Origin of the sequence: Rhodococcus sp. 24CO, assembly GCF_050586165.1 — a bacterium.
In the GTDB taxonomy this organism is placed as follows: domain Bacteria; phylum Actinomycetota; class Actinomycetes; order Mycobacteriales; family Mycobacteriaceae; genus Rhodococcus_F.
In genome coordinates this window covers 55,962-171,304 of record NZ_JAZFNF010000008.1, presented here as the reverse complement: position 1 = coordinate 171,304, position 115,343 = coordinate 55,962, and the positions used below count along the sequence as shown (strand labels likewise).

111 protein-coding genes and 1 riboswitch (1 of these 112 only partly in view) are annotated in these 115,343 nt (G+C 62.2%); of the genes, 49 read left to right on the top strand and 62 right to left on the bottom strand.

All coding sequences use genetic code 11. The features are described 5' to 3' along the window. Nucleotides 1-609, bottom strand: the 5' portion of a protein-coding gene (locus V2B23_RS21005; protein WP_033235540.1) for a 3-hydroxybutyryl-CoA dehydrogenase. Its footprint begins 288 nt before the window's first position; only the first 609 of its 897 coding nucleotides appear in the window; its start codon is at nucleotides 607-609; the stop codon falls past the left edge of the window. A gap of 185 nt (nucleotides 610-794) precedes the next feature. After that, entirely contained in the window at nucleotides 795-2,084 is a 1,290-nt protein-coding gene (aceA, locus tag V2B23_RS21000; protein WP_003941533.1) for an isocitrate lyase, read from the bottom strand. Between the two features lie 189 nt (nucleotides 2,085-2,273). On the opposite strand from aceA, the gene V2B23_RS20995 reads away from it, so the two are divergent. The 4 genes from V2B23_RS20995 to ramB all read left to right on the top strand — a co-directional run bounded on the left by V2B23_RS20995 (nucleotide 2,274) and on the right by ramB (nucleotide 5,659). Beyond that, a complete protein-coding gene (locus V2B23_RS20995) occupies nucleotides 2,274-2,435 on the top strand; it encodes a hypothetical protein (protein ID WP_430952114.1) in 162 nt (53 codons plus the stop codon). 179 nt (nucleotides 2,436-2,614) lie between these two features. Next, nucleotides 2,615-2,902, top strand: coding sequence for an FmdB family zinc ribbon protein (locus tag V2B23_RS20990; protein ID WP_430952330.1), 288 nt, complete (start codon nucleotides 2,615-2,617; stop codon nucleotides 2,900-2,902). A 28-nt stretch (nucleotides 2,903-2,930) separates the two neighbouring features. Beyond that, nucleotides 2,931-4,190 carry a formamidase gene (gene fmdA / locus V2B23_RS20985; protein WP_430952113.1) on the top strand — a complete coding sequence of 420 codons (1,260 nt, stop codon included), beginning with the start codon at nucleotides 2,931-2,933 and terminating at the stop codon, nucleotides 4,188-4,190. A gap of 56 nt (nucleotides 4,191-4,246) precedes the next feature. Further along, nucleotides 4,247-5,659, top strand: a complete 1,413-nt coding sequence (gene ramB / locus V2B23_RS20980) for an acetate metabolism transcriptional regulator RamB (RefSeq protein WP_033235543.1) — start codon at nucleotides 4,247-4,249, stop codon at nucleotides 5,657-5,659. 10 nt (nucleotides 5,660-5,669) lie between these two features. On the opposite strand, the gene V2B23_RS20975 is transcribed toward ramB, so the two are convergent. From V2B23_RS20975 to V2B23_RS20935, 9 genes are all read right to left on the bottom strand, one after another. After that, on the bottom strand, nucleotides 5,670-6,692 hold the full coding sequence (locus V2B23_RS20975; protein WP_430952112.1) for an alpha/beta hydrolase: 1,023 nt from the start codon (nucleotides 6,690-6,692) through the stop codon (nucleotides 5,670-5,672). Between the two features lie 133 nt (nucleotides 6,693-6,825). Beyond that, a complete protein-coding gene (locus V2B23_RS20970) occupies nucleotides 6,826-7,776 on the bottom strand; it encodes an alpha/beta hydrolase (protein WP_430952111.1) in 951 nt (316 codons plus the stop codon). Nucleotides 7,777-7,913: 137 nt separating this feature from the next. Next, complete coding sequence (locus tag V2B23_RS20965) at nucleotides 7,914-9,560, bottom strand: class I adenylate-forming enzyme family protein (RefSeq protein ID WP_430952110.1); 1,647 nt, start codon at nucleotides 9,558-9,560, stop codon at nucleotides 7,914-7,916. Nucleotides 9,561-9,569: 9 nt separating this feature from the next. After that, nucleotides 9,570-10,271, bottom strand: a complete 702-nt coding sequence (locus V2B23_RS20960) for an ABC transporter ATP-binding protein (protein ID WP_430952109.1) — start codon at nucleotides 10,269-10,271, stop codon at nucleotides 9,570-9,572. Further along, nucleotides 10,255-11,049 (bottom strand): ABC transporter ATP-binding protein, encoded by a 795-nt coding sequence (locus V2B23_RS20955; RefSeq protein ID WP_430952108.1) that lies wholly within the window; start codon nucleotides 11,047-11,049, stop codon nucleotides 10,255-10,257. Before V2B23_RS20955 ends, V2B23_RS20960 begins: the two co-directional genes overlap by 17 nt. Beyond that, nucleotides 11,046-12,050, bottom strand: coding sequence for a branched-chain amino acid ABC transporter permease (locus tag V2B23_RS20950; RefSeq protein WP_430952107.1), 1,005 nt, complete (start codon nucleotides 12,048-12,050; stop codon nucleotides 11,046-11,048). Before V2B23_RS20950 ends, V2B23_RS20955 begins: the two co-directional genes overlap by 4 nt. Then, nucleotides 12,050-12,925 carry a branched-chain amino acid ABC transporter permease gene (locus V2B23_RS20945; protein WP_430952106.1) on the bottom strand — a complete coding sequence of 292 codons (876 nt, stop codon included), beginning with the start codon at nucleotides 12,923-12,925 and terminating at the stop codon, nucleotides 12,050-12,052. The genes V2B23_RS20950 and V2B23_RS20945 overlap by 1 nt, the downstream gene beginning before the upstream one ends. 15 nt (nucleotides 12,926-12,940) lie before the next feature. Beyond that, nucleotides 12,941-14,125 (bottom strand): ABC transporter substrate-binding protein, encoded by a 1,185-nt coding sequence (locus tag V2B23_RS20940; protein ID WP_430952105.1) that lies wholly within the window; start codon nucleotides 14,123-14,125, stop codon nucleotides 12,941-12,943. A gap of 117 nt (nucleotides 14,126-14,242) precedes the next feature. Continuing rightward, nucleotides 14,243-14,986: a TetR/AcrR family transcriptional regulator gene (locus V2B23_RS20935; RefSeq protein WP_430952104.1), complete on the bottom strand. Its 744-nt coding sequence runs from the start codon at nucleotides 14,984-14,986 to the stop codon at nucleotides 14,243-14,245. A 320-nt stretch (nucleotides 14,987-15,306) separates the two neighbouring features. On the opposite strand from V2B23_RS20935, the gene urtA reads away from it, so the two are divergent. From urtA to V2B23_RS20890, 9 genes are all read left to right on the top strand, one after another. Continuing rightward, nucleotides 15,307-16,569, top strand: a complete 1,263-nt coding sequence (urtA, locus tag V2B23_RS20930; RefSeq protein WP_430952103.1) for an urea ABC transporter substrate-binding protein — start codon at nucleotides 15,307-15,309, stop codon at nucleotides 16,567-16,569. A 48-nt stretch (nucleotides 16,570-16,617) separates the two neighbouring features. Further along, nucleotides 16,618-17,502, top strand: a complete 885-nt coding sequence (urtB, locus tag V2B23_RS20925) for an urea ABC transporter permease subunit UrtB (RefSeq protein WP_033235554.1) — start codon at nucleotides 16,618-16,620, stop codon at nucleotides 17,500-17,502. After that, entirely contained in the window at nucleotides 17,499-18,605 is a 1,107-nt protein-coding gene (gene urtC, locus V2B23_RS20920; RefSeq protein WP_430952102.1) for an urea ABC transporter permease subunit UrtC, read from the top strand. The genes urtB and urtC overlap by 4 nt, the downstream gene beginning before the upstream one ends. After that, a complete protein-coding gene (gene urtD / locus V2B23_RS20915; RefSeq protein WP_033235556.1) occupies nucleotides 18,602-19,420 on the top strand; it encodes an urea ABC transporter ATP-binding protein UrtD in 819 nt (272 codons plus the stop codon). Before urtC ends, urtD begins: the two co-directional genes overlap by 4 nt. A 3-nt stretch (nucleotides 19,421-19,423) precedes the next feature. Further along, nucleotides 19,424-20,116, top strand: a complete 693-nt coding sequence (urtE, locus tag V2B23_RS20910; RefSeq protein WP_430952101.1) for an urea ABC transporter ATP-binding subunit UrtE — start codon at nucleotides 19,424-19,426, stop codon at nucleotides 20,114-20,116. A 1-nt stretch (nucleotide 20,117) separates the two neighbouring features. Then, nucleotides 20,118-20,819, top strand: a complete 702-nt coding sequence (locus V2B23_RS20905) for a GntR family transcriptional regulator (RefSeq protein ID WP_430952100.1) — start codon at nucleotides 20,118-20,120, stop codon at nucleotides 20,817-20,819. Nucleotides 20,820-20,922: 103 nt separating this feature from the next. Next, on the top strand, nucleotides 20,923-21,912 hold the full coding sequence (locus tag V2B23_RS20900) for an LLM class flavin-dependent oxidoreductase (RefSeq protein ID WP_430952099.1): 990 nt from the start codon (nucleotides 20,923-20,925) through the stop codon (nucleotides 21,910-21,912). A 10-nt stretch (nucleotides 21,913-21,922) separates the two neighbouring features. After that, complete coding sequence (locus tag V2B23_RS20895) at nucleotides 21,923-23,095, top strand: MFS transporter (protein WP_430952098.1); 1,173 nt, start codon at nucleotides 21,923-21,925, stop codon at nucleotides 23,093-23,095. Then, the gene (locus V2B23_RS20890; protein ID WP_430952097.1) at nucleotides 23,092-23,625 is read left to right on the top strand and encodes a carboxymuconolactone decarboxylase family protein; all 534 of its coding nucleotides are present in this window, start codon (nucleotides 23,092-23,094) and stop codon (nucleotides 23,623-23,625) included. Before V2B23_RS20895 ends, V2B23_RS20890 begins: the two co-directional genes overlap by 4 nt. A gap of 7 nt (nucleotides 23,626-23,632) precedes the next feature. On the opposite strand, the gene V2B23_RS20885 is transcribed toward V2B23_RS20890, so the two are convergent. After that, entirely contained in the window at nucleotides 23,633-24,208 is a 576-nt protein-coding gene (locus tag V2B23_RS20885) for a TetR family transcriptional regulator (RefSeq protein WP_430952096.1), read from the bottom strand. Between the two features lie 68 nt (nucleotides 24,209-24,276). Between V2B23_RS20885 and V2B23_RS20880 the strand changes: the two genes are divergently transcribed. Continuing rightward, nucleotides 24,277-25,875 (top strand): MFS transporter, encoded by a 1,599-nt coding sequence (locus V2B23_RS20880; RefSeq protein ID WP_430952095.1) that lies wholly within the window; start codon nucleotides 24,277-24,279, stop codon nucleotides 25,873-25,875. 52 nt (nucleotides 25,876-25,927) lie between these two features. Here the strand turns inward: V2B23_RS20880 and V2B23_RS20875 are convergent, their stop codons facing one another. Next, nucleotides 25,928-26,779 (bottom strand): SDR family oxidoreductase, encoded by an 852-nt coding sequence (locus V2B23_RS20875; protein WP_430952094.1) that lies wholly within the window; start codon nucleotides 26,777-26,779, stop codon nucleotides 25,928-25,930. A gap of 118 nt (nucleotides 26,780-26,897) precedes the next feature. On the opposite strand from V2B23_RS20875, the gene V2B23_RS20870 reads away from it, so the two are divergent. Continuing rightward, nucleotides 26,898-27,311: a winged helix-turn-helix transcriptional regulator gene (locus tag V2B23_RS20870; protein WP_430952093.1), complete on the top strand. Its 414-nt coding sequence runs from the start codon at nucleotides 26,898-26,900 to the stop codon at nucleotides 27,309-27,311. A gap of 26 nt (nucleotides 27,312-27,337) precedes the next feature. Here the strand turns inward: V2B23_RS20870 and V2B23_RS20865 are convergent, their stop codons facing one another. The 3 genes from V2B23_RS20865 to V2B23_RS20855 all read right to left on the bottom strand — a co-directional run bounded on the left by V2B23_RS20865 (nucleotide 27,338) and on the right by V2B23_RS20855 (nucleotide 30,933). Continuing rightward, entirely contained in the window at nucleotides 27,338-28,330 is a 993-nt protein-coding gene (locus V2B23_RS20865) for an iron-siderophore ABC transporter substrate-binding protein (protein ID WP_430952092.1), read from the bottom strand. Nucleotides 28,331-28,493: 163 nt separating this feature from the next. Continuing rightward, nucleotides 28,494-29,897: a dihydrolipoyl dehydrogenase gene (gene lpdA, locus V2B23_RS20860; RefSeq protein ID WP_033235567.1), complete on the bottom strand. Its 1,404-nt coding sequence runs from the start codon at nucleotides 29,895-29,897 to the stop codon at nucleotides 28,494-28,496. A gap of 49 nt (nucleotides 29,898-29,946) precedes the next feature. Then, nucleotides 29,947-30,933, bottom strand: a complete 987-nt coding sequence (locus V2B23_RS20855) for a dipeptidase (RefSeq protein WP_430952091.1) — start codon at nucleotides 30,931-30,933, stop codon at nucleotides 29,947-29,949. A gap of 222 nt (nucleotides 30,934-31,155) precedes the next feature. Here V2B23_RS20855 and V2B23_RS20850 point away from each other — a divergent pair, with 222 nt between their 5' ends. The 3 genes from V2B23_RS20850 (at nucleotide 31,156) to V2B23_RS20840 (ending at nucleotide 35,566) form a co-directional block, all read left to right on the top strand. Further along, the gene (locus tag V2B23_RS20850) at nucleotides 31,156-32,202 is read left to right on the top strand and encodes an alpha/beta hydrolase (protein WP_430952090.1); all 1,047 of its coding nucleotides are present in this window, start codon (nucleotides 31,156-31,158) and stop codon (nucleotides 32,200-32,202) included. 174 nt (nucleotides 32,203-32,376) lie between these two features. Continuing rightward, nucleotides 32,377-33,423: an alpha/beta hydrolase gene (locus V2B23_RS20845; RefSeq protein ID WP_430952089.1), complete on the top strand. Its 1,047-nt coding sequence runs from the start codon at nucleotides 32,377-32,379 to the stop codon at nucleotides 33,421-33,423. 82 nt (nucleotides 33,424-33,505) lie between these two features. After that, on the top strand, nucleotides 33,506-35,566 hold the full coding sequence (locus tag V2B23_RS20840) for a prolyl oligopeptidase family serine peptidase (protein WP_430952088.1): 2,061 nt from the start codon (nucleotides 33,506-33,508) through the stop codon (nucleotides 35,564-35,566). A gap of 4 nt (nucleotides 35,567-35,570) precedes the next feature. On the opposite strand, the gene V2B23_RS20835 is transcribed toward V2B23_RS20840, so the two are convergent. Then, nucleotides 35,571-36,404 carry an alpha/beta hydrolase family protein gene (locus V2B23_RS20835; protein ID WP_430952087.1) on the bottom strand — a complete coding sequence of 278 codons (834 nt, stop codon included), beginning with the start codon at nucleotides 36,402-36,404 and terminating at the stop codon, nucleotides 35,571-35,573. Between the two features lie 44 nt (nucleotides 36,405-36,448). Beyond that, nucleotides 36,449-37,363 carry a polyphosphate kinase 2 gene (gene ppk2 / locus V2B23_RS20830; protein WP_430952086.1) on the bottom strand — a complete coding sequence of 305 codons (915 nt, stop codon included), beginning with the start codon at nucleotides 37,361-37,363 and terminating at the stop codon, nucleotides 36,449-36,451. A gap of 138 nt (nucleotides 37,364-37,501) precedes the next feature. Here ppk2 and V2B23_RS20825 point away from each other — a divergent pair, with 138 nt between their 5' ends. Further along, a complete protein-coding gene (locus V2B23_RS20825) occupies nucleotides 37,502-37,705 on the top strand; it encodes a PspC domain-containing protein (protein WP_430952085.1) in 204 nt (67 codons plus the stop codon). 66 nt (nucleotides 37,706-37,771) lie between these two features. Here the strand turns inward: V2B23_RS20825 and V2B23_RS20820 are convergent, their stop codons facing one another. From V2B23_RS20820 to V2B23_RS20800, 5 genes are all read right to left on the bottom strand, one after another. Then, entirely contained in the window at nucleotides 37,772-37,915 is a 144-nt protein-coding gene (locus V2B23_RS20820) for a hypothetical protein (RefSeq protein ID WP_165826256.1), read from the bottom strand. 59 nt (nucleotides 37,916-37,974) lie between these two features. After that, complete coding sequence (locus V2B23_RS20815; protein ID WP_430952084.1) at nucleotides 37,975-38,280, bottom strand: hypothetical protein; 306 nt, start codon at nucleotides 38,278-38,280, stop codon at nucleotides 37,975-37,977. A 69-nt stretch (nucleotides 38,281-38,349) separates the two neighbouring features. Then, on the bottom strand, nucleotides 38,350-38,493 hold the full coding sequence (locus V2B23_RS20810) for a hypothetical protein (protein WP_181317466.1): 144 nt from the start codon (nucleotides 38,491-38,493) through the stop codon (nucleotides 38,350-38,352). A 59-nt stretch (nucleotides 38,494-38,552) separates the two neighbouring features. Beyond that, complete coding sequence (locus V2B23_RS20805; RefSeq protein WP_430952083.1) at nucleotides 38,553-38,744, bottom strand: hypothetical protein; 192 nt, start codon at nucleotides 38,742-38,744, stop codon at nucleotides 38,553-38,555. Between the two features lie 220 nt (nucleotides 38,745-38,964). After that, nucleotides 38,965-40,407 carry a wax ester/triacylglycerol synthase domain-containing protein gene (locus tag V2B23_RS20800; RefSeq protein WP_430952082.1) on the bottom strand — a complete coding sequence of 481 codons (1,443 nt, stop codon included), beginning with the start codon at nucleotides 40,405-40,407 and terminating at the stop codon, nucleotides 38,965-38,967. Nucleotides 40,408-40,689: 282 nt separating this feature from the next. Here V2B23_RS20800 and V2B23_RS20795 point away from each other — a divergent pair, with 282 nt between their 5' ends. Next, nucleotides 40,690-41,487, top strand: coding sequence for an IclR family transcriptional regulator (locus V2B23_RS20795; RefSeq protein WP_430952081.1), 798 nt, complete (start codon nucleotides 40,690-40,692; stop codon nucleotides 41,485-41,487). On the opposite strand, the gene V2B23_RS20790 is transcribed toward V2B23_RS20795, so the two are convergent. From V2B23_RS20790 to V2B23_RS20770, 5 genes are all read right to left on the bottom strand, one after another. Next, nucleotides 41,469-42,020, bottom strand: a complete 552-nt coding sequence (locus tag V2B23_RS20790; protein WP_430952080.1) for a VOC family protein — start codon at nucleotides 42,018-42,020, stop codon at nucleotides 41,469-41,471. The two genes, V2B23_RS20795 and V2B23_RS20790, sit on opposite strands and share 19 nt — an antisense overlap. 294 nt (nucleotides 42,021-42,314) lie before the next feature. After that, the gene (locus V2B23_RS20785; RefSeq protein WP_430952079.1) at nucleotides 42,315-43,775 is read right to left on the bottom strand and encodes a wax ester/triacylglycerol synthase domain-containing protein; all 1,461 of its coding nucleotides are present in this window, start codon (nucleotides 43,773-43,775) and stop codon (nucleotides 42,315-42,317) included. Between the two features lie 2,652 nt (nucleotides 43,776-46,427). Next, on the bottom strand, nucleotides 46,428-48,050 hold the full coding sequence (gene groL / locus V2B23_RS20780; RefSeq protein ID WP_033235579.1) for a chaperonin GroEL: 1,623 nt from the start codon (nucleotides 48,048-48,050) through the stop codon (nucleotides 46,428-46,430). A 245-nt stretch (nucleotides 48,051-48,295) separates the two neighbouring features. Then, nucleotides 48,296-48,853: a DUF6764 family protein gene (locus tag V2B23_RS20775; protein ID WP_430952078.1), complete on the bottom strand. Its 558-nt coding sequence runs from the start codon at nucleotides 48,851-48,853 to the stop codon at nucleotides 48,296-48,298. Between the two features lie 81 nt (nucleotides 48,854-48,934). Next, a complete protein-coding gene (locus V2B23_RS20770) occupies nucleotides 48,935-49,720 on the bottom strand; it encodes an HAD-IIA family hydrolase (RefSeq protein ID WP_172936344.1) in 786 nt (261 codons plus the stop codon). 72 nt (nucleotides 49,721-49,792) lie between these two features. Between V2B23_RS20770 and V2B23_RS20765 the strand changes: the two genes are divergently transcribed. Further along, a complete protein-coding gene (locus tag V2B23_RS20765; protein WP_430952077.1) occupies nucleotides 49,793-50,938 on the top strand; it encodes a PucR family transcriptional regulator in 1,146 nt (381 codons plus the stop codon). A gap of 141 nt (nucleotides 50,939-51,079) precedes the next feature. Continuing rightward, complete coding sequence (locus V2B23_RS20760) at nucleotides 51,080-52,333, top strand: NAD(P)/FAD-dependent oxidoreductase (protein WP_430952076.1); 1,254 nt, start codon at nucleotides 51,080-51,082, stop codon at nucleotides 52,331-52,333. Here the strand turns inward: V2B23_RS20760 and V2B23_RS20755 are convergent. Beyond that, nucleotides 52,299-53,729: an amino acid permease gene (locus tag V2B23_RS20755; protein ID WP_371851293.1), complete on the bottom strand. Its 1,431-nt coding sequence runs from the start codon at nucleotides 53,727-53,729 to the stop codon at nucleotides 52,299-52,301. The genes V2B23_RS20760 and V2B23_RS20755 overlap by 35 nt on opposite strands. 159 nt (nucleotides 53,730-53,888) lie before the next feature. Here V2B23_RS20755 and V2B23_RS20750 point away from each other — a divergent pair, with 159 nt between their 5' ends. The 7 genes from V2B23_RS20750 to V2B23_RS20720 all read left to right on the top strand — a co-directional run bounded on the left by V2B23_RS20750 (nucleotide 53,889) and on the right by V2B23_RS20720 (nucleotide 61,429). After that, complete coding sequence (locus tag V2B23_RS20750; protein WP_430952075.1) at nucleotides 53,889-54,356, top strand: SRPBCC family protein; 468 nt, start codon at nucleotides 53,889-53,891, stop codon at nucleotides 54,354-54,356. 34 nt (nucleotides 54,357-54,390) lie between these two features. After that, a complete protein-coding gene (locus V2B23_RS20745) occupies nucleotides 54,391-54,837 on the top strand; it encodes a hypothetical protein (RefSeq protein WP_430952074.1) in 447 nt (148 codons plus the stop codon). Continuing rightward, entirely contained in the window at nucleotides 54,827-55,849 is a 1,023-nt protein-coding gene (locus tag V2B23_RS20740; protein ID WP_430952073.1) for a MerR family DNA-binding transcriptional regulator, read from the top strand. Before V2B23_RS20745 ends, V2B23_RS20740 begins: the two co-directional genes overlap by 11 nt. 120 nt (nucleotides 55,850-55,969) lie before the next feature. Continuing rightward, entirely contained in the window at nucleotides 55,970-56,683 is a 714-nt protein-coding gene (locus V2B23_RS20735) for a phosphatidylserine decarboxylase (RefSeq protein WP_095886782.1), read from the top strand. Nucleotides 56,684-56,739: 56 nt separating this feature from the next. Continuing rightward, complete coding sequence (locus V2B23_RS20730; RefSeq protein WP_033235794.1) at nucleotides 56,740-57,576, top strand: CDP-alcohol phosphatidyltransferase family protein; 837 nt, start codon at nucleotides 56,740-56,742, stop codon at nucleotides 57,574-57,576. Between the two features lie 35 nt (nucleotides 57,577-57,611). Then, entirely contained in the window at nucleotides 57,612-59,798 is a 2,187-nt protein-coding gene (locus V2B23_RS20725; RefSeq protein WP_430952072.1) for an AAA family ATPase, read from the top strand. Between the two features lie 8 nt (nucleotides 59,799-59,806). Beyond that, nucleotides 59,807-61,429: an amidohydrolase gene (locus V2B23_RS20720; RefSeq protein ID WP_430952071.1), complete on the top strand. Its 1,623-nt coding sequence runs from the start codon at nucleotides 59,807-59,809 to the stop codon at nucleotides 61,427-61,429. A gap of 85 nt (nucleotides 61,430-61,514) precedes the next feature. Here the strand turns inward: V2B23_RS20720 and V2B23_RS20715 are convergent, their stop codons facing one another. Genes V2B23_RS20715 through V2B23_RS20705 form a run of 3 tightly spaced genes read right to left on the bottom strand, consistent with a single transcriptional unit; the run spans nucleotide 61,515 to nucleotide 64,603 of the window. Then, nucleotides 61,515-62,531: a DUF2804 domain-containing protein gene (locus tag V2B23_RS20715; RefSeq protein WP_430952070.1), complete on the bottom strand. Its 1,017-nt coding sequence runs from the start codon at nucleotides 62,529-62,531 to the stop codon at nucleotides 61,515-61,517. Between the two features lie 2 nt (nucleotides 62,532-62,533). Continuing rightward, on the bottom strand, nucleotides 62,534-63,286 hold the full coding sequence (locus V2B23_RS20710; protein WP_430952069.1) for an isocitrate lyase/PEP mutase family protein: 753 nt from the start codon (nucleotides 63,284-63,286) through the stop codon (nucleotides 62,534-62,536). Nucleotides 63,287-63,334: 48 nt separating this feature from the next. Further along, on the bottom strand, nucleotides 63,335-64,603 hold the full coding sequence (locus V2B23_RS20705) for a cytochrome P450 (RefSeq protein ID WP_430952068.1): 1,269 nt from the start codon (nucleotides 64,601-64,603) through the stop codon (nucleotides 63,335-63,337). A gap of 117 nt (nucleotides 64,604-64,720) precedes the next feature. Here V2B23_RS20705 and V2B23_RS20700 point away from each other — a divergent pair, with 117 nt between their 5' ends. The 3 genes from V2B23_RS20700 to V2B23_RS20690 are packed head-to-tail and all read left to right on the top strand — an operon-like array spanning nucleotide 64,721 to nucleotide 68,104. Then, nucleotides 64,721-65,335, top strand: coding sequence for a TetR/AcrR family transcriptional regulator (locus V2B23_RS20700; protein WP_430952067.1), 615 nt, complete (start codon nucleotides 64,721-64,723; stop codon nucleotides 65,333-65,335). A gap of 26 nt (nucleotides 65,336-65,361) precedes the next feature. Then, a complete protein-coding gene (locus V2B23_RS20695; RefSeq protein WP_430952066.1) occupies nucleotides 65,362-66,747 on the top strand; it encodes a hypothetical protein in 1,386 nt (461 codons plus the stop codon). 13 nt (nucleotides 66,748-66,760) lie between these two features. Continuing rightward, nucleotides 66,761-68,104, top strand: coding sequence for a hypothetical protein (locus tag V2B23_RS20690; RefSeq protein WP_430952065.1), 1,344 nt, complete (start codon nucleotides 66,761-66,763; stop codon nucleotides 68,102-68,104). Here V2B23_RS20690 and V2B23_RS20685 read toward each other — a convergent pair. Then, nucleotides 68,061-68,474 carry an NUDIX hydrolase gene (locus tag V2B23_RS20685; protein ID WP_430952064.1) on the bottom strand — a complete coding sequence of 138 codons (414 nt, stop codon included), beginning with the start codon at nucleotides 68,472-68,474 and terminating at the stop codon, nucleotides 68,061-68,063. The two genes, V2B23_RS20690 and V2B23_RS20685, sit on opposite strands and share 44 nt — an antisense overlap. A gap of 193 nt (nucleotides 68,475-68,667) precedes the next feature. Between V2B23_RS20685 and V2B23_RS20680 the strand changes: the two genes are divergently transcribed. From V2B23_RS20680 to mnhG, 6 genes are read left to right on the top strand one after another with little or no spacing between them, the layout of a single operon-like run. Beyond that, nucleotides 68,668-71,502 carry a Na+/H+ antiporter subunit A gene (locus V2B23_RS20680; protein ID WP_430952063.1) on the top strand — a complete coding sequence of 945 codons (2,835 nt, stop codon included), beginning with the start codon at nucleotides 68,668-68,670 and terminating at the stop codon, nucleotides 71,500-71,502. Beyond that, nucleotides 71,499-72,116 (top strand): Na(+)/H(+) antiporter subunit C, encoded by a 618-nt coding sequence (locus V2B23_RS20675; RefSeq protein WP_033235595.1) that lies wholly within the window; start codon nucleotides 71,499-71,501, stop codon nucleotides 72,114-72,116. Before V2B23_RS20680 ends, V2B23_RS20675 begins: the two co-directional genes overlap by 4 nt. Further along, on the top strand, nucleotides 72,113-73,789 hold the full coding sequence (locus V2B23_RS20670; protein ID WP_430952062.1) for a Na+/H+ antiporter subunit D: 1,677 nt from the start codon (nucleotides 72,113-72,115) through the stop codon (nucleotides 73,787-73,789). Before V2B23_RS20675 ends, V2B23_RS20670 begins: the two co-directional genes overlap by 4 nt. Continuing rightward, nucleotides 73,786-74,355, top strand: coding sequence for a Na+/H+ antiporter subunit E (locus V2B23_RS20665; protein WP_430952061.1), 570 nt, complete (start codon nucleotides 73,786-73,788; stop codon nucleotides 74,353-74,355). The genes V2B23_RS20670 and V2B23_RS20665 overlap by 4 nt, the downstream gene beginning before the upstream one ends. Further along, complete coding sequence (locus V2B23_RS20660) at nucleotides 74,355-74,624, top strand: monovalent cation/H+ antiporter complex subunit F (protein ID WP_430952060.1); 270 nt, start codon at nucleotides 74,355-74,357, stop codon at nucleotides 74,622-74,624. The genes V2B23_RS20665 and V2B23_RS20660 overlap by 1 nt, the downstream gene beginning before the upstream one ends. Then, entirely contained in the window at nucleotides 74,621-74,965 is a 345-nt protein-coding gene (gene mnhG, locus V2B23_RS20655; protein ID WP_430952059.1) for a monovalent cation/H(+) antiporter subunit G, read from the top strand. Before V2B23_RS20660 ends, mnhG begins: the two co-directional genes overlap by 4 nt. On the opposite strand, the gene V2B23_RS20650 is transcribed toward mnhG, so the two are convergent. From V2B23_RS20650 to V2B23_RS20630, 5 genes are all read right to left on the bottom strand, one after another. Beyond that, entirely contained in the window at nucleotides 74,931-76,310 is a 1,380-nt protein-coding gene (locus V2B23_RS20650; protein ID WP_430952058.1) for a DUF5933 domain-containing protein, read from the bottom strand. The two genes, mnhG and V2B23_RS20650, sit on opposite strands and share 35 nt — an antisense overlap. A gap of 85 nt (nucleotides 76,311-76,395) precedes the next feature. Beyond that, nucleotides 76,396-77,520: a glutamate--cysteine ligase gene (locus V2B23_RS20645; protein ID WP_033235600.1), complete on the bottom strand. Its 1,125-nt coding sequence runs from the start codon at nucleotides 77,518-77,520 to the stop codon at nucleotides 76,396-76,398. A gap of 87 nt (nucleotides 77,521-77,607) precedes the next feature. After that, complete coding sequence (sodC, locus tag V2B23_RS20640) at nucleotides 77,608-78,312, bottom strand: superoxide dismutase[Cu-Zn] (protein ID WP_430952057.1); 705 nt, start codon at nucleotides 78,310-78,312, stop codon at nucleotides 77,608-77,610. Between the two features lie 89 nt (nucleotides 78,313-78,401). Continuing rightward, nucleotides 78,402-78,971, bottom strand: a complete 570-nt coding sequence (locus tag V2B23_RS20635) for a LytR C-terminal domain-containing protein (RefSeq protein WP_430952056.1) — start codon at nucleotides 78,969-78,971, stop codon at nucleotides 78,402-78,404. A gap of 73 nt (nucleotides 78,972-79,044) precedes the next feature. Continuing rightward, nucleotides 79,045-79,392 (bottom strand): DUF3263 domain-containing protein, encoded by a 348-nt coding sequence (locus tag V2B23_RS20630; RefSeq protein ID WP_430952055.1) that lies wholly within the window; start codon nucleotides 79,390-79,392, stop codon nucleotides 79,045-79,047. Nucleotides 79,393-79,574: 182 nt separating this feature from the next. On the opposite strand from V2B23_RS20630, the gene V2B23_RS20625 reads away from it, so the two are divergent. From V2B23_RS20625 to V2B23_RS20615, 3 genes are read left to right on the top strand one after another with little or no spacing between them, the layout of a single operon-like run. Then, nucleotides 79,575-80,165 carry a peptide deformylase gene (locus V2B23_RS20625; protein WP_033235604.1) on the top strand — a complete coding sequence of 197 codons (591 nt, stop codon included), beginning with the start codon at nucleotides 79,575-79,577 and terminating at the stop codon, nucleotides 80,163-80,165. A gap of 5 nt (nucleotides 80,166-80,170) precedes the next feature. Then, nucleotides 80,171-81,046: a GNAT family N-acetyltransferase gene (locus V2B23_RS20620; RefSeq protein WP_430952054.1), complete on the top strand. Its 876-nt coding sequence runs from the start codon at nucleotides 80,171-80,173 to the stop codon at nucleotides 81,044-81,046. 16 nt (nucleotides 81,047-81,062) lie between these two features. Beyond that, nucleotides 81,063-81,866 (top strand): exodeoxyribonuclease III, encoded by an 804-nt coding sequence (locus V2B23_RS20615; protein WP_378652750.1) that lies wholly within the window; start codon nucleotides 81,063-81,065, stop codon nucleotides 81,864-81,866. 39 nt (nucleotides 81,867-81,905) lie between these two features. Here V2B23_RS20615 and V2B23_RS20610 read toward each other — a convergent pair whose 3' ends face one another. Then, nucleotides 81,906-82,244, bottom strand: a complete 339-nt coding sequence (locus V2B23_RS20610) for a GNAT family N-acetyltransferase (RefSeq protein WP_257013364.1) — start codon at nucleotides 82,242-82,244, stop codon at nucleotides 81,906-81,908. A 297-nt stretch (nucleotides 82,245-82,541) separates the two neighbouring features. On the opposite strand from V2B23_RS20610, the gene thiC reads away from it, so the two are divergent. Both thiC and thiD read left to right on the top strand, forming a co-directional pair. After that, nucleotides 82,542-84,212 carry a phosphomethylpyrimidine synthase ThiC gene (gene thiC, locus V2B23_RS20605; protein WP_430952053.1) on the top strand — a complete coding sequence of 557 codons (1,671 nt, stop codon included), beginning with the start codon at nucleotides 82,542-82,544 and terminating at the stop codon, nucleotides 84,210-84,212. Continuing rightward, nucleotides 84,209-85,051 (top strand): bifunctional hydroxymethylpyrimidine kinase/phosphomethylpyrimidine kinase, encoded by an 843-nt coding sequence (gene thiD / locus V2B23_RS20600; RefSeq protein WP_430952052.1) that lies wholly within the window; start codon nucleotides 84,209-84,211, stop codon nucleotides 85,049-85,051. The genes thiC and thiD overlap by 4 nt, the downstream gene beginning before the upstream one ends. 5 nt (nucleotides 85,052-85,056) lie before the next feature. Here the strand turns inward: thiD and V2B23_RS20595 are convergent, their stop codons facing one another. The 7 genes from V2B23_RS20595 to thiO all read right to left on the bottom strand — a co-directional run bounded on the left by V2B23_RS20595 (nucleotide 85,057) and on the right by thiO (nucleotide 91,393). After that, nucleotides 85,057-85,914, bottom strand: coding sequence for an adenylate/guanylate cyclase domain-containing protein (locus V2B23_RS20595; protein ID WP_430952051.1), 858 nt, complete (start codon nucleotides 85,912-85,914; stop codon nucleotides 85,057-85,059). Nucleotides 85,915-85,956: 42 nt separating this feature from the next. After that, the gene (locus V2B23_RS20590) at nucleotides 85,957-87,414 is read right to left on the bottom strand and encodes a M28 family peptidase (RefSeq protein ID WP_430952050.1); all 1,458 of its coding nucleotides are present in this window, start codon (nucleotides 87,412-87,414) and stop codon (nucleotides 85,957-85,959) included. 94 nt (nucleotides 87,415-87,508) lie between these two features. Beyond that, entirely contained in the window at nucleotides 87,509-88,276 is a 768-nt protein-coding gene (locus V2B23_RS20585) for an ABC transporter permease (RefSeq protein ID WP_430952049.1), read from the bottom strand. After that, complete coding sequence (locus V2B23_RS20580) at nucleotides 88,276-89,250, bottom strand: ABC transporter ATP-binding protein (protein WP_430952048.1); 975 nt, start codon at nucleotides 89,248-89,250, stop codon at nucleotides 88,276-88,278. Before V2B23_RS20580 ends, V2B23_RS20585 begins: the two co-directional genes overlap by 1 nt. Before the next feature lie 106 nt (nucleotides 89,251-89,356). Further along, complete coding sequence (locus V2B23_RS20575) at nucleotides 89,357-90,109, bottom strand: thiazole synthase (protein ID WP_430952047.1); 753 nt, start codon at nucleotides 90,107-90,109, stop codon at nucleotides 89,357-89,359. Next, the gene (gene thiS, locus V2B23_RS20570; RefSeq protein WP_430952046.1) at nucleotides 90,102-90,317 is read right to left on the bottom strand and encodes a sulfur carrier protein ThiS; all 216 of its coding nucleotides are present in this window, start codon (nucleotides 90,315-90,317) and stop codon (nucleotides 90,102-90,104) included. The genes V2B23_RS20575 and thiS overlap by 8 nt, the downstream gene beginning before the upstream one ends. Further along, complete coding sequence (gene thiO, locus V2B23_RS20565) at nucleotides 90,314-91,393, bottom strand: glycine oxidase ThiO (RefSeq protein WP_430952045.1); 1,080 nt, start codon at nucleotides 91,391-91,393, stop codon at nucleotides 90,314-90,316. The genes thiS and thiO overlap by 4 nt, the downstream gene beginning before the upstream one ends. 174 nt (nucleotides 91,394-91,567) lie before the next feature. On the opposite strand from thiO, the gene thiE reads away from it, so the two are divergent. Then, the gene (gene thiE / locus V2B23_RS20560) at nucleotides 91,568-92,260 is read left to right on the top strand and encodes a thiamine phosphate synthase (RefSeq protein WP_430952044.1); all 693 of its coding nucleotides are present in this window, start codon (nucleotides 91,568-91,570) and stop codon (nucleotides 92,258-92,260) included. 208 nt (nucleotides 92,261-92,468) lie between these two features. Beyond that, nucleotides 92,469-92,600 carry a hypothetical protein gene (locus V2B23_RS20555; RefSeq protein ID WP_255285215.1) on the top strand — a complete coding sequence of 44 codons (132 nt, stop codon included), beginning with the start codon at nucleotides 92,469-92,471 and terminating at the stop codon, nucleotides 92,598-92,600. Nucleotides 92,601-92,716: 116 nt separating this feature from the next. Here V2B23_RS20555 and V2B23_RS20550 read toward each other — a convergent pair whose 3' ends face one another. Further along, complete coding sequence (locus V2B23_RS20550; protein ID WP_430952043.1) at nucleotides 92,717-93,307, bottom strand: NUDIX hydrolase; 591 nt, start codon at nucleotides 93,305-93,307, stop codon at nucleotides 92,717-92,719. A gap of 163 nt (nucleotides 93,308-93,470) precedes the next feature. Here V2B23_RS20550 and V2B23_RS20545 point away from each other — a divergent pair, with 163 nt between their 5' ends. From V2B23_RS20545 to V2B23_RS20535, 3 genes are read left to right on the top strand one after another with little or no spacing between them, the layout of a single operon-like run. Next, on the top strand, nucleotides 93,471-94,823 hold the full coding sequence (locus tag V2B23_RS20545) for a hypothetical protein (RefSeq protein WP_430952042.1): 1,353 nt from the start codon (nucleotides 93,471-93,473) through the stop codon (nucleotides 94,821-94,823). A gap of 14 nt (nucleotides 94,824-94,837) precedes the next feature. After that, the gene (locus V2B23_RS20540; protein ID WP_430952329.1) at nucleotides 94,838-95,806 is read left to right on the top strand and encodes a glutamate ABC transporter substrate-binding protein; all 969 of its coding nucleotides are present in this window, start codon (nucleotides 94,838-94,840) and stop codon (nucleotides 95,804-95,806) included. Between the two features lie 7 nt (nucleotides 95,807-95,813). Then, a complete protein-coding gene (locus V2B23_RS20535; protein WP_430952041.1) occupies nucleotides 95,814-98,135 on the top strand; it encodes a tetratricopeptide repeat protein in 2,322 nt (773 codons plus the stop codon). A gap of 34 nt (nucleotides 98,136-98,169) precedes the next feature. On the opposite strand, the gene V2B23_RS20530 is transcribed toward V2B23_RS20535, so the two are convergent. The 6 genes from V2B23_RS20530 to V2B23_RS20505 all read right to left on the bottom strand — a co-directional run bounded on the left by V2B23_RS20530 (nucleotide 98,170) and on the right by V2B23_RS20505 (nucleotide 104,218). After that, nucleotides 98,170-99,390, bottom strand: a complete 1,221-nt coding sequence (locus tag V2B23_RS20530) for an acetate kinase (RefSeq protein WP_430952040.1) — start codon at nucleotides 99,388-99,390, stop codon at nucleotides 98,170-98,172. Beyond that, nucleotides 99,387-101,471, bottom strand: a complete 2,085-nt coding sequence (gene pta / locus V2B23_RS20525; RefSeq protein ID WP_430952039.1) for a phosphate acetyltransferase — start codon at nucleotides 101,469-101,471, stop codon at nucleotides 99,387-99,389. The genes V2B23_RS20530 and pta overlap by 4 nt, the downstream gene beginning before the upstream one ends. A gap of 146 nt (nucleotides 101,472-101,617) precedes the next feature. Beyond that, nucleotides 101,618-102,631 (bottom strand): glucose-6-phosphate dehydrogenase (coenzyme-F420), encoded by a 1,014-nt coding sequence (fgd, locus tag V2B23_RS20520; RefSeq protein WP_138869903.1) that lies wholly within the window; start codon nucleotides 102,629-102,631, stop codon nucleotides 101,618-101,620. 92 nt (nucleotides 102,632-102,723) lie between these two features. Further along, entirely contained in the window at nucleotides 102,724-103,071 is a 348-nt protein-coding gene (locus V2B23_RS20515) for a YidH family protein (protein WP_430952038.1), read from the bottom strand. Beyond that, entirely contained in the window at nucleotides 103,068-103,544 is a 477-nt protein-coding gene (locus V2B23_RS20510; RefSeq protein WP_430952037.1) for an RDD family protein, read from the bottom strand. Before V2B23_RS20510 ends, V2B23_RS20515 begins: the two co-directional genes overlap by 4 nt. After that, nucleotides 103,544-104,218, bottom strand: a complete 675-nt coding sequence (locus tag V2B23_RS20505; protein ID WP_430952036.1) for a hypothetical protein — start codon at nucleotides 104,216-104,218, stop codon at nucleotides 103,544-103,546. Before V2B23_RS20505 ends, V2B23_RS20510 begins: the two co-directional genes overlap by 1 nt. A gap of 173 nt (nucleotides 104,219-104,391) precedes the next feature. On the opposite strand from V2B23_RS20505, the gene V2B23_RS20500 reads away from it, so the two are divergent. After that, nucleotides 104,392-105,300 (top strand): alpha/beta hydrolase, encoded by a 909-nt coding sequence (locus tag V2B23_RS20500; protein ID WP_430952328.1) that lies wholly within the window; start codon nucleotides 104,392-104,394, stop codon nucleotides 105,298-105,300. 43 nt (nucleotides 105,301-105,343) lie between these two features. Here V2B23_RS20500 and V2B23_RS20495 read toward each other — a convergent pair whose 3' ends face one another. The 9 genes from V2B23_RS20495 to V2B23_RS20455 form a co-directional block, all read right to left on the bottom strand. Then, nucleotides 105,344-106,486, bottom strand: coding sequence for an LLM class flavin-dependent oxidoreductase (locus V2B23_RS20495; RefSeq protein ID WP_430952035.1), 1,143 nt, complete (start codon nucleotides 106,484-106,486; stop codon nucleotides 105,344-105,346). 1 nt (nucleotide 106,487) lies between these two features. Beyond that, nucleotides 106,488-107,294 (bottom strand): DUF1684 domain-containing protein, encoded by an 807-nt coding sequence (locus V2B23_RS20490; protein WP_430952034.1) that lies wholly within the window; start codon nucleotides 107,292-107,294, stop codon nucleotides 106,488-106,490. Then, nucleotides 107,291-108,661: an NtaA/DmoA family FMN-dependent monooxygenase gene (locus V2B23_RS20485; RefSeq protein WP_430952033.1), complete on the bottom strand. Its 1,371-nt coding sequence runs from the start codon at nucleotides 108,659-108,661 to the stop codon at nucleotides 107,291-107,293. The genes V2B23_RS20490 and V2B23_RS20485 overlap by 4 nt, the downstream gene beginning before the upstream one ends. A 25-nt stretch (nucleotides 108,662-108,686) precedes the next feature. Next, nucleotides 108,687-109,805: an LLM class flavin-dependent oxidoreductase gene (locus V2B23_RS20480; RefSeq protein ID WP_430952032.1), complete on the bottom strand. Its 1,119-nt coding sequence runs from the start codon at nucleotides 109,803-109,805 to the stop codon at nucleotides 108,687-108,689. Continuing rightward, nucleotides 109,792-111,414, bottom strand: a complete 1,623-nt coding sequence (locus V2B23_RS20475; RefSeq protein ID WP_430952031.1) for a dipeptide ABC transporter ATP-binding protein — start codon at nucleotides 111,412-111,414, stop codon at nucleotides 109,792-109,794. The genes V2B23_RS20480 and V2B23_RS20475 overlap by 14 nt, the downstream gene beginning before the upstream one ends. Continuing rightward, nucleotides 111,411-112,301: an ABC transporter permease gene (locus V2B23_RS20470; protein WP_430952030.1), complete on the bottom strand. Its 891-nt coding sequence runs from the start codon at nucleotides 112,299-112,301 to the stop codon at nucleotides 111,411-111,413. The genes V2B23_RS20475 and V2B23_RS20470 overlap by 4 nt, the downstream gene beginning before the upstream one ends. Further along, on the bottom strand, nucleotides 112,294-113,292 hold the full coding sequence (locus tag V2B23_RS20465; RefSeq protein WP_430952029.1) for an ABC transporter permease: 999 nt from the start codon (nucleotides 113,290-113,292) through the stop codon (nucleotides 112,294-112,296). The genes V2B23_RS20470 and V2B23_RS20465 overlap by 8 nt, the downstream gene beginning before the upstream one ends. A gap of 2 nt (nucleotides 113,293-113,294) precedes the next feature. Further along, nucleotides 113,295-114,935, bottom strand: coding sequence for an ABC transporter substrate-binding protein (locus V2B23_RS20460; RefSeq protein ID WP_430952028.1), 1,641 nt, complete (start codon nucleotides 114,933-114,935; stop codon nucleotides 113,295-113,297). Nucleotides 114,936-115,102: 167 nt separating this feature from the next. Continuing rightward, nucleotides 115,103-115,192 (bottom strand): putative leader peptide, encoded by a 90-nt coding sequence (locus V2B23_RS20455; RefSeq protein WP_430952027.1) that lies wholly within the window; start codon nucleotides 115,190-115,192, stop codon nucleotides 115,103-115,105. Nucleotides 115,193-115,201: 9 nt separating this feature from the next. Next, nucleotides 115,202-115,296: riboswitch (SAM riboswitch) on the bottom strand. Between the last annotated feature and the right edge of the window lie 47 nt (nucleotides 115,297-115,343).

Here is a 115,343-nt window from a genome sequence, read left to right as displayed (position 1 = left end):
GAGCAGGTACGGCACCAGGAGTGCGTTGACGACAAAGCCGGAGCGGTCGGCACTGCGGACAACCTGCTTGCCCAGGACGTCACTGGCAAAAGCCTCGGCGCGCTGCGACACCGTGGAGCTGGTCTTGAGCGTCGTCACCAATTCGACGAGCGGCAGAACCGGCACCGGGTTGAAGAAGTGCATACCGATGACTCGCTCGGGACGCTTGGTCGAGATACCGAGCTTCATGATCGGGATCGACGACGTGTTGGACGCGAGAACCGCATCCGGGTCCGTCACGACCGCGTCGAGCTCGGCGAAGATTTCGCTCTTGATCTTCTCGTCTTCGACGACGGCCTCCACAACGAGCTGGCGGTCCGCGAAATCTCCCAGATCGGAGGTGAAACGCAGACGCCATGCGGCCTGCTCACGCTCACGTTCTGTGATCTTTCCGCTGCTCACGCCGCGGTCGAGCGAACGCAGGATGCGTGAACGCCCGGCTGCTGCAAGCTCGCGAGTCTGCTCGAAGACCAGAACATCGACATGTGCGCGGGCGCACACCTCGGCGATTCCGGCACCCATGATTCCGGCGCCGATAACGCCGACGCGCTGAATTTTTTCGCTGGTCACGTCAGCTCCTTGTTTGTCTCGTGGAGTTTGTCTGGTGGAGGTGTAGCTGTGGAAGCACTTCGAACCGCGTCGACGCTGATGGCCGGCGCAATCGGAACTGCCTTGAAGACGAGGGAAAAGTAGTGCGGTGATACAAGCAGGGGAGAGACCCGAAGCCGAGCCTCTCCCCCACCCGATGTCAGTTCTTAGTGGAACTGTCCCTCTTCGGTGGAGCCCTTGAGAGCTGCCGTCGAGGTGTTGGGGTCAACGGTGGTGGCGATGGTGTCGAAGTAGCCGGCGCCAACCTCACGCTGGTGCTTGATGGCGGTGAAGCCACGCTCTTCGGCAGCCTTGAACTCGCGCTCCTGCAGGTCGACGAATGCCGTCATACCTTCACGGGCGTAGCCGTAGGCCAGGTCGAACATGCCGTAGTTGAGCGAGTGGAAGCCTGCGAGCGTGATGAACTGGAACTTGAAGCCCATCGCGCCGAGCTCCTTCTGGAACTTCGCGATGGTCGCGTCGTCCAGGTGTGCCTTCCAGTTGAAGGACGGGGAGCAGTTGTAGGCCAGGAGCTGGTCCGGGAATTCGCTGCGAACGGACTCGGCGAACTTCTTTGCAACCTCGAGATCCGGCACGCCGGTCTCCATCCAGATGAGGTCTGCGTACGGTGCGTAAGCCTTGGCGCGAGCGATGCAGGGCTCGATGCCGTTCTTGACGCCGTAGAAGCCTTCAGCCGTGCGGGTTCCGTCGAGGAACGGGCGGTCGCGCTCGTCCACGTCGGAGGTGATGAGGGTTGCGGCCTCAGCGTCGGTGCGGGCGATGATGACGGACGGAACGTCCGCAACGTCGGAAGCCAGGCGAGCCGAGGTCAGGGTGCGGATGTGCTGCTGCGTGGGGATGAGCACCTTGCCGCCGAGGTGGCCGCACTTCTTCTCCGAAGCGAGCTGATCCTCCCAGTGAACGCCTGCTGCGCCTGCGCCGATCATGGCCTTCTGCAGCTCGTATGCGTTGAGAGCGCCACCGAAGCCGGCTTCGGCGTCGGCAACGATCGGAGCGAGCCAGTTGCTGACGGAGGTGTCACCCTCGGTCTTGGCGATCTCGTCGGCACGCAGCAGTGCGTTGTTGATGCGACGAACGACGGTCGGCACCGAGTTGGCCGGGTAGAGGCTCTGGTCCGGGTAGGTGTGGCCCGAGAGGTTAGCGTCGCCGGCAACCTGCCAGCCGGAGAGGTAGATGGCCTTGAGGCCGGCGCGAACCTGCTGCACAGCCATGTTGCCGGTAAGTGCACCGAGGGAGTTGATGTAGTCCTCGTTGTTCACGAGATCCCAGAGGATCTCGGATCCGCGGCGAGCGAGGGTCTGCTCCTCGACGACGGTGCCCTGGAGCTTGACGACCTGATCGGCCGTGTAGTTACGAGTTACGCCCTTCCAGCGAGGGTTGGTGTCCCAATCCTGCTGAAGCTCTGCTGCGGTCTTCGGGGTGCCGGTGGTCGACATCAAGACTCCATCTCTTTGATCTACTGGTCTGGCCCGTTGTGAGCAGTACGTGAGCGGTACGTGCGTACTGCTTCACATCCTTGCCAGGCCCTTTTTGTTTACTCATCGAGAATGACACATCGAAAAAGTGCCGTCTACCTGTTGCTAATGCCAATCTTCGCTAGCTTTTCAACACACTTTGCTAAGACTGTGAAGATCGAGAGGGGTCCAAACCTCACCAATCGGGCAGGTTTGCTACTGGCCGGTAGCAAGAAACTGCAGGCTGTGAACGAAATGCACACAACCTTCTCCGGCGACGCAAGCGCACTGCCGACGGGTCGTTCCAGCATCATTGCCGGCAACATTTTGTGACTCGGAGTGACCGCAATCACGCCCGCCTGGGCCGAATTCGCGGATTCCCGTGTGCAGGCGGGATTTTTTGCACACAAGTTGCCTCGAAACGCGCGTTCCGGCCTGATTTCGCAAACTTGCGTGCACCTGGGCTCATCGTTCCGCTGCCGCCCACGCCAACCTCCACTAGCGTGACCGCCATGCCCCTGTACGAGTTTCGCTGCACCGGCTGCGGACCGCTCGAGCGGTCGTTTGCGATGGCCGAGGTTCCCTCGTCGATTGTGTGCCCACAATGCTCCGCCGATTCCCGACGCGTGATGTCCACACCGAGATTGAGCCACGCATCCTCCGCGGCGATGGGGCTACTCGACGCCACTGCGCGATCCGCGCATGAGCCGGCAGTAGTCAACGGCTCACTGCCGGGCACTCGCCGCGCCGTCACCCCGACGACGTTTAATCCGTTGCACCGCAAGCTACCTCGACCCTGAGTGTCACCATCGATGATGAGGAGTTCACATGCCGGAGTTGCTGTTCCCCCTCGATTCCACCAAGAAGTTCACCGAGCAGGCCATCGTCGGCCATAACCGCTGGCACCCTGATATTCCGGCCGCAGTGACGGTGAAGCCGGGCGATGCGTTCCGTGTTCACTGCCGCGAGTGGTTCGACGGCGCCATTCACAACGACGACTCCGCGGACGACATCCTCAATGCGCCCCTCACCACCGTGCACACGCTTTCCGGCCCATTTGCCGTCGAAGGGGCAAAGCCCGGCGACCTCCTGATCGTCGATATTCTCGACATCGGCCCTATCCCCCAAGAAGATTCGGGTCCATTGGCCGGCCAAGGCTGGGGGTACACCGGCATCTTCCCACGTAACAACGGCGGCGGATTCCTTACCGACCAGTTCCCCGACGCATACAAAGCGGTGTGGGATTTCTCAGGGCAGACGGCTACGTCGCGCCACATCCCGCACGTATCGTTCACCGGTATCGTGCACCCAGGACTCATGGGCACTGCGCCGTCAGCAGCCTTGCTCGCCAAGTGGAATGCCCGCGAAGGTGCATTGATTGCCACCGATCCCAATCGCGTTCCCCCGCTGGCACTTCCGCCCGAGCCCCGGGACGCCGTGCTCGGAACCCTCACTGGCGCCGACTACACCCGCGTTGCCGGCGAGGCCGCCCGCACAGCTCCCCCGCGCGAAAACGGCGGCAACCAGGACATCAAGAACCTGACCAAGGGCAGCCGAATCTTCTACCCCGTATTTGTCGACGGCGCGAACCTGTCCGTCGGCGATCTGCACTTCTCCCAGGGCGACGGTGAGATCACCTTCTGCGGCGCCATCGAGATGGGCGGCTTCATCGATCTGCGCGTCGACATCATCAAAGGCGGCATGGACACCTACGGGGTATCCGAGAATGCGATCTTCATGCCCGGCAATACAGATCCGCAGTATTCCGAGTGGCTGGCATTCTCGGGCACATCCGTGACGCTGGACGGTGAGCAGAAGTATCTCGACTCCCATCTGTCTTACCAGCGCGCGTGCCTGCACGCGATCGAGTACCTCACGAAGTTCGGCTACGCGCCGGAGCAGGCGTATCTGCTACTCGGCGCTGCACCGATCGAAGGCCGACTCTCCGGCGTCGTCGATATACCGAACTCCTGCTCGACGGTGTATCTCCCGACCGCGATCTTCGACTTCCCACTCGCCCCGTCTGCAAACGGGCCGTTCCAGATCGATCCGGGCATGGGTGCGCCGCGTTCGGAGAACAAAGCCTAGGTTAAGTCTGCAAACACAAGTTTGCGAACTTCCTACACCCCTCGTATCCTGGCTAAATGTCGAAAACCTTTGTCGGTGTCCGGCTCCGCCAACTACGCACCGAGCGTGGGCTGAGCCAAGCGTCGTTGGCGAAGACGCTCGAAATATCGGCAAGCTATCTCAACCAGATCGAGCACGACGTCCGCCCGCTGACGGTGCCGGTGCTGCTACGGATCAGCGAGGTGTTCGGTGTCGACACCACCTTCTTCTCGTCGCAGGACGACACTCGTCTGATCGCAGAAATGCGCGAGGTGGCTCTCGATCAGGAAATGGGTATCGACGCCGACGCGCATGAGATCGCCGAGATGGTGTCGAGCCATCCGGGGTTGGCAAAGGCGATGGTCAATATGCACCGCCGCTTCCGCAACACCACGGCGCAGCTGGCCGCGGCCACCGAGGATCGCTTCTCGGACGGCAGTGGCAGTGGTTCCATCACGATGCCCCACGAGGAAGTCCGCGACTACTTCTACCAACGGCAGAACTACATCCACGATCTTGATACCGCCGCGGAAGAACTGACGTCACGCCTGCGCTTCCACCGCGGCGACATCGCGGGTGAAATCGCCCGCCGTCTCGAAACGATTCACGATGTGCAGATCGTTCGCCGAATCGACCTCGGCGAGAACATTCTGCATCGGTACGACCCCGTGAACCGCGTCCTCGAGATCTCGTCGCACCTCTCCGGTGGTCAGCAGGTATTCAAGTTCGCCACCGAGCTGGCTTACCTCGAACACAACGACCTGCTCGATTCCCTCGTCGCCGAAGGCAACTTCACCAGCGAGGAATCGGTATCGTTGGCTCGCCTCGGTCTGGCCAACTACTTCGCCGCGGCTACCGTCCTCCCTTACGGACAGTTTCACGATGTAGCCGAAGATTTCCGGTACGACATCGAACGTATGTCAGCGTTCTACTCGGCAAGCTACGAAACGATCTGCCACCGGTTGTCGACGTTGCAGAGACCGAAACTGCGTGGTGTCCCGTTCATGTTCGTCCGCGTCGACCGCGCCGGAAACATGTCGAAGCGTCAGTCCGCCACCGGTTTTCACTTCTCCACCAGTGGCGGCACCTGCCCCCTGTGGAATGTGTACGAAACCTTCTCCTACCCGGGCAAGATCATGCCGCAGATCGCCCAGATGCCCGACGGGCGACGGTACCTGTGGGTGGCGCGAACAGTCGAGCGTCGAGCCGCGAGGTACGGCCAGCCACAGAAGATCTTTGCCATCGGGTTGGGCTGCGAGATCCGCCATGCCCATCGTCTCGTCTACGGCGACGGCTTGGACTTGGACGAGTCCAATCCCGGCACACCGATCGGGTCGGGTTGCCGAGTGTGCGAACGCTTGAACTGCCCCCAGCGCGCCTTCCCACCATTGGGCAAGGCTTTGGACATCAGCGAGCACCGAAGCTCGATCTCGCCGTACGTAATTCGGTAGCGGCTCGGCGCTACTGCGAATGCGCGCGCAGGAATGCAACGGTGCGATCGAAGGCGATCTGCCCGTCGGGAGTATCCAGATCGAACTGGTACTCGTGTTCGAGCGCCGGTTCGTAGTCATCCGGGTAGAAGAGTGCGTCGACGTCGACGCCCAGACGAATAAGTCTGTCGGCAAACGGTTTCGACTGACCGGCGGTCAGTTCGTCCGCATTCCCGCCGGTGATGAAGGTCGGGGGGAAAGCCGATGTAACGATATTGATCGTCGACATCTGCCTGACCGCCGGTGAGTTCTCGAAGTCCTTGGTCCCCGTGTACGCCCAAACGGATTCACGGTCTGCCGTCCACCCGAATCTGCCGTCGGGATTGAGGAATTCGTACATATCGAAGACACCACAGTCCAAGACGACGCCCCGAACCTGCTGCGGCGACAGGCTCGGAGTGACTCCGACTTCGGCGGCGTAGACCGGGTCGGTGATCATTGCAGCGATCTGGCTCGAGATCTGACCGCCGGCAGAATCGCCGCCGAGGAAGAGCGCGTTCGGATCGACGTGCAACTGCTCGGCATTGTCGGTGATGTACCGATAGGCGTCGTTCAGTTGATGGAGCACTGTCGGGTACGTCGCGTCCGGGCCCAGAGTGTAATCCAGGGAGACAACCGTGAACCCTTGGCCGGCAAGACTCTTGTAGTAGCCCGAGTAATCCTCCTTGTCGCCGTAGACCCAACTACCACCATGAGTCCAGATGAGTGTGGGCAGCGCTGCCGACGCCGAATCCGGGAAGTAGACGTCGAGCAGGGCATCCGGATCGCCGTCGCGGTAGGTCACGTCGGTACGCGACTCGACGCCGGACGGAGCCAACTCCGACAGCGTCGCGGAAACCGAATCTGCACTTCCTTCCGCCATCCACCGCATTGCCAACGTCCCCGGCCATGGGCTGAAGTACGTCGCCAATCCGCCGACGATCATCAGCGTGAACACCGCGCTCAACAGGCCGAGCTCCCACCTGGGCGATCGACGTGTGGACGACTTGGGCACGGCAACTCCTGGGCGTTGGAAACAGCATCGGGCACAAGGCTAGCGGAGATGCGGTTCCTGGTAATTGCCTGTCAACTATCAACGACCAGATTGCCGGGATTGTCAAATTCTCAAGCAGAACAAGGGGATACGATCAATCAACCCGCGCCGACAGGAAATCCACGGTGCGCTCGAACGCCACCACACCGTCTGCACCATCGAGGTTGAACTGGTACTCATGTCCGAGCGGCGGCTCGTGATCTTCCGGAAAGAACAACGTATCCACCTTGACGCCGAATCCAGTCAGCTTGTCGGCCAGCGGTTTCGACTGACGATCTGTCAGTGGGTCGGCATTGCCGCCACTGATGTAGGCGGGCGGGAAATCGGCCGTGACGTGATGGAGCGTCGACATCTGTTGCGCCGCTACGCTATCGACAAAACGGCGATCACCGGTATATGCCCACAGCGAGCGATCGACGCCCCAGCCGATAATGCCTGGGCCGCCCACCATGTTCGCAACATCGTAGATTCCGCAGTTCAGCACAACTCCGCGCAGTTGATCCGGACGCAAGGCCGGCTTCACACAGACAAGGTCCGCGTACTCGGGATTGGTGATGATCGTTGCCAATTGGCTCGACAACTGAGCACCTGCCGAATCACCGGCCAGAAATATCTTCGACGGATCGACGTGCAACCTCGCGGCGTTCGCGAGGATATAGGCGTGCGCGTCGTTGAGCTGACCGATCGCCGTCGGATACCGATGCTCGGGTCCGATGGAGTAGTCCAGCGACACCACGGTGAAACCGCGAGAGGCAAGTAACTCGTAGTACGTGGCGTTGTTGGACTTGTCGCCGGAAATCCAGGCCCCGCCGTGTGTCCACACCACGGTGGGGAGCGCCGTCTGCGTACCGGCCGGGAAATACACGTCCAAGCGGGCGTCGGAGTCATCGGTGCGATAGTGCTGATCCCGAATAGCGTCGACGCCTCCCGGCGCGTGTTTGCGCAGCTTGTCGGTGACCTGTGCGGCGTCGCGGCCGAAGACCCAGCGCACAATCAGCGCGCCGGGCCTCGGGCTGCGAAGCAGGGTCCTTAGTCGATGGGACATCGGTGTCCTGAGTCGATGGGACATCGGTGTCCTGAGTCGATGGGACATCGGTGTCCTGAGTCGATGGGGCATCGGAGTCCTGACAGCTCGGCACTAGGTCCGAATCAGACTAACCCGACACCATCGAGGTTGCCGGATCAACAGGCCGACTCAGCGAGTTTCTCGCGCACAAGTTCCTTGACGGCACCTTTGGCCACCTTTCCGCCTGCGGCCATGGGCAACTCCGCCAACGTCATCACGTACTCCGGAATGTATTCGCGAGTGATCCCCTGCTCACGCATCCACTCGGTGAGCTCCGCCGCGGACAGTGCCTCGTCGCCGGAGGTCACGACCACGGCGCACACCTTTTCCCCGAACAGTGCATCGTCGACGCCGACCGCGGCAACCAAATCCACCAGCGGGTGCGCACGGACGTATTCCTCGACTTCGACGGCGGAGATGTTCTTGCCACCGCGAATGATGATGTCGGCCTTACGACCCACAACTCGGACGCGACCGTCCTCGTCGATTTCGACGATGTCGCCGAGCAGCATCCAGCCGTCTTCGGTGTACAGCTCGTTGTTCGCATCGACGTCGCCCCAGTAGCCCTGACACATCAACGGTCCGTTGACCGCCGGTTGCCCACGACGCATGGATCCGACCACTTCTGTTGCGGCGTCGTCGAATACGCGAACCTGCATCCGATCGATGACGTGTCCGCAGGTACGCAACCGAGTTTCGGAGTCGTCGTCGACGGTGGTGACGGAGACGGCCCCGGTCTCGTTGGAACCGTAGAATTGCAGCACGGACGCCCCGGTCCGTTCCTCGAATGCCAGCGCCTCCGAGTACGGAACCGCCTCTCCCCCGGTGAACATGACGCGCAACGAATCGAGGTTTGCAGTCGCAGCGGCGTCGGATCGCAACAGCATCTTGAATTGTGTACTCACACAATTCAACACGGTGACACCTTCACGCTCGATGAGATCGATCATCACCGCAACGTCGAATCGCTCCATGACAACGTTGGGGGCACCCAGCAACGCGGGCAGGAAATGCGACGTCCACAGGCCGAAACCGAAGGGAGCCGGAACCGCCCCGAGGAAGACTTCGTCCGGCCCGACATCGGCTGCCTCTGCGCCGATCTCGGAGAACGCAACCCATCGATCTTCCGTCTGGGTCACCAGCTTCGGAAGGCCGGTGGTGCCGGACGTCGAGTTCAGCATGGACACGGCAGCCGTCGAGAAGGTCGGGCTCGAGGCCTCGAATACCCGCGTCGGCACCGGAAGAGAAACAACGCCCCCCACCGCGGCCGCCCGTTCGAAGCTCACGGCTCCGGTGTCGTCGGCAAACACCACGTCCAGGGTGGGATGCGCCTGTCGCAGTTGTGAGATCAACTCCGCGGTGTCGACACCGCGCAAAGATCGCGTCGTCACCAGGACTGTGGCGTCGGAACGTTCGATCAGATGTGAGATCTCGCGGAGCCCGGATCGCGATCCGATTCCCACGGCCACCCGGCCGGTCCGGTACGCGGCACACAGCGCGGCGTGGAACACCATGGTGTCCGGAAGCAGTACCGCTACATGCCCGTATCCCTCACTGGAGAGCTCGAGCGCCGACGCAATGGCGTCCGCGGCCGCGTCGTACTGCGCCCACGAGATTCGCGAAGTCGGGGTAATAAAGGCCGTGCGATCCGGGATGGTCTCCGACCAGTGACGGACTATTTCACTGATACTGACGCCGGAAAATCGATCAGGATCGAGGGCAAACTCGCCGATAGCCACGTCCAACGTTGTGGGTTCCTGCATGATCGTCGTTCATCTCCCCTCGGCGCTGTGCACGCCCATCGACAATTTGTAAGCAGCATCCAGCGAAGCGGCGGCGCATTCGCGCACAATCTCGCCGCGTTGCATCACGTACCCACGGTCCACGACCGCCTTCAATGCAGACAAAGCGGGCTCGGCCACAATCACCGTAACCCCTTCCGATGCCAGTTGTCCTACAAGCGTGCGTAATTCAGCCACGATCTTGGGCGCGAGACCGGTCATCATCTCGTCGAGCAGCAGCAACGACGGTTTTGCCAGCAACGCCCGGCCCAGAACCAGCATCTGCTGCTCACCACCACTGAGGACCCCGGCAAAACTGTCGGCGCGCTCTTTCAGAATGGGAAAGCGCGCAAAAGCCGAATCCACCGCGTCCGCTGTGAGACCCAGGAGATCGGCGCCCACTCGTAGATTTTCGCGTACCGACATGCGCATGAACAACTGCCGTCCCTGCGGAACATAGGCAAAACCGCTGCGTGCGCGTTCGAGCGCCGACATCTTCTCGACCCTGCGACCGTCGACGGATATGCGCCCGGACGCCGGTACGGAACCGTAGATCGCACCCATCAGAGAAGTCTTGCCCGCACCGTTCGGTCCGACCAGCGCGGTGACCTGACCGGGCGGAGCGACGAAGCTGACGTCGCGCACCGCGATGGCCGATCCGTAACGGACAGTGACCTTATCGACCTCGAGCATTGCTCACACCCTCTTCGTCGTGTGAACCGAAATACACCTCACGCATCGCGTCGCTGGACAGGCATTCCTGCGGCGGCCCGTAGAAAGCGACGCCGCCGAAGTTCAGCAGGACCACCGTTGTCGCGAGTTCAGCGATCAGATCGACGTTGTGATCGACGAGAACAACTCCCTGGCCCTGCGCGGCAATGGAACGGACTGCACCCGAAATCGCATCGATACCGTCGTGATCCGCGCCGGCAAACGGTTCGTCCAGGAGCAGCACCTCCGGACCGGTTGCCATCGCACGCGCAACCTCGACCAACCGCTGCGCACCCAGACTCAGATCACCACACGCGCTTTCGGTGTCGGTGATCGAATACTCCCGCGCCAGTGCCGAAGCCTGGTCCGACGCTTTGTCCCAGTTCTCGAACGGACCCTTGATCGCCCACCACAGCGAGTGCAGAGGCGAGGTGATCCTGTGCCCGTACAGTCCTGGAATAATGTTGTCGACGGCATTGAGTTCGAGTGCCAACTGCGGGTGCTGGAATGTCCGCGAGAGCCCCTGCCTGGCACGGCGTTCCGAGGGGCCGCTCAGGGACTTACCGGCCAGGGTCACCGTTCCGGAATCGGCTTGTTGAGTACCGAAGATGCAGTCGACGAGTGTGGTCTTGCCGGCGCCGTTCGGACCGACCAGACCGATCACCTCACCCCGACCGACACTGAACGACACGTCGTCGACAGCACGCACACCGCCGTAGGACTTGTGGAGCCCACGAACCTCGAGCAACGGATCGGTCATCGGGAATCACGCTCCTGGTAGGTGGCAGTCAGACGGTCGATCAACGCGCGCGACCAACCGATCACGCCGCCAGGAGCGACGATCAGGATGACCAGAACCGCACCGGCAAGCAGGAGTTCACCACTGCCCTGATATCCGGGCATGTTCAGTGTCACGATCACCACGATGAGAGCGCCGAGCGGCGCACCCCACGCGGAGCCGCGGCCACCGATGATCGGCATGAAGATAGCAAGGAAGACGATGCTGAGAGTGAAGGTTTCCGGCGTCACCGCTTGAACGGAGACGGTGAAGAGCGATCCCCCGGTCGACGCGATCGCTGCGCCGATGGCCAGTGCCACGACGGTCAAGTGCATCGGGTTGACGCCGGAAGACCTGGCGACGTTCCGATTGTCCCGCGAAGCCTGCAACATCAGGCCCCACACGGACTTCCGCAGTCGATCGACTGCAACGGCGATGACGCACACGAACAGAATCGCGAACACGACCAACGAATATCGAGGTGGTTCCCAACCGAACATCGTCAGGGCCGCGACGCCGGAGATTCCCGCCGAACCGCCGGTAAAACTCGGTCCGTCGATGAGCCAGTGCTCGAAGGCAATTCCGAAAAGCAGAGTCACAGCAGCGAGGTAGAACCCTGAAAGCTTCTGCGTGGCAAGACTGAGCAGCACCGCCACACACGCCGCGACCAGTGCGCCGATGAGCCAACCCCACCACATCGACATCCCGGTCTTCACCGACATCAAGGCAACCGCGTAAGCCCCGATCGCCGCATAGGCGCTGTAGGCCATCGACAGGGAACCTGCCAGAACGAAGGGAACATACATCCCCAGCGCAATCAACGAGTACGTCGCGGCCAGGAAGATGAGGTCCTGCCGGTACAGGCTCGGCCCCATCCACAGGAGGAGTACGGCAACAACACTCACCGTAATGAGGGCTTCTCGCGACACGTTGCCGAGCCGCGCTCGCGACCTGATCGCGCGAGGTGTGGTTATCGCACCCATCAGACGCGCACCTTTCTCGAGAGCAGACCTTCCGGGCGGAAGGCGAAGAAGACCAGCGCGATCAGGAGGATCGCGGTCTGTGCGGCGCTGGCACCGAAGTAGTACGGCGCGAACACCTGAACGATGCCCAGCAACATTCCGCCGATCAGCGGTGCCCAGCTACGTCCGGTACCACCGATGACCAGCGCGATGAAAGCGGTAAGCGTCCAGGACAATCCACTGGTGAACTGCACACCGGCCTTGGGGGCGAACAACAGTCCGGCGATCGCGGCGATGACACCCGCGAGTGTGAAGGCGATCAGTCGAACACGGTCAACCGGCAAGCCCAGTACCCGTGCTGCCTCAGGGTTGTCGCCCACGGCGCGCAGCAACCGGCCGGCGGTGGACGTGTTCAGCCACAGTCCGATTCCGATGAACACGAGCGCGGTGGCCACGATCAGAACTACGGTCGCGCTGTCGAGCGTTGCACCGGCAACGGTGATCGGATCGAAATCGAAGATCTTCTGCCCCGGCAGCGGCGTCCGCCCGAACACGGTTCCCGCAAGCTGCTGAATACCGAAGAGCACCGCCGTCACGGCCACCAGGGCCGGCAGCTCACCACGTCCCGAGCGCTTCTGAACCTGCTTCACCACGAGCTTTTCGGTCAGTACCGAAAGCCCGACCGCAACAGCAATTCCCAGTGGCATGGCCAACCACAAAGCCAGCCCGTGATTGATCGCGATCCAACTGCTCGCCATAGCCGCTGCCATGGCGTACGGACCCATCGCGAAGTTGAAGAAATCCGCGCCGACCACCACGAGGTACATCCCCAAAGCGATCAACGAGAAGAAAGCACCGATCTCGATGGCTGCAAGCCAGAGTTGTGCATCTGTCATGTCCAGGCTCCTCGGTTATCCGCACGGGGGCTGATAGGAATCCCACGGATGGGCAGGTTTGTTGTCGTCACCGAATTCGACGAGCACCAGTCCGCACAGGCTGTCCGGGGCCAAGTGGTCGCCCGGGCTGAAGGACAGTGTCAGATCGTCCTGGCCGAAACTGGAGGGAAGACCCGAAACCTGCTGGAGTGCATCACGAACGGCGGTCCGGTCCCGATGATCACCGGCAATCTCGATGGCCTTCGCCAGCATCATGACCGCGTCATAGGATTGTGCGTCGTAGGCAGTCAACTGGTAGTCGGCGCCCTTGACCGCCCGGACCTTCTCGGTCAGCGCGGCAGTTCGCGCATTGTCGGCGCTGAGCGATCCCATGTAGACCATGCCACTGAGCGCCTTCGGATCGGCCAAAGCCCACGACGCCGGCTGATTTCCGATGGAGGCCAGGGAGAACCGTTGCGTCTCGGGGACGATCTTGGAGAGTGTGTTGTGCGCGAGAATCTCGAAGTGCCCACCGATACTGGCCACCAGAATGGCGTCAGGCTTCGTTTCCGCGAGTCGCGACACCTGCGCGGTGATGTCCGCTGCGTCCACCGGGGCCTTCTCGACGGCGGTGACCGTTGCGCACCTCTCCAGTGCCGGACGCAGCGTCTTGATGATGCCGTCGATGGAAGCGCTTGCGTCCCCGAGGATTCCGAGCGAGCTGTAGCCCAACTTCTCGAACGCTCCGCAATACACCTCGGCGTACTGCTTGAGCGAGTTGGGAATCATGAACGAATAGTCGTTGCCAGGAGGGGACGCAAACGCGTCGCTGAGGACAACGGGCGCAATCGCCGGGATCTTCGACTGCTCGAGAATCGATTTCGCCTGCAGGACCGAGCCACTGCCGGTCGCCAGAATGACGGCACTCGCGCCCTGATCCACCAACTTCCGAATGATCGACGGCGTCTTGGTGGGACTGCTCTCGTCGTTCTCGACGACCAGGCGTACGGGTTTGCCGTTGATCCCGCCTGCCTGGTTGATCAAGTCGACGCTCAGGCGGACCGTCTTGCCCGCAATGGTGCTGTACGACGCGCCAGGCCCGGTCGAATCCTCGTCCAGCCCAATCACGATCTCGTCATCCGGAATGACTCCGGCGGACGCACACGCACCCGTCCCGAGTACGACTGCCGCGGCTAAGGCTATCGCCTTCCCGAGTCTCACATCCCACTCCTGTCCAAAGAGTATTTGGTAAATCAAACAAGCGCTTGATTCACGAAGCTGGGCAGAAGTATGCACTGGGTCACACCGATAGTCAAAACCGCCGTAGATAGGGGGCGATCAGCCCCGTTGTTCGGCCTGAAGATCACGAATCGCGGTGCTCAGATCGCGGATCACCGACTTCAACTCGTCCACGTCCGAACGTAGTTCGGCAACCTCACCGACCGGCGGTGCAACGTCGACAATGTCGGTGGAGACCTTCACCCGAGCAGGCGCTGCGTAGGCGTCGCCACGGAGGGCAAAACCGTCGAGAAACACAAGGATCAAATTCCGCTGCAGTTCCGGCGCCAACTCAGCCAACTGCGAACGATATTGAGCCACCGTCGACCACACCGACTCCCGCATCAAGCGATGAAACTGCTCGGGATCGATGTCTTCGCGAAACTCCCCGTCGGCAACTCCACGCGCAATTGCCGTGCGCCAGTAGCTGTGCGCCTTCTGGACCGCAACGGTGATCGGCGCGTCGGACGGCTGGGACGACAGAATCGCTTCGCCTTGATAGACCTCGGTGGCGTACGGGTGGTCGAGCGCGGTATTGAACGACACCTCGACCATGGACGCCAACCGGTCGCGAGCCGATCCGCCAGGTTCGATCGAGTCCTCGTATCTGATGTTGAGATCTTCGAGGAAACGCACGACTATTTCGTGCGCCATCGCATCCTTGGACTCGAAGTAGTGATAGAGGCTTCCGGACAGAATTCCGACCTCGTCGGCGATATCTCGCACCGTCGTTGCCGCGATACCACGCTCGCTGAACAATTTAGCCGCGTGAGTGAGTATCTCTTCCCGTCGGGTCGAACGCACTGGTCTAATCCCCTCATCAATCGTCAAGCGAATGCTTGATCGAATATCGAGGATGCTAACACCGAGCCTGCTCTGACCTGCGGCGTGAGCACCCGTTCATCTAACCGACATATCGGACACACGATGGTGATCGAGTCTATTTCTTTCAGAAACAAGTTCTCCCTACGCTTCTCCGCATCGACGAATACAACGCCGTATACGCGAACCGGATACATCACATCCGGTAGTCCGTTCCCCGAAGCGATGTACCTGTAGCCACGCACCTGTTTTCACGTAGGTGGAAAGCCAGGTACCGAAGTCATGAAGACGAAAGGCCGTCAATGCGAACCTTCTCGAAGCGCACCCTCGCCGCTCCGGCAGCTCTTGCAGCTCTGGGTTTGGTACTCACCGGTTGCGGAAGCAAAGCCTCTGACACCACGTCGGGAGACACCACGGCAGCATCGTGCGTCGACACCGCCGGCGACACGATCAAGGTCGGTTCACTCAACTCGTTGTCCGGCACCATGGCCATCAGTGAAGTGACAGTGCGCGATTCGATTGCACTCGCAGTTCAGGAGATCAACGACGCCGGTGGCGTTTTGGGTAAGAAGGTTCAGATCGTCGCCGAAGACGGCGCATCCGAGCCGACGGTATTCGCAGAAAAAGCAGAGAAGCTCATCAGCAGCGACTGTGTCGCAGCAGTTTTCGGCGGCTGGACGTCGTCGAGCCGCAAGGCCATGCTTCCGGTCTTCGAAGACAACAATTCGCTCCTCTACTACCCCGTTCAGTACGAGGGCCTCGAGGATTCCAAGAACATCTTCTACACGGGCGCTACGACCAATCAGCAGATCATCCCGGCACTGGACTACCTGAAGGAAAAGGGCGCCAAGTCGCTCTACCTGGTCGGAAGTGACTACGTCTTCCCACAGACCGCCAATCGCATCATCAAGGCATACGCGGCCGCCAACGGCATCGAGATCAAGGGCGAGGACTACACGCCGCTCGGTTCGACCGACTTCTCCACCATCGTCAACAAAGTGCGCACGGCCGACGCCGACGCCGTATTCAACACGCTCAACGGCGATTCGAACGTCGCATTCTTCCGCGAGTACACCAATGTGGGGCTCAAGCCGGCCGACATGCCGGTGGTCTCGGTGTCCATCGCAGAGGAAGAGATCGGCGGCATCGGCGTGCAGAACGTCGAAGGACAGCTGACGGCCTGGAACTACTACCAGACCATCGACACCCCGGAGAACAACAAGTTCGTCGCGGCATACAAGGCGAAGTACGGCCAGAACAAGCCGACGTCCGATCCCATGGAAGCTGCGTACACCTCGGTGTACCTGTGGAAGAACACGGTCGAGAAGGCCAATTCCTTTGCTGTCAAGGATATTCAGGACAACGCCGACGGTGTGACCTTCGAGGCTCCCGAAGGCCTGGTCACCATCGACGGAGACAACCACCACATCACCAAGACCGCCCGCATCGGTGAAATCCGAAGCGACGGACTGATCTACACAGTCTGGGATTCCGGTCAGCCCATCGAGCCCGACCCGTACCTCGAGAGCTACCCGTGGGCCTCGGGTCTCGGCGCCAGCAAATAACAACCTGACCGCAATGAAACCGACTGGTAGAGAGGTGGAACGTCTGTCATGGATGTTGTGATCGGACAGCTGTTCACAGGCTTGAGCATCGGCTCGATTCTGTTATTGGCTGCATTGGGACTATCGCTCACGTTTGGCCAAATGGGTGTCATCAACATGGCCCACGGCGAATTCATCATGGCCGGCTCGTACACGGCCTACGTTGTACAGCAGGTAATCTCCAATGCAACCGGTTCGTTGATCATCTCTCTACTGGTCGGTTTCATCGTCGGCGGATTGATGGGTGTGGCACTGGAAGTGCTTCTGGTGTCACGGATGTACCACCGCCCGCTCGATACGTTGTTGGTGACGTTCGGCGTCGGACTGATCCTTCAGCAGTTGGCGCGCGACATCTTCGGTGCTCCCGCCGTCAACACCACCGCACCGTCGTGGCTTTCGGGTGGCGTCGACATCCTCGGCGCCGTAGTTCCGAAAACCCGCATCTTCATTCTGGTGCTGGCAATCGCGGCGGTGATCGCGTTGTCGCTGGCACTCAAGCAGTCGTCGATGGGTAGGCGCATTCGCGCAGTTGTCCAGAACCGGGATCTGGCCGAGACCAGCGGAATATCTTCCCGCCGTACCGATATCACCACCTTCTTCCTCGGATCCGGCCTCGCCGGTGTGGCCGGTGTCGCCCTGACCCTGATCGGTTCCACCAGCCCGACAATCGGACAGTCGTATCTGATCGACGCGTTCCTGGTTGTGGTCGTCGGCGGACTCGGACAGATGAAGGGCGCAGTGATCGCCGCCTTTGCACTCGGCATCCTGAACTCCTTCATCGAATACTCCACCACCGCCTCGATTGCCAAGGTCATCTTGTTCGTCATCATCGTCGTCTTCCTCCAAGTGCGTCCCCAGGGACTGTTTGCAGTCAAGACAAGGAGCCTCGTATGAGCGTCCTGACCAATCCCCGCATCCGGGTCTGGGGCGGATTCGCCGTCGCCGCGATCATTCTGTTCGGAATTGCCCCAGCCGTGCTCTCCGACTTCCGACTCTCCCTGCTGGGGAAGTTCCTGTGCTTCGCGATCGTCGCGGTGGGCATCGGACTCGCCTGGGGCAGAGGCGGAATGCTCACCCTCGGCCAAGGCGTGTTCTTCGGCATCGGCGCCTACGTCATGGCGATGCACCTCAAGATCGCCGACGCCGAACTCAAAGGTGACGCTGTACCCGATTTCATGGCGATCGCCGGCAAGACCGAACTGCCCGGATATTGGCAGCCGTTTGCCTCCCCGTTCGTCGCGATCTTCGCGGTACTGTTCCTACCCGCGACCGTCGCGTTTCTCCTGGGACTCGGCGTGTTCAAACGACGCGTCAAGGGCGCATACTTCGCGATCCTCTCGCAAGCTCTCGCAGCGGCATTCGCCATCCTGCTGATCGGTCAGCAAACCATCGGCGGCAGCAACGGACTCAACCGTTTCCGCACGTTCTTCGGCTTCAACCTCAACGACCCCGCCAACAAGCAGATGCTGTTCTTCATCGCCTCCGGAGTGCTCCTCGCCTCCGTCGCCCTGATCCGGCAATTGATGAACTCACGCTACGGTGAACTGCTTGTCGCAGTACGAGATCAGGAAGAGCGCGTGCGCTTCCTCGGATACGACCCGGCAAACATCAAGCTGGTCGCCTACGTCACCGCCGCATTCCTGGCCGGTATCGCCGGAGCGTTGTTCGTGCCCATCGTCGGCATCATCTCCCCCGCCGACGTCGGAATCGTTCCCTCCATCGCCTTCCTCATCGGTGTAGCGATCGGCGGCCGCGCAACGCTTCTCGGCCCGGTCCTCGGAGCCATCGGCGTGGCCTGGGCCCAGTCGGCCTTCTCGGAGAAAATGCCGTCGGGGTGGATCTACGCCCAGGGCCTGATGTTCATCGTCGTCGTCGGGTTCTTCCCCGCCGGAGTCGCCGGACTCTTTGCGCTCCTGCGTCACCGCCGCAAGCGTGAAAAGACCACTCCCGAAACACCGAAAATCAGCGAACCGGAAACTGTGGAGGTGTCCGTATGACCAGCACCGGTACAACCGACACAAGCGCACCGAACCCCGTACTGGGCGGCAATGCCGGAATGTCTTCCGAATACCTGGAAGTGCGGAACTTGAGCGTCAGCTTCGACGGATTCAAGGCCGTCGACAGTGTGGACCTGACACTGATGCAGGGTGACCTTCGCTTTCTGATCGGACCCAACGGCGCCGGAAAGACCACACTTGTCGACGCCATCACCGGACTGGTACCGGCGACGGGTTCTATCACCAAATCCGGTGAACAGTTGCTGGGCAAGAAGGTTCACAAGATCGCCCGCCTCGGCGTCGGCCGCACCTTCCAGACTGCCAGCGTCTTCGAAGAACTCTCCGTCCTGCAGAACCTGGACATCGCTGCCGGTGCAGGCCGCTCCCCCTGGGAGTTGCTGCGCACCCGCAAATCCGTCCTCCCCGAAATCGAGGAAGCCCTCGAAACCACTGGACTCGAAGCGCTGCGCGACACACCGGCTGGGATCCTCGCGCACGGCCAGAAACAGTGGCTCGAGATCGGAATGCTTCTGGTACAGAACTGTTCGGTGCTCCTGCTCGACGAACCCGTCGCCGGAATGAGCCTGGAAGAGCGCGAGGAAACCGGCAACCTCCTGCGTCGTATCGGTGGTGCACGCACCGTGGTTGTCGTCGAGCACGACATGGACTTCATGCGAGCATTTGCCACCTCGGTCACCGTCCTCGCAGCAGGCAAGGTTCTTGCGGAAGGAACTGTCGCGCAAGTTCAGGCCGATCCCAAAGTCCAAGAGGTCTACCTCGGCACCGCTGCGGCTGTGCCTCACGGCGAGGAGTGAATCATGCTTGAAATCAAGGACGTCCGCGCCGGATACGGACGCACCGAAGTCATCCACGGAATCTCGCTCACCGTTCCGGGCAACGGTGTCGCCGCCGTCATGGGCCACAACGGCGCCGGAAAGACGACATTGCTCCGAGCCGCTGTCGGGTTGATCAAACCGACCAGTGGAACGATCCTCCTGAACGGCGAAGACATCACGGCCATGCGGCCGAGTGCCCGCGTCAACCGAGGCCTCGCCTATGTCCCCCAAGGACAACAATCCTTCGGCCAACTCACCACGGCCGAGAACCTTCAGGTTGTCGCGGACGGCCGCAAACGCGGAAAGGCACTGATTGCAGAAGCATTGGATATGTTTCCCGCACTGACCACACTCCTCGACCGCCGAGCCGGGTTGCTGTCGGGTGGGCAACGACAACAGCTCGCCATCGCCCGCGCCCTCATCACCGAGCCGAAGATTCTGATCCTCGACGAACCCACCGAAGGCATCCAACCCAACGTCGTCGCCGAGATCGAACGCACCATCATCGACCTCACCAACCGCGGCGATCTCGGAGTCCTCCTGGTGGAACAGCACATCGGATTTGCGCTCCAGTCAGCGCAGCACTACAGCGTTCTCGCGGCCGGTCATGTGACGTCGACCGGAGAGGGAGGCACCACATCCACTGACGCCGTCCGACGAGCGATGGCCATCTGACATGTCCGCCGTCGAACATTCGACCGGATCGCTGCGGGATCAGGTGTATCAGGCGATCCGGGCCGATCTGATGGCCGGGAAGATCACGCCGACGGAACGGCTGAGCGAGGAGCGACTCGCGCAGATCTACGGGGTTTCGAGAACTCCGGTGCGAGAAGCTCTGGCCCGCTTGCAATCCGACGGTCTGGTTCAACGCGGCGAGCATGGGCTGTATCCGTATCGGCCACGCCTGGAAGATCTCAACGGATTGTACGAGCTACGAATATTGCTCGAACTACAAGGAATTCGCCGGGTGCTCGACACCGAGTGCGCCCGGCACGATGCCGATATTCTGGGTCCCGAACTGGAGAAGTGGTATGCGTTGCGCACCCAGTCACTCGAACCGGACGCCGGCTTTGTCACTCTCGACGAGGAGTTTCATACAGCGCTGCTGGTATCGGCCGGAAATCCCGCACTGACAGAGGCCTTGGCAACCGTCAATGCCAAAATCCGGCCAGTTCGGATGTTCGACTACCTGACACCCGCCGGGATCGAAGCGACGGTCGAAGAGCACATCGCGATAGCCGAACTTGTTCTCGACAACAAACTGCCACAGGCATTCGAGTCGTTGCGGGCGCACATCGACGACGGCAGGCTCGTGGTTGTCGAGCACGCTCGACAGGCACTCTCGTTGGCGGCACTGGCGAGTGCGGTTCGATACTGACGGGCGCATTTCGATATTTTGTGTGGTGAGGAAATAGGAATGGACTCCGGGCGGTTGCACTTCACAACAACTGTTTTCTGCCGCCTCGAAAGGTGCCCACTTCATGTCGGTTCCACTCTCCATCCTCGATCTTGCGCACATCGGCCAGAACGAGACCGCCAAAGACAGCTTCGACGCCAGTGTCACGCTGGCGCAGCGAGCCGAGGAGTGGGGCTACCAGCGAATCTGGTACGCCGAGCACCACAACATGGGCTCCATCGCGTCGTCCGCGACCAGTGTCCTGATCGGCCACGTTGCAGCTCACACCACCAAGATCCGGCTTGGCGCCGGTGGCATCATGCTCCCCAACCACGCACCGCTCACCATTGCCGAACAGTTCGGCACGCTGGAGACACTGCACCCCGGACGCATAGATCTTGGCCTCGGCCGGGCGCCAGGCAGCGATCAGAAGACGATGCAGGCCCTGCGCCGCGACCCCAGTTCGTCCGACAGCTTTCCGCAGGACGTCCTCGAACTTCAGGGATATCTTGGCGACACCTCGCGGGTTCCCGGCATCAGCGCAGTGCCAGGCAAGGGCACGCATGTCCCCCTCTACATCCTCGGTTCGTCACTGTTCGGCGCAAAACTGGCCGCGATGCTCGGCCTTCCCTACGCGTTTGCGTCGCACTTCGCGCCCAACGCGCTTCGCGACGCCGTGACCATCTACCGCCGCGAGTTCAAGCCGTCGGAGCAGCTGGCCGAGCCGTACGTGATCGCGGGCGTCAACGTCATTGCCGCCGATACCACCGAGCAGGCTCAGCAAGAGTTCCTCGAATCCAAGCGCAATCGCGTCAGCCTGCTTCTCGGCCGTGGCCGCACGTTCACCGACGACGAAGCCGATATGTTGCTCGACTCCCCCGCCGGTCAGCAGGTTCTGCAGATGGCCAGGTACAGCGCCGTCGGCACACCCGCAGAAGTCCGCACGTACCTGGACGAATTCACCGAGCACGCGCAGGCCGACGAGCTGATCACCGTCTCCACCGGCACCGACCGCGCCGCGTGGCTGCGCACGTTCGAACTACTCGCCGACGTGAGTAACCTGGTGCCCGCCTAAGCTGCGGGGCATGGGCGATCCATCCCGTCGCGGGTTCATCTCGGTACTTGCCGTACTTCTGTCGACGGGGTGGGCCGCCAACCACTTCGCCTCCCTCATCCCGGTACTGCGGGAACACGAGGGGCTCTCGCACGCCGTTCTCGACGGCGTGTTCGGCATCTACGCACTCGGTCTGCTGCCCGGACTGCTGACCGGTGGTGTGCTGTCCGATCGTGTCGGACGCGCGGCCATTGTTCTGCCAGGAGCGCTGGTGGCGTCGCTGGGCACGGTATTCCTCCTGCTGTGGCACAACACTTCCGGCCTCCTGGTTGGCCGTCTTGTGGTCGGCATCGGCGCCGGTCTGGCAATCGGCGCCGGCACAGCCTGGGCCGCTGATCTGCGCGGCAAAACCGGAACCGTGATGGCCGGCGTCGTCCTCACCTCCGGTTTTGCCTTGGGTCCCTTGTTCTCCGGCCTGATGGCTCAGTTCGCAGCCTTTCCTTTGGTCACGCCCTTTGTCGTCTCGGCGCTTCTGTCCGTGTGTTCCGTTGCCGCCGCGGCAATGTGGAGTCGAACACCCACCTCACCTTCGGCAGTGCTCCCGTTACCGGCCGACGGGGCGCGAACTGTCCGCTCGGCCTTGATCTGGGCGCTACCGCTCGCGCCCTGGGTGTTTGCCAGTGCGACAGTCTCATTCGTGACGATGTCCGCGCGACTCGGCGACCGATACTCCGGACCGCTACTCCCCGGAATAGCTGCGGCGCTCACCTTGGGCGCGGGCATCATCGTTCAAACCATTGCCCGTCATCGCGATTGGGGCCGGCAGGCCGGAAGCGTCGGTGCCGGATCAGCCGCGCTCGGATACTGCCTCGTCGCGGCCGGCGGAGCCCACCCGCCACTTGCCCTGTTTGTCGTGTGCGCCCTCACACTCGGAACCGCGTACGGCCTGTGCCTGCGTAGTGGTCTCCTCGATCTCGAAACCCTTGCGCCACCGGCATCCCGCGGAACGTTGACAGGCATCTTCTACGTCGGCACGTACCTCGGCTTCGGACTGCCGGTCTTGCTGGTTGTCCTCGAACCGAGCCTGGGACCGTCGATACCGATGCTCGTTCTCGCGGCACTCGCCGCGCTGGTTGCCGTAATCCGATTCCGGGCAGTGTTAGCGTCGTACCAGCCCACGACACTCGAGGAGTTCGCGTCATGAACGCACGCATCCAGCCCGGCCGATTCAAAGAACTCGGCCCGATCAACTGGGGAATCTGGCGTGTCCTCTCGAAAGCCGCGGGCGCACCGGACGCACACCTGTTCAGCACATTAGGCCGTACCGGCGGCCTGTTCCGTGGTTGGCTGCACTACTCCGGGTCGCTGATGCCCGGTGGCAGGATCTCACGCCACGACACCGAACTGATCATCCTGCGGGTCGCACATCTGAGGCAGTGCGACTACGAAATGGATCACCACATCAGGCTCGGCCGAAAAGCTGGAATCGACGCACCAGAACTTGCCCGAATTATCGAGGGCCCCAACGCTTCCGGTTTGAGTTCTCGTCACCACGCGATCTTGACCGCGGTCGACGAATTGGTTACCACCAAAGACGTCACCGACGTGACCTGGAACATGTTGTCCCAGCACCTCGACGACCGTCGGCTCATCGAATTCACTTTGCTGGTAACCCAATACGACGGTTTGGCTACCACCATCGGTACGTTGCGCGTCGAACGCGATTTTTCGTAGCCGCTCGTCAGGGCTTGCAGATACGAACTGTCGCTTCGCGCACCACTTCCCGGCGGCGTGCGAGTTCCTGCGCGTCCACGGACTGATTGTCGACAATGCCGGGTGCGACCACCCACGCGAACACGAGGCCGAAGATCAACGTGATGAGGTCTTCCGGATTCCAGTGGGTGGCAATGGTTCCGTCCTCCTGAGCAGTGCGAATCGCAGCCATCCGCGGGAGCCAACTGGAGTGCTCTTCGGCCTGCTTACGCATCCGAGGTCCTTCACCTTGCAGTTGACCCCAGATCATCATGCGCTGGATGTGCGGCTTCCTGGTCATGGCATCGAACAATTCGACAGCATGCTGCGGTATGTCCCCGCCCACCCACTCCACGCATTCCATGGCTTCGACAAAATCCGCGTCGAGCACGGCGTGAAAGAGCGCCACCTTGTCCCCGAAGTACGCGTAAAGCCGTTCCTTGCTGGCGTTGCCGTTCTTCGCGATGCGATCGATACGGGCGCCGGCCAGTCCGTACGTGCCGAATTCTTCCAGTGCCGCATCGAGAATTCGCTGCTTCGTTGCGGTCACATCTGTGGGAGCCATAGTGATTATCGTAACCGAACGAACTATTTCGTTTGACTCTCGAAGAAGCGCTCACCTACCTTGTAACGATGACCACCACTGACGTCGAAAGCGGCGCAACGCCGCCGTCTCCGGCGATCTCCGAGAACCCGAATCATCAACGACGCTGGCTGGTGCTCTGCATCGTCGCGTTTGCACAACTCATGGTGGTGCTCGACGGCACCATCGTCTCCATCGCCCTGCCCGCCGCGCAGGAAGAGCTCGGCATCAGCGACCTCGATCGCGCCTGGGTTGTCACCTCGTACGCGCTGGCATTCGGCGCACTGCTGCTCCTCGGTGGCCGCATCGCCGACTACTGGGGACGTAAGCGTTCCTTCATCGTCGGCATGGCCGGCTTTGCCGTGGCATCAGGCATCGGCGGCATCGCCCAGTCCGGTGTCGAACTCTTCATCGCCCGCGCCGGCCAGGGTGTCTTCGCAGCCCTGCTCGCGCCCGCCGCGCTGTCGATGCTCACCACCACATTCATCGGAGAAAAGGAGCGCGCCAAGGCTTTTGCCGTTTACGGTGCGATTTCCGGTGGTGGCGCAGCGATCGGCCTGCTGCTCGGCGGCGTCCTGACTCAGTACGTCGACTGGCGCTGGTGCCTGCTCGTGAACATCCCGATCGCGCTCATCGCGATTGCTGCTGCCGTCCCGATCGTCAAGGAAACCAAGGCGCACGGCGACACGAGCTACGACCTTCCCGGCGCCGTTCTCATCGCACTCGGCCTCGGCTCCCTGGTCTACGGATTCACGCGCGCCGAGCACGGCTGGGGCCAGACCGACACCCTCCTGTTCATTGCCTTGGGCTTGGTCTTCCTGGCACTGTTCGTGGTCGTCGAAAGCCGTAGCAAGAATCCGCTTCTGCCACTGAGCGTTCCGTGGCATCGCGACCGCGGCGCCGCACTGATCGGCTCCATGCTTGTCGGCGCAGCTCTGCTTGGCGGCACCCTGTACCTGACGTTCTACCTGCAGATCGTGCTCGGATTCAGCCCCGTCATGGCCGGCGTCGGCTCACTTCCGATGGCCTTCTTCATCGTGCTCGCATCCACCGCGGCCGCCCAGTTGTCCACCAAGATCGGCCCCAAGCCGCTCATGGTTGCCGGCCCCCTGGTTGCCGCAGTCGGACTGCTCATGCTTACCCAGATCGAAGTCCACAGCTCCTACTGGACCCACGTGTTCCCCGGCCTCGCCATCTTCGGCTTCGGTTTGGGTCTGCTGATGGTGCCCATGCAGAACCTCGCGCTGATCGGTGTTCCCGACCACGACGCCGGCGCAGCCAGCGCCCTCGTCAACGCGACCCTGCAGATCGGCGGCGCACTGGGAACCGCACTCTTCACCACGATCTACGCGTCGGCCAAGTCCGCATTCACGGCCGACAATGCAGCACCGATCCCGCCGGAAGGCATTCCAGTCGACTTGTCGAACGCGACCGTCCCGACCGGCGACGAATTGGCTCTGCTCCCCCAGCCGGTTCAGGACTTCATCGCCTCGATGACCGACTACGTCTTCGGCGCCGAGGTCTCCGGATACACCGCCGCATTCGGCTGGGCGGCAATCCTGTTGGCGATCATCGCACCCGTTGTCGTAGTGCTCGTCCGCGCCAAGAAGGGCGATCTCCCCGCTGAGGGCGCGGTACATATGGGCTAAACCCCTGTGCGCCTTTCCGGTAGTTCCCACTGCCGGAAAGGCGCACAAGCGGCTACGCCTTCTTCAGAACCTCGGCCACCGGCGTGCTGCTGCGGCCGATCAGTTTCTGCAGGTCACCGGACTCGGTGTCCAACGCTCCGTTGGCGATTGCCGCATCGGAATCCGCGAGAATCTCTGCGACAGGGGCAGGCAGGCCGACGCTCTCGAGAATGCCCTTGTATGCCTCCTCCGGTACGAACTGGTACGCGACGGGCTTGCCGGCAAACTCGCTGATCTTCTCCGCGAACTCGGCATACGTCAGTCGCTCGTCGCCGCCCAACTCGTAGACGGCGCCTTCGTGGCCGTCCGTGGTGACAACAACTGCTGCGGCATCCGCGTAATCCGCCCGAGCTGCGCCTGCGACCTTTCCGTCAGCGCCCGCTCCGGCCACTTCGCCGCGCTCGATAACGCCGGCCAGGTCATTGAGGAAGTTCTCCCAGTACCAACCGTTGCGCAGGAGTGCGAACGGAATTCCACTCGCGGCAAGCACATCCTCGGTTGCCTTGTGCTCGGCAGCGAGCTTCATCGACGTATCTTGCGCATCCAAAATGCTTGTGTACGCGATGAATCCGACGCCCGCAGCCTTTGCTGCGTTGATGATGTTGGTGTGCTGCGCAAGCCGCTGACCCACCTCGCTGCCCGAGATCAGCACCACTTTGTCAACGCCGGCAAAGGCTGCTTCCAATGCGGCGGTGTCGGTGTAGTCCGCCTTGCGAACCACGACTCCGCGGGCTGCGAGATCCGCGGCCTTCTCCGGATTGCGAACCACGGCGACGATGTCCGACGCGGGTGTGCCCCGCGTGATCAGTGCCTCGACAACAAGTTGTCCGAGGTTACCCGTTGCGCCGGTGACTGCGATGCTCATGCGAACTCCCGTTTTAGGTTGAAGCGTAAATTTGCTCTGCAACCATCATCCACTTATTTTTCGTAAGTGCAACCCCTAGAGTTAGCGCTATCGGTATGTTTAGTAGTAACCTGAGTACATGACCAGCACCGATACCCCTGCCTGTGCTGCCGAAACAGATCAGGATCCCACCCTCGAGGCCGATGTGTTCGCTCGCGGATGCAATTCCCGGGCAGCGCTCCAGAACGCAACCGGCCGCTGGGGCGCGCTTGCATTGGCAGCACTCCACGAAGGCCCGTACCGATTCAGCGCGCTACGTCGACGCGTCGACGGCGTCAGCGAGCGCATGCTCTCGCAGACCCTGCAGACACTCGAACGGGATGGCCTCGTGCACCGTGACGTGCTCGAAACCATCCCGCCCAAAGTGGAATACAGCCTGACCGAACTCGGCGCAGACGTAGCCGACAAGATCACCGCGCTGATCGAATTGCTCGAATCCCGCGTGCCGACAATCATTGCGTCACAAGAGTCCTACGACGCCCGCAATCAGTAACGCTCGCAATCGGTAAAGCCTGAGAGTCAGTCGAGCGCCCCCGAAAGCTGGGCGATGAACTCGTCGAACGCATACGGGACGCTCAAGACCGTCGGCGCTGACGTTGCCATCGCGTAATCCATGCCGACGAGGCGAACGATCCGGCCGTTGGATACCGAGGTCATGTTCGCAAACGGACCGAAGGCCATCAGCTTGTCGAGATTCGTTCCGTCGGCGTCGACAAGAATGAAGACGTCCGCGTCGAGGGTTTCGATGGACTCCATGCCCACAGACACCGAACTGTCGCCGGACGTGCACACCGCGTCGACCCCGGGCGAGGTCTTCAGCCCGAGCTGGCCCAGCAGACGGATGCGAGGATCGGTGTTGCAGAACACGATCAGGCCCTCGTCGGTGCGCATCGCGTACGTTGCAGTCTTGCCCTCGAACTGCGGATGCTCGGCGGCTTGCCGCTCGAAATACGCTCCGGTGTCGTCGATCAACTGCTGCGCGCGTGCGGGCTGCCCGAGCGCCGCACCGATCATGCTCATCTGCTTGTCCCAAGCGGTGTCCCAGGGCTGATCGGGAAATGCGACGGTGGGTGCGATGTCACTCAGTCGCTGATATTTCTCCGCGGTGATCCCCGAATACACAGCAAGGATCAGGTCGGGGTCGAGGGCGAGGATCTGCTCGAACGGCACATCCGGATTGGTGGTCATCAAAACCGGCGTCGCGCCGTTCAACAATGAAGCGTCCCAAGGCAAGATGTTGTTCTCGACACCGTCACCCGAGAAGCTCTCCATCGCGACTGGCACCTTGTTCAGCGCAAGCACCGAATCTTGGCTGCTCCACCCGATGGTCACGATCCGCATGGGTTCGGCGTCGATCGTGGTCGAACCGTAAGCGTGATCGACCGTCACCGGAAAGGCCCCGGCTTCGGCGGATTCTGTCGACGTGCCGGTCGACTCGGTACCGGCTGAGCTTCCACATGCGGTGAGGCCTACAGCAAGAGCGGCCGCGAGCAGTGCAAAACGAGTTTTCATGAATCGGGACGCTAGTGCGCCTTTGGCTCAGACCTGGACTCGAAGTCGCGATCTGGCGTATTGGCAATACAAAAAGGCCCGTGCGCCTTTCTGGTTGCGTCAGCTACCAGAAAGGCGCACGGGGCCGCAGGCCCTACCTAGAACACGGGGCCGCAGGCCCTACCTAGAAGTTGATCATGTGGCCGGCGAGGCCGTGGATCGCTTCCTGCAGTGCCTCACTGAGTGTGGGGTGCGTGTGGACGTTGCGGGCCAACTCGTTGACCGTGAGGTCCCACTTCTGGGCCAGGGTCAGCTCGGGCAGCAGTTCCGAGACGTCCGGTCCGATGAGGTGTCCACCGAGCAGTTCGCCGTGCGTGGTGTCGGCGATCAGCTTCACGAAACCGGTGGGGTCACCGAGACCGTGTGCCTTGCCGTTGGCTGCGAACGGGAAGTTCGCGACCTTGATGTCGTAGCCCTCGGCCTTGGCCTGCTCTTCGGTCAACCCGAAGGACGCGACCTGCGGCTGGCAGAACGTCGCACGCGGCATCATCCGGTAGTCACCGAGCGTCTGCGTGTCCGCGCCACCGATGGTCTCGGCAGCAACGACGGCCTGTGCCTCCGCGACGTGTGCAAGCTGCAGCTTGGCGGTCACGTCACCGATGGCGAAGATGTTCTCGACGTTGGTGCGCATGTAGTCGTCGATTGCGATGGCGCCGCGGTCGGTGAGGGCGACACCGGTGTTCTCGAGGCCGAAGCCCTCCACGCGCGGTGCGAAGCCGACGGACTGCAGAACCTTGTCCACGACCACGGTTTCGATCTCACCGGACTTGTTGTCCTTGATCGAGACGCTGACCTTGCTGCCGTCGTCGCTGATGGACTGGACAGCGGCGCCGGTCTTGATGGTGACGCCGAGCTTCTTGTACTGCTTCGCGATTTCCTTCGAGACGTCGGCGTCCTCGTTGGGCAGTGCCCGGTCGAGGAACTCCACGATCGTCACGTCGACGCCGTAGTTCTTGAGGACGTAACCGAACTCCATGCCGATCGCGCCGGCGCCGACGATGAGGATCGAGCCCGGCAGGTCGCGGGTGAGGATCTGCTCTTCGTAGGTCACCACGTTCTCGCTCAGCGAGGTGCCCGGCAGCAGCTTGGTGTAGGAACCGGTGGCGATGATCGCGTTGTCGAACGTGATCGTCTCGGTGCCTCCCTTGCTGAGCTCGACGTTGATGGTGTTGGCGTCGGCGAACGTGCCTTTGCCGTCGAATTCGGCGATCTTGTTCTTCTTCATCAAGAAGTGGATGCCCTTGACTCGCCCGTCGGCAACCTTGCGGCTGCGATCGAAGGCGGAGCCGAAATCGAAGGACACGTCTCCGGACATGCCGAACGTCTTCGCTTCTTTTGTGAAGATGTGCGCGAGTTCGGCATTGCGGAGAAGCGCCTTGGACGGGATGCAGCCCACGTTCAGGCACACACCGCCCCAGTACTTCTGCTCGATGATGGCAGTGCTCAGGCCCAGTTGTGCCGCGCGGATAGCAGCGACGTACCCACCGGGGCCGGCTCCGAGGACAACGACGTCATAGTGTGAGGTCACGATGTAACAGGGTAGTCCTGCATCGTTTTCCTGTCCCCGGATGGTCGCCTTACCGGCCAGTAGACCAAACTTCTGCGGCAACTCGGGCAAAATTTCCGCCGTAGACAGCCTCGATCGACGACTCGTCGAAACCTCGCCGACGCAGAACGACGTCCAAGGTGAGGGTGTCTTCCGGTGGAACCCACTGCAGCGGCCCCCACGCGGTGTAGGCCTCGGAGAACGACGCCGCGTGATTGTGTATCTCGTCGAGGAAGTCCTCCGCGTCGAACGAATAGTCCGAACCGATCCCGACGTGATCGACACCGACGAGTCCGACGGCTTCCTCGATGTGATCGGCCATGGCCTCGAGTCTGGCTTTGTTGTCGTCGGGGCCGTTGACGCCGAGGAAGATCCCCACGCCGTTGATCCCGATGACTCCCCCGGTGTCGGCACACGCCTTGGCCTGATCGTCGGTGATGTTTCGGGGGTGCTCCCACAATCTGCGCAGATTCGAATGGCTGTAGATCATCGGGCGCGCCGTGGCAGCGGCCAGGTCCAGACCGGTCCGGATCGAGCAGTGTGAGCCGTCCACCATCATGCCGACGCGATTCATCTCGGCCACGAGGTCACGGCCGTACGCGGTCAAACCGGTGTCGACGGCGTCGAGGCACCCACAGCCCGCGGCGTTGACGTGGTTGTACGTCGGCAACATCGAACGGACGCCCAGGTCGTAGAAGTACGCGATGTTGTCGGGATCACCGTCCAGAGGGTTGGAATCCTCGAGGTCGAATGCCAGCGCGATTCCGCCGGATCGCTGCACGTCGGCAACATCGAGAATCGTCGAAACCGGGGTGATTTCCGGGTACTCGACGCGTGCCTGCCAGGCAAAGCTCTTGACCAGCGCGGTTGAATCCGCACGTGTGTGCGGCGCGTAGCCGACATTGACCGAAACGTAGCTGCCCTCAGGACGCTGATACCGCAATAGCTCCGCAATGGAGGCATTCGAATGCAACGGCAGGCAGCAGTGCTGTTCCCAGATCGGATATGCCCGGTTCACCCGATCAGCATATAGGTAAACAGCGAGGTCAATCCGAAACTGGTCGATCGTTCAGCAAATCTTCGGTTCACTGGCGAATAGCGCGCCGATGCTGTAGAAAGATCAAGACTTGCACGCTCTATATGCGTCGGGATGTATAACCCATACGGAGAAGTGTCGACGAAGGATCGTTCCACCCGGGGCGGATCTACAAGGTAATTCAGGTGGAGGGTTCTTAAGCCTATGCGTTCTCGTACATTCAAGCGCGGCCGTGTGGTCGCCGCGATTGCAGCGGTGTCCGTGCTGCCGATGCTTGTCAGTCCGGCCATGGCTTCTGCCGGTGGTGACACCGCTGGAACTCGTACCGCTCCCGCAGCGTATTCGACGGATTCCTACCTCGCGAGCCGCACCGACAACGGCCGCAAGGCAACGATCACCGTGTACTCGCCGTCGATGGGCCGCGACATTCCCCTCGAGGTCATCCTTCCGGCTGACACGAGCGAACCGCGTCCGACGCTCTACCTCCTCAACGGCGCAGGCGGCGGCGAAGACCGCGCGACCTGGCAGCGCCAGACGGACGTCATGGACTTCTTCAATGACAAGAACGTCAACGTCGTCACCCCGGTCGAAGGCGCGTTCAGCTACTACACCGACTGGGTAAACGAAGATCCGGCACTCGGTGTTCAGAAGTGGCAGACGTTCCTAACACAGGAACTCCCGCCCGTCATCGACGCCGAATTCAACACCAACAAGGTCCAGTCGATCTCCGCGATCTCCATGACCGCCACCTCGGTACTCAACCTCGCGATCGCAGCCCCGGGCCTGTACAAGAGCGTCGGCGCGTACAGCGGTTGCGCCGAGACCAGCACTCCGGTCGGCCAGAGCTCCATCGAACTGGTTGTCGGCATGCGCGGCGAAGCAGATGTCACCAACATGTGGGGTCCGCTCGGCAGCCAGGGCTGGATCGACAACGACCCGGTTGTCAACGCCGAGAAGCTCCGCGGCACCGAGCTGTACGTCTCCACCGGCTCGGGCCTGCCCGGCCCGCATGACACCCTCGCCAACGAGGCAGTCGACGGTCAGGTCGGCGTGTTGGCCAACCAGATCATCGTCGGCGGCATCATCGAGGCAGCGGTCAACTACTGCACCCACAACCTCGCGTACCGCTTGAACGAGCTGCAGATCCCGGCAACGTTCGACTTCAAGCCCACCGGCACCCACTCGTGGGGCTACTGGCAGGACGATCTCCACAACTCGTGGCCGATGATCGCCAACTCCATGGGCGTCTGACACCACCAGTTTCAAGCACTCGACCCCGCTCTCCTCGCCTGGAGAGCGGGGTCGTGTGCTGAGTGGATGCTGGAACTACCAAACGCTCCCCTGACCATGGCAATTCTGGTTTACTGACCAATGACATCGACCCGGACACACGCCGGGTCACACGTAGTGGAGGTTTCAGATCGTATGGGCGCTCGTACATTCACGCGGGGACGATTGGTCGCTGCAGTAGCAGCACTGTCCGTGATCCCGATGCTGATCAGTCCCGCCATCGCCTCCGCGGGCGGCGACTCCTCAGGCACCACGGCACAAGCCACATCGGGTACCTCCGGTTCTTACCTCGCGAGCCGCACCGACAACGGCCGCAAGTCCACGATCTCCGTGTACTCGGCGTCGATGGGTCGCAACATTCCGCTCGAGGTCATCCTCCCCGCGGACAACAGCGCACCGCGCCCGACGCTCTACCTCCTCAACGGCGCAGGCGGCGGTGAAGACTCTGCGACGTGGCAGCGCAAGACCGACGTCATGAACTTTTTCCAGGACAAGAACCTCAACGTCGTGACGCCGCTTGAAGGCGCGTTCAGCTACTACACCGACTGGGTCAACGACGATCCCGAACTCGGTCGTCAGAAGTGGCAGACGTTCCTGACACAGGAACTCCCGCCCGTCATCGACGCCGAATTCAACACCAACAAGGTGCAGTCGATTTCTGCGATTTCGATGACCGCCACCTCGGTACTCAACCTCGCGATCGCGGCCCCCGGTCTGTACAAGAGCGTCGGCGCGTACAGCGGTTGCGCCGAGACCAGCACCCCTGTCGGCCAGGGCGCTATTCAGCTGGTGACCGGCATCCGTGGTGGGGCTGACATCGCGAACATGTGGGGCCCGGTGGGCAGTCAGGGTTGGATCGACAACGACCCGGTTGTCAACGCCGAGAAGCTCCGCGGTACCGAGCTGTACGTCTCCACTGGCTCCGGTCTGCCCGGCCCGCACGACACCCTCGCCAACCCGGCGATGAACGGTGAACCCGCCAATCTGGCCAACCAGATCATCGTGGGCGGCCTCATCGAGGCAGCGGTCAACTACTGCACCCACAACCTGGCCTACCGCCTGAACCAGCTGCAGATCCCCGCGCAGTTCGACTTCAAGCCCACCGGCACTCACTCGTGGGGCTACTGGCAGGACGATCTCCACAACTCGTGGCCGATGATCGCGCGTTCGTTGAACGTCTGAGTCCACCATTTTCGACCCCGCTCCTATTGCTATTCGGGAGCGGGGTCGAATGCGCTCGGCGGGGAGCAGTAAGAATGGAGCCATGACATCTGATCAGCACTCCCCCCTCGACGGCGTCGACAACGATCCCTACCTCTGGCTCGAAGACGTCACGGGTGAGACCGCTCTCGACTGGGTGCGTGCGCACAACGCCGTCACCGAAGCGCAACTCGCAACCGGTGAGCGCTTCGAGCAGATGCAATCGGATGTCCGCGAGGTACTCGACACCGATGCCCGCATCCCGTACGTGCGGCGCCGCGGCGAGTATCTGTACAACTTCTGGCGCGACGGCACGAATATTCGTGGCTTGTGGCGACGGACCACGCTCGAGCAGTATCAAAGCGACAACCCCGAGTGGGACGTGTTGGTCGATCTCGACGCGTTGGCCGAAGCCGAGGGCGAGAACTGGGTCTGGAAGGGCACTCAGTTGCTGCGCCCCCACCGCGATCGCGCCTTGATCAGTTTGTCGCGCGGCGGAGCCGACGCCGCAGTGGTCCGCGAATTCGACATGGAGACAAGGCAATTCCTCTCTCCTGACGGACCCTATTCTGGTTTCTACCTCCCCGAAGCCAAGACCGATATCGACTGGATCGACATCGACACCGTGTATCTCGGCACGGATACCGGGCCGGGATCACTCACCGATTCCGGTTACCCACGCCTCACCCAACGATGGAAGCGCGGCACTCCCCTCTCCAGCGCCGAAACGCTGTACGAGGGCGAGAGCACCGACGTCGCGATCTCCGCATCACACGATCCGACGCCTGGCTTCGAGCGCGACTTCGTCACCCGCTCCGTCGACTTCTACAACTCACGACGGTTCCAGCTCACCCTCGACGACGAACTCGTTCTGATCGACACACCCGAAGACGCCGGCATCTCGATTCACCACGAGTGGTTGCTGATTCGCACAAAGTCACCGTGGACAGTCGAGGGCACCGAGTACGCGACTGGCACCTTGCTGGCCGCTCGGTACGAGGATTACCTCGCGGGCGTTCGCGACCTGACGGTGCTGTTCGAGCCCGACGATCATTCGTCGCTCGACCACTACAGCTGGACCCGCGATCACCTGATTCTCGTAGTTCTGACCGACGTCCGGACCACCCTGCGCATTCTGACTCCCGCCGACAACACTTGGGAAGAAAGGCCTTTCGAGGGCCTGCCCGAGCTCACCACCATCGAAATCCTGGACACCGATCCCGATTCCGGCAACGAGTACTTCCTCAACGCCAGCGGATACACCTCGCCGGCAACGCTTCTGCACGGAGTCATCGGGGAATCCGAACCCACAGTTGTCAAGTCTGCACCCGCATTCTTCGATGCGACAAACATTGTGACGCAACAGTTCTTCGCAACCTCCGCCGACGGCACCCAGGTCCCCTACTTCGTGGTCGGCGCCGAAGGCAGCACACCCGGACCCACTCTTCTCTACGGTTACGGCGGATTCGAGGTGTCGCTGACGCCGTCGTACAGCGGTTCCATCGGGCGAGCCTGGCTCACCCGCGGCGGCACGTACGTCGTGGCCAACATCCGCGGCGGCGGTGAGTACGGACCAGGTTGGCACACACAGGTTCTCAAGTCCGGCCGGCACAAGGTGCACGAGGATTTTGCGGCTGTCGCGCGCGATCTGGTCGACCGCGGCATCACCACACCGCAGTTGTTGGCCGCCCAGGGCGGTAGCAACGGCGGATTGCTCATGGGCATCATGCTCACCAAGTACCCAGAGCTGTTCGGCGCCATAGTCTGCCAGGTTCCGCTCCTCGACATGCGACGGTTCCATCTCCTCCTGGCCGGCGCGTCCTGGATGGCGGAGTACGGCGATCCGGACAACGCTGACGAGTGGTCCTTCATCTCGCAGTACAGCCCGTATCAGAACATCGACGTGGACGGCTCGTACCCGCCGATCCTGATCGCGACATCCACTCGCGACGACCGCGTCCACCCAGCGCACGCTCGCAAGATGGCCGCGCGCCTGGAGGAGCTGGGCAAGCCGGTGCTGTACTTCGAGAACATCGAAGGTGGGCACGGCGGCGCTGCGGACAACGCGCAGTTGGCCTACAAGACCGCGCTGACCTACGAATTTCTGTGGCAGAAGTTCAGCTGAACGATCAGCGGTCGCGCAGCCAAGCGACGACGCACTCGGTCACAGCATCCGGTTTCCGGATCCAGCCGTTGTGACCGAGTGGTTCGTCGACGTGCACCATCGTGACCTGTGAGCCGGTGAGCTTGTCCACCAAGTTCTTTGCGGATCGACGCGGAGCAAGGTCGTCGCCGTCGATGGTGACGGACAGGACGGGCAGATTCAGGCGGGCGATCCGCTCCTCGTAATCGATGTCCGCGCCGACCGGTTCGATGGTGCCGGTGCGAGCAAATCTGGCCCAGTCGGTGATCAACACTTTCGATTGCCGGCCGAAGCCGCCGACGCTCAGCCGATCACCGGGCCAGAACCCGGCAATGTTGGCTGTCACCGACATTGCCGACGAACCCAGATACAGCCCCGGAGCGCGAATACCCGGGAAGCCCCGGTGGTACGGCGAACCGGACGCCACCAGGATCAACCCGCCGAGGCGTCCACGAATCCTCGCCGCGTACATCGTCCCCAACTGGCCGCCCATGCTGTGACCGAGCAGAAATGGTGTACTCGCCGGGAATCTTTCGCGCACCACTTCGAAGGTGGCGGGGAAATCTACGGACACCAACTCCTGATATCCGAAGCTCGACGACGCACTTGGACGCGGCCGACTGTCACCTTGTCCGCGCAATTCCCCGATCGCCGCGTTGAACCCCGCGGCGACCAACGCTTCGGCCACCGGATCGTAGAACCCTGCCGGCACACCGAGGCCGGGAAACATCACGACGACGGGAGCGTCGTCGACCGGTCCCGGAAATAGTCGAATCGGAGTGACGGTTCCATCGGGAAGTTGGATCGGCACGGTCTCCATTCGTCTCACACTAACCACCGCGGCGGCGTCGGTCAGCCGTCTTGCTATTCCAGGCTGCCCACAACCAGTGGATCAGGCGTTCCGACGACGTCGTGATCCTTGTTGTCGTAGTCGAACTGGCTGAGAACGTGCCGCATCGCATTGATCCGGGCGCGCTTCTTGTCATTACTCTTGATGACGGTCCACGGAGCCGTCTCCGTATCGGTGAAGCGGATCATCTCCTCCTTCGCGGCGGTGTACGCGTCCCACTTGTCGAGGGAGGCGATGTCCATCGGCGAAAGTTTCCACTGCCGAACGGGATCCACCTGCCGAATCGCGAACCGCGTCCGCTGCTCGAGCGGTGAGACGGAGAACCAGAACTTGATGAGGCTGATGCCGTCGTCGACAAGCATCTGCTCGAACAACGGCACCTGACGCAGAAAACGCTCGTGCTCCTCGTCCGTGCAGAACCCCATGACACGCTCGACTCCGGCCCGGTTGTACCAGGAGCGGTCGAACATCACGAGCTCACCCGCAGCGGGAAGATGCTGCACATAGCGTTGGAAGTACCACTGCGTCGACTCTCGCGCCGACGGCTTTTCCAGCGCAACGACGCGTGCGCCTCGCGGGTTGAGGTGTTCCATGAAGCGCTTGATGGTGCCACCCTTGCCTGCGGCGTCGCGACCTTCGAACACGATCGTGTGACGGGCACCGGTTTCTTTGGACCAGTTCTGCAGCTTCAGGAGTTCGATCTGCAGCAGGCGCTTGGCGATCTCGTATTCTTCACGCGACATCCGCGAGTCGTACGGGTATCCCTCGCGCCACGTATCGACCTCGAAACCGCCTGGTGCCGTGAGCAACACGGGATCGTCGTCATCACTGTCGTCGACGGTGAATGCCGTCGTGTCGGTCAGGTCCACCGCACTCGACAGCTCTGCGAAGGCGCTGAAGAAGGGTCGACGCTCTGCTATTTCGGTCATTCCTGACAGGCTAGCCATCAACAGCAACCAGTTGGTGACGTCCCGGTGAACGGGCGCGTTCGATGCCGGGCGAAGATCAGGGATAGATGGGGGTGATTCCCGATGGTCGAAGTGGCCTGGTCAGGCCAGACTTGAACCATGACATTCGAGAGCAACACACCCCGCCCGTTCACCCGATCCACCGACAACAAAATGCTCGCCGGAGTGTGCGGCGGGATTGCAGAATACTTTGACGCCGACGTCAATCTGGTTCGTGTTCTGGCAGTAATTGCCGCAGTGTGCACCGGTGGAACTGCAGCCTTGGTTTATCTTGCAGCCTGGATGCTGATGCCGTTGGGATAGGACGTTCGAGAAAAGCATTGCGGGGCCCACGCTTTACGCGTGGACCCCACAATAGAAACTCTTGACCTATTTTGCTGCTTTGAGCGTTCCGCCACTGAGTTCGGCAAGCGCGGTCAGGCCTTTGACAGCAATTTCGCTGACACTGCCTAATCCCTGGCCGATAAGAGTGCCGACGGAACCAGCAGCATCCATTACGGAGCCTTCAATCATGTTTGTTCTCCTTCTATCCACACAGTTACGTGATGGTCAGATAATTCAGGGCTGCAAGACTACGGAGCGACAACAGGGGGCGCAAAACTGATTGCATCAAGAGATCCGGAGACCCCACCGAAGGTGTCACTCAACGAGCCGAACAAGTTGGCACCCAAGTTATCCAACCCTAACAGCACATTCACCAGTGCTTGAGTTGCGGTTTCGCCATTCTCCATGACATAACCGAGGATATTTACCAGCGACCCCATTTTTAACTCCTCAACATAAATCTTGCGAACATTGTCTATCAGTACGCTAGCGGCAATACTGAATTCCAGTGGCGAAATGGAAAATTGTTTGCCAATCCGGATGAATGACGGCAAATACGCAGGTAAAGAGCATTTTGGGGCCCACGCGCTGTGCGCCCGGGCCCCAAAACCAAGCTCTTCGAGCTACTTGGCGGCTTTCAGCGTTCCGCCGCTCAGCTCGGCAAGAGCGGTGAGACCCTTGACAGCGATTTCGCTGACACTGCCTAATCCCTGGCCGATAATGGTGCCCACGGAACCCGCAGCATCCATGACGGATCCTTCAATCATGTTGTACTCCTAAATCTCTGTTCAGTGAAGTGGATGTGCCAACTGCTCAGATTGCAGGATCAAGCTGGCGGGATAGCTTCAGGAAGAAAGCTAATCGTATCGAGAGATCCGGAGATCCCTCCGAAGGTGTCACTCAGCGAGCCGAAGAGATTAGCCCCCAAGTTATCCAAGCCCATCAGCATGTTGAGAAGACTCCCCAACTGAGTGCCCATCCCGTCCGGCCCAAGAAGAATGTCCATCAAAGAACCCATGACTGAACTCCCTATCTAGAAGGTTCCCCACCCGACCGCCAAAGAATCGGTTCCGGCGAAGGTTCACCGTTGATGTGTCGTCTACGACCTTAGTGTTAATCCTAGAACCTGTGTCCGAAATGAACGATTAACTCGATTTTTCCATTCTCGAAACAATTTACCGGTCAAAATTCATTGCAGACCACAACAATTCCGGCCTCCCGAGCACCTAGCCGGAAAATCATTCGACGCCGGGCAGGTCGTACTCCACCGCCTGCCGCAGTTCGTCGAAGCTCTCCCGCAGTAACTCCACGTAGTGCTCCGGATCCAGCATCGCACCCCGGGCAACGATGACGTTGAGCGTCAAAGCCCCACCGGCCGCGGCAATCAGGAAGTGGCGCAAAACATCTCCGTCAACCGGCGCCTGCCCGCCCAGCACGGCAACAGCGGGTGCACCGTCGAACACGTTTCCGTCGATCGTCACCGGGACGTTACTGATCGTGGTGTGCTGCATGACCTCACGATCCGTATTCAGCTTGTTCAGGCGCCTCGCCAGTCCCGTCAGACGCAGCAACGGTGCAGGTGACGTCTCGATACGTGTGCTGAATTTTCGGACGGCGAGGTGCGAGCTACGCACTTTCGCCACCTGCGCAGAATCCCGAATGAGGGTCAGTTTCTCGACCGGATCCGCAACGTCGGAGTGCAGATCGACGGTCAAGAGCGCGAGCTGATTGGCCGACTCCCATTCTGCAATCTGCCGCATCGAACGCGGAACCATCGCCGCCAGAGGGCGTTCCGGTCGCTCGCCCTTTCCCTCGAGATACTTCTCGAGCGCCCCGGCCACCACCGCGAGGAAGATATCGTTCACCGTCACCCCTGGCACGGCGGCTCTGATCGCCTTGATGTCAGCCCCGTCGAGCGTCACGAACTCCAGAGCCAGATCACCCTCCAAGACGTGATTGAAACGCGTCGGCGGACGGTCTGCGACGTACTTCGCCAACTCACCGGATTCCTCGGCCTGCGTGATCTCTTCTGCGGCTACCTTTGTCGCCGAGAGCCCCTTCCCGAACCGGATCAGTTGTCCCGGGAATCCGAGGACACTACGCCCAATCATCTCCACGAGCGGCAGCCCCGACTCGCGCGCGGATGCCTTGGGTTTTGCCGGCCCCGAGAACAATCGGTTGGTGAGATTCCTGATTTCCAAACCGTCGCCGGCGCTGTGATGAGTTTTGAGCATGATCAACGTCAGGTCGCCGGGTAGATCGTCGATTCCACTGATTCCGGTCATGACCTCCAACTCCCAGGGCGGCCGCGTCAGGTCCATCGGCGCACTCAGAGACTTGCCCAGCAACGCTCGCACCGGCGCCCATCCGGGCCCCGACGCCTTGTGCACCCGCACATGATCGTCGACATTGAAATCAGTCGCCGGCACCCAGTAGGGATAGTCCAGGTCGAGGGGAACTCGCTGCACTCTGCTCGTGAACAGCGGCCAGTAGCCGAACCGTTCCGAAATCCATCCAACCGCGTCGGCGTGTGTCATGTCTGCCAGCGGGTAGCCCGCCGTGTCGAAGAAGTACGCGCACACCATATGACTCAGGTGGCCCTCGGACTCGTTGTAGATGAACTCCGCATCCCGCGGACCCAACTGAGCTACCCCGGTTGGCAACGAGTTCCGAAAGATCATGTGTGCCCCTCACATCCGACGCTGGAAGACTGTCCGGATTCTATCGGTCAGGTGTCCAAATATCCGGGGAATGCCCAGGCTTCTCCCCCGGACCTGAGTGCACACAAGTTCCTGTCGGCAGGCACATCCCGCCCTCCCCCGATGAGTTATGTGCAACCGTGCACGCGACACTCAGCCGAGCCGCCGCACTCATTCCCGCTGGTTGGGCCGAACAATTGCTGACGCGCTCGAGGCAACACTAGGGTGACTGCGATCACAGATTCGCGGCGAGGACAGGAGTTCATGGTGAGAACCACTCGCAAGGTGGACGACCCGGTGTCGGTAGTCGATCGAATTTCGGCCATCCTCGAAACCTTCGAAAACACAGGGCCACTCACGCTCGCCGAGGTAACTCAACGAACGGGGATCCCTCGTTCGACCACACACAGATTGCTCGAGCAGCTCGTGACCAAACGGTGGATCACTCGGCAAGAGCACCGATACGAACTCGGCAGCAAGTCGTACGAACTCGGCCAGTGGGCGCTCAATCAGAATCGGCTACGCCATGGAGCGGTGCCCGTCTTGAACCGGCTCGCTCGTTCCACCGGATTGACGGTCCATCTGGCGGCACTGAACAACAGTGACGTTTTGTACTTGGACCGCGTCCCCGGACGAACGCCACTAGCACTCCCCAGCCGTGTGGGCTCGCGACTTCCCGCACACGTCACCGCTGTCGGCAAGGCAATTCTGGCTAATCTCGAACCAGACAAGATGCAGAGCGTTACTCGCGCTCCGCTCCGCACGACAACTCAGTACAGCATCGCGTCGCAAGAATACCTCTACGCAGAATTGGATCGCGTCCGCGACCGCGGGGTAGCGATGGACCGTGAAGAATCAGTGCTCGGAATTGCCTGCGTGGCAACGTCAATCGGTCCACGCGATCACTACTACGGCAACCGCGCCGCACTCTCCGTCTGCGGACCCATCGACGACATGAAAATGAATCAACTCGTGTCAACCGTGCGTATCGCAGCGCGCGATATCTGGGATACCTGCGTCGCAAACGATCTTCGGTCCAAGAATCAATTCGAAGCGTCCTGATTCTGCTCTTCCGTACGCCCCATGAGTTGCGCGTAGATCGCACGATCAGTGCGCGGACCACCAGGCGTCGAAGCGCCGTATCGTTCGATCTCGGCAGCGATATCCAGCGGGCGGGTGTACGCAACACCTGGCACAAGTTCACCGTCGAGTAGCCCGTCCGGCACAAGCCAGGTGACTTCGAATTCGATTCCGTCGGGGTCGCGTCCGTACAGGGCCTTGGTCGCAGCATGGTTGGACGCTCCGCCGAGAGCATTCGCGGCCAGCATCCGATCGCGGCATTGCGCGAGTTCGCTCAGCGTCTCGACCTCCCACGCCAGATGGTAGAGACCAACCGCGCCGTCACGCGGACGCGGCGCGCTCGCTTGAAAGAGACCCAAGTCGTGATCGTTTGCCGAATTCGCGCCCCGCAGGAATGCTCCGCCGGGGAAATTCACGGGAAGCTTCTCGAATCCCAGTACGTCGCAGTAAAACGCCGCACTCCGTTCGACGTCGGAGACGAACAGCACCGCATGGTTCAGACTTCGAATAGCCATTGTTCTCCCTCACCTATACACAGCCGTGCCGTTATCCACAGACACATTCCGAAGTCCGCACACAGGCTTCGACACAGCCACAGTATCTACGTGGACGTTGTCACCCGGAACCAGCTCCTCGAACGAGGACTCGGCCGAAGTGCGATTGCGTAGGCCCGGCTATGCGGATTGCTCGACGTGGAGCCGCTACAGATGGGCCTCACTGCGCCGCTGCGCGAACGCTACGAGACCTTTGCGCCGGAGAGCTCGAGCGATCGTGGAGATTGATGGCCCGTCGGATCTCAATAATGTTTCTCAGGAAGCGAACTCCGCGGAATCGTTCCGCAGCGCCACGATTCCAGCGGCCGCCTCGAGTTCCTCGAAACTCGCTCGCAGCAGCCCGATGTAGTGATGAAGATCCGGCATTGACGCCGTGTCTGCAATGACATTCAGTGTGAGCCCACCGCCCGATGCGGCGACCATGAAGTGGCGCAAACCATCGCCGTCGACGGGCGGTTGGTTAGCGAGCACTGCCGCGCCCGGTGCCCCGTTCAAGGTCAACCCCTCGACGGAGAGTGGAATGTTGCTCACCATGGTGTGCATATAGCGAGGGCGGCTGAGTTCGTGTGAGTTTTTCCCCCGCGTGTACGCCATCAACCGCAGCAATGGTGCCGGCGCCGTCTCCACTGCGGCATTCAAACGCCGTACTGCGAGGTGAGAAGTGCGGGACTTCTCCGAGCGTGCAGAGTCCGCAATGTTCGCCACCCGTTCCAACGGATCCTCGACATCGGTGTGCATGTCGATGGCCAGGGTGACCAACTGATTTGCCGACTCCCACTCCTCGACCTTGCGCATGGACCGCGGCACCATCGCGACCAGAGAACCCTTGTGCTTCTCTCCCTTTTCGGTGAGATACCGCGCCAGTGCGCCACCGACGACTGCCAACAGAACATCGTTGATTGTGGCCCCAGGAACTGCCGCTTTAACCTGCCGAACCTCCGCCCCTGGCAGCGTGATCTGCTCCAGTGTCCCGGATCCACTCACCTTGCCGTTGAAACGGGTGGCCGGATGTTCGTGATAGCTCTCGACCCACTCACCGGCGGACTGGGCTGCGTCTACGGCCCTGGCAGCTTCCCGATTGCCGGGGACATGCCGCGCAAATCGCAGTAATTGCTGCGGAAAGCCCAGCACCGACTCGAGCAACATGCGTGCCTTCAAGAACGGCACTGTGGGCTCGAACTCGGCCGGCCGCAACCTATCCGAGAAGATGACCTCCCCCAGCATCTTGATGGCAATACCGTCAGCGCCACTGTGATGCGATTTGAGCACCACCGCCGTCAGCCGACCAGGCAGATCATCGAGCCCCTCTATTCCGTTGAAGAAATGCAACTCCCATGGCGGTCGAGTCAGGTCCATCCTCGAGGTCAACAATGCGCTGAGCGGCTTCTGCAACGGGGCCCAGCCGGACTCCGTGATATCGGTGACGCGAACGTGGTTACGGACATCGAAATCTGGGTCGGGCACCCAATGTGGATGTTCGAGGCCCAGTGGCGTGCGTTGGATGCGTTGCGTGAACATTCGATTGTGCCCGAGTCGCGCGGTCACCCATTCGACAGCCTGTTCCCCTGAGAATTCCGCTTGCGGGTGCTGCGAGGTTTCGAAAAAATACACGCCGATGAGGTGTCCCAGATGCCCGTCGGCTTCGTTGTAGATGAAGTCGGCGTCTCGTGGATTCAATTGCATGACTCCTGCAATCGAAAGGTTGGACAGTCTCATGGGCGCTCCTCACGTAGTGGTGCCTGACGGTGTATTCATGCTTCTGAAACCGAAAATTCCCGAGGTCAATGGGAACCTCGGGAATCTCAGGAGTTTAGGTCGGAAGGACCAGTTCACGCGGTAGATCGACGGCCGTCGTCATTCCACCCCAGCCTGACTACTTGGCGGGCGGGTCCTTGATCATCTTGCTGCCAGTGGAGACCAGGCCGAGCACGCCCGAAAACCACGAGACCATTCCAACCATGTATTTTTCAAGCATCAGATTATCCTCTCGCTAAAATCCGGGATCCGCGGACAGGGTGTCAAAGAACTTCCCAAACGTACCTACCAGGTCAACCGATCCGAAATTGACCAAGTCAGAAATGTAGGCCAGAAATATATCGAACATTGTATTCTTCTCCTTATTACTGGCCGGCCACAGAGCCGAGGACGGTTTGGATGCTTCCGGCCGAAGAAACGGATCCACTAACCGCGACATCGATCGCAGCCGAGATGACGGAGAAAACACTCTGAATCACTACGGTCACGTTCGCCAGTACGGGTGTAAGCGACCCCACGTCAAAACTCCCGATCACGCCCATCAAACTTGCAGTATCCACTATCTCTCCACCTCGCTACGATTGTTGAAGTTCACCATTGAAAATCGAAGTCAAATGATGCCACGAACGGCATGAACGCCACCATTCCTATTATCGACTTAACCAAATCACCATACGGTGGCTTAAACATTTCGGCTATCGATCCCAGGTCCATCATCCACTCCTGTAGTCAAAGAACGTTCGGAAAAAACTCGTATTCTCCATCAGCTGAGTTCAATGAATGAAACCAGCGAACCCGTGACACCGTCGACTCCGGGCATGAATGATCCCGACCATACATTGCCGATCAAATCACTAACCAATGTAGCCGCCGTCTGGAGAAACATTACAAGCATACCGATTCCCACCTTTCTGTAGATCTTGGAGAGCTCATTTGGATATTGAACATCTGCCCTGGACTGTTGATGCATACACAACAACAGAATTAGGTCACCGTAGGAAAGTCAGTGGCGCTGCGGCCACAAGCCCTGCGGGCTTACCCCTTCTGTGGCTGCGACTGGGGTAAGGCTAATGCAGGCGAGTCCGATTTTGCGAACTTTTGGCAAAGTTTTTTTGGCAATTTTGAAACCTGTTCTATTTTCGCTGGTCAGGTGTTCAGAACTGCGAAAAATCACCCGTGCCGTCGCCGAACGAAAGCATGCAAATCCGCACCCTGCAGTACTCAAGCAACCGTGCACAGCCACACTCTCCACCGAGCCTCGCCCCAAGGACAGTTACTTAGACTGTCTACCAATAAGTTTCGGAACATGAGCCCGACTAGTGAAGCATCGCATCATGTTTGGTCTGGACACCACAGAGAGGAAGCCACTCTGTATCCACCGAAAGTAGTAGCGCAAGAGCGCATCTCAACCCTCATACCCACCGAAAGTAGTAGCGCAAGAGTGCACCTCGACCCTCGTACCCACCGAAAGTACTAGCCCCAGTGGATACTTCGTATTGCCGTGGAGTGCATCGCGAAGTCGCCGCGGAACTCTTCGCCGAGAATCAAGCTACGCGGACTTGGCTTACAGGCCGTCGGACCTTCACCGCACATCGAGAAGTGCCTGCACCCTAGATCAGCGCAGGATCTACTCGTTGCGACTTTGCCGCCTCGGCAAGAGGATCGAACCTATTCTGAATCTTCATACAAAGCTTTTGCCAGCACCGCCTAGAGAACTGCTAGCCAATAGGAGGACCTAGAAGGGCGATGCCGGTGGGGGTGGAGCATTAGAATGTCGCAATTACCCTACCGGCACTTCGATGTCATCTCAGCTTATCGAGACCCAGCAAGTTTCCCCAGACCGGGAGCTACGAAGAACTGAACCGTGTTCCCTCACACAGGGAGCAGAGGCATTTCCAACCCGCGGCGATCGACGATCGACCCTGCTAGACAGACCCCGCTAGGGGAACTTCAGAGCTGCGAAGATATCGAGGGACATTCTTGTCCTTTCGTTCTCATCGAAGGAATGCGATGCCCCAACACAATCCTTCGAATTGCGCTACGACAGCTTAATGTGGAAGCTGGTGGCGTCGATATGATCGTTGAAAGTCGCCGCGTTAATTGTTGAGTGGTTGACCGAGAAGGCAGCCGGAGAAGCTGTGCTTCCCGAGCTCGTCGGGTCGTAGTAGACGTTCGTAATCGAGACTGTGCCGCCCAACGTAATCAGACCAGCCATGGCGAGGTCACCCGGCATGCAGTAGTCACCGTTAGCATTCGATGGGGCAGATAGATATGCGTTTGAGGTTCCGTTAATCTTTCCCTTCACTCGATATCCGGAGAGAAGTGTGACCCCGGATGCAGTGCTGGGGTCGCCGGGCAGGGCGGCGTTATGCAGATCGTGAAACCGTGGACTCCGCCGAATTGGAGTACACCTTTCCGCACATCGTGCAGGGCAGTGGATGCGATCGCTCGGACAAGCCGGATGCCGCGGACTAAATTCATCGGCCGGCAACATCGAACCATCAAGTAGTGAACGTGGGTGCCAAACTGCGGCACACCCGCACTCAACCCCACCCACGCAAAAGCCCGGCCCACCAAAAGGTGGACCGGGCCTGTAGAGCTAAGGGGATGGACTCAGAAGTCCATGCCGCCCATGCCGCCGGTGGGGTCGCCTGCGGGAGCAGACTTCTCCGGCTTGTCAGCGACAACAGCTTCGGTCGTCAGGAACAGAGCCGCGATGGACGCTGCGTTCTGCAGTGCCGAGCGGGTGACCTTGACCGGGTCGTTGATGCCTGCAGCGAGCAGGTCTTCGTACTCGTTGGTCGCAGCGTTGAGGCCGTGACCTGCGGGCAGGTTGGAGACCTTGTCCGCAACAACGCCGGGCTCGAGGCCTGCGTTGAATGCGATCTGCTTGAGCGGAGCGGACAGTGCAACGCGAACGATGTTCGCGCCGGTTGCCTCGTCACCTTCGAGCTTGAGGTCGTCCAGGGCGGGAGCTGCCTGGATGAGTGCTACGCCGCCACCGGCGACGATGCCCTCTTCGACAGCTGCCTTTGCGTTGCGCACTGCATCTTCGATGCGGTGCTTGCGCTCCTTGAGCTCAACCTCGGTTGCAGCGCCGGCCTTGATGACTGCAACGCCGCCGGCCAGCTTGGCCAGACGTTCCTGCAGCTTCTCACGGTCGTAATCCGAGTCGCTGTTCTCGATCTCAGCGCGGATCTGGCTGACGCGACCTGCGATGGCGTCGGCGTCGCCGGCACCTTCGACGATGGTGGTCTCGTCCTTGGTGATGACAACCTTGCGTGCCTGGCCGAGGAGCTCGAGGCCTGCGGTCTCCAAGGAGAGTCCGACCTCTTCGCTGATGACCTCGCCACCGGTGAGGATGGCGATGTCGGCGAGCTGAGCCTTACGACGGTCACCGAAGCCGGGAGCCTTGACGGCAACAGACTTGAAGGTGCCACGGATCTTGTTGACGACGAGGGTGGAGAGAGCTTCGCCCTCTACGTCCTCGGCGATGATCAGGAGCGGCTTGCCGGACTGGATAACCTTCTCCAGCAGGGGCAGCAGGTCCTTGACCGTGGAGATCTTGGAGCTGACGAGCAGGATGTAGACGTCTTCGAGGACGGCTTCCTGACGCTCAGCATCGGTGGCGAAGTACGCCGAGATGTAGCCCTTGTCGAAGCGCATGCCCTCGGTGAGCTCGAGCTGCAGGCCGAAGGTGTTGGACTCCTCGACCGTGATGACGCCTTCCTTGCCGACCTTGTCCATTGCCTCGGCGATGAGCTCGCCGATGGACGGGTCGCCTGCGGAAATACCGGCGGTAGCAGCGATCTGCTCCTTGGTGTCGATCTCCTTGGCGGTTTCGAGCAGGCGAGCTGTGACAGCCTCGACAGCCTTCTCGATGCCGCGCTTGAGGCCGAGCGGGTTCGCGCCGGCTGCGACGTTACGCAGGCCTTCGCGGACCAGTGCCTGTGCGAGGACGGTGGCGGTGGTGGTGCCGTCGCCAGCGACGTCGTCAGTCTTCTTGGCGACCTCCTTGACGAGCTCCGCGCCGATCTTCTCGTACGGATCGTCGAGTTCGATCTCCTTGGCGATGGAAACACCATCGTTGGTGATCGTGGGGGCGCCCCACTTCTTTTCGAGAACGACGTTGCGACCCTTGGGGCCCAACGTCACCTTGACAGCGTCGGCGAGGGCATTGAGGCCTCGCTCGAGGCCGCGACGTGCCTCTTCGTCGAACGCGATGATCTTTGCCATTGCGAAGTGATCCTCCGGATAGGGGGTGACACACAAGGTGACCGCTCGTCGGGTCACCTCATCGGCACAGGGCGACCGAATTTTGCTTAGGTCACCCATCTAGCCTGCGGTCTTAAGTCAGTGCCCGCGACGGACGACCGGGGGTGTCGATGGTTCCCGGTCTCACTGACTCGACCTGGCACTCACAGCTCGCGAGTGCCAATTGCATTTTTAGCACTCGAGCGTGCCGAGTGCAAGGTCAAGACTCAACCGGCGAGGCAGAACTGCCCGTTGGTGAAGTTCACCGCGAAGGACAAGTTGCCCATGCAGTTGACTCCGTTGGCGTCAGCCGTCGCTCCCGCTCCCCAACCGGCGATGGCAACAGTGAAGTTTCCGTCGGCCGCACCGGCGCGGGCGATGCCGCCACCGAGCGCGTAGGCGTGCGCCTGACCGTTACCGCGCGAAGCACCGAGAGCCGTTCCGAAACCGTTGGCGTACGTGTTGGTGTAGCTGTTGTCAGCCGAGACGCTGACGGCCGTGCCGCTCTCCATGGCGCCGGCCTGCGAGCGTCCCGCTCCAACAGCCTGTGCGCCACAGCTCGCGGTGTCCGACACCTGAATGTCGTTGACCAACGGCGGCGACACACATGTGACAGGTGCAGCAGAAGCGACTCCCCCGCCGGCCAGCGCCAGCCCCGCAACCAAGCCCATCCCCGCAGTCACCACAGCCCCTGTTCTCGCCAGGCGGCCCCCCAACCGACTACTGGTACTTCCGTTAACTCGTGAGGACGAGCGGCGGAACCAGACTGACGAGATCAAGGGCATAGAAAACTCCTTCTTGGAACACGTTCATGGATTCGGGCGCGAGAGTACCCGCTCTTATGACGCGCCGTCACGCATTGCAGGTCACGACTCGAGCAAGGTTTCCAACAAGCCCGGAAGATCCGCCACGGAATCGATGACATAGTCCGGCTGTTGCGTTGCCAATTCGAGCACTGCCTGCCGAAACTTGCCGGTACGCACCAGAACTCCGGTCAACCCGACTCTTTGCGACGAAAGGATGTCGCCGATCAGATCGTCTCCCACCATGACTGTCGCTTCGGCGTCGACGTCCATCAATTCGGTGGCCGCGAGAAAGCCCGTGAGCGACGGCTTGCCGACGGCGGCGATGTTGACGCCGGCAACTTCCTCGAAACCCGGTAGATACGTTCCGGTGTCGATCCGCAAGCCCGTATCGGTCTCCCACATCATTCCGCGGTGCATCGCGACCACCGGGACACCGTCGAGCAAATATTCGAGCACCTGACTCAGTGCCTCGTGAGTGAATTCGGGGCCGGCGCCGCCGAGGATGACAACATCCGGGTTCTTGTCGACCAGTTCGATTCCCTCGAGGTCGCTGGACACATCGCCGTTGTTGAGCACCCAGGCCTTCGCTTCGGGATACGTGGTGCGCACGTACTCCGCGGTGAGCCTTGCTGCAGTGACAATCTGGCTGGGCTCGACGGCAATTCCGGCGTCACACAACCCCTCCGCAATCAGGGTCGAACTGCGGGAAGTGGTGTTGGTGAGAAACCCACACGCCAAGCCTCGACTACGCACATCGCGGACCGCCTCGCCGGCACCCTCGATGGGCTGCCAGGACGTGAGTAGGACTCCGTCGATGTCGAACAGAACACCTTCGATGTCAGCCATTGCACCAGCCTATAGTTGCAACCCCCACGCGTCGCACCACACGAAACGAACCAGCTCAGTAGGCTCAGCCTCATGGACCTGCGCGACGACGATCTCTTCACCGTCGCGGGGTCCTTGGCGGAATTACTCGGAGCCCCCGTCACGATCGAAGACGAGAACTCGACCGTCCTTGCCTACTCCGGCGGTGAACAAGCCGTGGACGAGGCTCGGATCGGAACCATCCTCGGCCGGCAGGTACCCGGCCGAATTCGCGAACTACTCTCGAATGCAGGCGTTTTCGAGCGCCTCCATCGGGAGACGGACCCTATCTACGTCAACCTCGACGATCCGGCGATCACTCCCCGGCTTGTCATCGCCGTGCGAGAGAACAACATTGCCGTCGGGTCTATCTGGGTGGCACTCGCAGGCGAGCCGACGCCGACGCAGGAATCGACACTGCGCGCCGCTGTATCCGTGGTTGCCGAGCACATCGCGTCCGAGCGCGACCGGATCAACAGCACCAGACGACGCCAAACCGAGCGAGTCAAAGCACTGATCGGCGGCGGCGAGCAAGCATTCCGCGCCGCCGAGGACCTGCGACTGCATGGACCACTGACCGTAGTAGCGGTTGGAGCGACAACCGGATTCATGCCGAGCACCGTCGCGGCGTCGTTGGGTTTGTATCTCGACACACTTGCCGTCGACGCCGTAATCGCGCAGCTGATCGACTCGACGTATCTTGTTGTCGCCGCCGACGAAGCAAACACCCGTCGATTGCTGGATGACTTTCTCAGCCGCGCCCGCGAACGCGCACAACTTGCCGTTGCGGTGGGCCGCACTGTGAAATCCGCAAGCGAATGCCATCTGTCACGCGCCGACGCCGACCACGTTCTGGGCGCGCTGCGGCACAACCGGTCCGGCGGGATTGTCGCGGGTATGAACGACACCTTGGCCTCGGTGCTGGCATTGCATGTTGCCGACATCTTCGACGGACTGGGCGACACCACACCTCTGGGCTCCTTGGAAGAGCACGACCGCCGGCATGGCAGCGAGCTTGTCGCCACGGCCCGCACCTTCCTCGACAAGGGCGGTGATGTCGCGAATTCTTCCGCAGCACTGCACGTTCACCCCAACACCCTCCGCAATCGGCTACGCCGCTGCAAGGAGATGTGCGGGGTTGACCTAACCGATGCGGACACTCGACTGATCCTGATGCTTCAGTTCAAACTGCGCAATTGATCGCCCGTTGTGCATATGCACAATGCTTGATCTCTACCTGTGGCCGAACGGCCACTCCTTTTGCCCTCCCCTCAGCCCATGCTTGAAACAGAGCCGGTGTGACCGGCGTCTCGCATGTCAACGGAGCTAAAGGAGCAGGTCATGGGAACTCGTCAGAGCCCCGATCGTGTGGTCGTGGTCGGCGCAGGCATGGTCGGATTGTCGACGGCTTGGTTCCTCCAGGAACGTGGAGTCGACGTCACCGTCGTCGATCGAGATGGCGTCGCCGCCGATGCAAGCTGGGGAAATGCCGGCTGGCTCGCTCCCGCACTCACGCTTCCGCTCCCCGAACCTGCTGTCCTTCAGTACGGCCTGCGCGCGATGCTCAGCCCGTCGTCCCCGGTGTATGTTCCGCTGACAACCGATCTGAAACTGATCCGGTTCCTGGTCGGATTTGCTCGCCACTGCACCCCCTCGAAGTGGCAGGAAGCAATGTCCGTCTACACCGAGGTGAACCGCACTGCGCTGAGCGCATTCGACGAACTGGCCGACGGTGGCGTCAAGGAACACACCCGCCTGGCTGATCCGTTCCTCGCGGCGTTTGCGTCGGAGCAGGACCGCGAGAACTTGGTTGAGGAGTTCCGTCATGTGGAAGCCGCCGGCGGCGAGGTCGACTTCGATCTCCTCGACCACGATGCGATCCACTCGCTCGAGCCAACCCTCGGCAATGGTGTGAAGGCCGGAATCCGGTTGCGTGGTCAGCGTTTCATCGATCCCCCGCAATTCGTGAACTCGTTGGCCGACGCGGTCCGTGAACGTGGCGCCGAGATTGTCACCGGGTTCGATGTCGCGGCGATCAACGACCGCGCCGACGGTGTGAGTGTTCGCTCCGCCAACGGTGATTCGCGTGCGGCAGATGCCGTCGTGATTTCCAGCGGCGCTCGATTGAACAAGCTGGCCGCGCCGTTCGGTGTTCGCAAGCTGGTGCAGGCGGGACGCGGCTACAGTTTCAGCGTCACACCAGATCACCTGCCCAAGAACCCGGTGTACTTCCCCACCCAGCGGGTGGCGTGCACACCGCTGCACGACAGGTTCCGCGTCGCCGGAATGATGGAATTCCGCAGCCCGGACGCACCATTGGATCCGCGCCGGGTGCAGGCGATCATCGATGCTGCAAAGCCCATGCTCCGCGGCATCGACTGGACTGCGCGCGAAGAGGAATGGGTCGGCTCACGCCCCTGCACCACTGACGGGTTGCCGTTGATCGGTGCCACGAAGTCGCCGCGTGTCCACGTCGCGGGTGGTCACGGAATGTGGGGAATCGCGTTGGGCCCGTTGACCGGAAAGATGATGGCGGAGTCGATGACGGCAGGCACGATGCCTACTGTGATGCGCCACTTCGATCCGCTGCGCTGACCGCGGGTTTCACCCACTTGTAGTACGCGCCGGCCAGCAGGACGAGCCACCCGGCGCCCACCAGTAGAGCAACGCGGGTGTCGGAGATGACGCCCAGCAAGATGATGACGAACACCAGGAAACCGATCGCGAAGATCTGACCGTACGGCCACAGCGGCACTGGAAACTTCAGTGCCGCTGTTTCGTCGGCGCTCATCTGGCGTCGTGAACGGAACTGCGACAGCAGGATCATGACCCACACGAAGATGGTGGCGAAGGTCGCGAGCGACGCGATCACGAGGAAAACCTGGTCCGGGATCAGGTAGTTGAGCACGACGCCGACCAGCAACGCAACGGTCATGATGACAACGGTCATCCACGGAACTCCGTTGCGGGACACCTTCTTCATGACCTGCGGCGCTTGACCGGCGTGGGACATGCCGAACATCATGCGGCCGGCGCCGAACACGTCGCTGTTGATAGCGGAGAGTGCGGCAGTGATGACCACGATGTTGAGTATCGAAGCAGCGGTACCCAATCCGAGGTTCTCGAAGATCTGCACAAAGGGACTGTTGTCGCTGGTGATGGTCTGCCACGGAATGATGATCATGATGACCGCCAGGGTGCAGACGTAGAAGAGAATGATGCGTACCGGAACGGTGTTGACCGCTTTTCGGATGGTGCGCGCCGGGTCTTCTGCCTCGCCGGCTGTGATTCCGATGATTTCGGTACCGCCGAACGCAAACATGACGATCGCAAAGCACGCGAGGAATCCGCCGATTCCGGTTGCGAAGAATCCGCCGTCTGACCACAGATTGCTGACTCCCGCGTCGGTGTCGTGCACGCCGAATCCAAACACGATGATCGCGATGCCACCTACGATCATCGCGATGATCGCGGTGATCTTGACGAGCGTGAACCAGAACTCGAGCTCGCCGAACACCTTGACGCTCAACAGGTTCAGGGCGCCGATGAAGAAGACGACCGCCAGAACCCAGATCCAGCGTGGCACGTCCGGGAACCAGAACTGCATGTACAGACCGAAAGCGGTGACGTCGGCAAGACAGACGATCACCATCTCGAACGTGTACGTCCACCCCGTCATGAATCCGGCGAGCGGTCCCAGATGCTGGTTGGCGTATTCGCTGAACGAACCGGAGACTGGGTTGCGTACCGCCATCTCACCGAGAGCGCGCAGCACCAGATACACCGCGAGGCCACCGATCAGGTATGCCAGCAGAACCGACGGCCCGGCGCGCTTGATCGCTTCGGCGCTGCCGTAGAAAAGTCCCGTTCCGATTGCCGATCCCAGAGCAATGAAACGAATGTGCCGCGCCGTCAGCCCCCTCTTGAGTCCGGCCCGTTCGTCGGGCAAGGCGTCGGTGTTCACTCGGTACTCCAGTCGGATGGCAGGCATGCGTGCGCCGTCTATTGTCCGCTACCGGCCGCCAGCCTCCCGCCCACCCCTGCGACCTGGCCGTAGGGTGACCTGAGGCACATCGGGTATTGACGTATCGCGTACCGTCGGCAAAAGTGTTTGTAACTCGCCGTATCATCAAATTGACTGGAGAAACCATTGTCCAACACCCTCGAAGCCAGCATCGACATCAACGCATCCCCGCAGGATGTGTGGGCCATCGTCGCCGACCTCCAGCGGATGGGCGAATGGAGCCCCCAGTGCAAGAAGATGAAGGTCATCGGTGGCACCGTCCGTGAAGGCGCCAAGACGCTGAACATCAACCGCAAGGGCCTTCTCGTCTGGCCGACAACAGCGAAGGTTGTTCGGTTCGAGCCCAACAAGTCCGTCGCGTTCCGCATCGCCGAGAACCGCACCATCTGGTCGTACAACATCGAAGCGACCGAAACCGGAACCAAGCTCACCGAGCGTCGTGAAGCTCCCACCGGAACGTCCCAGGTCTCACAGTTCCTGGTCAAGACGGTCTTCGGTGGCAACGACAGCTTCGAGGTCGAACTCGTCAAGGGCATGAACGCCACCCTCGAGCGGGTGAAGAACGAAGCTGAGGCTGCAAGCGTTCCCGCTTGACCCTCGACCAGGTCGAGACTCCAGGATCCCTTTCATGGATCCCGTGATGAATCGAATAATGCAGGCACAAGAATTGGCGAGCTCCGGCGATCGGGCCGGGGCTCGCTCTGCGTTCGAAAGCGTGTGGCGTGACGTCGGCACTGACCCGCTACACGTTGTCACCCTCGCGCACTACATGGCCGACGTTCAGGACGATCCCGCCGACGAACTCCGGTGGGATCTACGCGCGCTCGAGGCGGCTGATTCGCTGACCGATGCGCGAGCGCAAGAACACCATTCGACACTGCAGGTTGCCGGCTTCTACCCGTCGTTGCACCTCAACCTGGCCGCCGACTACAACAAACTCGGCCGAGCCAGCGAGGCTCACGAGCATCTGACCAAGGCCGAAGACGCGGCCGCAATACTCACCGACGACGGATACGGCCGAATGATTCGGGACGGCATCGCGCGATTGCGGGCAGAATTCGATCGTGACCACTAGCCCCGCGCTCCTGACCCCTGCGCTCCTGACAATCGGCGAGATGGCGCGGGCGTCGGCGCTACCGATCAGTGCGCTTCGCTTCTACGACAAGGAAGGCGTGCTGGTTCCGCACTCCGTCGACCCCCACACCGGTTATCGCTGGTACACCGACGACCAACTTCGCGACGCTCGCCTGATCGCGGGCATGCGGCGCGTCGGGGTTCCGGTTCGGGAGATGACAGCCGTCCTGACCGGACCTGACCCGCACTCGCGGTTGGACGCGCACTTGCGCAATCTCGAAGACGGGCTCGCCGACGCCCGAGCCGAACTCGATCGAATCCATCGGCTCATCGATTCCCGGCCGACCGCTACCGGCGTGGACCTCGATTCCTGGGATGTACGACGCGCACTCGACGCCGTGCTTTTTGCCGTGGACGCGGACTCGGAGTTCCCGATCCTTCGCGGCGTACATATCGACATTCACGACGGCGTCGCGGCGTTTGTGACCACCGATCGGTACCGGCTAGCGGTCGCAGAAGTGAGCGTGCGGTCCAACTTGACCGTCTCGGCAGTCGTTCCGCTCGCCTTTGCTCGATTGATGCGCGACATCGCGGGAGTCGTGACCCTCACCTTCTCCACCCGCACTGTGACCGCGTCTTATCCAGGCGGGTCGGCGTCGAGTCCGCTCATCGAGGACGGTGAATTTCCGGACCATCGCATCCTGCGTGAAGAGCGCAGCGCAGCCGAACTGAGTGGCGACCAACTGGCCGCCCTGCTCAACGGCACCGCGGAAACAGCGATCGTGAGCGTCGACGCCGACGGAAGCGCTCGGATCGATCCGGCTGACGTGGTTCCCGCAGAGAGGTTCCGAGTGCTGGTCGATCGGCAGCGACTACGCGAGGCCGCGGCCGCGCAACCCGGCCGGGCACTGGTAATTCGAGCGAGCGGCGCGGCATTGCCCCTCGCTATCCGCACCGCCGACCACCCCGGGTACTTCTCGTACTTGATGCCGATACAGGCTGCGCATCAGTAATACAGTTGCCCGCAACAACAGATGCCGCAGTAATGGATGCCTCACGTAATCTAGTGGTGCACGACGCCCCGTAGTGTCTGTGCGGCCAGCAGTACACCGACCGAGTAGTTAGAGGAGCCTGTGGCACGCCGACCCACACCCCCCGGAACCCCGCAACCCACCGGAATCGGACATATCGTCGATCTGGTTCGGCATGCGATTCCGCCGCTTCATCCCGCCGGTCTACCGTTTGTGCTGGCTCCGCTGGGTGTTGCAGCCCTGGGTCGCAACCGTAAGTGGGTGCGTCGAGCCGGCCTTGTGTCCGCAGCTGCCTGCGCCACCTTCTTCCGTCACCCGCACCGGGTACCGCCCAACCGCATCGGCGTCGTCGTGGCCCCGGCCGACGGCGAGGTCGCACTGGTCGACAATGCCGTCCCGCCAGCCGAACTGAACCTCGGCAGCGAACCTCGACCCCGCGTGAGCATCTTCCTGTCGGTTCTGGACGTACACGTCCAGCGCGCTCCCGTCGGAGGCACCGTCAAGACTGTTGTTCACCAGCCGGGCAAGTTCCTCTCCGCAGACCTGGCCGACGCCAGCGAGGTCAACGAGCGCAACAGCATGCTCATCGAGACCGCGACCGGACACGACGTTGCCGTCGTACAGATCGCCGGTCTGCTGGCGCGTCGTATCGTCTGCTACGCCGGCGTCGGTGATTCCCTCCCTATCGGTGACACCTACGGTCTGATCCGCTTCGGATCGCGCGTCGACACGTACTTCCCGGCCGGAACGACCTTGCTGGTCGAACCAGGTCAGCGCACAATTGGTGCTGAAACCGTCATCGCGCAACTGCCGTGAAGACACCGAGAATGAAGCCAGCCGTGAAGAGACCGGTGGTGACAACCAGCCCGGCCATGAAGGTGCCCAAACGCACGCAAGCCGTGCGGTTGTTGCCGTCCGTCATCACCATCCTCGCGCTGTGTGCGGGCCTGTCCGCCGTCAAGTTCGCACTCGACGGCGAGCCTGGCATCTCGCTCGCGATGGTCGGTGCTGCGGCGGTCCTCGATTCACTCGACGGCCGGATCGCCCGGCTTCTCGACGCGACCAGCAAGATCGGTGCCGAGCTCGATTCGCTGTCGGATGCCATCTCGTTCGGCGTCGCCCCGGCGCTGGTCCTGTACGTGACGTTGTTGGACGACACCAACTTCGGCTGGATAATCGCGTTGGTCTACGCCGTCAGCATCGTGTTGCGCCTGGCCCGGTTCAATACACTGCTCGACGAAGACGACGTCCCCGCGTATGCCCGCGAGTACTTTGTCGGAGTGCCCGCGCCCGCAGGCGCCCTGATCGCCCTCACTCCCCTGGCCGCAACCATCCAGTGGGGTGACGGTTGGTGGTCGTCGCAGGTAGTTGTTGTCATCTGGATGTTGTTCTCGGCAGCCCTGATCGTCAGCCGCATCCCGACCCTGGCCATGAAATCGGTATCCGTGCCGCCGCACATGGCTGCCGCGCTGCTGGTGCTCGTGGCCCTGACCGCGGCCGCACTGATCACGTTCCCGTACGTGCTGCTGATCGTCCTCATTGCGATCTACCTGGTTCACATTCCCTTTGCCGTCCGCTCCAAGCGTTGGGTGGCGGCGCGCCCGGAAACGTGGGACATCAAGCCGTCGGAGCGACGGGCGATCCGTCGTCAGCCCACAGCGGGTGGACGACGCTCGATGGTGCGCCTCGGTTTGCGTCGGCCTCGCTAGGTCAGGACCGCTAGGTCAGGACGTAGTCTCGGGGAGTGACTTCGCCGGAACTCGCCCTGACTGTCCGACTCAACACCTCCGCAGCAGATTTACGACGCGGTGTCGTGCGCCTGCATCCCGAAGCCTTGGCGGCGTTGGGTATCCGTGAGTGGGATGCCATCGCCTTGATGGGCGCACGCGGAACCGCTGCCGTCGCGGGCCGGGCCCCCACCGGCACACCGGCGGGCACGATCTTGTTGGACGACGTCACGATGTCCAATGTGGGTCTCACCGAGAACTCTTCCGTCGTGGTGGGTCCGGTGACGGTGTACGGAGCCAGATCCGTCTCCGTCACCGGTTCCACCATGGCAACCCGCTCGATCAGCCCCACCGTTCTACGCCAGGCCCTGCTCGGCAAGGTCGTGAGCGTCGGCGATACCGTCTCGCTTCTCCCTCGCGACTTGGGCCCGGGCACCAGCACTTCCGAAGCCACTCAAGCTCTTTCCCGCACCTTCGGTGTCGCCTGGACGTCGGAACTGCTCACCGTCACCGGGGTCGACCCGGCCGGTGGGCCGGTGAGTGTGCAGCCGAATTCGGCGGTGGACTGGGGAACGGCCAGTCCCGCCGGCGTTGCCCGTGTCGTTTCCGGTGCCGGCGTCGCTGCGCCTGTCTCTGTCGCTGCCGAGCCCACCCCTGCCGTTCCCCTCGACCACCTCGTGGGTGCGCAGTCCCAGGCCGCCAAACTCACCGAATGGCTCGGCCTGGCGCTCGACGAACCGGAACTGCTGCGCACCCTCGGCGCTTCCCCGCACCTCGGTGTTCTGATCACCGGACCGGCAGGGGTCGGAAAAGCCACACTGGCCCGATCGGTTCTCTCGGCACGAAAGCTCGTGGAACTCGACGGCCCAGGAGTCGGTGCAACCGAAGCGAATACCCGCCTCCAGCGCATCGTCGACGCCGTAGCCGGCGTGCGCGGCGGTGGGGTCCTCCTGATCACCGATATCGATGCATTACTGCCCGCCACCCCCGAACCCGTCTCCGCGCTCATCCTCGAACAACTGCGCAGTGCCGTCGCCACACCCGGAGTCGCGTTTGTCGCCACGTCGGCGCACCCCGAAGCCGTCGACGCCCGCCTGCGGGGTCAAGATCTGTGCGACCGTGAACTCGCGCTGAGTCTGCCCGACGGTGCCACCCGCAAGGCACTCCTCGAACTGCTGCTCCGCAGAGTTCCCACCGGCACACTCGAACTCGACGCCATCGCCTCCCGCGCCCCCGGCTTCGTGGTTGCCGACCTTGCCGCGTTGTGCCGTGAAGCCGCGCTGCGAGCCGCGACCAGAGCATCCAAATCCGCCGAAGCTCCGGAGATCACCCAGGACGACCTCGTCGGAGCACTCGAGGTGATTCGGCCACTGTCCCGGTCCAGTACCGAGGAATTGTCCATTGGCAGTGTCACTCTCGACGACGTCGGCGATATGGTCGAAACCAAGCAGGCACTTACCGAGGCTGTGCTCTGGCCACTGCAGCACCCCGATTCCTTTGCCCGCCTTGGTGTCGACCCGCCCCGCGGCGTCCTCCTCTACGGTCCGCCCGGCTGCGGTAAGACGTATCTGGTTCGTGCCCTTGCCAGTTCGGGCCACCTGAGCGTGCATGCCGTCAAGGGCGCCGAGCTGATGGACAAGTGGGTGGGAGCATCCGAAAAAGCGGTGCGCGAATTGTTCCAGCGCGCCCGCGATTCTGCTCCTTCACTGATCTTCCTCGACGAAATCGACGCCCTCGCCCCGCGCCGCGGGCAGAGCTCGGACTCCGGGGTGTCGGATCGCGTCGTCGCAGCCCTGCTGACGGAGATGGACGGCGTCGAACCGCTGCGTGATGTCGTGGTGTTGGGCGCCACCAACCGTCCTGATCTGATCGACCCCGCACTGCTGCGGCCAGGCAGATTGGAACGCCTGGTATTTGTTCCGCCGCCGGATGCGGACGCGCGCAAGGCAATTCTGAAGGCGTCAGGTAAGTCGGTGCCGCTGGCAGAAGATGTCGACCTCGACGCGTTGGCAGTAGATCTGGAAGGCTACTCGGCGGCCGACTGCTCCGCCCTGTTGCGCGAGGCCGCCCTGGCAGCCATGCGCCGCAGCATGGACGCCGCCGACGTCACCGTCGCCGACGTAGCCACCGCGCGCGACAAGGTCCGCCCATCACTCGATCCCGAGCAGGTCGCTCACCTGCAGGCATACGCCGACAATCGATGAGGACTGACATGGATGCTGATCTGGTTCTGTATGGCGACATCGTCACGATGCACGAGGACGTTCCGCGCGCGAACGCTCTGGCCGTGACCGGTGGCCGGATCACGGCGGTGGGCGAGCGAGCCGACATCGACGTGCTCATCGGCGAAGGTACCCGGGTGGTGGACGTCGGAACTGCCTGCGTTCTCCCCGGATTCATCGAACCGCACGGGCACCCCCTCGAAGAGGCGATTGTGCTCGGGCCGGCAGTGGTCGACATCCGCCCCGTCACGATCGCGGACGCGGATACCGTTGTTACCACCGTCATCGACACCGTCGCAGCACGCGGCGCGGCCGGTGCATCGCTCAATGGCTGGGACCCCTTGCTGCAGACGGGTTTACCCGAACCCACGCTCGCATGGCTCGACATGATCGCACCGAACCACCCTCTTGTGATCATGCACAACTCCGGCCACGTCGCCTACTTCAACTCCGCAGCAGCAGCGCAGGCCGGGATCACCCGCGACACCCCCGATCCGATCGGCGGATCGTACGGCCACGATTCCTCGGGGGAACTCGACGGCGCCGCCTACGAGACACCTGCCGTGTTTGCCGTTGCCGGCCACGCGATGACCATCGGGAGCGACTACCCCCAACTGCTGGCTGCCGAGTGCGCCCGGCTCAATGCAGCCGGCATCACCACCGTTGCCGAAATGTCGTTCGACCCACGAATGCGCCCGGCATTGAAGGCAATTGCCGACGCCGGTGGACTCACCACCAGGTTCCGACTCTACGAAATGTCGACGCCGGAACGCTCCACCGACGCCACCCCCGGCGAGGGCGACGATCTGGTCAAGCAGATCGGCATCAAAGTGTGGTCGGACGGTTCACCGTGGGTCGGCAACATCGCGACCAGCTTCCCGTACCTCGACACAGCCGCTACCCGCGGACTCGGCATCGCCTGCACCCACGGGCACGCCAACTACACCGGTGAGCAGATCCACGACATCAGTGCCGCGTACTTCGAGCAGGGGTGGCAGATCGCCTGCCACGCCCACGGCGACAACGCGATCACGATGGTGCTCGACGCGTGGGAGCAACTGCTGCAGGAGTTTCCGCGGACCGATCACCGCTTGCGCCTCGAACATGTCGGCGCCATGCGCGCGGATCAGTTCCGCCGGGCCGCTGAATTGGGCGTCACCGTCAGCATCTTCATCGACCACCTGCACTACTGGGGCGATGTGTTAGTCGACGATTTGTTCGGCCCCGAGCACGGCGGAGCGTGGGCGGCAGCAGGTTCCGCACTTGCCGCCGGGCAGCGCTTCACATTCCACAACGACGGCCCGGTCACCCCGGCCAACCCGCTGCGGAACATGCAGGACGCGGTCACCCGACTCTCGCCGAGCGGCCAGGTGCGAGCTCCGGAGGAACGTATCCCCGTGGATGCGGCGCTGCGCGCTCATACCGTCAACGCCGCATGGCAGCTCTTCAGCGAGGAGAGCATCGGCGCAATCTTCCCCGGCGCCTACGCGGATCTTGTTGTGCTGTCGGCCAATCCCCTCGACGTGGTGCCCACCGAATTGGCCGACATCGAGGTTCGCGCCACCATCCTCGAGGGGCGAACGGTGTACGGAGACCTGAACTCCGTCGGCTAGTTAGCACCGTTTGCACGCAGTGAGCACGGGCTCCAGCAGACTGGAAAGGGTGCTCGCCTTACACAAACCGTGCTAGCTCCCACCCCTACCAGCGGTTCTGAACTTCCTCCGCAAACCCGAGGAGGTCGCGGACTTCCACCGCTGTGCCGTCGTCGAGACCAACCGTGCCGGTAAACCTGCCGAACACCTGATGCTGAATGGACCGCAGGACACCCACGTCGAGTTTCGCGGCGCGGTCGATGATCGGCTCGAACTTCATCTCGAAGCGGCCGTCGTTGCTCGTGAAGTTCCACGGCGCGCCGTCGTAGGTTCGTGGGACCTCGAACGCCAGGCGATCCAGTTTGTGCGCAACACCATTGACAAAGACGATGTTCTCGCTGGCCGCCGTGGTGTCACCGAATCCGTAGCCGATGTTGAAGCCGAACCTCTCACCGTTCACCAACCCCGACGCCGAACCCCAGTACCAGGTGTTGTCGTAGGTCCAGACCCCGCGGCCCCAATCCAGCACTCCGAAAGCGTCTTCCGGAGCAAAGGCGTACTCCTGCGAACCGATCCGAACGCTGCCGGTAGCGGGCAGGCAGTTGACCTTCTGGTTGTAGTAAAACGACCGCGCGGCCTTCGGAAAGGGCGTGGCGATTACCATTCGATCATCGGCAGGGCATTCGAGAAACAGATCGGCGTGCAATCCCTTGCCACCGTCGAATGCCGGGTAGTCCACGATCAGCCGACGACCACCGTCGACATGCCTGAACTCGAAGCGCGCCTTGCCTTTCGACACCACGACGTCGCCGGAATCCGCACTGGGCGGCAACCCGAGTTTGCCCATCGGGAAGGGCAGCATGACGTTTTCCGTGATCTCACTCGGAGTGGTGAAATCCAGCCACGACACCCCGAGCAGGCCCATGTAGCCGTTGTCCGCGACGGTCAGCGCAATCCCGTATTCCGGTGTGAGCACGCAGTAGTAATCCCACTCCTTGAGCCGGAACTTGGGTGCCTTGACGGCCGACCGCTGGTAACTCTTGACCTCCGACGGCGCCCAACCCGCCTCTACGAGGTGCCCACGTGCATCGAGAAGCGGGCCTGGCGACATCAATTTCTGCATAGTTATTTCCAGCGCCCCAGGATCTCGTTGGCCCGAGTCGACAATGCCATCTGGAAGAACGGCCCGAAGCTCACGCGGGCCACGCCGAGCGGACCGAAACTGGCCGGGTCGTCCTGATCCGGGATCCCGATTGCATTGACCGGCAACGGAAGCTCCGACGTCAGACGCCGCTGTGTCGCGTTGTCGTGCCGTCCGACGGGGTAGAGCACATCGGCTCCCGCGTCGGCGGCCAGTTTCAGGCGAGCAATGGCCCGGTCCACACGATCGGCTTCGTCACCCACCTGCTTCACGAACAGGTCGGTGCGCGCGTTGACAACAACGTGAACACCAGCGGCGTCGGCGGCCTGGCGAAGCCCACCCACGAAATCGGCGTGCTCCTGTGCCTCACGCAGACGCCCACCTTCACTGTGCACGGTGTCCTCGATGTTGAGACCGACAGCGCCGGCATCGATCAACCCTTCGATGAGCACAGCGGGCTCGAGTCCGTAGCCACTCTCGATGTCCACGGAAATGGGTGCGTCGACGGCGCCGGTGATCTGCTTGATCCGGCGTACCAACTCGCCGAACGTGATTCCCTCGTTATCTGGCTTGCCGATGGAATCGGATACCGGGTGGCTGCCAACGGTCAGGGCGGCAAAACCGGCGGCCACCGCAAGATTTGCCGACCAGGCATCCCAGACGGTGGGGAGAATGACGGGGTTGCCTGGCTGGTGCAGCGCCAGTAGAGCAGTGGCTTTGTCATTGATCGATGTCATGCGAGCACTCCTGATGTGTGTAGGACGTGAACCTCTCGCCTACCGACTCTAGTGAGCTACCGGGCAGCCTGTGCTCTTGTAATCAACCTGGAACTCCTTGATGCCATTGATCCAGCCCGAGCGCAGGCGTCGGGGATCACCGATCTTGGTGATGTCGGGGACATTGTCGGCGAGCGCGTTGAACATCAGATCGATCTCCATACGTGCAAGGTTTGCGCCGATACAGAAGTGCGCACCCGTTCCGCCGAATCCCAAGTGCGGATTGGGGTTACGAGTGATGTCGAAAGTCATCGGATCCTCGAAGACATCCTCGTCGTAGTTTGCCGAGCTGTAGAGCATGACCACGCGCTGCCCCTTCTTGATGGAGACGCCGGCCAGTTCGGTGTCTTCGAGGGCGGTGCGCTGGAAAGCGGTGACAGGTGTTGCCCAGCGGACGATCTCGTCGGCCGTGGTCTTGGGCCGTTCCTTCTTGTACAGCTCCCACTGCTCGGGATTCTCGAGGAACGCAATCATGCCGTGGGTAATGGCATTTCGGGTTGTCTCGTTTCCGGCGACCGCGAGGATCAGCACGAAGAATCCGAACTCTTCGGGGCTCAAGGCGTCGCCGTCGATGTCGGCCTGGACGAGAGTGGTGACGATGTCATCGGCCGGGCAGGTACGACGCGCGTCGGCCATTTGGTACGCGTATCCGAGCACCTCGGTGGACGCGACAGCCGGATCACCCACGTATTCGGGGTCGTCGTAGCCCATCATCTCGTTGGACCACTTGAACAGCTTGTCGCGATCGTCCTGCGGGACGCCGATCAGATCTGCGATCGCCTGCAGAGGCAGCTCACTGGCAACCTGCTTCACAAAATCGCCCGGGCCTTCACCCACAGCGGTGTCGACGATGCTGCGTGCGCGCCGGTCCAACTCGTCGCGCATCCCGTTGATGGCGCGCGGGGTGAACAGCTTGGAAATCAGCTTGCGAAGTTTGGTGTGCTCCGGCGCATCCTTGTTGAGGAGCAGGTGCCGCAGCATCTCGACGGCCTCGCGCGGCATGTCGTCGGCGAAACGCGCAATGGCGGTGTTCTCCCAGCTCGAGAAGATATCGCTGCGCTGGCTGACCTCTTTGACATCGGCGTGCCGAGAAACAACCCAGTAACCCTCGTCCTGAAAACCGCCGACGGTAGGCGGCTGCTCGCACCACCACACCGGCGCGTTGCGGCGAAGTTCGGCAAATTCCTCGAACGGAATCCGCTCGCCGAGAATCGCGGGGTCCGTGACGTCGAATCCGGCTGGCAGGTCAGGTGTGCGCGTTGTATCCGAGATTGTCATGGCGTCCTCTGATCGGTCGATTGTGCCCTGCACCACAGAGTAGCTTTCACTAACGACCTGTCAAGTGACAGACGGGGAGTCTCGTGCAATTTCGCTGACAGCCGTAAGATTCCTCCAATGACAGACACCGCCGCCAAACCGACTCTGCGCGAAAAGCAGAAGCTACAGACCCGCGCCGATCTGGTGGCCGCCGCCGACGCACTGTTCACCGAACGGGGCTACGCCGCCGTCACCGTAGAAGACATCGCCGCCGCGGTCGGGTGCAGCCGTGCCACGTTCTATCTCCACTTCCCCGGCAAACTGGACATACTCAAGGCCCTCGGATCCAATTCCGTCGTCATCAGCACGCTCGCGATATTCCAGGACCTCGACCACGTCCTCGATTCCGGTTCACGCGCAGAATTTGCGGGGTGGATCAACCGGACACTCGACTGGTGCCGCGATCACCACCACCTGATGCGGGCATGGGACGAAGCCATGGTTCTCGAACCCGAATTTCGCACCCTCGCCCGCGACGGCATCTCGGCGCTCCCCAACGCGATGACGTCGTACCTTGCCCGCTGGCCGCAAGAACGCCGCGACGAGGCAAAACTGCGAGTTGAACTGCTACTCACCCAGATCGAACGTTTTTTCATCCGTTGGGCCGAGCAAGGCGCCATCACCGCCGGCGCTGACGTGGCCGCCGACGTCCTGACCGACATCTGGTTTCCCGCGTTGACCCCGCCGGCCTGAGAGCTGGCCCGCGATAGGTTGGTTCGATGCCAGTCGATTTCCGAGCGATTCTCACCACCCTCGCGGCACTCGCGTCGGGGGCACTTGCCGCCTTCGCCTTGACCAATCCCCCGCTGCAGGACTGGGCGATTGTCGCCTCGCAGTCCGAAATCGATCGCTGGATCAGCAGCGGTCCCACCTCCGTCGCACTTGGCGCCGTCGTAGCCGTCTTCGCCTGTGCGCTGTCGCAGCGGAGCGGTTCCCGCCGAGCAGCGTGGATCGCCGTTGCCGCAGCAACGGCGATCATCGCTCTGATCCGGGTTGCCGTTCCGGAAGTTGCCGTCCTCGATCTGCTGATCACCTTCGTGGTTCTCAAAAGCATTGCGGCGGGTGTCATTCTGGGCTGTGCAGTAGCCGCAAGCTGGGATCGGATCGCCGCAAAGAACGGCGTGCTCCTGGGTGTGATCGCGGGATACCTGTCTGCGCGCGCCTTCGGCACCGGGGCGGGGCGGATGAGCACCTCCGCGGTGGGCGAACCTGCATGGTTGTTGCTGGCGGCAACTGCTGTGATGGCAGTCGCCTGCGCGATAACCGCTCAGTCCGGATTCCGCATCAGACGCCCGGACGCAGGCGAGATCCGGGTCGCACTCATTGCCGCGATTGCCTTGGCAATCGGGCACCGGGTACTCGGATCCATCGTCGACCGACAGGAATTCGCAAGTACAGGTACCGCCTGGATTGTCATGATTCTCTGCGCCGCCGCGGCATTGGCCCTCACGGCGATTGCTGCCCGCCAACTCGGCGAGCAGTCCGGTGCGGGTGGCAAGTTTCTCTGGGCTGCAACAGCTCTCGCAGCGGCGTCGGCCCCGACCCTGATGCTTGTCAACGGTGAACACGGCCAATGGGCGTCGCTGGAATCTCCTTGGGTAGTGGTGCTCGCTTCGGGTGTGGCCGTCGCGCTGGGGTTGCGACTCAGCAAGCGCATTCCCGCTACCGTCGCGGTGGTCATCCTTGCCGTGGTGCCCCTCTCCGAACTTCTCCCTTTCACCACAGCCCACGCCGCGGTCTCGATCGTGGTGAAAATTGCTGCCCTGGGGTTCGGCGGAGCAGCATTGCTCGGTGCGCTTGCTCCGGCCAGCCTGGTCGACGCCACCCTCGGACTCGCGATCCCGTTCGCGGCAATGACGTTCACCTCGATCGCTGTTCTGGCCTATCAGCTTTCGTGGCCGCCGGTGCGGGTGAACTTCGCCTACGTGGAGGGTGAAGTGGAGCCTGCAACAGACACCATGACGATTCCCGTCGACTACGTCAATGCCCAGACAATCGGAACAGCACTCCTCTTCGTCACGATTATCGCAGTGTGCGGCGCCGCAATCAGACGGGTTCCACAAACCTCTAATTCAGCAGAATCCGGCGTATCCGACGCTCATTGACTACCGTGAAGTGGTGCCCGTCATAAGCAGGACGCCCCGTCTGATACTCGGCGGCGTGACGGCATTCGTGGTCACCGTGGTCGGCTTGGCTCCCTTCCTGGAAAGCCAGTCCAGGTCGATTTGGTCGGGCGATCGGTTCTGGTCCATCGGCACGATCGGGGCGGGTGTCCTGGCCGTTGTTGCCGTCGGCACCGCGGCTGGTCTCGCTCGTACCCGGATTCGGACGGCCGCGCTGGTTGCATGTGGTGGGCTCTTGCTGGAACTGCCAGGCCTGTATTACCAAGCCTTCGAGGCGCTGTCCCCGGTTGGTGCCGGCGTGGCGCTCGGAGCAATAACGGTCACGATTCCCCGCATGGTGCGGGCTGCCACCGTAGCGGGTGTGCTTGTTGCCGTGTTCGTTTCGGATGCACTGCTCGATCCCACGGCGGTTCCACGACGCTATGCGGACTACCTCGCGCAAGACACCACCCAGTTTCAGCCGCCGATCGTGGCCGCCACACTCATCGCCCTCGGACTGACTGCACTTACGGCGCTCGTATGGTGGCGCAGCAACGCCGACCGACATCGCGACGAGCCACCGGAACGGATGGCAGTGCGGCCTGTGGTGATCTCGGCAGTGCTGACGCTCATGGGCGTGGCCGTGAACTGGTGGATCACCATCAACACGGTGTGGGCGGCGATTCCCGTCGTCGCCTGTGCCATTTTGGTCACCGTCATCGCCGCGCGTGTTTTGGAGAAGGGCGGCCAGATCCTGCTGATGTCGACGGCCGCCGCGGCCATGCTGGCATCCGCGGTGGCAAACAGCCTGTCGGCGTCCGTGAGCACCGGGGCATCGGCGCCCGTTCCGACTGCGGTTTTTCTCACGGTCCTCATCATCGCGGCAGCAACGCTCGCTGCGTTTCGTCCCTCACTCGTGGGCGGCTACATCGTGCTCGGCGTCCTGTCCGTTGCCGGAATTGCGAGTTACGTCGCAACAACCACGTTCTCTTCGGAGAACGCGCTTTCGGTCAGCGACGTCCTGATCCGCATCTGCGGCGCCGGCGCGGCGTACACGATTGTCAGCGCCATGCTCAGCGAACCCGCGCGAACCGGTGCATCGCGCCTGCTCGTCGGTCTCAGTGTGATCTTCGGCCCCACGGCATTGGCGTTGCTGGTCTATCCGCAGTTCTCCTACGGGTGGACCGACTACACGCCCATCACCGGAGACACCCCGGTCAGCCGGTTCGAACCATCCGACGACGTCTTCATCCTCAACGGCGCAGCCCTCGTGATCGTGGCCATCTGCGCCTACGCGAGCCGCCGACTGCGCCTGATCAGTCAATCAGGTCCATCAACACCAAGCGTCGAAACACTTTGAGCGAACCTGGCGCCACCTCGTCCATAGCTTCGTACTCGGCGCACGTGAAGTACCGGAACTCGGCAATCTCGCTCGTAGGACGGGGCTCACCGTCCATCTCGGCGCGATAGCAACTCATGTGCAGCGCCGTACCCACCGAATGCCCGAACGCCTGAGCTTCGAACACGTCGAGAAACTCGACGGTGCCCGGTACCAGACCGACATCGAGTTCCTCACGAATCTCGCGGTGCAATGCCTGTTCGGTGGTCTCACCCGAGTCGATTTTGCCGCCAGCCATGTAGAACGCTGTCTTACCGACCGACCGGGTCTGAATCAGTCGGCGATCCCGAATATGTACAAGGGCAGCGGTGCGGATGATCTGCGGTTTCACCCGGTCCAACATACGTGTATCAGTTCACACGGTTGTAGTTCGAAGCGACGCACTGCACGGCGAAAGAAATCAGGCCGGTAATATATACACCCAGACGATGTCCTTGTGAAGGGGATACGTCCCGAAATTACCGATACGTTCGATTTGTTCGGACACCCCGCCGCCCGCTGAACACAACACGACGGAGTGCCTTTTGCTCAGTATTCTGCTTGCCCATGCCGTTGCCGCCCTCTTGGCTCCGCTTGTGGTGCGCAGGTTCGGGCGAAATGGATTTTTCCCGCTCTCACTGGTTCCGCTGATCAGCCTCGGCTGGGTCATCGACAAATGGGGCACAGTCGAGACACTCCACATCACGTGGGCTCCTGGCCTGTCGATGGACATCGACTTCAGATTCGACGCGCTCTCCGCGATCATGGCCGTCCTGGTTCTGGGCGTCGGCACGCTGATCCTGATCTACTGCGCACGATATTTCAACGACGACGAACCCCGCCTCGGTATCTTCGCCGCCGAGATGGTGGCATTTGCCGGCGCCATGTTCGGCCTCGTGACCAGCGACAACATGTTGCTGCTCTACATGTTCTGGGAATTGACCACGGTTCTGTCGTTCCTGTTGGTCGGCCACTACGCCGAGCGAGCCACCAGTCGCCGCGCCGCAACCCAGGCACTGTTGGTCACCACCGCAGGTGGTCTCGCGATGTTGGTCGGCATGATCATCCTCGGCCAGGCCGGTGGCAGCTACAACCTGTCCGACCTGGTCGCAAACCCGCCGACGGGATGGTTGACGTCCGTCGCGATCGTCCTGATCCTGATCGGTGCCCTGTCGAAATCCGCAATTGTCCCGCTGCACTTCTGGCTTCCCGGCGCCATGGCCGCACCCACCCCGGTCAGCGGTTATCTTCACGCCGCCGCGATGGTCAAGGCCGGCATCTACCTCGTTGCCCGTCTCGCCCCCGGATACGCGGATTCACCGCCGTGGCGCATCACCATCATCAGCCTCGGTTTGCTGTCGATGATCCTTGCCGGTTGGCGAGCCATGCGGGCGTACGACCTCAAACTCGTCCTTGCATTCGGCACCGTCAGCCAACTCGGTTTCATGATGGTTCTGGTCGGGCTGGGGACCCGCGACGCGGCCCTCGCCGGCATGACGATGGTGGTGGCGCACGCCATGTTCAAGGCTGCGCTCTTCATGGTGGTCGGCATCATCGACCACACCACTGGTACCCGTGACCTGCGTAAACTTGCCCACCTCGGCAAGACGGCACCCGCGCTGGCGATCATCGCGGCCCTCGCCGCAGCCAGCATGGCGGGGCTACCTCCGCTGCTCGGATTTGTCGGCAAGGAAGCTGCTCTCGAATCGGTCCTCGAAACAGACGTCCTCGGCCACTGGTCGTCCATCGCGGTCATCACCGTCATCGTGCTGGGTTCGATACTGACCGTCGGATACAGCATTCGCTTCATCTGGGGCGCGTTCGGACGCAAGACTCTGAGCAAGCCCAGCCCCGCCGTGAGCAAGATGCATGCGCCCAGCGCTCTGTTCCTGTTCTCCCCCGGCTTGCTCGCCGTTGCCGGACTTGCCGCCGGAATACTGTCCCCGCAGCTCGAGAAGCTGCTGACGCCGTACTCCACCACCCTGCCTGCCGGTCCGCACGCCGACTATCACCTGGCGTTGTGGCACGGCGTCAACACACCGCTGCTGCTCACCTGCGTGGTCATCGCCGGAGGTTTTGCGCTCTACATCGCGCAACGCCAGATCAGCCGCCTGCACTTCGAGCACCCTCCACTCGGCAACGCCGACCGTATCTACGACGCGACCCTGCGCGGCATGGACACCATCTCCATGCGTCTGACCGGCGTCACCCAGCGTGGTTCGCTGCCCCGGACGCAGTCGACCATTCTCGCGACGCTGGTTGTCGTTCCGCTGGTCCTGCTGATCATCGACACCGACACGGGCGTCGATCTCCGGTTGTGGGATTCCCCCATCCAGTTGACTATCGCGCTGATGATGATCGCCGCGGCCCTCGCGGCAACCGTCATGCGCAACCGTCTGGCGGCCGTGATTCTGGTCGGACTCACCGGCTACGGCTCCGGTGTGTTGTTCGCACTGCACGGTGCCCCTGACCTGGCGCTTACCCAATTCCTGGTCGAGACACTGACATTGGTGATCTTTGTGCTTGTGCTTCGAAAGTTCCCGGCAGAGATCGACGAGAGCAAGGCGATCGGGTTCAAGTTGCCGCGCGCCCTTCTTGCCGGTGCCGTCGGAATCACAGTCACCGCCATCGCGGCGTACGCAGTCAACGCTCGCAATACGCGTCCGATCTACGAACTGCTTCCCGACGCCGCGTACACCATCGGCAACGGCAAGAACGTGGTCAACGTCCTGCTCGTCGATATCCGCGCGTGGGACACTCTCGGCGAGATCTCGGTTCTGCTGGTTGCCGCGACCGGCGTCGCGAGCCTTGTGTTCCGTAACCGCCGGTTCGGCATCGCACCACGCGTCGCCGACGCTCCTTCGGTGATCGTCGACAAAGCGGCCGCAAGCACGGACACGACCTGGCTGCGCGGTGGTGATCTGATCGATCCGCGTCACCGCTCGCTGGTCCTCGAGGTCACCACCCGGTTGGTCTTCCCGACCATCATGGTGCTGTCGATCTACTTCTTCTTCTCCGGCCACAACGCTCCAGGCGGCGGCTTTGCCGGCGGTCTGACGGCCGGGCTTGCACTCGTGTTGCGCTACCTCGCCGGTGGACGCTACGAACTCGGTGAAGCCGTTCCCATCGACGCCGGAAAGATCCTCGGCCTGGGCTTGGCCCTCTCGGCCGGCACCGCGATCATCTCGCTGTTCCTCGGTGCCCCGGCTCTCTCGTCGGCGGTCTTCGAGTTCACACTCCCTCTCATCGGCGACGTCAAACTTGTCACCGCACTGTTCTTCGACCTGGGCGTCTACCTCATCGTGGTCGGCCTGGTGCTGGACGTACTCCGAAGTCTCGGCGCCCGCCTCGACGCAGAAATCGAGGTGAAAGCATCGTGAGCGCAAATATCGGAATGCTCCTCCTGATCGCCGTTCTGACGTCGACGGGTGTGTACCTGCTGATCGAGCGCAGCATCACCCGCATGTTGCTGGGAATGCTTCTGCTCGGAAACGGCATCAACCTGCTGATCCTGACCGTAGGTGGCAGCGACGGCAATCCGCCGATCGTGGGCCGCGACTCCGTCCACGAGGAAATCGCCGATCCGCTGGCGCAGGGCATGATCCTGACCGCGATCGTGATCACGATGGGCATGGCCGGCTTTGTTCTGGCACTGGCGTACCGGTCTTACAAGATCAACACCGCCGACGCCGTGGAAGACGATCCCGAGGACACCAAGGTCTTGCTGCGCCGGTTGCCCGCCGACGCCCCCGACCACGACCGATCCGACGACCCCGTCACCGGTGCGCCCAGCATCGGCGGCGACGCATTCGACAAGGACGGCAACCCCATCCCCCTGGAACAACTGGTCAACCTCGAAGACATCGAGTGCTACGAAGATCTTCGCGACGGCGATTTCGAAGACGAACCCGTGCCCGACTGGGCCACCGACCTCGCCCGCAAGAAAGAACCGGAAAAGCGCCAGAAAGACGGTAAGGGAGGTGCGCGCACGTGACCATTTCGTCCAACCTCATGGGCGCACTCGCGCCTCTACCCGTCCTGATTCCGATGCTGGGCGCAGCCGCAACACTCGTTGTGGGCCGGCGTCCCCGGTTCCAACGAGTCATCACCCTGATCGCACTGGTTGCCGTCGTGGCAGTGTCCGGAATGCTGCTGTATCTGGCAGACCGCGACGGCACCACCGCAGTTCAGGTGGGCGGCTGGGATTCGCCGATCGGCATCACCCTCGTCGTCGACCGCCTGTCGGCGATGATGCTGGTGGTCTCGTCGATCGTCCTGCTCACCGTCATGGTGTACGCGATCGGTCAGGGTATCCGCGACGGCAACGAAGCGCAGCCGGTGTCGATCTTCCTGCCGACATATCTAGCTCTGACCGCGGGTATTTCCAACGCCTTCCTCGCCGGTGATCTCTTCAACCTGTACGTCGGATTCGAGGTACTGCTGTCCGCGAGCTTCGTGCTGCTGACCTTGGGAGCGAGTGCCGACCGCGTTCGAGCGGGCGTCTCGTACGTCATGGTGTCGATGGTGTCGTCGCTGATCTTCCTCGCCGGCATCGCCTTCGCATACGCCGCGACGGGCACCCTCAACATGGCCGACATGGCCCTGCGATTCGACAACATCCCGGCCGGCACCCGCACCGCAATCTTCGGCGTCCTACTCGTGGCGTTCGGCATCAAGGCCGCTGTCTTCCCACTGTCTGCGTGGCTTCCCGACTCCTACCCGACAGCCCCGGCGCCCATCACCGCCGTCTTTGCCGGCCTGCTCACCAAGGTTGGTGTGTACGCGATCATCCGCGCGCACTCACTGCTGTTCCCGCAAGGTGAACTCGACAACGTCTTGATGGTGTGTGGTCTGTTGACCATGGTGGTCGGCATCATGGGTGCCATCGCCCAGAGCGACATCAAACGACTACTGTCCTTCACCCTGGTCAGCCACATCGGCTACATGATCTTCGGTATCGCGCTCTCCACGACCTCGGGATTGTCCGGCGCCATCTACTACGTCGCGCACCACATCATCGTGCAGACGACGCTCTTCCTCGTCGTGGGTCTGATCGAACGACAAGCCGGAAGCTCGTCACTACGACGCCTCGGCGGTTTGGCCGCGGCCAGCCCGATTCTGGCTATCGTGTTCCTGGTTCCCGCCCTTAATCTTGGTGGTATCCCGCCGTTCTCCGGTTTCATCGGCAAAGTTGCGCTCCTGCAAGCCGGCACCGCCGATGCCAGCTCACTCGCCTGGATTCTGGTGGCCGGCGGCACCGTCACCAGCCTTCTGACGCTGTACGCCGTCGCCCGTGTGTGGACCAAGGCATTCTGGCGCGCCCGCGCCGACGCCCCCGAAGGCGACCTCGCCGATGTCAGCCCGTCGGCTCTGATCGACGAATCCGAAGAGGACATCGCGTTCGACGACCGCGAGGATGTCGGCAAGATTCCCGCCTTCATGCTGATCCCGACAGTCGCCCTGGTCGGCGTCGGCCTCGCGTTGACGGTATTTGCCGGGCAGATCATCGACATCAGTGACCGAGCCGCGAAGGATCTACAGGATCGGTCCATCTACATCGACGCGGTTCTCGGCGATCACCGACCGATACCTGTTGTCGACAACCCTGTGACCGACAATCCTGTGACCGACACCCCGATTGCCGACACCGAGGAGGCGCCGCGATGAATCGCTCACTCGTACTCCGTATCGGAATCCTCCTGTGGCTCATGATCGTGTGGATCCTGCTGTGGGGCAACGTCAGCTGGGGCAACATTTTCGGTGGACTTGCCGTGGGCCTGGTCATCATGGTTCTCCTGCCGCTGCCCCCGGTCCCCGTGGAAGGTCGAGTGCACGTGCTCTCGATCCTGCGTCTGATCGGCGTGATCGTCTACTACGCGGCCATCTCCAGCGTCCAGGTTGCGTGGCTTGCCATCCGGCCGTCGCCGCCGCCTGTCACCGGTGTCCTGCGCTACCAACTGGGCATCAAGTCCGACCTGGTACTCACGCTGTGCATCGACGTCTTGAACCTGATCCCGGGAACGATGGTTCTCGAGATCGACCAGAACCGTCGGATTGTCTACGTCCACGTCCTCGACGTAGGTTCGCAGAAAGCGGTGAGCGCGTTCTATCGGTCGGTCGAAGATCTCGAGCGACTGTTCATCGCGTCGTTCGAGCGTGACTCCGACTGGCAACCAAGCCCGTGGCACCAACGTGACTACGAATTCGATGCGCCCCGAGCGGAGGATCAATAATGAACGGATTCATCACTACCATCCTGATCATCTCCGGAGTAATGCTCGCGATCGCCGCAGTCCTGACCACTTTCCGGCTCATCGACGGGCCAAGCTCACTCGACCGCCTGGTCGCGCTGGACACGATTGTCGCCGTTGCCATGTGTGGACTCGCGGTATGGGCCGCATACAGCGGAGACACCACGATCGTTCCCGCGATCGTTGCACTAGCTCTCGTCGGATTCATCGGTTCCGTCTCCGTCGCACGATTCCGGGTGAGTGACCGATGATCGGCAATATCCTCGACGTCATCGGCGTCATCGCCATCTTCCTCGGCTCGGTGCTCGCCCTGACTGCCGCTGTCGGCATCGTGCGGTTCCCCGACACTTTGCGCCGCATGCACGCGGCCACCAAACCTCAAGTCGTCGGACTTGTTCTCGTACTCATGGGCGCGGTGTTCCTGCTGCGCGGCAGTGTCGACATCTGGATGCTCGTCCTGGTCGGCATCTTCACCATGCTGACGGCGCCGGTGATCGCACACAGCGTCGGCCGCGTGGCCTACCGCGAGCAGCGCGAGCAGGACGCCGTCATGAAGATCAACGAACTGGAAGACCCGCCGCAGAGTCCGTAGCTGACTCCGCCGGGTCCGCGACGTCTCCGTTACGGCCGCCCCACTGCGCCAGTGCAGTGCCCGGCTTGGCGTAGAACGTCGCGAAGAACGCCACCGACATCGCGATGAGAACTCCGACAAGCAGCGGCCCGAACAGTTCCGGGTACGCCGCCATCTGCACGGACGCGAACCGGTACGACAGTAGTAGTCCGACGAGTATCGCGCTGCCGCCGAGTACCAGCCTGATGCGGAACCAACCCCAACCACGCTCCGGATCGTGCAGTGCCGCATCGAGAGTCAGGCACAGAACTGCGCCGGCGATGAGGTCGACTCCGTAGTGGAACCCGAAACCCAACGTTGCCGTCAACGTCGCGAGAAGCCAGAACGTACCCAGGGACCGCAGCCACCACGGGCCGCGGCGCGAGTGGGTGAACAGCGCAACTGCCCACGCCGTATGAAGACTCGGCATGCAGTTACGCGGCGCCGCGTCGTCGAACGGCAGCGACGCGGGCGCCGAGAAATCCACGTTGGGAACGATATTCGGCCAGAAGTCGCCGATCTGGAATCCGAGACCGCGTGGGCCGAACGCAAATACCGGACCAACCACCGGGAACAGGATGTAGAAGATCGGTCCGATCAACCCGATCAGCAGAAACGTCTGCAGAAGGTGATGCGACGGCCAACCCTTACGGCATTGGTACAGCGCGACAACAATGATCGCGACGGGCAATTCGACGTAGATCCAGTCGAGGATCGCCGCTCCCACCGGACCGAGTGCGTCGACTACCTGACCCATGACCCACGACGGGTTACCCAAGGCCTGATCAGCCAGGAACACGTACTCGTCCCACACGTCGGTGCCCACAAGAATGGTGAGGCACAGCCACGTCTCGGCTACCTTGGCGGCAACGATCAGCAGAATACCCAACACGGCTCCGCGCAGGACGCTGCTGCGGCGCTCGCCGGACAGTTTCCAGAAGGCGTACACGACCACGGCCGTGAGCACCCAGGTGCCGCCCGTTCCCATCGTGATCGGACCGCCGGCAGACCAGCGGATCACTCCGACCACCAGGTCGATGGCAACAGCAGCGGAGATCGCGTACACGCGTTCGCGGGTATTGAGCCCGACCATGGCCAATGCCAGCCCCACCCACGGCATGGTTGCCGAACGAGGAACCAGGAAGTAGTCACCGAAGAGGCTTTCCACCGGACCGAGATATCCCTGGTAGGACGCAAACGCTTGCACGCCGAGAACCAGGGCCAGCACCGCTGCACTGCCCAGGATCAGGACCTTGTGCGACGCTGCCCAGGACTGGCCCGTCTGTCCTGCTGAAGCCCCACTTCGGGACACACTGTCTGTCAACACCGGATAATAGTAAACGGCGTGTGAACGGTACCTGGACGGCGTCTGGACAAAGGTACTGTTTGTCCGAAAACTGCTCAGCAGCGCGTCAAGTACCCAACTCTGCAACCAACGCGTCGACCACTGCCACCAGATCTCCACCGTGAGCTTCCGCCACGCGTCGTTGACGCTGGTACGACGCTCCGCGGCGGGGAATGTCGGCGACCGATGCCAACTCGTCTGCGCACCCGAGCGACACCGCAATCGGCGTGAGATCTTCGAGCAGTCGCTCCAAGTCGTCGGTGACCAGACATTCGTTTGCGGCCGAGTCCAGAATGATCTCCGCGTCGAGACCGTATCTGGCTGCGCGCCACTTGTTTTCCTTCACGTGCCACGGCTGCATGTTCGGTAACGTCTCCCCCGCGCTGAGGCGGCGGTCGAGATCAACGATGAGGCAGTGCACCAATGCGACCAGCGCGCCCAGTTCCGCGCGCGTCGACACCCCGTCGAATACCCGGACTTCGATGGTTCCCCACTTGGGCGCCGGACGAATGTCCCAGTGCATGCCACCGATCTTGGTGATCACGCCGGTCTTCATCTGGTCGTCGATGAACGACTCGTACTCGGCCCAGCTCTCGAATTGGTACGGCAGACCCGCCGTCGGCAACTGCTGGAACATCAGTGCCCGGTTGGACGCATAGCCGGTGTCGACACCGGCCCACATCGGCGACGACGCCGACAGCGCCAACAGATGCGGGTACCGCTGCAACAGCGCATTGATGATGGGGAACACCCGATCCGCCGAAGACACTCCGACGTGGACGTGCACACCCCAGATCAACATCTGACGGCCCCACCACTGCGTGCGCTCGATCAGCTCGTCGTAATCAGGCGTGCGCGTGACCAACTGAGTGGACCACTGGGCAAACGGATGGGTACCCGCACAGATGAGGTCGACGGCCAGCGGATCCGCGGCCCGGCGCAACAGGTCGAGGGATGCATCGAGATCGCTCATGGCTTCGCCGACCGTGTCGTGAATGCCCGTCACCAACTCGACGGTGTTACGCAGCAACTCTTTGGTGATGTGCGGAGTCTCGGAGCCCGCAAGCTCCTCGACCGCCGAAAACACCTCGGCAGCTGTATTGGAGAGATCTCTGGTCACACGATCGACCAACGCGATCTCCCACTCCACGCCCAGTGTCGGACGCGGCGAACCCGGAAATGGAACTACCACGCAGAGAATCCAACCACAATGATCGCGAGAACACCGTGCTGGCTACTGCGTGGTAGTTGCCGAAGTGATACAGAACTCAGAGCAGAATCAGCTCTCGGTGATGACACCACACGCAACGCGTGCACCGGCGTCACCGGTATCGAGGGTCTGCTGATCCGGCGCCGGCGCGTAACGCGTCGGGATGTTGCCGAAGTTGTCGGCACCCGCGTGGATCATGACGGACGTGCCGCCGTTTGCCACCAGGTCGTCGACCTTGAACGCGTCGGTCGTGGTGACGAGGGTGGCCGAGCCGTCCTCGAGAACCTGTACGGACGTCAGGTCGCCGCTGGCGGGATGGCCGGTGTGGCCCTCTGCCTGGAAGTGTCCGCCGGCCGAGAGGAAGTTGCCCGGCTCGCCGCCGCTGGGTGCCACCGAGTTGGTCTCGCACTTGGCAACCTGATGAACGTGGAAGCCGTGGAAGCCCGGCGTCAAGCCCTTTGCATCGAGGGTGACCTTGACGTCACTACCTTCCTGCGTGAACGTGACGGTGCCGACCTTGCTGCCGTCTGCGCCGTTCAACGTTGCGGTAACCGTCTCGGTTGCGGAGCTGCCGGCGTGAGCAGTCGACGACGCTCCGTGGCCTTCGCTCTCGTGTGCGCTCGGGTCGGCCGCACCCGTCCACACAGGCGGAGTTGTACCGGGGACGTTGCTGGGCTCTTCGTTGTTACTGCAGGCAGTCAAGCCGAAAGCGGCTAGTGCGACTACGGGGGCAACGACGCGCCAGGACATACGCCGGGTGCTGCTGGGGGCCATCGAACCGCTCCTTTGGGTGGCGAGGAAGTGCAACTGATCATAACGGCGTGAGTAGTACACAGACCCGACGGGTGGTCCGAACCGACGGGTCAGTTGGACGTGACGATGACGATCACACCGGGAGACGCGCTTGCGATGCCGGCAAATCGTGGCTCTGCCGTCACACCGAGTTCGGCGGCAATCTGCTGCGCCGCTGCCTTCTCTGCCGCGGAAGATCCGTAGTACACCGTGGTGGTGCTCACTGTTCCTTCGCTGTAGTTACCCGTCTCCTCGACGTTCCAACCGGCAGCGGTCAATTCCTCCGCAGTTCCTGCTGCGAGACCGGACACCGTGCTGTTGTTGAGCACCCGGACACTGACGTTCGACGGGTCGACGCTCACCGACGCGCCGGCTGATGTCGTGGTGGCGGACGGGCGTGTCGTCGTGGTTTCCGCGGAATCGGTGTCGGTTTTTGCAGCCGGCGCTGTTGTCACGGGGGCAACCGCAGTTGTGGTTGCGGCCGGCGCGCTCGTCTCGGTCTGCTCGGCCGCCGTGTTGTCGGAATCGGAACCGCCGAGCGACGCCGCACCGAGCCCGATGAACACGATCGCGAGGGCGATCAGCACCATGGCGATAGCGCGTAGGGGTGGTCCGGACGGCTGCTCTTTCGGGGTACTCACAGTCTCGACCCTATCGCCAGTGAGCGGTTCGACCGTTCATCGACAGAGGTTTGTGTGCAGGTTTTGCGGGGCTTCAGGTCACTTCGAAGCCGAGGCGACGAGCTGCCCTGGCCTTCTGACGGCTGGCACGCAACCGGCGCAGGCGTTTGACCAGCATCGGATCGGCCGCCAACGATTCGGGGCGATCAACGAGTGCATTGAGCACCTGGTAGTAGCGGGTTGCCGACATGTCGAACAACTCTTTGATTGCTACTTCCTTCGCGCCGGCGTACTTCCACCATTGGCGTTCGAAGGAGAGAATGTCGTGTTCTCTGCGGGTGAGCCCGTCTTCGCCGACGTCGTTGATTCCCGCAGAACTGACGCCCGCAGAATCCTCGGCGCCATCGGTCCGGCTTCGACTACGCGCAACTGCGCTGTCCATGTCACTCCTCGACTGCTGTATTCGCCGTCAGTGAGACTGTGTCCCCCTGTTGCCCGCGTTCCCCCGGGCACATGGCCCGACCGAGCAACAAATCACATCGTTGTTCTTCAGCAACCATTGAACCACGAGGTATCGGACGGGCCGCGATAACCACGCGGGCGCGCCGCACTATCCTTGACGCCATGGCTATCCTCCCCATCCGAATCGTCGGCGACCCGGTACTGCACGAGCCCACAAAGCCGGTCACGCAGTCTCCGGCGGAAATCGCCGAACTGATCGCCGACATGTACGAGACGATGGACGCTGCCAACGGCGTCGGCCTCGCGGCCAATCAGGTCGGTGTTTCGCTGCGTCTTTTCGTGTTCGACTGCCCAGGTGACGATCGTAGCGACACCCGCCGACGCGGAGTCGTGGTCAACCCCGTCCTGGAGACGTCGGAAATCCCCGAGACGATGCCCGATCCCGAGGACGACTTCGAAGGCTGCCTCTCCGTTCCCGGCGAGCAGTTCCCCACCGGCCGCGCCGACTGGGCCAAGGTCACGGGCACCGACGCCGACGGCAACCCCGTCGAATACGAAGGCACCGGATTCTTCGCCCGGATGCTCCAGCACGAAACCGGCCACCTCGACGGCTTCCTGTACACCGACGTTCTGATCGGCCGGAATGCTCGCGCCGCGAAGAAAGCCATCAAACAGTCCGGTTGGGGTAAGCCCGGATTGACGTGGACTCCGGGTACGGTCGACGATCCGTTCGGCCACGACGACGAAGACTGAGACATTTGCCCATCTCGATCGGTAGCCGGGTGGTGCTGCGGTACAAGCTCCCACCCGGTTACTCGCATCCGATGACCGATGTGATCGGCACCCTCGAATCCGCGGACCCGGTCACGGTTCGCGGCAACGACGGGCGTGTTGTCACCGTATCGGCGGATCAGGTAATCGCGCTCAAAGTTCTTGCAGCGCGGCCCATTCGAGTGGGCGATATCCGCAACCTCGAGATCGCGGCGGCCGCCGGTTCACCGGGAACCGAGCAGGCTCGGATCGACGGTTGGCTACTGCGTATCGGGCACTCGCCCCATGACATGGACTCGGCACTCCCCCTGGGCGAACCCGGCGGCAGTGCGTCGCGAACCCCGGAAACGCTGGCGGCCATCCGCTCCTGGTTCGCGGATCGGGGACGTCCGACCACTCTGATGCTGCCCGATCGCCTCGGAATTGCCCCGCCCACGTGGATTTCCGGCGGCGAGGGCATCATATTTGCCGCCGATCTCGACAACGTTGCCCCGACGCCACCACAGTTCACGACCACCATCGACGACGCCCGCGCCGGGGACACTCTCACGCGTGTGGCCACCGGAACGATCGGCAGCGCCGAGACGATGATCCTGGCTTCGGCACGAGCCGCCGTCAGCGACGCCCCCGACGGCCGAAGGTGGGCAGGGCTGCTCGATCTCGCGGTGGCGCATCCGCACCGACGGCACGGAATCGGCACTCTGATCTGCACGGACTTGCTGGGGTGGAGTCGAAACCAGGGCGCAACCCATGCCTACCTGGCCGTTCCCGAAGACAACACCGCGGCAGTCGCAACAGCGCGCTCACTCGGCTTCGTCGAACATCATCGCTACCGGTATGCCACCGCGCCTGTCGGTGCCTGACGCTAGGCTTGCCCGCGTGCGCATAGCTACCTGGAACGTCAACTCCGTCCGTGCCCGTACCGACCGGATCATCGATTGGCTCGACCGATCCGACGTCGATGTCCTGGCGATGCAGGAAACCAAGTGCAAGGACGAGCAGTTCCCGTACGAACGATTCGAAGAGATCGGCTACAAGGTCGCTCACGTCGGACTCAGCCAGTGGAATGGCGTCGCTATCGCCTCTCGTGTCGGTCTCGACGACGTGCAGATCGGTTTCGAGGATCAGCCGGGCTTCACCAAGGACCCGGAAGCGGAGCAGGTGCGCGAGGCCCGCGCGATCGGCGCGACGTGCGGCGGGGTACGGGTGTGGAGCCTGTACGTTCCCAACGGCCGTGAACTCGACGATCCCCATTACGCGTACAAGCTCGATTGGCTCGCCAAGCTGCGCGACGACGCCGAAGGCTGGCTCAAGCAGAACCCGGACGAGCAGATCGCCCTCGTCGGCGACTGGAATGTCGCGCCCACCGACGAGGACGTCTGGGATCCCGCTGTCTTCGAAGGAAAGACTCATACGTCGCCGGCCGAGCGCGCTGCCTTCGACGCGTTCATCTCGTCCGGTTTCACGGACGTCGTCCGCCCCCATACTCCCGGTCCCGGTGTGTACACGTACTGGGACTACACGCAGCTCCGCTTCCCCAAGAAGCAGGGAATGCGCATCGACTTCATCCTCGGCTCACCCGCACTCGCCGCGCGCGTCGAGTCAGCCGAAATCGATCGGAACGAGCGTAAAGGCAAGGGTGCCAGCGATCACGCCCCTGTGATCGCACAGCTGGGTGCTTGAAAAGCGGGAGCCTGAAAAGCGGGAGTGACGAGAAAGCGGTCAGTCCTCGACGAGCAGATCGAGATATTCGGGATGCTCGCCGAGGTATCGCTGCACGTATGAGCAGACCGGGCGAACCGACCACTCACGTTCGCGGGCGCAGTCCATCGAGAACTGCACCAGTACCGCTGCCATTCCCTGGCCGCCGTACTCTTCCTTGACGACGGTATGCATGTACGCAACCACGTCGCCGGCTTCGGCGCCGCACCCGAGGATCTCATCTTCGTCGCGGTAGCCGAGGATGCCGACCAGTTCGTCGCCCGCGAGTAATTCGAACCGTTCATGCGACGGGTTGTCGATCAGCGTGATGTCGGTGTTGTTCATGGCGGAGTTGTTCATGGCAGAAACCTCCACTGCTGCACGCACGGTACCCAAACTGTGATCCATGACACTCATAGAAACAGTTACCGACGACGCTGTCCCGGGATCGCCCAATTTTTGCACCGAGAACGACCCGACCGCAATCGCACCGAGATTTTCCTTCGGCACTGAGATACAGTCGCCCGGTGCCGCTGTGAGCGCGCACGCACAAAATTTCACACCACCACGGGGGCTCGCACCAGCGGGCTGAGAGGACGGCTAGGGCCGTCGACCGGATGAACCTGACCGGGTAATGCCGGCGTAGGGAGCGCATTAATGCACGAGAAGTCTGTCAACAAGGCTGTCCCCGACAAGGCTGTCCCCAACAAGGCTGTCCCCAAAAAGGCTGGACACGCCGTGGCAGCTGTGACTACCGGCCCGATCGAGGGCAGCAGCAAGCACTATCTCGAATCGGATTCGCTCCGAATCCCGCTTCGACGCGTCACCCTCACCACTGGTGAGCACCTGGACCTGTACGACACGTCAGGTCCGTACACCGACACCGACGCCGACATCGACCTCGACCGCGGCCTCCCCCGAACGCGTGACACGTGGGACCGGAGCGCACGAGATTCGACACAATTGGAATGCGCCAGAGCTGGCGTGATCACCCCGGAGATGCGGTATTGCGCTGCACGCGAGAGTGTTTCAGCCGAACTGGTGCGTTCCGAGGTGGCTCGGGGGCGGGCGGTAATTCCCGCGAACCATCGCCACGGCGAACTGGAGCCGATGATCATCGGCAAGAAGTTCGCCGTCAAGATCAACGCAAATATCGGGAATTCAGCCGTAACCTCCTCTGTTGCAGAGGAAGTCGAGAAAATGGTGTGGGCGATCCGGTGGGGCGCCGACACCATCATGGACCTGTCCACCGGTAAGGACATCCACCTGACCCGCGAGTGGATTCTGCGCAACTCACCGGTGCCGGTCGGCACGGTACCGATCTACCAGGCGCTCGAGAAAGTCAACGGAGATCCCACCGCTCTGACGTGGGACATCTACCGCGACACGGTAATCGAACAGTGCGAGCAGGGTGTGGACTACATGACCGTGCATGCGGGCGTGCGAATCGGTTACATCGCTCTGACCGCTAACCGGGTGACGGGAATCGTCTCGCGCGGCGGCGCGATCATGGCTGCGTGGTGCATGCACCACAGGCAGGAATCGTTCCTGTACACCCACTTCGAGGAACTGTGCGAGATCCTGCGCCGATACGACGTCACGTTCTCCCTCGGTGACGGGCTTCGACCGGGATCGATCGCCGACGCGAACGACGCCGCCCAATTCGCGGAGCTGCGCACCCTGGGAGAACTCACGCAGATCGCGAAATCTGCTGGAGTCCAGGTCATGATCGAGGGCCCTGGCCACGTTCCCATGGACAAGATCGAGGAGAACGTCCGCCTGGAAGAAGAGCTCTGCGACGAGGCACCGTTCTACACCCTCGGACCGCTCGCTACCGATATCGCACCGGCGTACGACCACATCACCTCCGCCATCGGCGCGGCGATGATCGCCCGGGCGGGAACGGCGATGCTCTGTTACGTCACGCCCAAGGAACACCTCGGTCTGCCCAACCGAGACGACGTGAAAACCGGTGTGATCACGTACAAGATCGCCGCACATGCGGCAGACCTGGCAAAAGGGCACCCGAATGCACAGGCCCGCGACGATGCACTGTCCAAGGCGCGCTTCGAATTTCGCTGGTTGGACCAGTTCGCGTTGTCACTCGACCCCGACACCGCCAGGGAGTTCCACGACGAGACACTGCCGGCCGAGCCCGCCAAGACCGCACATTTCTGCTCGATGTGCGGGCCGAAGTTCTGCTCGATGCGGATCTCGGCGGACGTACGTCAGTACGCGGAAATCCTGGAAGCGGAAATCCTGGAAACCGGGTCCATCCGGACCGAGCTGCCGTTTCCCCAGGTCCGATCGGTAGGCTCGTCGTCGTGAAGCTGCTGCCCCTGACACCCGCCGGACAGACCCCGATTCGGGCATTGACCATCGCCGGAACCGATTCCGGCGGCGGAGCCGGTATTCAAGCCGATTCCCGCACGATGGCGATGTGCGGAGTACACGCCTGCGTGGCCGTTGCGGCCGTCACCGTGCAGAATTCGGTGGGCGTCAGCGGTTTCCACGAGATTCCGCCGCAGGTCGTTGCCGATCAGGTGCGAACGGTGGTCTCGGATATCGGCATCGGCGCCGCCAAGACCGGCATGCTGGCGTCGACAACCATCATCGAAGCGGTAGCCGCGGTAGCCGCTGAGGTCGGGATCGGCCGCGACCGGCCGATCCCGCTTGTCGTCGACCCGGTGTGCGCGTCGATGCACGGCGATCCACTCCTGCACGCGGAAGCACTCGCCGCTGTCCGCAACGTCCTCATCCCCGCCGCAACTGTTGTGACACCGAACCTCGACGAAATTCGGTTGATCACCGGCATCGACGTCCAGGACGACGCCACCGCACGCCGCGCCGCCGAAGCCCTTCACGGTTTGGGCGCTCAGTGGTCCATCGTGAAGGGTGGACACCTGCGCACCTCGGACAAGAGCACCGACCTGCTGTTCGACGGTGACACCTTCCTCGAGTTCAGCAGTCCCCGCATCGCGACCGGCAACGACCACGGCGGCGGCGACACCCTGGCTGCGGCCATCACGTGCGCTCTGGCACATGGTTATTCGGTTCCCGACGCCGTCGCCTTCGGCAAGGAATGGGTGACCAAATGCCTCGAGGCGTCGTACGATCTCGGAGCCGGTCACGGCCCCGTGTCACCGTTGTGGCGCCTCGAAATGTAGGAGTGTCAGGCCTGCCACACGCGCCAGATACCCAGATCCTGCGGTACTCCGTTCGGCGTCGTCGCAAAGAATCCGCGGCGCCACGGACGGATCTCCAGGTTCAACTCTTCGAGGGTTCCCGGCGCAAGTTCTTCGAGAGTTGCCGCAGACATCATGACGTTGCCGTCGCCGCCCAACCCCATCATGCGGGCGGCGATGGTGACGTCGACACCCAACCAGTCGTCGCCCAGTTGCCGGGGTGTTCCGGTGTGGAGCCCGACGCGCATCTTGGGCCGATAGCCGTCCAGGTTGACCTGCGCCAGCGCTTCCTGCGCCGCGAAGACCGCGGCCACTGCGGCGTCCGGGCTGGTGAACACTGCCATGAGTCCGTCGCCCATTCGCTTCACGACATGCCCGTAGCGGTTCGTGATGGGCGTTTCGACCGCTTGCGCAACCGCCCGCAGGAGCGCGAGCGTTGCCCCGTCGCCGGCGTGGAGCGACCACGTGGAGAAACCGACGAGGTCCGTGAAGACGATAGTCAGTTCCTGATCACCGCGGCCTCGGCCCATCTTCTCGAGGGCCGCCTGCCACACCTGTAGAGCGCCGAGGCTCATTTCCCTGGTAGCGGCCGGCTTGTGGTCGAGAAAACGATCGGCGACACGGGCCACCGCACGTGCACCGCCCGGCCCGGACAGGGAGAGCGGGTCGCCGAACCCCGGGTCACCCGGAAGCAACCGCCGTACCCGTCGTAGTGCCTCGATGAGCTGTTGATGTCCGTTCAGATCCGACGCAGAGTTGAGCACGGATCCAATGACCGAGCGGACGCCGGAAGGAGCGGCATCGCGCACGTCACCGGGTACTTCGCTCGGGATCGGATCGCTCATTACTCGAGAGTAACCCAGAGCTGGCGACAGCGCGCCGCATGTTCACCGGGTTCGGGCCACGGTTCGGGCTTCGCCCACGGGAACTCCGTTGAGGCCCCCGATATCCTGCGCATACGTGGCTACCGCAAACGCCACCGCAGCGGAATTCGCGGCGAGTGCGTCCCGATCGATGTTGTCGAGATTGTCCAATGCGGTGTGATAGTTCGGATCGAAACTCACTCCGGGCTCGCCGCCCCATTTCAGTGCTTGCTCGACAGTTTTCAGTTCCTCGGCTCCGCTGAACACGCCGCCTGCCGGGATTCCGATCTCGATGAACGGGCCGTAGTCCGATCGCCCGTCGAAGTCGGTTCCCTCTGCCGGGATTCCCCGACCGCCGAGAAAGTCGACGAAGGTGCGTTCGATACCGGCGGAGCCCTCCGGGCCAGGACCTTCGCCGAGACCATCCGAATTGTCACCGTCGTAGACCAGATATCCGGGGTTGGGTGAGCCGAGCATGTCGAAATTCAGATACAGCGCGATGGCTGCTTGTTCCTCCGGGCTGAGCGCGGCCACGTACTCGGTCGAGCCGACGAGGCCCAGTTCCTCGGCGCCCCAGAATGCAAACCGCACCGCGTTGGTGATGTCCGGTGAACTACCCAGTTGCAACGCCGTCTCCAGAATGGCCGCGCTACCGCTGCCGTTGTCGTTGATACCAGGCCCCTCGGGAACGCTGTCGAGATGAGCGCCGACCATGACAACGTCGCTGGTTGATCCGGTCTTCGTCTGTGCGATGACGTTGCGCGAGCGTGTTGTGGTGGTGACCGTGTCCAGCACCAGTGTGACGTCACCGCCTTCGGAGGCGAGCTGGCGCCCAGACGACGCGCTGATGCCTCCCGTGGGAATCCGCGCAATATCCGGATCGCCCAAGGTTCCGCCGCCCAACATCGCGTCTTCGTTGTTGACCACCAAGAGCGCAGCGGCGCCCTGATCTGCTGCGATGGTCTGCTTGGCACCGAACTGGCACACCCCGCGGGTGACCAGGACGATAGCTCCCGCGGCATCGAGGCCGTCGTAATCGGAGGCTTCACAACCCGGTGTCTCATCTACGGGTACCGACACGACCCGTGCGGTGATCCCGTCCGGTCCGGTGGACGTCGAGTAGGTCAATGCCCGGACCGGAAAGTCGACTCCGGCCGATGAGGTCAACAGCTCGGTTCCCGGGTCGAATGAACTGAACGCGAACTCCGGGGTTTCCACGTCGAAACCATTGTCTTCGAGCAGGTTTGCGACGTAGTCGACGCTGGCGTCGTATCCCGGGGTGTCGGTGGACCGGGTATTCCCATTGGCGGCTGCGATCTTGCCGAACTGATCGAGATGGCCCATGACCGCGTCGATGGTGACCGTCCCCGAGAAGGCCTGCGGTTCGATCAGTGCCGTGTCTGCGGGTCTGGCCCCGGCCGAACATCCACCAAGCACCAGAACCCCGGCTATGCCGATTGCCAACGCGCGATGGAGTCTCATGCGCGAAAGAGTAACCGCGGGAGCCGATAAGGAAACGACTGTGCGCCCTTGTCAACCGCGGGCGGTTGGCAAGGGCGCACAGTGTCAGGCGCTGTCAGGCGTCGCGACGGTTCACGAGGACAATGCTGATACCGAAGATGACCAGCACGAAAGCAGCGAAGTAGATCAGGCTGCCCCACGGTCCCCAGTGGAAATCGCCCATCGCCATTTCCGGGCTGAGGAAGTGATTCGCGTTGTTGAAGGGCAGGAAGGGCATGATCTTCTGCCCGAAGTCGCCGAACAGTCCGAAGAGGCTCTCGATGAGCAGTGGCCACAGCAGCAGCAAGGCAATTGCTCCAGCCGACTGACGAATGATGGCGCCGACACCAACGGCCAGTACCACGCAGAAGAACGCGTAGATCGGGATGCCGTACATGGCGCGCCAGTCCGAGCCGCTCGACAGGGTCATGCCGACGCCGGCTTCGGAACCTGCCAGGACCTTTGCCATTGCGTACGCACCGAAAGCCAGAACAAACGTCAGGACGGCACCGAATCCACCGATCAGACCGGCTTTGGCAGCGAGGACCGATGCCCGGTTGGGCACTGCCTGAAATGTGGTCCGAATCGTTCCGAAGCGGTACTCGCTGGTGATCGCGAGGGCCGCCATGATCATGAGGACCATGATTCCGAAGCCCGAGATTCCGGCGGTCGCAAGTGCGGTGTCGAGTTCGGGGGCGCCTTGGGTGTCCGACGACTGAGTGGACTTGGCGACCGTACCCATGATGGCGGCAAATCCGAGAGCGAGAACAACGATGATGACCGAGCACCAGAGTGGCGATTTGGTCGTGGTGATCTTGATGCGTTCAGCACTGAGAACAGCCATTACAGTGCACCTCCCATGACATTCTGGTGAGCGTTCGGTTGCGCGACGGCGGGGCCGGTGACCCCGGTCGCGTGGTACTGGACATCGTCGCCGGTGAGCTTCATGAAAGCGTCTTCCAGAGAACCACGCTGAGAAGCCAACTCGTGCAGCACAATTCCCTGCGCACCCGCCAAGTTACCCACGATTTCGGTGGTGGAATCGACAACGACCAGAGCGGGAACAACACTCGAACCGTCTTCGCGCACCGTCAATCCCTGCGACGTCAGTACGCTGCGCAATGCATCGAGCTGAGGACTACGCACTCGAACCGTCGACTCGGACGAACGATCGACGAACTCGGCGACCGTCGAATCCGAGATCAATCGGCCACGGCCGATGACAACCAATTGTTCCGCGGTCAAAGCCATTTCCGTCAGCAAGTGGCTCGACACCAGCACGGTGCGTCCCTCGGCAGCCAACCGCTGCATGAACTTACGGATCCAGACGATGCCCTCCGGATCGAGACCGTTGACGGGCTCGTCGAACAACAGCACCTTCGGATCACCCAGCAGCGCACCGGCCAGGCCGAGGCGCTGAGACATACCGAGCGAGAATCCGCCGGCCTTCTTGCCCGCAACCTCGGACAGCCCCACGAGTCCGAGAACCTCGTCCACCCGAGACTTCGGAATCCCGTTCGACGCAGCCATCCACTGCAGGTGCGCCCGGGCGCTGCGGTTCGGATGAACCCACTTCGCGTCGAGCAACGCGCCGACGGTACGCAACGGGTCCTTCAGCTCGCGGTACGACTTGCCTTCGATCAACGCCTCACCCGACGTCGGGCGATCCAACCCCAGAATCATCCGCATCGTCGTCGACTTACCGGCGCCGTTGGGTCCGAGGAACCCGGTGACGATGCCGGGGCGGACGGTGAACGTCAGATCGTCCACCGCCTTGGTCGGTCCGTAAACCTTGGTCAATCCCCTCAGTTCAATCATGAGGGGAACTCTGCCCGATCCGGCCCCGCCGCACATCGGCCGCAGGTCTAGTTCGGCGTGGTACCCAGGTAGGACATGAACCCCGGGAACCACCCCGAGGGAACCCCTAGGAGGACGCCTGCGCCCAGAATCGTTTCGGGATCCGGCCGGCGTGCCTGGCTTCGAAACCGGCGACGACGGCATGACGCATCGCCGACGCCATGAGCGCGGGATTCTTGGCCCTGGTGACCGCGGTCGCGAGCAGTACAGCGTCGCAGCCCAGTTCCATGGCACGTGTTGCGTCGCTGGCCGTTCCGATTCCGGCGTCGAGAATGACCGGCACACCGGCGCGCTCGACGATCATCTCGATGTTGTGCGGGTTCGCAATGCCCAGTCCGGTCCCGATGGGTGAACCGAGCGGCATGACAGCCGCGCAACCAACCTCTTCGAGCCTAAGCGCCAGGACCGGATCATCCGTCGTGTACGGCAGCACGGTGAATCCGTCGTCCACCAATTGTTCTGCGGCGGAGACAAGTTCGATGGCGTCGGGTAGCAAGGTTCGCTCGTCGGCGATGACTTCGAGTTTCACCCAGCTGGTCTCGAGCGCCTCACGTGCCAACTGCGCCGTCAACACCGCTTCGGCCGCGCCGCGGCATCCGGCCGTGTTCGGCAGTGGTTCGATTCCGAGGCGCCGAAGCAGATCCAGCACGCCGGTACCGCCGGCAGCGTCGACGCGTCGCATCGCGACAGTGGTCAGTTCGGTACCGGACGCGACCAGCGCTTCCTCGAGAACTGCGAGGTTGGCAGCGCCGCCGGTGCCGGTGATGAGCCGGGAGCCGAAGGTACGGCCCGCGATAGTCAGGAGATCGTGTTCAGCCACCCTGCACCGCCGTGAGGATCTCGATTTCCCAACCACGCGAGACGGATTCGTCCCAGCGCCCACGCGGGAACAACGCACCGTCGACGGCGACGGCAATTCCCTTGCTGGGCAGTTCGAGGTGCGTCAGAAGTTCGGCCACCGTGACGGCTCGATCGAATTCGAGTTCTTCGCCGTTGACGGTGATCCCGATCGGGACCTGCTCACTCATGAATTTTCCTTCACTGCTGCGAACCGCTGGGGTTCGGTTCCTTTGACCTCGACCAATGATGTGCCGTTCAACAACGCGAGTGTCGCGTCTGCGGTGACCGGAGTCAGGAGCACACCGTTCCTGCCGTGCCCGGTGGAGATGACAACACGCTCCGAGACCCGCCCGATCAGCGGTAGGTTGTCCGGCGTCATCGGGCGCAAGCCGGCCGCGCACTCGTAGAGTTCGTATTCACCGATCGCCGGCATGAGCGCTTCGGCGTCGTTGATCAGATCTCGCACACCGGCCATGGTGACCTGCGTGTCCTCACCGGATTCGTATTGTGTTGCACCGACCACGATTCCGTCGCCGCGCGGCACGAGGTACGCGGGTCGGCCGTGGACGCTGCCTCGGATGGTACGGCTGGGCGCGGGCGTCACTCCCGGCCGGCTGCGCAAACGCAGAATCTCACCTTTGACCGGCCGCACAGGTAGTCCTGGCCACAGCTTCGGTGAGGCGATTCCCGCGGTCAGCACGATCTGATCGGTATGGAGTTCCGCGAGATCGTGGACCGCGCGGTTGATCAATTCGACACCGGACGCCACGCACGCGGCCTGCAGAGCGGCCAACAACACACGATTGTCGACGGCTGATTCCCCGACGGCCATGAGGCCCGATCGAATGCCGCGGCCGAGCATCGGTTCGAGTTCACGGATCTGCGCCCGGCCGAGGATCTGCAGTTCGTGCCCCTGCGCGCTGACCCATTCCGCGATGGTCGCCAGGTCCTGAGCGTCGGCGCTGTCGAGGGCGACGGTGAGTGAACTGTCGGTGGTGAACACCGACGGCCCGAATTTCTGCAGGTGTTTGCCGAACTCCGGCCACCGCTCCAACGAGGCCGCGCCGACGGTCAACGCCGTTTCCTCACCTGGCCAGCCCTCGGACAGCGGGGCGAGCATTCCGCCCGCGACCCAGGAGGCGCCGGTTCCGATCGCCGGGTCGTACAGCTGTACTGCCCATCCGTCGCGCGCTGCGTACCAGGCAATGGACAGTCCGATGACTCCCCCGCCGACCACCGCAACCGAACGTGCGTGCGTGCTCATGACAATTCCACCCTTTTCTTCCTGCGCCGGCATGATCCGGGTCAGGTCTGACGGTCGGGATCTTTGTCGCGATCCCCTCTCAGCCCCACGAACTTTGCCTTCGCGACAAATGCGACAGCACAGTTTCGGGACTCCCGTGTCGAACCTTGCTTCCTAGAGGCTACCGTTTGCTTCGTGCACCCCACACATCCCAGTAACCTCTTCGACCGGCGCGAGCGCCTGGCAGCAGCACGGCTGTACCTGTGCACCGACGCACGTCGCGACAAAGGCGACCTCGCCCAGTTCGCGGAAGCCGCGTTGTCCGGTGGTGTCGACATCATTCAACTCCGGGACAAGGGTTCCGCGGGTGAGCGCGAGTTCGGGCCGCTCGAAGCCAAGGACGAACTGATCGCGCTTGGCGTTCTCTCGGCTGCCGCGAGGCGTCACGGCGCATTGCTGGCCGTCAACGACCGCGCTGACCTGGCCATGGCGTCGGGCGCCGATGTGTTGCACCTGGGTCAGAACGACATCCCCGTCCCCTACGCGCGAACCGTTGTCGGCGACGACGTTGTCATCGGCCGTTCCACGAGTTCGCGCGCGCAGGCCAGTTTGGCTGCGATCGAAGAGGGCGTCGACTACTTCTGCACCGGGCCCGTCTGGGCGACACCGACCAAGCCGAACCGCAGTGCGGCCGGCTTGGATCTGGTCCGCTCGACTGCCGACGCAACGCCGACGCGTCCCTGGTTTGCGATCGGCGGCATCGACGAGGCACGCGTTCCGGAGGTCATCGAAGCCGGAGCCACCCGAATTGTCGTTGTTCGTGCAATCACGGAAGCCGCGGATCCGCAGGCAGCCGCGCGCCGCCTCGCCGACATGATGGCGCTCTAGTTACCTTCCAGTTCAGCTCGCGGCAACCCGTAAGGTCTGGTCTGGTCACCTTGTCCAGTTCGACAAGAAACAAGCTGCGTGTTTGTCCGTCGACCAGCCCGAATGATCCCAATTGGTGATTTTCGTCACAGATCTATCCATTGGTCCCGCGTTTACTGGCCTCCTGATATAGCTTACCTTCAGCTAACAATTCGAATTAGGAGTTTCCATGGGATCGATCGACACCGCCTCGCTGAGCACCGCTTCACTCGAGGACTTGAACCTGGGCAAGATCAGCGAACTGCTCAAGCTCGGCATCACCGCCGTTTCCTTCATCACCGCACTGAACACACTCAGCTGAGCGCCGTTTCGGCTGGCTGCGGACCTTCCGTTCGCGTTGCCGCTCGCGCCGAAACTACAGCGAAAAGGGTCGGGCTCTGAACGAGTCCGACCCTTCTTGTATTTCTCGGGATTGTCTTACGCCTGAGCGCGTGAAGCCTCCGAGGCGTCTTGCAGAGAATCCGCACTACCCAACGTCCAACCGAATCGGCCGTCCGGCAATACAACAGTCCGTGCGCCGCCCGGATCCGTTCCCTCGGCCGCCGGAACAACGGACGTTCGCAAACTCGGCCAGGCCGAATGAAATCCCGGATGTAGCGGCAGGCTCTCGACGTCGTCCTCGCGCACCCACCGAAGTTCGGTGCTCTCACCGTTCGCGACCGTCTCGAGGGGACTTTCGACGTCGGCAACCACCGTCGTGTACGTCCATCCGCTCTCTGCGCGCATGGTGACGACGTCTCCCCGCACACGCACCGAGGACTCGTCGATCCCGGCTTCTTCGTGTGCTTCTCGGACTGCCGCATGCGTTGTGTTTTCGTGCGAGTCACGCGCCCCACCGGGCAAAGCCCAGGTTCCGCCCTGATGGCTCCACGCCGCACGATGCTGAAGCAGCACCATCGGAGTTCCGTCTACGTCAGGGGCACGCAACAACAATCCGGCGGCGCCGTGACGCCCCCAATGCCGAGTTCCGTCCGATCCGACCGACCAACCGTCACCGTCACCACGCATCGACTACCACGCCCTGCCTTTAAATTCGCCACTATCCTGCCCCACACTAACCCGTTCAATCTGCCCTCGGTGCGGACCATACTTATATGCTCGCGAAGAGCCCGCAATCCAGCGATCTTCCAGCCCGAGTGCAGAGAGTGAGAGGTGTTCGATGGTCAGCCGCGTGACACCCTCCCTCGAGCCTCGCACCGCACCCGCTCCGGCTGGCGAGAACCCGGTGGATACAGCCGCCTCGAGGCCGATGATCCAGAGCGAACTTCGCGATTTCATGACGTCGACCCCTGGGCGCCTCACCGCTGTCGGGATAGTCCTGATCTTCCTCACCCTGGCGGCGGGATTCCTGGCCGCCGCGACCATCGAGAACCGTCAAGCTCGCCTGGGCAACGTCCTGACGGAAACCGAACCGCTTGCCAACTCCGCCCAGAATCTCTACAGCGCACTGTCGGTTGCCGACGCGGCGGCAGCCACCGCTTTCATCTGGGGTGGACTCGAACCGCCGGCGGTGCGCGACCGCTACACACAGTCGATCGGCGAGGCGTCCGCAGAAATAGTGAACGCGTCCGCCGGGCTCGACACTGTGGACATGGCGGGCCAAGCCGCCCTCACCTCCATCTCGACCGACCTCACTGTGTACACCGGGCTGATCGAGACGGCGCGCGCCAACAATCGCGTCGGAAACCCCGTCGGCGCCGCGTATCTCGGCGAGGCGTCGAATCTGATGCAAACGTCCCTGCTTCCCACGGCTCAGCACCTGCATTCCGCACAAGAAGCGCAGGTCACCAAGGTTCAGAATGATTTTGTCCGCCCACCGTGGTGGCCGATCATCGCATTTGCATTGGCATTGTCCATGCTGATCGCAGTCCAGATCCGCATCGCGCAACACAGCCGTCGACGCTTCAATCTCGGATTGATTCTCGCCTCGATATCTGTTGCCGCAGCGCTGATCTGGCTGTTGACAGTCGGGTTGATCTCGGCGATCACCACCACGCGCGCGCTCGACGCGGGAGCTGGTCCGCTGCACGAGTTGACCGAAGCCCGCATCATCGCCCAGCAAGCCCGAACCGTCGAGACCCTGAGTTTGGCCCAACGCGATTCCGACGGCGACGAGACCGACATCTTCGTCAACAAGGTGAGCAACGTCGACGCCATTCTCCGTGAGCTGCAAGGCAATGGGCGGACAGGAGTTGATACCGACGTGCTCACGCAGGCAATCGACGCCCGCGATCAATGGGTGGCGGCGCACGATCGGATGGCTCTGCGCCTCGGCGTCGGAGATTTCACGGGTGCTGCGAACATCGCCGTCGGATCGGGTGCGGAGGATTCCGCTGCCGAGTACCGCGCGCTCGACGACTCGTTGTGGGAAGCCATAGTGGATTCCCGTGAGAGCCTTCGCGCCGACATCTCGTTTGCCTCGCGTGTGCTGTCAGCGTCGGCTCCGGGAGTGACGATGCTCGCCATACTTGGCGTTGTCGGTATCGCCGCCGGATTCTGGCCACGGCTGCGGGAGTATCAGTGACCGGCGGGGCGAGGATGCGCGCGCTGGTTGCGGCGTGTGCGGCCGCGCTGCTGCTGGTTGCGTGCGGCGGGGAACACGCCGAGGACCTCACCTCGTCCACCACCACGCCGTACACGCAGCCGCCGCTACCGGCTGAAGCGAGCATCGCGCCCAGCCCTACGCCGACGGCGTCGGCCAACTGTGGAGATCCGACGGCCAGCCTGCGTCCGGTCCCGGCCGACGCGAATCCTCGCCCGCCGCAGCCGAGTGTCGACAAGATCCGCGAACGTGGCCGACTCGTCGTCGGACTCGACACCGGCAGCAACCTCATGAGCTTCCGCGATCCCGCAACCGGACGCCTCGAGGGTTTCGACGTCGACATAGCCCGTGAAGTTGCCCGCGATCTCTTCGGCGATCCGGAGAAGATCGAATACCGAATCCTCACGTCCAACGAGCGGATCGAAGCCCTGCAGGATTCCACCGTGGACATCGTGGTCAAGACCATGTCCATCACCTGCGAACGCCGGGAGAAGATCGAGTTCTCCAGTGAATACTTCAATGCCAGCCAACGCATTCTGGTCGTGCGGGGATCGGACATTCGCAGCATCGACGATCTGGCCGACAAGCGGGTCTGTGTCGCGAGCGGTACGACGTCACTGAGCCGCATGCAGAAACTACAACCGGCGGCCACGGTTGTCACTGTCCCCATGTGGTCGGATTGCCTTGTGGTACTTCAACAAGGGCAGGTCGATGCCATCAGCACCGACGACACCATTCTTGCCGGACTCGCCTCGCAGGACCCGTATCTCGACATGGTCGGAAGTTCGTTGGGCATCGAGCCTTACGGGATCGGCATCAACGCCGGCAACACCGATCTGGTCCGATTCGTGAACGGTACTCTGGACCGGATCCGCACCGACGGCACCTGGAACTCTCTCTACAACCGCTGGCTCACCACGCTCGGACCGAGTACTGGTCCCCCACCTGCCGCATATCGGGATTGAGGCGGTCATGACAGAATCTCGAGATCCGAAGGACGAGGATCAGAACACCGAGTCCGAACATGCTGCCACACAGGCGGCGCAGCGATTCGAGCCGGATTTCACCGCGGCCACTGCCCGCCCCGAGCCGACATCCGCACAGCTGCGTGAGTCTGTTCCCTCCTCCGTGTCGACGCCGACGGGCCGGTCCACTCGTTCGCGCCGCTCGCGCTCGACACGCAAACTCCGTCTGGGCGGCGGTTTGGTCGAGGTTCCCCCGGTTCCCCACGTAGACCCGGCGTCGGCAGTGATGAGCGATGCGACGGTTCCCGAACGCAAACGTTTCTGTTGGAAGTGCGGAGAACCGGTGGGCCGCAAAGCCGCAGGCACGTCCGCACGCCAGAGTGGCGTGTGCCCCAAGTGCGGTTCGACTTTCGACTTCCGGCCGCTGCTCGAAGTAGGCGAACTGGTTTCCGGTCAGTACGAGGTGCAGGGGCCGATAGCGCACGGTGGCCTCGGGTGGATCTATCTCGCGATCGATCGCAATGTCAGCGACCGCTGGGTAGTGCTGAAGGGGCTCTTGCACTTCGGTGATTCCGAGGCTCAGGCCGTCGCGGTTGCCGAACGGCAGTTCCTGGCAGAAGTAGCGCACCCGAGTATCGTCAAGATCTTCAACTTCGTCGAGCACCCCCGCCCCGACGGCACCCCCATGGGCTACATCGTCATGGAATACGTCGGTGGGCGATCGCTCCGGGAAGTGCTCGCTACGTTCCCGGACGGCCGTCACATGCCGATCGAGCAGGCTATCGGGTATGTGTTGGAAATCCTTCCCGCCCTGAGTTATCTGCACTCCACCGGCTTGGCGTACAACGATCTCAAACCCGAGAACGTCATGGTGACCGAGGACCAGTTGAAACTCATCGACCTTGGCGCCGTGTCGGGAATCGAAGATTACGGATACCTCTACGGCACAGCGGGTTACCAGGCCCCCGAGATCATCGAGACCGGGCCGACGGTGGTGTCCGACATCTTCACCGTCGGCCGTACACTTGCCGTGCTCACGCTCGACATGCCCTCCAAACACGGCCGCTACCTCGACGGTCTTCCCGACCCCGCCGACGAGCCGGTGCTGAGCGAGTACGAGTTCTTCCACCGGTTGCTTCTGCGCGCCACCGATCCGGATCCCAAGAAGCGATTCCAGTCTGCTGACGAGATCGGCGGCCAACTTGTCGGTGTTCTCCATGAGGTACTGGCTCACCAGAGCGGCCAGGAAAACCCGGGACTCTCACTCGTATTCAGTAGACAGCGAACCTCTTTCGGCACCGACGATCTGGTTGCGCAGACCGACGTGTACGTCGACGGCAATTCCCGCGACAGCGGTCTCGATCCACTCGAGGTTGCCCATGCACTCCCCATACCGTTGGTCGACCCCGCCGATCCGAGCGCACCGTTGCTGGCCGCGGCCGTCCACAGTGAACCGTCCCAGACCCTCGACGCACTCCGACGCGCCCGTGAGGGCGGGATCGATCGGGTTGCCTCGGCAACCGAGGTGGCGTTTTCCGGGGAGTTCCGGCTAGCCGAAGCCAAAGCGCATCTGGACTTGAGTGATCCCGAAGCCGCGCAGAAGATACTCGACGACCTGCATTCCATCATCGGCGACCATTGGAAGATCGAGTGGTACCGCGGGCTGGTGGGATTGCAGCAGAGCGCATTCGAATCGGCTTTCACCCATTTCGAATCGGTTCTGACGGCTTTGCCGGGCGAGCTGGCGCCTAAACTTGCTCTGGCGGCAACCGCCGAATTGGTACTGCAACAATGGGATTCCGAGGATCCCGACCAATGGTGCCGCTTCGCCAGTAAGTTCTACCGCACGGTGTGGCGGACCGACCACAACTATGTCAGCGCGGCATTCGGGTTGGCACGCCAACTTGCCGAACGCGGCGACACCGGTGCCGCGGTCACGGCGTTGGACGAAGTTCCCACCAGCTCACGCCATTACAACGTTGCCCGCATGACCAGCGTGCTGACGATGCTCTCGCGCACCGAGATAGCAAAGCTCGACGAGTCCACTCTCCGAGAGGCGGCCAGACGCGTCCGCGCCCTGCCGGCCGACGAGGGTCGCTGCCTGCAGATGCGGACGCTGGTACTGGGTACGGCACTGGACTGGATCCGGGCCGGAAACCGAGCGCACGACGAACTCGAACCCATCCTCGATCTGCCCTTCACCGAGCGCGGTTTACGCACGGGTGCCGAAATGTGTCTTCGGACGCTGGCCCGTACCACCGTCTCCCGAACGCATCGCTACGCTCTGGTCGACCTCGCGAACAGCGTTCGGCCGCACAGTAATTTCTGATCACGAGCAATTTCTGATCACGAGCAATTTCTGATCACGCTCCGGGCAGTGATTTCCAGAGTCCGGACACCAGTTTCTGCGCCGCGCGGGCGATTGCCAACTCCTCGTTGGTGGGAACCACGAGCACCTCGACGGCCGACGAGGATGCCGAGATACGACGCTCGTCGCGGCTCTTCGCCTCGTTGAGTGCCGCGTCGACCTCGATGCCCAGACGTCCGAGGCCGGCAAGACTGTCGCGCCGGACGTCGATGTTGTTCTCCCCCACTCCACCGGTGAAGGTGATGACGTCGACGCCACCCAGTTGAACGATGAAGGCGCCGATGTACTTTCGCAGCATGTGAATGTAGACGTCGTACGCGAGTACCGCGTGCTGGTCTCCGGCTGCGATCAGCTCGAGCAGTGCCCGGAAGTCGTTGACACCCGAGAGTCCCTTCAGCCCGGAGCGGCGGTTGAGAAGGTCGTCGATCTCGTCTACCTTCATGCCCGAGTTCCGGTTGAGGTGCAAGATGATGCCCGGGTCGATGTCTCCGCTGCGGGTTCCCATGACCAGGCCCTCGAGCGGAGTGAGGCCCATCGTGGTGTCGATTGCCTTGCCGCCCTTGATAGCCGACGCAGACGCTCCGTTGCCCAGGTGCAGGACAATCTGATTCAGCTCTGCCGGATCCTTGCCCAAGAATGCGGCGACCCGGCCGGATACGTACTCGTGGGACGTGCCGTGGAATCCGTACCGCCGAATCTGGTTGGCTTCGGCGACGTCCCGATCGATCGCGTACGTCGACGCGGCCGCCGGAAGAGTGTGGAAGAACGCGGTGTCGAATACGGCGACGTGCGGTACGTCGGGTAGTTCCTCCCTGGCCACCTCGATACCGATCACGTTTGCCGGATTATGCAGCGGCGCAAGGGTCGACAGGTCGGAGATGGCCTTGACTACGGAATCGTCGATCAGCGTCGGCGCGTAGAAGACGTTCCCGCCGTGCACTACCCGGTGCCCGACAGCGATGACGCCGGCCTCGCTCAGCGGCCGCCCCACTTCGGCGACGATCTCGAGAACCATCTTCAGTCCGGCCCGATGGTCCGCAATGAGCAGGTTGCGGTCCGAGGTTCCGGTGCGGTGGTGGTAAACGATGTGGCCGTCCGATTCCCCGATGCGCTCGATGAGTCCGTGTGCCACCAACTCTGCCGTATCAGGATGTACGAGTTGAAATTTGATGGACGAGGAGCCGGAATTGATGACCAGTACGGTGCCGTCGCTCATGCTGATGCTCCTTGCGCCTGAATGGCCGTGATGGCCACTGTGTTGACAATGTCCTGAACCAGCGCGCCGCGCGACAGATCGTTGACGGGTTTGTTCAACCCCTGCAGAACGGGGCCGACGGCAATCGCCCCGGCGCTGCGTTGCACGGCCTTGTATGTGTTGTTGCCCGTGTTGAGGTCGGGGAACACGAATACGGTGGCCTTGCCGGCGACCAGCGAATCCGGCAGTTTCTTGTCCGCCACACTTTGCTCGACAGCGGCGTCGTACTGAATGGGACCTTCCACCAACAGGTCCGGGCGTCGCTCGCGCACCAGAGCGGTTGCGGCACGAACCTTGTCGACGTCGGCGCCGGAGCCCGAATCTCCGGTGGAGTACGAGAGCATCGCAACGCGCGGATCGATACCGAACTGGCTCGCCGTCTGCGCGGACGAGATAGCGATGTCCGCCAACTGCTGCGCGCTCGGATCCGGGACGACAGCGCAATCGCCGTACGCGAGAACACGATCCGCCAGGCACATGAGGAAGATGCTGGACACCGTCGACACACCCGGCGCCGTCTTGATGATTTCGAACGACGGCCGGATCGTATGTGCTGTGGTGTGCGCTGCACCGGAGACCATGCCGTCGGCAATTCCCAAGTGCACCATCATGGTCCCGAAGTACGAGATGTCCGCGATCACGTCGCGGGCCCGTTCGACGGTCATACCTTTGTGCGCTCGAATCGCGGTATACTCCTGCGCAAACCGTTCCGTGTACTCGGACTGCGCCGGTGCCAGGATGCGAGCCGCACTGATGTCGACGCCCAGTTCACCGGCCCGTCGGCGCACGCTTGCCTCGTCACCGAGAATGGTCAGATCGGCAATCTGACGCTGCAGAACTCGGCCGGCGGCGCGCAGAATACGGTCGTCGCCGCCTTCCGGCAGAACGATGTGCTTGCGGTTCTCGCGAGCGCGGTCGATCAGCTTGTACTCGAACATCTGCGGCGTCATCACCGACGGAATCGGTAACGCCATTCGACCCAACAGGATTTCGGCGTCGACGTGCTGTTCCATCAAACTCAACGCAGTGTCGACCTTGCGCTGCGATCCGACAGCGACGCGGCCGCGCGTTTGCGCTGCGGCACTGGCGGTGTCGAAGGTTCCGAGTGTTGTCGTCAGGATGGGCAGACGCTGTTTGAGCCCGGCCATCAAAGCGGCGATCGCGGGGTGCGGGGTAATTCCACCGTTCATGATGATGCCGGCCAACGAGGGAAATCCTTCTGCTTCATGCGCATTCATCAATGCCAGCAGTACGTCGGAGCGATCACCGGGCGCGATCACCACCATTCCCTCGGTGAGCCGTTCGAGAATGTGCTCGGCGGTCATCCCGCCCACCATCACCTTCAAGGCCTCGCGGTGCAGCAATTCGGAATCGCCCGAATAGAATTCGCCACCGGTAGCCTCCATCAACTCTGCCATCGTGGGCGAGATGAGAAGCGGAATCTCCGGCAGGCTCCACGTCGGAACGCCCAAGCCCGACAATGCGGCGTTCACGTCGTCGAGCGTGGCGGGATCACAGCGATTGGCAACCACTGCCAGCAAATGCGCGTGGTTCGAGGACAATTCGGACGCGCACAGTTGCGCCAACTGAACTATTTCCGGAGTGGTGCGACGAGCGCCCTTCAGCGCCAACAACACCGGGGAACCTAGATTCGCGGCAATTCGGGCGTTGAAACCCAACTCGCTGGGACTCGCGACATCCGTGTAATCGCTGCCGATGATCACCACGGCGTCGCTGCGCTCGGCCACCGCGTGGTACTTCGCGACGATGTCGGCGAGCGCCGCCTCCGGATCTTCGTGCACCTGCTCGTACGTGACACCGAGAGCATCCTCGTACGACAAATCCGCTGTGGTGTGCTCGAGCAACAATTCGAGGATGTAGTCGGTCTCCGCAGTGGACCGAGCGATGGGGCGGAAGACGCCGACGCGGGCGACCGTCGCGCACAACATCTGCATCACGCCCAATGCAATGGTGGACTTCCCGGTATCACCTTCGGGAGAAGCGATGTAGACACTCGACACGGGTGCAGGCGCGCTGGACATGCCCCACAGCTTAGTGGGGCCACCCACCCAGCTTGCTCGAATGAGTGGTGACCGTCACCGAGAATCAGGCCACCGGTGGCACCGAGACAGACGAACGGTGCCTGCCACGCGGCGAGTGGCAGACACCGTCAACGATGAGCTTTCCGTCAGCCCAGTGCGCGCAACCGCGGTGCGAGATCGCGCTCGAACAGTTCGAGGAAACGACGCTGATCATGGCCGGGTGCGTGGAACACGAGGTGGTTGAGTCCGGCGTCGACGTAGGCCTTGACCTGTTCGACGGCGTCGTCGGGATCGGACGCGACGATCCAGCGCTTCGCGACCTGCTCGATGGGCAGCGCGTCGGCTGCAGCTTCCATTTCGATGGGGTCTTCGATGCTGTGCTTCTGCTCCGGTGTGAGCGAGAGCGGCGCCCAGAAACGGGTGTTCTCGAGCGCTGCGTCGGGATCCGTGTCGTAGCTGATCTTGATCTCGATCATCTTGTCGATCTCGGCGACGTCGCGCTCGGCCTTGGCTGCGCCTTCCGCCACTGCCGGCAGCAGCTTCTCGGTGTAGAGATCCATGCCCTTGCCGGACGTGCAGATGAAACCGTCGCCGGCGCGGCCCGCGTACCGCGCAACGACCGGTCCACCGGCTGCGATGTACACGGGGATACCACCCTCGGGAACGTCGTAGATCGAGGCGCCGCGGGTCGTGAAGTACTCACCCTCGAAGTCGACGCGGTCACCCAGCCATAGCTCGCGCATCAGCCGAACAGACTCCCGCAGACGCGCAAAGCGCTCCTTGAACTCAGGCCATTCGCCCTGGAATCCGGTGGCGATCTCGTTGAGCGCCTCACCACTGCCCACACCGAGCATGATGCGTCCCGGGTACAGGCAACCCATGGTCGCAAAAGCCTGCGCGATAACAGCCGGGTTGTAGCGGAACGTCGGAGTCATCACCGACGTGCCGATCTGCACGCGCTCGGTCCGCTCACCCACTGCCGTCATCCAGGCCAGTGAGAAGGGTGCGTGGCCGCCGTTGTGTCGCCACGGCTGGAAATGATCACTGACCGCAACGGAATCCATGCCGTGCTGCTCCGCGAGAACTGCCAGCTCCACCAGCTCCCGAGGCCCGAACTGCTCCGCTGAGGCCTTGTATCCGAGCTTGAGCTCCTGCGCCACTATGTGCTCCTCTTCGTCTTTGTTCGCTATGACGTGAAAAAATCGCCTTCTCTGCACACTATCCAGGCCACCCCAGGACTTCTACGTGTGGATCAGCGAGTAAGGCTTGTGACCACTGTTGCCACTCCGGCCGCAACCGCAACGGCGGCCAGTGCCAGGGCAAACAGCCAGAGCGCGTGCGGTTCCGGCATCGGCGCTCCGTCTTCGAGTGCCTTCTTCACCTGCAACCACCGACGCATCCCCACCAGTGCGGCGGCCGCCGCCAACACGATCAGGACAAGTCCGAGTGTGGTGCGCACCCACCCGGTGCTCCATCCCGGAACCAGCTGCACAATCGCGATCCCACCGGCCAACAGCGCCAACGAACTTCGCATCCACGCCAGGAAGGTTCGCTCGCTGGCCAAGGTAAATCGTTCGTCCGGTCTATTGGGTTCGGTCACGGGTGCTCCGTTCCGTGGGTAACGACGATGTCCGGATCTTGACGCCAGTCGTACACCACCGTCGTCCGCAGCACGATGTCCTGCAACGAGCGTCGACGCCGGTCGATGACTGCCCAGCCGAGCCCGAAGGCAAAAAGCACACACAACACGGCGCGGACAAGTGCCAGCGGCCACCGAACGAGTCGATGCCCCAACGTGATGACCCGCAAGCCCATCACCACATTGCCGACAGTCCGGCCGGTCGTCGCCCAGCACACTGTCAGGTACACCGTCGAGATCGTGATGAACGCCGTCGTGGACAGGAAAATCCCGGGCTGGGAGAACGTGAACGTCTGCGGCGAGAACAGCAGTCGCACAAATGCCACCGCGAGATATCCGCTGCCCATCAGAACGAGTACGACACCCAAGTCGATCGCTCCGGCGATACCGCGGGTGACGATTCCGGCGGGACCCGAATTCTGGGATGCCGCCACTACTCCTGCCCAGCGTTCTTCTCGCGTCCGAAGAGTCGGCCGACAAAATCCGCAACGGCGTCGTCGGCCTGCATCCCTTGAACGCGAGCACCCTGCACCGCTTCGGTGGACAACGAACCAGTGGACTCGCGGATGATCTGGGGCAGGTCTACGCCCTCGATGACCTGGTCCGCGATCTTCACCAGATCAACCCGGTAGATCTGCCGTTCGATGTCCACGGAATCGACGATGCCGTCGAGGTCGAGCCGATTGATCACTGCCTCGATATCCAATCGCCGCGCGATGTCGTCCACGTCGATGCGATCGATGATCGGTTCCAGCGACACACGTTCGGCGATCTTGTCGACGTCGATAGTTTCGGCAATAGCGTCGAGGTCGACGTTGTCGACGACGATCTTCGTGATGTCGATTTCGTCCAGTGCCGCTGCCACCACTGCCCTGATCACCGTCCGCAGGGTTGTGTCGGCAAACGCGGCGGTGGACGCGATTGCGTCGCTACCCAGGGCACTCACGTGCACAATGGCGTGGTCCAGCGGTTCTCCGACTATCGGAATCCTCGGAACCGAGTCCAACACGGTAGTCGTCGCTCGCCGGGCAGCGGCAAGCGTGATCGACGCCAATCCGAAGCCCAGACGCAGAAGATCAGGCGCCGGTCGATCCGGTTGTGCACCCACGAGACCGCCCTCCACCACTCACCCCTCCGAATAACGGACATTCGTTACTCTGCTTCGCATTGTGCCACTGTTGGTATACACAATTCGTCGGGACGAACAGCAACCGTCAGCATCAACCGTGGGGAGACGTGATCGTGACGCGATTCGGAAAACACTTCGGTATCCATCTCACGATGGCGGCAGTGATGGTCGCAGGCATTCTGAGCCTGACTGCCCACACCGCATCGGCACAGTCCACGGTCACGAGGTTCGACGTCTACTCACCGTCGATGGACCGGTGGATCAGCAACGACGTCATCTCCCCCGCCGGCGGTGGCCCAGCGCCCACGTTCTACCTCTTGACCGGGGTCGGCGGTGGGGAAGACGGGATCTCGTGGTTCAACAACACCGGCGTTCGCGATTTCTTCGACGACAAACACGTCAACGTGGTGATGCCGGTCGGCGGCAAGTACAGCATGTACACCGACTGGAATGCCGACGATCCGGTGCTCGGCCGCAACAAGTGGCAGACATACCTGACACAGGAACTCCCCGCTGCGGTGAACTCTCGCTACAACACAACCGGGGTGAACGCTCTCGGCGGCGTCTCGATGGCCGGTGGACCCGTGCTCGACCTCGCCATTCAGGCGCCGGGGGTGTACCGCGCTGTCGGTTCGTACAGTGGTTGCCCGCGCACCGTCGACGGACTGGGGCAGACGGCGGTTCGATCGATGGTGGAAGTTCTCGGCCGTGGCAACGTCCACAACATGTGGGGCCGGCCGGGAGGACCGCAGTGGGCTGCTCACGACCCGCTGATCAACGCTGAAAAGCTCCGCGGCACACAGCTCTTCATCTCCACGGGCAACGGCCTCCCCGGCCCGGTGGACGGAATCAACTCGATCCCCGCGATTGCGGGCGTCATTCCCGGCAGCGTGCTCGAAGGGATCACTCAACTGTGTACCGCTGCGCTGCAAGGGCGGTTCACTCAACTCGGTATACCGGCGACATTCAGCTTCCGCCCCGAGGGCACCCACACGTGGGGGCTCTTCGAAGCGGATATGCGCGCGTCCTGGCCGATGATCGCGGGGGCGATCGGAGCGTAGGGGTCGAGTTGCGGAAGCCGACAGGCTTGCTCACTCGCCGCACTCACGCCGCCAGCAGTGCAGGCAGTCCCCACTCCCTGGCCAGCAGCTGGTAGGAGCGCAGACGGTCCTCGTGGCGATGAGTCACGCCGGTGATCACCAATTCGTCTGCACCGGTCAGCTTCTGCAGACTCTCGAGCCGATCCGCAACAGTGCTGGGCGAGCCGACGAAGTGAGTGATCAGCCTGTCCTCGACTAACGCGCGGTCACGCTCGGGCAACGGGAGCGCGGTCGCCGGATCCGGGTACGGAATTGCTCCGGCACCACTGCGAATGCTGTGCGCCCAATGCCCGAACGTGGACGCCAACTCCCGCGCTGTGGCGTCGTCCTCCGCCGCGACAACATCCGCAGAGACCACGACGTACGGCTCCGCCAGAGTGTCCGAGGGACGGAACGCCGCACGGTAGGCCTGCACCGCTTCGAGTGTGCTCGACGGCGCCACATGGTAATTCGCACCGAACGGCAACCCGAGCTTGCCCGCCAGCTCCGCACTCGGTCCAGCACTGCTGCCGAACACCCACACCTCGACGTCGGCGCCTTCGCCCGGACTCGCGTGCAATTCGATGCCGTCACTGCTGCGATGGGTGCCGTTCAACAGAGCAAGGATCTCACCGACGTGCTCCTCGAAGTCGGGAGCCTGCGCGCCGGGAAATGCCAAGGCCTCCAGCGACGCTTGCAGACGCGGCGACGTGAGCAGTCCGGATATATCGAACGGCGCCGGGATCACAACACCCTCACGCACCACGGTGCCGCGGGGTGCAACCTCGGGCGCAGTCTTACCGGCCGCAACAGCTCGTAGTGCTTCCACCCGCCGTTGGCCGCTGCGGCCGATACCCAGATCGATCCGGCCCGGGTACAACGCGTCGACGGTACCGAATTCCTCCACCACCTCGGCTGCCGTGTTGTTCCCCAGCAGCACGGCAGCGGACCCGACGCGAATAGTGTTGGTGGCAGCCGCAATCAGCCCGACGAGTACTGCCGGCGACGAGCTCGCCACACTGACAAAATGGTGCTCGGCAACCCAGTACCGCTTGTACCCCCAGGATTCCGCAGAACGAGCGAGGTCCAGCGAGTTCCGCAGCGCATCTCGCGCTGTACTGCCCTCGCTGATCGGCGACAGATCCAGAACTGACAGCGGCACCGTCATGTCAGTTCACTTCCGGAATCTTCTCGCCGGATTCCACGGCAAACGGCAGACGATTCTCGGCGGGGGCTACGGGGCACGTCGCATAATCGGTGAAGGCGCACGGCAGATTCGACGCACGATTGAAATCGAGAACCACCGCTCCACCGGGCAGTGGAGGGTTCACGTGCAGCGAACGCGCTGCCGGGTAGGTACTCACCCCGCTGGTCGCATCGGTGAACAGAATGTGAAAGCCGTCGTCTTTGCCGGCGAACGCAATCAGAGTCCGAATTTCCCCGTCGTACTCGAAACTGATTGTTCCGCGCGCATCGTGGTGATGCTCGAGCCTCTCGACGACGGCACCTGTCGTCACTGTTCGAGCCTCGTCGAAAGCGGTGAAGATACCGTCGATGCGCCACTGCGGATTCGGATCGAAGGTCGGGATACCACTGAACTGCGCCAAAGCCCGTGCTGACGGATCGTGAATGCGCAGAGCGACCTCACCGGTTCGGCGGATCACCTCGACCAGACGCGGCCCCTGCTTCACGATCAATCCCGGCGCGCCTTCGGCGGGCGTCAGGGTGAGCGACCCGTCCACGGCAACACCGTCGATCGAGAGGTCGTCTGCCGGCCTCGCGGTGACAACCACGGCGTGTGCGTCGGCCCGCCATGCACCCGGTAGATCCGAGAAAGTGGAATCGGCGTCCACCAGCCAGTGCAGGGCGGTCAGGCTCAGCCAGCCGAGCGGCTCGGCAAAGGTGGCGTCGCGCAACGCATGCCACGCAGTCCATTCGTCGACAAAGGTAGTTTCCCTGGTATCGGTGACGGTCATGATGCGCGAACTCCTTCAGCCTGCTCGTGTGGATGACGCAACCCGAGGTGGCTGCGCAGAGTTGTTCCTTCGTACTCGGTGCGGAAACTGCCGCGGTCCTGCAACTCCGGTACAACGGTGTCGATGAACTCGTCGAGCCCTGCCGGCGTGAGATGTGGGACGAGGATGAAGCCGTCACTCGCGTCGCCCTGGACGTAGCTGTCGATCTCGGCGGCCACCTCTGCTGCGCTGCCCACAAACTGTTGGCGGGCAGTCACATCGATGATCAGTTCACGGATGCTGAGATTCTCCGCTTCGGCCTTTGCTCGCCACTGATCCGCAACGGCGCGGGGATCCTTGACGTGGCGCACGCGTCCACGGGTGATGTTGACATCGTCCGTCGGGTCTTCCTTCGGCAGCGGGCCGTCGGCGTCGTAGTTGGAAAGGTCTCGGCCCCACACCTGTTCGAGGAAGGCGATAGCGGTCTGTGGTCCGACCTGCTGCCTGCGAATATGATACGCCTTCTCCTGGGCGTCAGCCGCGTTGTCACCGAGGACAAAGGTGGCGGCGGGGAGAATTTTGAGGTCGGCGTGCGTCCGTCCGTATTTGGCGAGGCGGCCCTTCACGTCGGTGTAGAAGGCCTTTCCGGCTTCGAGTGTTCCGTGGCCGGTGAAGATGGCGTCGGCTTTGGCCGCTCCGAATTCGCGGCCTTCGTCGGAGTCGCCTGCCTGCAGGAGAACTGGGTGCCCCTGCGGGCTTCGGGGTACCTCAAATCGTCCGGAGATGTCGAATTGTTCTCCGGTGTGCGAGAACTGGCCGACCTGCTGGTCGGTGGCAAAGATTCCGCGCTCACGGTCTACGAGTGGACGAGTGACACTCCAACTGTCCCAGAGTGTCCGCACCGCGTCGACCAATTCGTTGGCGCGGGCGTATCGCTGCGAGTGCTCCAGATATCCACCGCGGCGGAAGTTCTCACCGGTGAAGGCGTCCGACGAGGTGACCAGATTCCAGGCTGCCCGGCCGTCCGACAGATGATCGAGCGTGGAAAACTGTTTAGCCAACTCGTACGGTTCGTTGAAGGTGGTGTTGATCGTTCCAGCGAGTCCGAGATGTGTTGTCACACCGGCAATCGCGTTGAGAATGCTGAAGGTGTCCGGGCGGCCGACCACGTCGAGATCGTGAATCTTGCCCTGGTGTTCGCGCAGGCGCAACCCTTCGGCGAGGAAGAAGAAGTCGAACAGGCCACGTTCGGCACTGCGCGCAAGATGCTCGAACGAGCTGAACTCGATCTGACTCTTCGAGGCGGGATCGGCCCATACGGTGGTGTTGTTCACGCCGGGGAAGTGAGCACCCAGGTGAACTTGCTTACGAATCTTGTTCTGTGTCATCGAAATTCCTGTTCTCTTCCGGCCGCTATGCAAACTGATTGACGGGTAGCCCCAGTCCCAACCGCTCCCGCAGGGTGGGGGCGAGGTTCGGCCTCGGATTGAACGCGGGCAGTACTTCGGCGGTGATCTTCGCCGCCCCGGCTGCCAGGGCCAACGGTCGCAGTACCACTCCGTCCAGCCCCGCCGAGCCACTGATCTCGCGAAGCAGCGTGGTCAGTCCGCCGGCGTCGCCGCGGTAGAACACCGAGTGCGGCGTATAGGGCGTTCCTGCCCACTCTTCGAGTTCGGCGAGGGCGTCGTCCGCCGCCCCGCGATCGGCACCGAGCAGGACATCGACGTCGAGCAGAACACGAACGGTACGGCCATTCTCCGCGGCTTTGTCGTGGACCAGCCGGGCGGTGGCCTGAGCCTCACCCAGGTCGGCGGCGGAGATTCGGATGAGATCGGCTCGCTCGGTTGCCAACTCCCGCGCCTGCGGCTTGCTCGCATCCACCACGATCAGCGGTTGTCCCTGCGGCGAACGCGGCGTGATGGACGGCCCCTTGACCGAGAAGTTCTTGCCCTCGAAATCTATGTAGTGCAGCTTGTCCCGGTCGATGAATCGGCCGGTCGCCACATCTCTGATCTCGGCGTCGTCCTCCCAGCTGTCCCACAGCCGGCTGACCACCTCGACGGCCTCCGATGCTTCCTCCCACAGCGATTGTTCGCTCTGCACGGCCTTTCGACCGAACAGCGACGCAGCCGCGTCGGTGTCGGATACCTCTACCTGCCAACCCGCCCGGCCCGAAGACGAGAAGTCGATGCTCGCGATGGCCTTCGAGATGTGGAAAGGTTCGGTGTGGGTGACGGTCGCGGTGGGAACCAACCCGATCCGCGACGTCACGCCGCTCAATCGGGCAGCTGTGGCAACTGCTTCCAGTCGACCGCGCGTTGCATGCTGCCCCTGGGTCTGCAAGGCAAACGAATCCGGGAAGAAGGCAAGGTCTACGCCGGCCTGGTCGGCTACGGTCACCAAATCCACCCAGTACGACGAGGTGAACACTTCTTCGGCCCGCGAATCCTCGCGGCGCCACGAATAGGGGTGCACACCGGTGCCCTCGAATTCGAGGCCGATGAGAAATGCTGCGGAATTATGCTCGGACATGTTCGGCCTTTCCTGCTGCGTGGTCCCGCCCGGGGATGGCACCGAGCAGTGTTCGGGTGTAGTCGTGGCGGGGGTTGTCGAATATTTCTGCGGTAGTGCCGATTTCGACCAGCTGACCGGATTGCATGACCCCGACGATGTCGCTGATCTGCCGCACTACGGCCAGATCGTGCGAGATGAAGAGGTACGTCAATCCGAGTTCGCGTTGCAACTCGTCGAGGAGCGCCAGAATCTGTGCCTGCACCGAAACATCCAGAGCGGATACCGGTTCATCGAGAACAAGTAGATCGGGCTTCAGTGCGAGTGCTCGCGCAATCGCCACACGCTGCCGCTGCCCGCCGGACAGTTCGGCAGGTCTGCGGCTACCGAATTGCCCGGGCAGGGCAACCTGATCGAGTAGTTCCGCGGCCCTGGCCTGCTGCTGAATTCGAGTGCCGACTTTGAAGGCCCGCAGCGGTTCCGCCACGATGTCGACTATCGAGAGCTTGGGATCGAGGGATGCGTACGGGTTCTGGTAGACGAGTTGGATCTTTCGGCGTAGTTCGCGCAGATCGCTGCCCTGGATCCGGGTGATGTCCGCGCCGTCGAAGGTGATGGTTCCCGAATCCGCCTGTTCCAACCGCACCGCGATGCGCGCCGTCGTGGACTTCCCGGAACCCGACTCCCCCACGAGCGAGGCTGTCTGTCCGCGCGGTACGGTCAGCGACACGTCGTTCACCGCGGTGATAGCACTGCCTCGTCCGACGTCGAAGCGCTTGGTGATTCCCGCCAGAGTAAGCAGCGGAGTTGTCTGCGCTCGGACCGGGCGATCGACGGGTCCCGATGACAGGCTCGGCGCCGAGCTCAGCAATTTCTTCGTGTAGTCGTGTCGAGGATCTCCCAGAATCTTTTCGGTAGAACCGGATTCGACAATCCGACCGTCGTGCATCACCAGAATCCGATCCGCGCGGTCCGCGGCCACTCCCAGGTCGTGTGTGATGAGGAGAACAGCGGCACCGGATTCGGCGATCCGCTCGTCCAAGTGGTCGAGGATTCGTCGTTGGACTGTGACGTCCAGCGCGCTGGTGGGCTCGTCGGCAATGATCAGTGCCGGGTTCGCGACCAGTGCGATACCGATCAGAACTCGTTGCCGCATACCGCCGGAGAGCTCGTGTGGATACTGCCGTGCTCGGATCTCCGGACGATCGATTCCCGCGCGTGCAAGAACCTCGATGGCATCCAACCGCGCTTTCCGCCGGTCGGCCAGACCGTGAATGCGAAGTACTTCTGCAACCTGATCACCGATTCGGGTTACCGGATTGAGCGATGTTGTGGGGTCCTGCGGCACCAAACCGATACGTGCACCGCGGATTTTCTGCCAGGCCCGGTCCGAGTAGTCGTCGATCCGGTCGCCTTCGAACTCGACGCTGCCCCCGGTGACGTGTCCGCTGCCGGAGAGCAGTCCGAGAATCGCGTGGGCTGTTGTGGACTTTCCGGAGCCCGATTCGCCCACCACTGCAACAACTTCACCTCGGCCGACCGTGAAACTGACGCCGTGTACGGCGGGTGCGGCTCCGTAGGAGATCTGTAGGTCGGTGACGGAAAGCAACTGATCCTGCGTTGTGCTCATCGCCGGTTGCTCCTTTCGATCTCGTGTCCGATGCGATGCGCCGAAATGACCACCGCAACTATTGCGAGGCCGGGAAGTGTTGTCATCCACCAGGCATTGGCGAGGAAGTTCCGTCCCTCGGATACCAACGACCCCCATTCCGGGGTGGGCGGTACCGCTCCGAAGCCCAGGAAACTCAACGCGGACACCGCAAGTACTGCCTGCCCGAATTCGACTGCAGACAGTGCGATCACGGGCGCATACGAGTTGGGCAGGATATGCCGGCGCAGAACTCCGAGCCACTGCACTCCCGAACCGAAAGCCGCCTCGACGTACTGCGCGCTACGTACCCGCATCACCTCGGCACGCATCACCCTGGCGAAGTTCGCGACCATCGCCACACCCACCGCGATCGCGACGTTGATGGTGCCGAAACCCAGTGCCGTGACCAGTGCCAGCGACAACAGCAAAGCGGGAATCGAGAGCAGAACATCGACGATGCGCATCAGCACTGCGTCGAGCACCCCACCGACAAATCCTGCAATCAGCCCGATCAACGATCCGACGATCAACGCAACACCCACCGCCACGAGTGTCGCGGTCAGGGACAGCGCAGCACCGTGCACAAATCGTGTGTAGAGATCTCGCCCCAGGTTGTCTGTTCCGAACCAGTGCGCCGGGCTCGGCCCCTGTAACTTGTCTGCCGGCACGCCGGACAACGGGTCGCCACTGGCAAATACGCCGGGTGCCACCGCAAAACCGATGGCCAGCGCAACGATCAGCACCGGAATCAGCAGACCCGGCTTACCGATCCGCCGAATCACCGAAGACGTCCGACGGATGGTAGCGGGCGACTTCTCCTCCGGTATCGGATCCAGCAAGAGTGGTTCGATCAACGTGTCAGACATGCGCCGGCTCCAGATCTGTCGAGCTTTCGGACTGTGACTTCGCGGTGTCGGACGCCTTGGCCGAGATAATGCGTGGGTCGATCAACGGATAGAAGAGATCGACCGCCAAGTTGACGAGCGCAAATGCCAAGGATGCAAAAACAACCACGCCTTGGACTACCGGAGTGTCCTGAGCCATGACCGACGTCTGAGTCAGACGGCCGACTCCGGCGCGGGAGAACACCGTTTCGACGACCACCGAACCGGCTAGCAGAGTTCCGACCAGCACACCGGCGATGGTGAATGCCGGAATGCTCGCGAGTCGCAACGCATGACGGGTCTGCACGCGCCACCGGCTTGCCCCCTTGGCGTACGCGGTCTCCACGTGCGGCGAACGCAGCGTCGACTGCAGGCTGGTCGTGAGCACCTGCGCGATCACGGCGCCAGTCGGTATCGCCAGGGTGATCGCCGGGAGAATCACCGTTGCGAATCCCTTGTCCCCGAATGCCGGGAAGATGTGCAAACGGAACGAGAAGAGCTGCAGCAGAATCAGACCCACCCAGAAGGTGGGAACTGCCACCCCGAGTGGAGGAAGCGAGAACAGCAGGTTCGCGATCCATCGCTTGCGGGTGTAGGTAGCGAAGAACGCGATCGACACTCCGAATAGCACGGCAAGAACCAAACCCGTGGTTGCCAGCACCAGCGTGCTCGGCAGGGCTGAGAAGATCGCATCCGTCACCGATTGTCCGGTGGAGATCGACGTGCCGAAATCACCGCGCAGCGCATTGGTCAACGAGGTCCAGTACTGCACCCACACCGACTGGTCCAGGCCGTATCGCGCCCGAAGCTGTTCGAGTGCAGCTTGATCCACCGCCACACCCTGTCCCGCCGCGTCCGCCGCCATGCTGACCGGATCACTCGGCAGGAGGAACAAGATCACGAACGAGATGGTGAAAGCCGCCCAGAGGACCAGCACGGCCTGCCCTAGTCGGGCGAGTACGTATCGCGTCATGACTACTTACCCGACAACCATGCGTCGTAGAACTGCAGACGTGAGGAGGCTTCGAACTTCAGATCCTGCACCGAGGCTCCGGCTCCGACTGCCTGTGACAGTTCGATCGTCGGAATCGAGAGTCCACGATCGATGATCAGTTCCTGTGCCTGAGCCACCAATTCACCGCGTGTCGCTGTGTCGGTGGTTGCCAATTGTTCCGTCAATACCTTGTCGAGCTCGGGGTCTGCAGTGCGCTTGTTGAGATTTCGACCGTCGAGGCCGAAGGACGCCCGAAGGATGTCCGCATCGGCACGGGTGGAGTTGTAGTACACGGCATCGTAATCACCCGAAGTCTGCTTCTCGGTGAGTTCCCCGTTGGACAGCAGGTTGAGCCTCGCATCCACACCCACCTTCCGCAGCTGCTGCTGAACCAGCTCGAGGATTGCCTGGTTGCCGGCGAACGCCGGGCTGAAGGAAATCGCGAAAGTCAGTTTCTGGCCGTCCTTCTCACGTACTCCGTCGGAACCGGCCTTCCACCCTGCCGCATCGAGTAGCTTTTCCGCTTTGTCGGCGTCATAGGTCACGACACCTGATTGATCGGCATAGAGCGGTGTGGTGTGCGCCAGTGGGCTCGTCGCCGGGAAGAACGACGGATCCAGGACCGTGTCGACAAGTTCCTGCCGGTTGATCGCGGGGATGATCGCTTGGCGCACAGCCTGATCGGCGAGAACACCGCGGCTCACGTTGGGCTGGAAGAAGAAGCTCACCCCGGGATTGGGCCGAGTGAGAATGCGTCCGCCTGCCGCTTCGATCTGCGGAGCGTCCTGCGTCAATGCGTCACTGACCGCGTCGAGTTGCCCCGAGGCGACGCTGCCTGCACGCACTCCCGACTCCGGAACAACAGTGAAGTTGACGCCGTCCAGATACGCCTCCCCCTGATGACCGGTCACATCCGACGACCAGTTGTATCCGGCGCGCTTCTCGATCGCGACCGATCGATCCTGCTGCCAGTCCGTGTAGACAAACGGGCCGGATCCCACAACCGCAGCCCCGGCGCAACGCTGCTCCGACGGTAGTGCCGTGGTCGAGTCCGCCAGAATGCCGAGCTGCGGCGTCGAAGTTGCCTGCAGGAACTGAACATTGGGACCGGAGAAGTTGACCTTGGCGGTGTGGGCGTCGACGACATCCGTGCCGGTGTACGAGGACAGGTAGCTCTTCGCCAGGGCGGCGTTCGGGCCCAGATCCTTGACCACGTCGAAGTTCTTCTTGACCGACTCTGCCGTCACCGGCGTACCGTCACTGAACGTGACACCGTCGCGCAGCGTGAACGTGAAGCTAGCGGCATCGGGGCTGATGTCCCAACTTTTTGCCAGCCACGGCGTGATCTCACCTGTCTCCGGATCCTGGTCGGTCAGCGAATCCACCACGGTACGAGTGACATACACAGTCTGATTCGTACCTGCCTGTGCAGGGTCAGCGCAGGTGGGCGCCGTCGAGAGTCCGTAGCGCAGGGTTCCACCCGACTGGGCCGGCCCGGCGTCGGCGCTGGTGTCACCACTACTGGTGCTGCAACCGGCAAGTACGGTGCCGAGAACCGAAATAGCGCCGATACCAGCGGCGACGGTGACGCGTGAGCGTGCACCGATTGAGCGTGAAGACACCAAGAACTCCTAAAGAGGCATGCGGAAAAGCGCGCTTGCCACCACCGGAGTACGGGGCAAGCAAGCACGAATCAGCTACGAAGAGAAGAGAAAACAGGCTTACCCACGTACGGGAGCCTCGAGAGACTGACCAGGGTCAACTACGACGGTAAACATCGCGGCCATGGTCAGTGAGTACAGAACGATCCTGCTGTGCGGCACAGGTCTACGTGACGACGCGACCACGCGGTAGCGAAACCGCCTTCAACTGCCTTCATTACTGCATTCCTCCATCGATCCTGGCGGTAGCACCCTCACGCGATGACGCGAAGGGTTGCTGCGACTTCATTGAGCCAGGTCTCTCTGTCGCTCGAGATGGTCGTTCGCAAGTCTACGAGATGATCGCGAGTTGTCAACTCGTTCAGTAGG

Coding starts and splice junctions, on each gene's coding strand:
- V2B23_RS20665 (WP_430952061.1), top strand. CDS start 73,786: ATGAATCGCTCACTCGTACTCCGTATCGGAATCCTCCTGTGGCTCATG.
- V2B23_RS20500 (WP_430952328.1), top strand. CDS start 104,392: ATGGCGGCAGTGATGGTCGCAGGCATTCTGAGCCTGACTGCCCACACC.
- V2B23_RS20555 (WP_255285215.1), top strand. CDS start 92,469: ATGGGATCGATCGACACCGCCTCGCTGAGCACCGCTTCACTCGAGGAC.
- groL (WP_033235579.1), bottom strand. CDS start 48,050: ATGGCAAAGATCATCGCGTTCGACGAAGAGGCACGTCGCGGCCTCGAG.
- urtB (WP_033235554.1), top strand. CDS start 16,618: ATGGATGTTGTGATCGGACAGCTGTTCACAGGCTTGAGCATCGGCTCG.
- mnhG (WP_430952059.1), top strand. CDS start 74,621: ATGATCGGCAATATCCTCGACGTCATCGGCGTCATCGCCATCTTCCTC.
- V2B23_RS20705 (WP_430952068.1), bottom strand. CDS start 64,603: ATGACAATCTCGGATACAACGCGCACACCTGACCTGCCAGCCGGATTC.
- V2B23_RS20950 (WP_430952107.1), bottom strand. CDS start 12,050: ATGGGTGCGATAACCACACCTCGCGCGATCAGGTCGCGAGCGCGGCTC.
- V2B23_RS20765 (WP_430952077.1), top strand. CDS start 49,793: ATGGACCTGCGCGACGACGATCTCTTCACCGTCGCGGGGTCCTTGGCG.
- V2B23_RS20465 (WP_430952029.1), bottom strand. CDS start 113,292: ATGACGCGATACGTACTCGCCCGACTAGGGCAGGCCGTGCTGGTCCTC.
- ramB (WP_033235543.1), top strand. CDS start 4,247: ATGTCGAAAACCTTTGTCGGTGTCCGGCTCCGCCAACTACGCACCGAG.
- urtA (WP_430952103.1), top strand. CDS start 15,307: ATGCGAACCTTCTCGAAGCGCACCCTCGCCGCTCCGGCAGCTCTTGCA.
- V2B23_RS20710 (WP_430952069.1), bottom strand. CDS start 63,286: ATGACATCGATCAATGACAAAGCCACTGCTCTACTGGCGCTGCACCAG.
- V2B23_RS20870 (WP_430952093.1), top strand. CDS start 26,898: ATGACCAGCACCGATACCCCTGCCTGTGCTGCCGAAACAGATCAGGAT.
- V2B23_RS20495 (WP_430952035.1), bottom strand. CDS start 106,486: ATGACGGTGCCGCTGTCAGTTCTGGATCTGTCGCCGATCAGCGAGGGC.
- V2B23_RS20770 (WP_172936344.1), bottom strand. CDS start 49,720: ATGGCTGACATCGAAGGTGTTCTGTTCGACATCGACGGAGTCCTACTC.
- V2B23_RS20945 (WP_430952106.1), bottom strand. CDS start 12,925: ATGACAGATGCACAACTCTGGCTTGCAGCCATCGAGATCGGTGCTTTC.
- V2B23_RS20865 (WP_430952092.1), bottom strand. CDS start 28,330: ATGAAAACTCGTTTTGCACTGCTCGCGGCCGCTCTTGCTGTAGGCCTC.
- fmdA (WP_430952113.1), top strand. CDS start 2,931: ATGCCGGAGTTGCTGTTCCCCCTCGATTCCACCAAGAAGTTCACCGAG.
- V2B23_RS20455 (WP_430952027.1), bottom strand. CDS start 115,192: ATGAAGGCAGTTGAAGGCGGTTTCGCTACCGCGTGGTCGCGTCGTCAC.
- urtE (WP_430952101.1), top strand. CDS start 19,424: ATGCTTGAAATCAAGGACGTCCGCGCCGGATACGGACGCACCGAAGTC.
- V2B23_RS20590 (WP_430952050.1), bottom strand. CDS start 87,414: ATGAGACTCCATCGCGCGTTGGCAATCGGCATAGCCGGGGTTCTGGTG.
- V2B23_RS20775 (WP_430952078.1), bottom strand. CDS start 48,853: ATGCCCTTGATCTCGTCAGTCTGGTTCCGCCGCTCGTCCTCACGAGTT.
- thiS (WP_430952046.1), bottom strand. CDS start 90,317: ATGAGTGAGCAGGTCCCGATCGGGATCACCGTCAACGGCGAAGAACTC.
- V2B23_RS20905 (WP_430952100.1), top strand. CDS start 20,118: ATGTCCGCCGTCGAACATTCGACCGGATCGCTGCGGGATCAGGTGTAT.
- ppk2 (WP_430952086.1), bottom strand. CDS start 37,363: ATGACCGAAATAGCAGAGCGTCGACCCTTCTTCAGCGCCTTCGCAGAG.
- V2B23_RS20660 (WP_430952060.1), top strand. CDS start 74,355: ATGAACGGATTCATCACTACCATCCTGATCATCTCCGGAGTAATGCTC.
- aceA (WP_003941533.1), bottom strand. CDS start 2,084: ATGTCGACCACCGGCACCCCGAAGACCGCAGCAGAGCTTCAGCAGGAT.
- V2B23_RS20955 (WP_430952108.1), bottom strand. CDS start 11,049: ATGACCGATCCGTTGCTCGAGGTTCGTGGGCTCCACAAGTCCTACGGC.
- V2B23_RS20585 (WP_430952049.1), bottom strand. CDS start 88,276: ATGGCTGTTCTCAGTGCTGAACGCATCAAGATCACCACGACCAAATCG.
- V2B23_RS20540 (WP_430952329.1), top strand. CDS start 94,838: ATGCGCGCGCTGGTTGCGGCGTGTGCGGCCGCGCTGCTGCTGGTTGCG.
- V2B23_RS20895 (WP_430952098.1), top strand. CDS start 21,923: ATGGGCGATCCATCCCGTCGCGGGTTCATCTCGGTACTTGCCGTACTT.
- urtC (WP_430952102.1), top strand. CDS start 17,499: ATGAGCGTCCTGACCAATCCCCGCATCCGGGTCTGGGGCGGATTCGCC.
- V2B23_RS20970 (WP_430952111.1), bottom strand. CDS start 7,776: ATGTCCCATCGACTAAGGACCCTGCTTCGCAGCCCGAGGCCCGGCGCG.
- V2B23_RS20880 (WP_430952095.1), top strand. CDS start 24,277: ATGACCACCACTGACGTCGAAAGCGGCGCAACGCCGCCGTCTCCGGCG.
- V2B23_RS20595 (WP_430952051.1), bottom strand. CDS start 85,914: ATGAGCGATCCGATCCCGAGCGAAGTACCCGGTGACGTGCGCGATGCC.
- V2B23_RS20795 (WP_430952081.1), top strand. CDS start 40,690: ATGGTGAGAACCACTCGCAAGGTGGACGACCCGGTGTCGGTAGTCGAT.
- V2B23_RS20965 (WP_430952110.1), bottom strand. CDS start 9,560: ATGCAGGAACCCACAACGTTGGACGTGGCTATCGGCGAGTTTGCCCTC.
- V2B23_RS20885 (WP_430952096.1), bottom strand. CDS start 24,208: ATGGCTCCCACAGATGTGACCGCAACGAAGCAGCGAATTCTCGATGCG.
- V2B23_RS20470 (WP_430952030.1), bottom strand. CDS start 112,301: ATGTCTGACACGTTGATCGAACCACTCTTGCTGGATCCGATACCGGAG.
- V2B23_RS20820 (WP_165826256.1), bottom strand. CDS start 37,915: ATGATTGAAGGCTCCGTAATGGATGCTGCTGGTTCCGTCGGCACTCTT.
- V2B23_RS20755 (WP_371851293.1), bottom strand. CDS start 53,729: ATGCCTGCCATCCGACTGGAGTACCGAGTGAACACCGACGCCTTGCCC.
- V2B23_RS20810 (WP_181317466.1), bottom strand. CDS start 38,493: ATGATTGAAGGATCCGTCATGGATGCTGCGGGTTCCGTGGGCACCATT.
- V2B23_RS20485 (WP_430952033.1), bottom strand. CDS start 108,661: ATGACACAGAACAAGATTCGTAAGCAAGTTCACCTGGGTGCTCACTTC.
- pta (WP_430952039.1), bottom strand. CDS start 101,471: ATGTCCAGCGCGCCTGCACCCGTGTCGAGTGTCTACATCGCTTCTCCC.
- V2B23_RS20845 (WP_430952089.1), top strand. CDS start 32,377: ATGGGCGCTCGTACATTCACGCGGGGACGATTGGTCGCTGCAGTAGCA.
- V2B23_RS20825 (WP_430952085.1), top strand. CDS start 37,502: ATGACATTCGAGAGCAACACACCCCGCCCGTTCACCCGATCCACCGAC.
- V2B23_RS20850 (WP_430952090.1), top strand. CDS start 31,156: ATGCGTTCTCGTACATTCAAGCGCGGCCGTGTGGTCGCCGCGATTGCA.
- V2B23_RS20715 (WP_430952070.1), bottom strand. CDS start 62,531: ATGCAGAAATTGATGTCGCCAGGCCCGCTTCTCGATGCACGTGGGCAC.
- thiO (WP_430952045.1), bottom strand. CDS start 91,393: ATGAGCACGCACGCACGTTCGGTTGCGGTGGTCGGCGGGGGAGTCATC.
- V2B23_RS20475 (WP_430952031.1), bottom strand. CDS start 111,414: ATGAGCACAACGCAGGATCAGTTGCTTTCCGTCACCGACCTACAGATC.
- V2B23_RS20700 (WP_430952067.1), top strand. CDS start 64,721: ATGACAGACACCGCCGCCAAACCGACTCTGCGCGAAAAGCAGAAGCTA.
- V2B23_RS20695 (WP_430952066.1), top strand. CDS start 65,362: ATGCCAGTCGATTTCCGAGCGATTCTCACCACCCTCGCGGCACTCGCG.
- V2B23_RS20900 (WP_430952099.1), top strand. CDS start 20,923: ATGTCGGTTCCACTCTCCATCCTCGATCTTGCGCACATCGGCCAGAAC.
- V2B23_RS20840 (WP_430952088.1), top strand. CDS start 33,506: ATGACATCTGATCAGCACTCCCCCCTCGACGGCGTCGACAACGATCCC.
- V2B23_RS20625 (WP_033235604.1), top strand. CDS start 79,575: ATGGCTATCCTCCCCATCCGAATCGTCGGCGACCCGGTACTGCACGAG.
- urtD (WP_033235556.1), top strand. CDS start 18,602: ATGACCAGCACCGGTACAACCGACACAAGCGCACCGAACCCCGTACTG.
- thiC (WP_430952053.1), top strand. CDS start 82,542: ATGCACGAGAAGTCTGTCAACAAGGCTGTCCCCGACAAGGCTGTCCCC.
- V2B23_RS20630 (WP_430952055.1), bottom strand. CDS start 79,392: ATGGACAGCGCAGTTGCGCGTAGTCGAAGCCGGACCGATGGCGCCGAG.
- V2B23_RS20835 (WP_430952087.1), bottom strand. CDS start 36,404: ATGGAGACCGTGCCGATCCAACTTCCCGATGGAACCGTCACTCCGATT.
- V2B23_RS20800 (WP_430952082.1), bottom strand. CDS start 40,407: ATGATCTTTCGGAACTCGTTGCCAACCGGGGTAGCTCAGTTGGGTCCG.
- V2B23_RS20490 (WP_430952034.1), bottom strand. CDS start 107,294: ATGACCGTCACCGATACCAGGGAAACTACCTTTGTCGACGAATGGACT.
- V2B23_RS20730 (WP_033235794.1), top strand. CDS start 56,740: ATGAAGGTGCCCAAACGCACGCAAGCCGTGCGGTTGTTGCCGTCCGTC.
- V2B23_RS20535 (WP_430952041.1), top strand. CDS start 95,814: ATGACAGAATCTCGAGATCCGAAGGACGAGGATCAGAACACCGAGTCC.
- V2B23_RS20990 (WP_430952330.1), top strand. CDS start 2,615: ATGCCCCTGTACGAGTTTCGCTGCACCGGCTGCGGACCGCTCGAGCGG.
- V2B23_RS20480 (WP_430952032.1), bottom strand. CDS start 109,805: ATGTCCGAGCATAATTCCGCAGCATTTCTCATCGGCCTCGAATTCGAG.
- V2B23_RS20720 (WP_430952071.1), top strand. CDS start 59,807: ATGGATGCTGATCTGGTTCTGTATGGCGACATCGTCACGATGCACGAG.
- V2B23_RS20530 (WP_430952040.1), bottom strand. CDS start 99,390: ATGAGCGACGGCACCGTACTGGTCATCAATTCCGGCTCCTCGTCCATC.
- V2B23_RS20580 (WP_430952048.1), bottom strand. CDS start 89,250: ATGATTGAACTGAGGGGATTGACCAAGGTTTACGGACCGACCAAGGCG.
- V2B23_RS20960 (WP_430952109.1), bottom strand. CDS start 10,271: ATGCTCGAGGTCGATAAGGTCACTGTCCGTTACGGATCGGCCATCGCG.
- sodC (WP_430952057.1), bottom strand. CDS start 78,312: ATGGCCCCCAGCAGCACCCGGCGTATGTCCTGGCGCGTCGTTGCCCCC.
- V2B23_RS20790 (WP_430952080.1), bottom strand. CDS start 42,020: ATGGCTATTCGAAGTCTGAACCATGCGGTGCTGTTCGTCTCCGACGTC.
- V2B23_RS20760 (WP_430952076.1), top strand. CDS start 51,080: ATGGGAACTCGTCAGAGCCCCGATCGTGTGGTCGTGGTCGGCGCAGGC.
- V2B23_RS20550 (WP_430952043.1), bottom strand. CDS start 93,307: ATGCGTGGTGACGGTGACGGTTGGTCGGTCGGATCGGACGGAACTCGG.
- V2B23_RS20785 (WP_430952079.1), bottom strand. CDS start 43,775: ATGAGACTGTCCAACCTTTCGATTGCAGGAGTCATGCAATTGAATCCA.
- V2B23_RS20610 (WP_257013364.1), bottom strand. CDS start 82,244: ATGAACAACTCCGCCATGAACAACACCGACATCACGCTGATCGACAAC.
- V2B23_RS20875 (WP_430952094.1), bottom strand. CDS start 26,779: ATGAGCATCGCAGTCACCGGCGCAACGGGTAACCTCGGACAACTTGTT.
- V2B23_RS20745 (WP_430952074.1), top strand. CDS start 54,391: ATGGATCCCGTGATGAATCGAATAATGCAGGCACAAGAATTGGCGAGC.
- V2B23_RS20805 (WP_430952083.1), bottom strand. CDS start 38,744: ATGGGTTCTTTGATGGACATTCTTCTTGGGCCGGACGGGATGGGCACT.
- V2B23_RS20890 (WP_430952097.1), top strand. CDS start 23,092: ATGAACGCACGCATCCAGCCCGGCCGATTCAAAGAACTCGGCCCGATC.